The sequence below is a fragment of the Streptomyces hokutonensis genome (genome assembly GCF_000376565.1).
Classification (GTDB): domain Bacteria; phylum Actinomycetota; class Actinomycetes; order Streptomycetales; family Streptomycetaceae; genus Streptomyces; species Streptomyces hokutonensis.
In genome coordinates this window covers 1-112,704 of record NZ_BARG01000029.1, presented here as the reverse complement: position 1 = coordinate 112,704, position 112,704 = coordinate 1, and the positions used below count along the sequence as shown (strand labels likewise).

Annotated in this window: 104 protein-coding genes, 5 tRNA genes and 1 pseudogene (1 of these 110 only partly in view); 36 read left to right on the top strand and 74 right to left on the bottom strand. The window is 70.2% G+C overall.

Annotated features, from left to right (window positions below):
- Positions 1-1,512, bottom strand: partial view of a DAK2 domain-containing protein gene (locus SSP08S_RS16615; protein WP_019068735.1) — the 5' portion only. 177 nt of this gene lie to the left of the window's left edge; only the first 1,512 of its 1,689 coding nucleotides appear in the window; it begins with the start codon at positions 1,510-1,512; its stop codon lies off the left edge, out of view.
- Positions 1,513-1,769: 257 nt separating this feature from the next.
- On the opposite strand from SSP08S_RS16615, the gene rpmB reads away from it, so the two are divergent.
- Positions 1,770-1,955 (top strand): 50S ribosomal protein L28, encoded by a 186-nt coding sequence (gene rpmB / locus SSP08S_RS16610; protein WP_004924906.1) that lies wholly within the window; start codon positions 1,770-1,772, stop codon positions 1,953-1,955.
- Positions 1,956-2,038: 83 nt separating this feature from the next.
- Here the strand turns inward: rpmB and thiD are convergent, their stop codons facing one another.
- Together thiD and SSP08S_RS16600 are read right to left on the bottom strand one after the other, a co-directional pair.
- On the bottom strand, positions 2,039-2,833 hold the full coding sequence (gene thiD / locus SSP08S_RS16605; protein WP_019068734.1) for a bifunctional hydroxymethylpyrimidine kinase/phosphomethylpyrimidine kinase: 795 nt from the start codon (positions 2,831-2,833) through the stop codon (positions 2,039-2,041).
- Positions 2,830-3,795, bottom strand: a complete 966-nt coding sequence (locus SSP08S_RS16600) for a thiamine-phosphate kinase (RefSeq protein ID WP_019068733.1) — start codon at positions 3,793-3,795, stop codon at positions 2,830-2,832. Before SSP08S_RS16600 ends, thiD begins: the two co-directional genes overlap by 4 nt.
- A gap of 203 nt (positions 3,796-3,998) precedes the next feature.
- Here SSP08S_RS16600 and SSP08S_RS16595 point away from each other — a divergent pair, with 203 nt between their 5' ends.
- Together SSP08S_RS16595 and SSP08S_RS16590 are read left to right on the top strand one after the other, a co-directional pair.
- Positions 3,999-4,232, top strand: coding sequence for an Lrp/AsnC family transcriptional regulator (locus tag SSP08S_RS16595; RefSeq protein ID WP_019068732.1), 234 nt, complete (start codon positions 3,999-4,001; stop codon positions 4,230-4,232).
- Between the two features lie 20 nt (positions 4,233-4,252).
- The gene (locus tag SSP08S_RS16590; RefSeq protein WP_019068731.1) at positions 4,253-4,744 is read left to right on the top strand and encodes a DUF3515 domain-containing protein; all 492 of its coding nucleotides are present in this window, start codon (positions 4,253-4,255) and stop codon (positions 4,742-4,744) included.
- Positions 4,745-4,763: 19 nt separating this feature from the next.
- Here SSP08S_RS16590 and SSP08S_RS16585 read toward each other — a convergent pair whose 3' ends face one another.
- Genes SSP08S_RS16585 through SSP08S_RS16575 form a run of 3 tightly spaced genes read right to left on the bottom strand, consistent with a single transcriptional unit; the run spans position 4,764 to position 7,797 of the window.
- Positions 4,764-5,921 carry a D-alanine--D-alanine ligase family protein gene (locus SSP08S_RS16585; protein WP_019068730.1) on the bottom strand — a complete coding sequence of 386 codons (1,158 nt, stop codon included), beginning with the start codon at positions 5,919-5,921 and terminating at the stop codon, positions 4,764-4,766.
- A 59-nt stretch (positions 5,922-5,980) separates the two neighbouring features.
- Positions 5,981-6,991: an NAD(P)H-dependent glycerol-3-phosphate dehydrogenase gene (locus SSP08S_RS16580; RefSeq protein ID WP_019068729.1), complete on the bottom strand. Its 1,011-nt coding sequence runs from the start codon at positions 6,989-6,991 to the stop codon at positions 5,981-5,983.
- Positions 6,988-7,797, bottom strand: coding sequence for a lysophospholipid acyltransferase family protein (locus tag SSP08S_RS16575; RefSeq protein WP_019068728.1), 810 nt, complete (start codon positions 7,795-7,797; stop codon positions 6,988-6,990). The genes SSP08S_RS16580 and SSP08S_RS16575 overlap by 4 nt, the downstream gene beginning before the upstream one ends.
- A 144-nt stretch (positions 7,798-7,941) precedes the next feature.
- On the opposite strand from SSP08S_RS16575, the gene cofC reads away from it, so the two are divergent.
- A complete protein-coding gene (gene cofC, locus SSP08S_RS16570) occupies positions 7,942-8,601 on the top strand; it encodes a 2-phospho-L-lactate guanylyltransferase (protein ID WP_019068727.1) in 660 nt (219 codons plus the stop codon).
- Positions 8,602-8,610: 9 nt separating this feature from the next.
- The gene (locus tag SSP08S_RS16565; protein WP_019068726.1) at positions 8,611-8,814 is read left to right on the top strand and encodes a hypothetical protein; all 204 of its coding nucleotides are present in this window, start codon (positions 8,611-8,613) and stop codon (positions 8,812-8,814) included.
- A gap of 87 nt (positions 8,815-8,901) precedes the next feature.
- On the opposite strand, the gene SSP08S_RS16560 is transcribed toward SSP08S_RS16565, so the two are convergent.
- The 4 genes from SSP08S_RS16560 to leuC form a co-directional block, all read right to left on the bottom strand.
- The gene (locus SSP08S_RS16560) at positions 8,902-9,537 is read right to left on the bottom strand and encodes an HU family DNA-binding protein (protein ID WP_019068725.1); all 636 of its coding nucleotides are present in this window, start codon (positions 9,535-9,537) and stop codon (positions 8,902-8,904) included.
- A gap of 137 nt (positions 9,538-9,674) precedes the next feature.
- On the bottom strand, positions 9,675-9,905 hold the full coding sequence (locus SSP08S_RS16555; RefSeq protein ID WP_019068724.1) for an SCO5555 family protein: 231 nt from the start codon (positions 9,903-9,905) through the stop codon (positions 9,675-9,677).
- 263 nt (positions 9,906-10,168) lie between these two features.
- Positions 10,169-10,762 (bottom strand): 3-isopropylmalate dehydratase small subunit, encoded by a 594-nt coding sequence (leuD, locus tag SSP08S_RS16550; protein WP_019068723.1) that lies wholly within the window; start codon positions 10,760-10,762, stop codon positions 10,169-10,171.
- A 5-nt stretch (positions 10,763-10,767) separates the two neighbouring features.
- A complete protein-coding gene (gene leuC, locus SSP08S_RS16545; protein ID WP_019068722.1) occupies positions 10,768-12,192 on the bottom strand; it encodes a 3-isopropylmalate dehydratase large subunit in 1,425 nt (474 codons plus the stop codon).
- A 190-nt stretch (positions 12,193-12,382) separates the two neighbouring features.
- On the opposite strand from leuC, the gene ndgR reads away from it, so the two are divergent.
- On the top strand, positions 12,383-13,099 hold the full coding sequence (gene ndgR, locus SSP08S_RS16540; protein WP_019068721.1) for an IclR family transcriptional regulator NdgR: 717 nt from the start codon (positions 12,383-12,385) through the stop codon (positions 13,097-13,099).
- Between the two features lie 157 nt (positions 13,100-13,256).
- Here the strand turns inward: ndgR and SSP08S_RS16535 are convergent, their stop codons facing one another.
- A complete protein-coding gene (locus SSP08S_RS16535) occupies positions 13,257-13,769 on the bottom strand; it encodes a DUF4188 domain-containing protein (RefSeq protein WP_019068720.1) in 513 nt (170 codons plus the stop codon).
- 79 nt (positions 13,770-13,848) lie between these two features.
- On the opposite strand from SSP08S_RS16535, the gene SSP08S_RS16530 reads away from it, so the two are divergent.
- Complete coding sequence (locus tag SSP08S_RS16530; protein WP_019068719.1) at positions 13,849-14,493, top strand: MerR family transcriptional regulator; 645 nt, start codon at positions 13,849-13,851, stop codon at positions 14,491-14,493.
- 49 nt (positions 14,494-14,542) lie between these two features.
- Here the strand turns inward: SSP08S_RS16530 and SSP08S_RS16525 are convergent.
- From SSP08S_RS16525 to SSP08S_RS16480, 10 genes are all read right to left on the bottom strand, one after another.
- Positions 14,543-14,615, bottom strand: a tRNA-Glu gene (locus tag SSP08S_RS16525).
- Between the two features lie 44 nt (positions 14,616-14,659).
- A tRNA-Gln gene (locus SSP08S_RS16520) sits at positions 14,660-14,731 on the bottom strand.
- A 20-nt stretch (positions 14,732-14,751) separates the two neighbouring features.
- Positions 14,752-14,824: transfer RNA gene (locus SSP08S_RS16515), tRNA-Glu, on the bottom strand.
- Between the two features lie 62 nt (positions 14,825-14,886).
- Positions 14,887-14,959: transfer RNA gene (locus tag SSP08S_RS16510), tRNA-Glu, on the bottom strand.
- 21 nt (positions 14,960-14,980) lie between these two features.
- Positions 14,981-15,052: transfer RNA gene (locus tag SSP08S_RS16505), tRNA-Gln, on the bottom strand.
- 91 nt (positions 15,053-15,143) lie between these two features.
- On the bottom strand, positions 15,144-15,875 hold the full coding sequence (locus SSP08S_RS16500; protein WP_043259488.1) for an HAD family hydrolase: 732 nt from the start codon (positions 15,873-15,875) through the stop codon (positions 15,144-15,146).
- A gap of 64 nt (positions 15,876-15,939) precedes the next feature.
- A complete protein-coding gene (locus SSP08S_RS16495; RefSeq protein ID WP_019068717.1) occupies positions 15,940-16,338 on the bottom strand; it encodes a hypothetical protein in 399 nt (132 codons plus the stop codon).
- Between the two features lie 146 nt (positions 16,339-16,484).
- Positions 16,485-17,969: a glutamate--tRNA ligase gene (gene gltX, locus SSP08S_RS16490; RefSeq protein WP_019068716.1), complete on the bottom strand. Its 1,485-nt coding sequence runs from the start codon at positions 17,967-17,969 to the stop codon at positions 16,485-16,487.
- Positions 17,962-18,738 carry a fumarylacetoacetate hydrolase family protein gene (locus SSP08S_RS16485; protein ID WP_019068715.1) on the bottom strand — a complete coding sequence of 259 codons (777 nt, stop codon included), beginning with the start codon at positions 18,736-18,738 and terminating at the stop codon, positions 17,962-17,964. Before SSP08S_RS16485 ends, gltX begins: the two co-directional genes overlap by 8 nt.
- Before the next feature lie 301 nt (positions 18,739-19,039).
- Positions 19,040-19,225, bottom strand: coding sequence for a hypothetical protein (locus SSP08S_RS16480; RefSeq protein ID WP_019068714.1), 186 nt, complete (start codon positions 19,223-19,225; stop codon positions 19,040-19,042).
- Between the two features lie 570 nt (positions 19,226-19,795).
- Between SSP08S_RS16480 and SSP08S_RS16475 the strand changes: the two genes are divergently transcribed.
- The 8 genes from SSP08S_RS16475 to SSP08S_RS16440 all read left to right on the top strand — a co-directional run bounded on the left by SSP08S_RS16475 (position 19,796) and on the right by SSP08S_RS16440 (position 30,529).
- Positions 19,796-23,662 carry a nitrate- and nitrite sensing domain-containing protein gene (locus tag SSP08S_RS16475; protein ID WP_026178549.1) on the top strand — a complete coding sequence of 1,289 codons (3,867 nt, stop codon included), beginning with the start codon at positions 19,796-19,798 and terminating at the stop codon, positions 23,660-23,662.
- Positions 23,663-23,671: 9 nt separating this feature from the next.
- The gene (locus tag SSP08S_RS16470) at positions 23,672-24,085 is read left to right on the top strand and encodes a roadblock/LC7 domain-containing protein (protein ID WP_005479910.1); all 414 of its coding nucleotides are present in this window, start codon (positions 23,672-23,674) and stop codon (positions 24,083-24,085) included.
- Between the two features lie 111 nt (positions 24,086-24,196).
- Positions 24,197-24,595: a DUF742 domain-containing protein gene (locus SSP08S_RS16465; RefSeq protein WP_019058642.1), complete on the top strand. Its 399-nt coding sequence runs from the start codon at positions 24,197-24,199 to the stop codon at positions 24,593-24,595.
- Positions 24,576-25,151 (top strand): GTP-binding protein, encoded by a 576-nt coding sequence (locus tag SSP08S_RS16460; RefSeq protein ID WP_006375318.1) that lies wholly within the window; start codon positions 24,576-24,578, stop codon positions 25,149-25,151. The genes SSP08S_RS16465 and SSP08S_RS16460 overlap by 20 nt, the downstream gene beginning before the upstream one ends.
- A 401-nt stretch (positions 25,152-25,552) precedes the next feature.
- Positions 25,553-28,876 (top strand): nitrate- and nitrite sensing domain-containing protein, encoded by a 3,324-nt coding sequence (locus SSP08S_RS16455; RefSeq protein WP_026178548.1) that lies wholly within the window; start codon positions 25,553-25,555, stop codon positions 28,874-28,876.
- Positions 28,877-28,886: 10 nt separating this feature from the next.
- Entirely contained in the window at positions 28,887-29,300 is a 414-nt protein-coding gene (locus tag SSP08S_RS16450) for a roadblock/LC7 domain-containing protein (RefSeq protein ID WP_005479603.1), read from the top strand.
- A 94-nt stretch (positions 29,301-29,394) separates the two neighbouring features.
- The gene (locus SSP08S_RS16445) at positions 29,395-29,967 is read left to right on the top strand and encodes a DUF742 domain-containing protein (protein ID WP_026178547.1); all 573 of its coding nucleotides are present in this window, start codon (positions 29,395-29,397) and stop codon (positions 29,965-29,967) included.
- Complete coding sequence (locus SSP08S_RS16440; RefSeq protein WP_009314218.1) at positions 29,948-30,529, top strand: GTP-binding protein; 582 nt, start codon at positions 29,948-29,950, stop codon at positions 30,527-30,529. The genes SSP08S_RS16445 and SSP08S_RS16440 overlap by 20 nt, the downstream gene beginning before the upstream one ends.
- Positions 30,530-30,585: 56 nt before the next feature.
- Here the strand turns inward: SSP08S_RS16440 and SSP08S_RS16435 are convergent, their stop codons facing one another.
- The 3 genes from SSP08S_RS16435 to SSP08S_RS16425 are packed head-to-tail and all read right to left on the bottom strand — an operon-like array spanning position 30,586 to position 33,041.
- Positions 30,586-31,155: a hypothetical protein gene (locus tag SSP08S_RS16435; RefSeq protein ID WP_245607893.1), complete on the bottom strand. Its 570-nt coding sequence runs from the start codon at positions 31,153-31,155 to the stop codon at positions 30,586-30,588.
- A 56-nt stretch (positions 31,156-31,211) separates the two neighbouring features.
- Positions 31,212-31,400, bottom strand: a complete 189-nt coding sequence (locus SSP08S_RS16430) for an acyl-CoA carboxylase subunit epsilon (RefSeq protein WP_019068709.1) — start codon at positions 31,398-31,400, stop codon at positions 31,212-31,214.
- A 57-nt stretch (positions 31,401-31,457) separates the two neighbouring features.
- Positions 31,458-33,041, bottom strand: a complete 1,584-nt coding sequence (locus SSP08S_RS16425; protein WP_043259487.1) for an acyl-CoA carboxylase subunit beta — start codon at positions 33,039-33,041, stop codon at positions 31,458-31,460.
- A gap of 402 nt (positions 33,042-33,443) precedes the next feature.
- Here SSP08S_RS16425 and SSP08S_RS16420 point away from each other — a divergent pair, with 402 nt between their 5' ends.
- Positions 33,444-34,052, top strand: coding sequence for a YceI family protein (locus SSP08S_RS16420; protein WP_019068707.1), 609 nt, complete (start codon positions 33,444-33,446; stop codon positions 34,050-34,052).
- Positions 34,053-34,065: 13 nt separating this feature from the next.
- Here SSP08S_RS16420 and SSP08S_RS16415 read toward each other — a convergent pair whose 3' ends face one another.
- The gene (locus tag SSP08S_RS16415; RefSeq protein WP_043259486.1) at positions 34,066-34,830 is read right to left on the bottom strand and encodes an AraC family transcriptional regulator; all 765 of its coding nucleotides are present in this window, start codon (positions 34,828-34,830) and stop codon (positions 34,066-34,068) included.
- 54 nt (positions 34,831-34,884) lie between these two features.
- Between SSP08S_RS16415 and SSP08S_RS55390 the strand changes: the two genes are divergently transcribed.
- The gene (locus tag SSP08S_RS55390; protein ID WP_019068705.1) at positions 34,885-36,069 is read left to right on the top strand and encodes an MFS transporter; all 1,185 of its coding nucleotides are present in this window, start codon (positions 34,885-34,887) and stop codon (positions 36,067-36,069) included.
- A gap of 21 nt (positions 36,070-36,090) precedes the next feature.
- Here SSP08S_RS55390 and SSP08S_RS16405 read toward each other — a convergent pair whose 3' ends face one another.
- On the bottom strand, positions 36,091-37,269 hold the full coding sequence (locus SSP08S_RS16405) for a hypothetical protein (protein ID WP_019068704.1): 1,179 nt from the start codon (positions 37,267-37,269) through the stop codon (positions 36,091-36,093).
- A 131-nt stretch (positions 37,270-37,400) separates the two neighbouring features.
- Positions 37,401-37,979 carry a TetR/AcrR family transcriptional regulator gene (locus tag SSP08S_RS16400; RefSeq protein WP_019068703.1) on the bottom strand — a complete coding sequence of 193 codons (579 nt, stop codon included), beginning with the start codon at positions 37,977-37,979 and terminating at the stop codon, positions 37,401-37,403.
- 92 nt (positions 37,980-38,071) lie between these two features.
- Here SSP08S_RS16400 and SSP08S_RS16395 point away from each other — a divergent pair, with 92 nt between their 5' ends.
- Positions 38,072-38,518, top strand: a complete 447-nt coding sequence (locus SSP08S_RS16395) for an anthrone oxygenase family protein (RefSeq protein ID WP_019068702.1) — start codon at positions 38,072-38,074, stop codon at positions 38,516-38,518.
- Here SSP08S_RS16395 and SSP08S_RS16390 read toward each other — a convergent pair.
- Positions 38,511-38,924 carry an ATP-binding protein gene (locus SSP08S_RS16390; RefSeq protein WP_019068701.1) on the bottom strand — a complete coding sequence of 138 codons (414 nt, stop codon included), beginning with the start codon at positions 38,922-38,924 and terminating at the stop codon, positions 38,511-38,513. The two genes, SSP08S_RS16395 and SSP08S_RS16390, sit on opposite strands and share 8 nt — an antisense overlap.
- Before the next feature lie 112 nt (positions 38,925-39,036).
- Between SSP08S_RS16390 and SSP08S_RS16385 the strand changes: the two genes are divergently transcribed.
- On the top strand, positions 39,037-39,855 hold the full coding sequence (locus SSP08S_RS16385; protein WP_019068700.1) for a helix-turn-helix domain-containing protein: 819 nt from the start codon (positions 39,037-39,039) through the stop codon (positions 39,853-39,855).
- Positions 39,855-40,130, top strand: coding sequence for a DUF397 domain-containing protein (locus SSP08S_RS16380; RefSeq protein WP_019068699.1), 276 nt, complete (start codon positions 39,855-39,857; stop codon positions 40,128-40,130). Before SSP08S_RS16385 ends, SSP08S_RS16380 begins: the two co-directional genes overlap by 1 nt.
- On the opposite strand, the gene SSP08S_RS16375 is transcribed toward SSP08S_RS16380, so the two are convergent.
- From SSP08S_RS16375 to SSP08S_RS16365, 3 genes are read right to left on the bottom strand one after another with little or no spacing between them, the layout of a single operon-like run.
- Entirely contained in the window at positions 40,111-40,860 is a 750-nt protein-coding gene (locus tag SSP08S_RS16375) for an ABC transporter permease subunit (RefSeq protein ID WP_019068698.1), read from the bottom strand. The two genes, SSP08S_RS16380 and SSP08S_RS16375, sit on opposite strands and share 20 nt — an antisense overlap.
- The gene (locus SSP08S_RS16370) at positions 40,857-42,395 is read right to left on the bottom strand and encodes a DUF1349 domain-containing protein (protein WP_019068697.1); all 1,539 of its coding nucleotides are present in this window, start codon (positions 42,393-42,395) and stop codon (positions 40,857-40,859) included. Before SSP08S_RS16370 ends, SSP08S_RS16375 begins: the two co-directional genes overlap by 4 nt.
- Positions 42,392-43,333: an ABC transporter ATP-binding protein gene (locus SSP08S_RS16365; RefSeq protein ID WP_019068696.1), complete on the bottom strand. Its 942-nt coding sequence runs from the start codon at positions 43,331-43,333 to the stop codon at positions 42,392-42,394. Before SSP08S_RS16365 ends, SSP08S_RS16370 begins: the two co-directional genes overlap by 4 nt.
- 944 nt (positions 43,334-44,277) lie before the next feature.
- Between SSP08S_RS16365 and SSP08S_RS16360 the strand changes: the two genes are divergently transcribed.
- Complete coding sequence (locus tag SSP08S_RS16360) at positions 44,278-45,369, top strand: sensor histidine kinase (RefSeq protein ID WP_245607892.1); 1,092 nt, start codon at positions 44,278-44,280, stop codon at positions 45,367-45,369.
- On the top strand, positions 45,366-46,025 hold the full coding sequence (locus SSP08S_RS16355; RefSeq protein ID WP_019068694.1) for a response regulator: 660 nt from the start codon (positions 45,366-45,368) through the stop codon (positions 46,023-46,025). The genes SSP08S_RS16360 and SSP08S_RS16355 overlap by 4 nt, the downstream gene beginning before the upstream one ends.
- Before the next feature lie 6 nt (positions 46,026-46,031).
- On the opposite strand, the gene SSP08S_RS16350 is transcribed toward SSP08S_RS16355, so the two are convergent.
- Both SSP08S_RS16350 and SSP08S_RS16345 read right to left on the bottom strand, forming a co-directional pair.
- Positions 46,032-46,595, bottom strand: coding sequence for a hypothetical protein (locus SSP08S_RS16350; RefSeq protein WP_158697173.1), 564 nt, complete (start codon positions 46,593-46,595; stop codon positions 46,032-46,034).
- 55 nt (positions 46,596-46,650) lie between these two features.
- Positions 46,651-47,721 (bottom strand): FUSC family protein, encoded by a 1,071-nt coding sequence (locus SSP08S_RS16345; RefSeq protein WP_158697172.1) that lies wholly within the window; start codon positions 47,719-47,721, stop codon positions 46,651-46,653.
- 62 nt (positions 47,722-47,783) lie between these two features.
- Between SSP08S_RS16345 and SSP08S_RS16340 the strand changes: the two genes are divergently transcribed.
- Positions 47,784-48,203 carry a MarR family winged helix-turn-helix transcriptional regulator gene (locus SSP08S_RS16340; protein ID WP_019068692.1) on the top strand — a complete coding sequence of 140 codons (420 nt, stop codon included), beginning with the start codon at positions 47,784-47,786 and terminating at the stop codon, positions 48,201-48,203.
- Positions 48,204-48,291: 88 nt separating this feature from the next.
- Here SSP08S_RS16340 and SSP08S_RS16335 read toward each other — a convergent pair whose 3' ends face one another.
- Complete coding sequence (locus SSP08S_RS16335) at positions 48,292-48,858, bottom strand: TetR/AcrR family transcriptional regulator (protein WP_019068691.1); 567 nt, start codon at positions 48,856-48,858, stop codon at positions 48,292-48,294.
- A gap of 98 nt (positions 48,859-48,956) precedes the next feature.
- Between SSP08S_RS16335 and SSP08S_RS16330 the strand changes: the two genes are divergently transcribed.
- Both SSP08S_RS16330 and SSP08S_RS16325 read left to right on the top strand, forming a co-directional pair.
- On the top strand, positions 48,957-50,408 hold the full coding sequence (locus SSP08S_RS16330; protein WP_019068690.1) for an aldehyde dehydrogenase family protein: 1,452 nt from the start codon (positions 48,957-48,959) through the stop codon (positions 50,406-50,408).
- 171 nt (positions 50,409-50,579) lie between these two features.
- Entirely contained in the window at positions 50,580-51,365 is a 786-nt protein-coding gene (locus SSP08S_RS16325) for a S1 family peptidase (protein ID WP_019068689.1), read from the top strand.
- Between the two features lie 70 nt (positions 51,366-51,435).
- Here the strand turns inward: SSP08S_RS16325 and SSP08S_RS16320 are convergent, their stop codons facing one another.
- Together SSP08S_RS16320 and SSP08S_RS16315 are read right to left on the bottom strand one after the other, a co-directional pair.
- The gene (locus SSP08S_RS16320; protein ID WP_026178544.1) at positions 51,436-52,779 is read right to left on the bottom strand and encodes a hypothetical protein; all 1,344 of its coding nucleotides are present in this window, start codon (positions 52,777-52,779) and stop codon (positions 51,436-51,438) included.
- Between the two features lie 107 nt (positions 52,780-52,886).
- Entirely contained in the window at positions 52,887-55,898 is a 3,012-nt protein-coding gene (locus SSP08S_RS16315) for a glycoside hydrolase family 3 protein (RefSeq protein ID WP_019068687.1), read from the bottom strand.
- Between the two features lie 134 nt (positions 55,899-56,032).
- Between SSP08S_RS16315 and SSP08S_RS16310 the strand changes: the two genes are divergently transcribed.
- From SSP08S_RS16310 to SSP08S_RS16295, 3 genes are read left to right on the top strand one after another with little or no spacing between them, the layout of a single operon-like run.
- Positions 56,033-57,901, top strand: coding sequence for a ricin-type beta-trefoil lectin domain protein (locus tag SSP08S_RS16310; protein ID WP_019068686.1), 1,869 nt, complete (start codon positions 56,033-56,035; stop codon positions 57,899-57,901).
- A 41-nt stretch (positions 57,902-57,942) separates the two neighbouring features.
- Entirely contained in the window at positions 57,943-58,449 is a 507-nt protein-coding gene (locus tag SSP08S_RS55385) for a hypothetical protein (RefSeq protein ID WP_158697171.1), read from the top strand.
- Positions 58,443-58,934 carry a hypothetical protein gene (locus SSP08S_RS16295; RefSeq protein WP_019068684.1) on the top strand — a complete coding sequence of 164 codons (492 nt, stop codon included), beginning with the start codon at positions 58,443-58,445 and terminating at the stop codon, positions 58,932-58,934. Before SSP08S_RS55385 ends, SSP08S_RS16295 begins: the two co-directional genes overlap by 7 nt.
- Positions 58,935-58,941: 7 nt before the next feature.
- Here the strand turns inward: SSP08S_RS16295 and cimA are convergent, their stop codons facing one another.
- From cimA to ureA, 7 genes are all read right to left on the bottom strand, one after another.
- On the bottom strand, positions 58,942-60,546 hold the full coding sequence (gene cimA, locus SSP08S_RS16290; protein WP_019068683.1) for a citramalate synthase: 1,605 nt from the start codon (positions 60,544-60,546) through the stop codon (positions 58,942-58,944).
- A 302-nt stretch (positions 60,547-60,848) separates the two neighbouring features.
- Positions 60,849-62,048 (bottom strand): TolB-like translocation protein, encoded by a 1,200-nt coding sequence (locus tag SSP08S_RS16285; protein ID WP_026178542.1) that lies wholly within the window; start codon positions 62,046-62,048, stop codon positions 60,849-60,851.
- Between the two features lie 35 nt (positions 62,049-62,083).
- Positions 62,084-63,352, bottom strand: a complete 1,269-nt coding sequence (locus SSP08S_RS55380) for a TolB-like translocation protein (RefSeq protein ID WP_158697170.1) — start codon at positions 63,350-63,352, stop codon at positions 62,084-62,086.
- A 120-nt stretch (positions 63,353-63,472) separates the two neighbouring features.
- Complete coding sequence (locus SSP08S_RS16275) at positions 63,473-64,075, bottom strand: TetR/AcrR family transcriptional regulator (protein ID WP_019068682.1); 603 nt, start codon at positions 64,073-64,075, stop codon at positions 63,473-63,475.
- Between the two features lie 11 nt (positions 64,076-64,086).
- Positions 64,087-65,100, bottom strand: coding sequence for an agmatine deiminase family protein (locus tag SSP08S_RS16270; protein ID WP_019068681.1), 1,014 nt, complete (start codon positions 65,098-65,100; stop codon positions 64,087-64,089).
- A 17-nt stretch (positions 65,101-65,117) separates the two neighbouring features.
- Positions 65,118-66,791: an urease subunit alpha gene (locus tag SSP08S_RS16265; protein WP_019068680.1), complete on the bottom strand. Its 1,674-nt coding sequence runs from the start codon at positions 66,789-66,791 to the stop codon at positions 65,118-65,120.
- The gene (ureA, locus tag SSP08S_RS16260; RefSeq protein WP_019068679.1) at positions 66,788-67,468 is read right to left on the bottom strand and encodes an urease subunit gamma; all 681 of its coding nucleotides are present in this window, start codon (positions 67,466-67,468) and stop codon (positions 66,788-66,790) included. The genes SSP08S_RS16265 and ureA overlap by 4 nt, the downstream gene beginning before the upstream one ends.
- Before the next feature lie 117 nt (positions 67,469-67,585).
- Between ureA and SSP08S_RS55375 the strand changes: the two are divergent.
- Positions 67,586-69,071: pseudogene (locus SSP08S_RS55375) on the top strand (cytosine permease).
- Here the strand turns inward: SSP08S_RS55375 and SSP08S_RS16250 are convergent.
- From SSP08S_RS16250 to SSP08S_RS16230, 5 genes are all read right to left on the bottom strand, one after another.
- Entirely contained in the window at positions 69,049-69,252 is a 204-nt protein-coding gene (locus SSP08S_RS16250; RefSeq protein ID WP_158697169.1) for a hypothetical protein, read from the bottom strand. The pseudogene SSP08S_RS55375 and the gene SSP08S_RS16250 sit on opposite strands and share 23 nt — an antisense overlap.
- Positions 69,253-69,255: 3 nt before the next feature.
- Positions 69,256-70,557, bottom strand: coding sequence for a KamA family radical SAM protein (locus tag SSP08S_RS16245; protein WP_019068678.1), 1,302 nt, complete (start codon positions 70,555-70,557; stop codon positions 69,256-69,258).
- Between the two features lie 14 nt (positions 70,558-70,571).
- Positions 70,572-71,645 (bottom strand): hypothetical protein, encoded by a 1,074-nt coding sequence (locus tag SSP08S_RS16240; RefSeq protein WP_158697168.1) that lies wholly within the window; start codon positions 71,643-71,645, stop codon positions 70,572-70,574.
- Positions 71,646-71,774: 129 nt separating this feature from the next.
- Positions 71,775-72,863, bottom strand: a complete 1,089-nt coding sequence (locus SSP08S_RS16235; RefSeq protein ID WP_019068676.1) for a branched-chain amino acid aminotransferase — start codon at positions 72,861-72,863, stop codon at positions 71,775-71,777.
- Positions 72,864-73,125: 262 nt separating this feature from the next.
- On the bottom strand, positions 73,126-74,169 hold the full coding sequence (locus SSP08S_RS16230) for a 3-isopropylmalate dehydrogenase (RefSeq protein ID WP_019068675.1): 1,044 nt from the start codon (positions 74,167-74,169) through the stop codon (positions 73,126-73,128).
- 142 nt (positions 74,170-74,311) lie between these two features.
- Here SSP08S_RS16230 and SSP08S_RS16225 point away from each other — a divergent pair, with 142 nt between their 5' ends.
- Entirely contained in the window at positions 74,312-75,874 is a 1,563-nt protein-coding gene (locus tag SSP08S_RS16225; RefSeq protein WP_019068674.1) for a purple acid phosphatase family protein, read from the top strand.
- 55 nt (positions 75,875-75,929) lie between these two features.
- Here the strand turns inward: SSP08S_RS16225 and SSP08S_RS64180 are convergent, their stop codons facing one another.
- Together SSP08S_RS64180 and SSP08S_RS16215 are read right to left on the bottom strand one after the other, a co-directional pair.
- A complete protein-coding gene (locus SSP08S_RS64180) occupies positions 75,930-76,061 on the bottom strand; it encodes a hypothetical protein (RefSeq protein WP_019068673.1) in 132 nt (43 codons plus the stop codon).
- 224 nt (positions 76,062-76,285) lie between these two features.
- Entirely contained in the window at positions 76,286-77,185 is a 900-nt protein-coding gene (locus SSP08S_RS16215) for a LysR family transcriptional regulator (protein ID WP_019068672.1), read from the bottom strand.
- A 104-nt stretch (positions 77,186-77,289) separates the two neighbouring features.
- Here SSP08S_RS16215 and SSP08S_RS16210 point away from each other — a divergent pair, with 104 nt between their 5' ends.
- Positions 77,290-78,291: an NADP-dependent oxidoreductase gene (locus SSP08S_RS16210; protein ID WP_019068671.1), complete on the top strand. Its 1,002-nt coding sequence runs from the start codon at positions 77,290-77,292 to the stop codon at positions 78,289-78,291.
- Positions 78,292-78,298: 7 nt separating this feature from the next.
- Here the strand turns inward: SSP08S_RS16210 and SSP08S_RS16205 are convergent, their stop codons facing one another.
- From SSP08S_RS16205 to SSP08S_RS16190, 4 genes are all read right to left on the bottom strand, one after another.
- A complete protein-coding gene (locus tag SSP08S_RS16205; RefSeq protein WP_019068670.1) occupies positions 78,299-78,838 on the bottom strand; it encodes a GNAT family N-acetyltransferase in 540 nt (179 codons plus the stop codon).
- A 122-nt stretch (positions 78,839-78,960) separates the two neighbouring features.
- Positions 78,961-79,809: an alpha/beta fold hydrolase gene (locus SSP08S_RS16200; RefSeq protein WP_019068669.1), complete on the bottom strand. Its 849-nt coding sequence runs from the start codon at positions 79,807-79,809 to the stop codon at positions 78,961-78,963.
- Positions 79,810-79,859: 50 nt separating this feature from the next.
- Complete coding sequence (pruA, locus tag SSP08S_RS16195; protein WP_019068668.1) at positions 79,860-81,491, bottom strand: L-glutamate gamma-semialdehyde dehydrogenase; 1,632 nt, start codon at positions 81,489-81,491, stop codon at positions 79,860-79,862.
- A gap of 253 nt (positions 81,492-81,744) precedes the next feature.
- Positions 81,745-82,671: a proline dehydrogenase family protein gene (locus SSP08S_RS16190; protein WP_019068667.1), complete on the bottom strand. Its 927-nt coding sequence runs from the start codon at positions 82,669-82,671 to the stop codon at positions 81,745-81,747.
- A gap of 143 nt (positions 82,672-82,814) precedes the next feature.
- Here SSP08S_RS16190 and SSP08S_RS16185 point away from each other — a divergent pair, with 143 nt between their 5' ends.
- A complete protein-coding gene (locus tag SSP08S_RS16185; RefSeq protein WP_019068666.1) occupies positions 82,815-84,011 on the top strand; it encodes a PucR family transcriptional regulator in 1,197 nt (398 codons plus the stop codon).
- 32 nt (positions 84,012-84,043) lie between these two features.
- Here the strand turns inward: SSP08S_RS16185 and SSP08S_RS16180 are convergent, their stop codons facing one another.
- Positions 84,044-84,313: a DUF6355 family natural product biosynthesis protein gene (locus SSP08S_RS16180; RefSeq protein ID WP_019068665.1), complete on the bottom strand. Its 270-nt coding sequence runs from the start codon at positions 84,311-84,313 to the stop codon at positions 84,044-84,046.
- Between the two features lie 288 nt (positions 84,314-84,601).
- Between SSP08S_RS16180 and SSP08S_RS16175 the strand changes: the two genes are divergently transcribed.
- The gene (locus tag SSP08S_RS16175) at positions 84,602-85,831 is read left to right on the top strand and encodes an MFS transporter (RefSeq protein WP_019068664.1); all 1,230 of its coding nucleotides are present in this window, start codon (positions 84,602-84,604) and stop codon (positions 85,829-85,831) included.
- A gap of 212 nt (positions 85,832-86,043) precedes the next feature.
- On the opposite strand, the gene SSP08S_RS61725 is transcribed toward SSP08S_RS16175, so the two are convergent.
- Together SSP08S_RS61725 and SSP08S_RS16165 are read right to left on the bottom strand one after the other, a co-directional pair.
- Entirely contained in the window at positions 86,044-86,202 is a 159-nt protein-coding gene (locus tag SSP08S_RS61725) for a hypothetical protein (protein ID WP_158697167.1), read from the bottom strand.
- Positions 86,202-86,777, bottom strand: coding sequence for a TetR/AcrR family transcriptional regulator (locus SSP08S_RS16165; protein ID WP_019068663.1), 576 nt, complete (start codon positions 86,775-86,777; stop codon positions 86,202-86,204). Before SSP08S_RS16165 ends, SSP08S_RS61725 begins: the two co-directional genes overlap by 1 nt.
- 97 nt (positions 86,778-86,874) lie before the next feature.
- Here SSP08S_RS16165 and SSP08S_RS16160 point away from each other — a divergent pair, with 97 nt between their 5' ends.
- The gene (locus SSP08S_RS16160) at positions 86,875-88,437 is read left to right on the top strand and encodes an MFS transporter (RefSeq protein ID WP_019068662.1); all 1,563 of its coding nucleotides are present in this window, start codon (positions 86,875-86,877) and stop codon (positions 88,435-88,437) included.
- 217 nt (positions 88,438-88,654) lie between these two features.
- Here SSP08S_RS16160 and serA read toward each other — a convergent pair whose 3' ends face one another.
- The 6 genes from serA to SSP08S_RS16130 all read right to left on the bottom strand — a co-directional run bounded on the left by serA (position 88,655) and on the right by SSP08S_RS16130 (position 98,616).
- Positions 88,655-90,244 carry a phosphoglycerate dehydrogenase gene (gene serA, locus SSP08S_RS16155; RefSeq protein ID WP_019068661.1) on the bottom strand — a complete coding sequence of 530 codons (1,590 nt, stop codon included), beginning with the start codon at positions 90,242-90,244 and terminating at the stop codon, positions 88,655-88,657.
- Between the two features lie 232 nt (positions 90,245-90,476).
- On the bottom strand, positions 90,477-91,475 hold the full coding sequence (gene ilvC, locus SSP08S_RS16150; protein ID WP_019068660.1) for a ketol-acid reductoisomerase: 999 nt from the start codon (positions 91,473-91,475) through the stop codon (positions 90,477-90,479).
- Positions 91,476-91,586: 111 nt separating this feature from the next.
- Positions 91,587-92,114: an acetolactate synthase small subunit gene (gene ilvN / locus SSP08S_RS16145; RefSeq protein ID WP_019068659.1), complete on the bottom strand. Its 528-nt coding sequence runs from the start codon at positions 92,112-92,114 to the stop codon at positions 91,587-91,589.
- Positions 92,115-92,134: 20 nt separating this feature from the next.
- Positions 92,135-93,988, bottom strand: a complete 1,854-nt coding sequence (locus SSP08S_RS16140; protein ID WP_019068658.1) for an acetolactate synthase large subunit — start codon at positions 93,986-93,988, stop codon at positions 92,135-92,137.
- A 237-nt stretch (positions 93,989-94,225) separates the two neighbouring features.
- Positions 94,226-97,201, bottom strand: coding sequence for a putative bifunctional diguanylate cyclase/phosphodiesterase (locus SSP08S_RS16135; protein WP_019068657.1), 2,976 nt, complete (start codon positions 97,199-97,201; stop codon positions 94,226-94,228).
- A 455-nt stretch (positions 97,202-97,656) separates the two neighbouring features.
- Positions 97,657-98,616, bottom strand: coding sequence for a 2-hydroxyacid dehydrogenase (locus SSP08S_RS16130; RefSeq protein WP_019068656.1), 960 nt, complete (start codon positions 98,614-98,616; stop codon positions 97,657-97,659).
- A gap of 76 nt (positions 98,617-98,692) precedes the next feature.
- Here SSP08S_RS16130 and SSP08S_RS16125 point away from each other — a divergent pair, with 76 nt between their 5' ends.
- Entirely contained in the window at positions 98,693-99,691 is a 999-nt protein-coding gene (locus SSP08S_RS16125) for an aldo/keto reductase (RefSeq protein ID WP_026178537.1), read from the top strand.
- 126 nt (positions 99,692-99,817) lie between these two features.
- Positions 99,818-100,969 (top strand): PQQ-dependent sugar dehydrogenase, encoded by a 1,152-nt coding sequence (locus SSP08S_RS16120; protein ID WP_019068654.1) that lies wholly within the window; start codon positions 99,818-99,820, stop codon positions 100,967-100,969.
- Here the strand turns inward: SSP08S_RS16120 and SSP08S_RS16115 are convergent.
- From SSP08S_RS16115 to gatC, 11 genes are all read right to left on the bottom strand, one after another.
- Positions 100,926-101,156, bottom strand: a complete 231-nt coding sequence (locus SSP08S_RS16115) for a DUF6191 domain-containing protein (RefSeq protein ID WP_235029454.1) — start codon at positions 101,154-101,156, stop codon at positions 100,926-100,928. The genes SSP08S_RS16120 and SSP08S_RS16115 overlap by 44 nt on opposite strands.
- 46 nt (positions 101,157-101,202) lie before the next feature.
- A complete protein-coding gene (locus SSP08S_RS16110; RefSeq protein ID WP_043259489.1) occupies positions 101,203-104,295 on the bottom strand; it encodes a helix-turn-helix transcriptional regulator in 3,093 nt (1,030 codons plus the stop codon).
- A gap of 101 nt (positions 104,296-104,396) precedes the next feature.
- On the bottom strand, positions 104,397-104,582 hold the full coding sequence (locus SSP08S_RS16105; RefSeq protein ID WP_019068652.1) for a hypothetical protein: 186 nt from the start codon (positions 104,580-104,582) through the stop codon (positions 104,397-104,399).
- Between the two features lie 198 nt (positions 104,583-104,780).
- Entirely contained in the window at positions 104,781-105,422 is a 642-nt protein-coding gene (locus SSP08S_RS16100; RefSeq protein ID WP_019068651.1) for a hypothetical protein, read from the bottom strand.
- 35 nt (positions 105,423-105,457) lie between these two features.
- On the bottom strand, positions 105,458-106,033 hold the full coding sequence (locus tag SSP08S_RS16095; RefSeq protein ID WP_019068650.1) for a GNAT family N-acetyltransferase: 576 nt from the start codon (positions 106,031-106,033) through the stop codon (positions 105,458-105,460).
- A complete protein-coding gene (locus SSP08S_RS16090; RefSeq protein ID WP_019068649.1) occupies positions 106,011-108,254 on the bottom strand; it encodes an MMPL family transporter in 2,244 nt (747 codons plus the stop codon). Before SSP08S_RS16090 ends, SSP08S_RS16095 begins: the two co-directional genes overlap by 23 nt.
- A 206-nt stretch (positions 108,255-108,460) precedes the next feature.
- Positions 108,461-108,754, bottom strand: coding sequence for a hypothetical protein (locus SSP08S_RS16085; protein WP_026178535.1), 294 nt, complete (start codon positions 108,752-108,754; stop codon positions 108,461-108,463).
- Between the two features lie 199 nt (positions 108,755-108,953).
- A complete protein-coding gene (gene gatB / locus SSP08S_RS16080; protein WP_019068647.1) occupies positions 108,954-110,468 on the bottom strand; it encodes an Asp-tRNA(Asn)/Glu-tRNA(Gln) amidotransferase subunit GatB in 1,515 nt (504 codons plus the stop codon).
- 15 nt (positions 110,469-110,483) lie between these two features.
- The gene (locus SSP08S_RS16075; protein ID WP_019068646.1) at positions 110,484-110,726 is read right to left on the bottom strand and encodes a hypothetical protein; all 243 of its coding nucleotides are present in this window, start codon (positions 110,724-110,726) and stop codon (positions 110,484-110,486) included.
- Complete coding sequence (gatA, locus tag SSP08S_RS16070) at positions 110,723-112,225, bottom strand: Asp-tRNA(Asn)/Glu-tRNA(Gln) amidotransferase subunit GatA (RefSeq protein ID WP_019068645.1); 1,503 nt, start codon at positions 112,223-112,225, stop codon at positions 110,723-110,725. Before gatA ends, SSP08S_RS16075 begins: the two co-directional genes overlap by 4 nt.
- Positions 112,226-112,230: 5 nt before the next feature.
- The gene (gatC, locus tag SSP08S_RS16065; RefSeq protein WP_007384860.1) at positions 112,231-112,527 is read right to left on the bottom strand and encodes an Asp-tRNA(Asn)/Glu-tRNA(Gln) amidotransferase subunit GatC; all 297 of its coding nucleotides are present in this window, start codon (positions 112,525-112,527) and stop codon (positions 112,231-112,233) included.
- Positions 112,528-112,704: the final 177 nt, after the last annotated feature.

Genomic DNA, 112,704 nt, shown 5'->3' with positions numbered 1-112,704 from the left:
GACGGCGCGGGCGGTGGCGGTGACGTCGGCGCCGATCACCGCCACGTCGCCGTCGACGAGGCCCAGGACGTCCCCGGCCTGGCAGATGCCGGCCATCGTCCAGGACTGGCGCTCGGCGACGGCGACCTCCGCGTAGCGGGTCGCGCCGGCCGCCGAGGTCATGGAGACGACGTCCTCGTCGAAGCGGCGCTCGGGCTCGTGCACGGCGAGCGCGGCGATCCCCTGGACCGCGGAGCGCGTCGGGATCAGCGCGACCCGGATGCCCTCGGCCCGGGCCTGCTCGGCCGCTGCCGCCGCCGTGTGCCGCAGGTCGGCGTCGTTGGGCAGCAGCACGACCTCACGCGCGTGTGCCCGTCGCAGGGCCGCGACCAGCTCCCCGCTGGCGGGCGGCTCCCCGGGGCGCGCGAGCACGGTGGTCGCGCCGGCCTCGCCGTAGAGCCCCGCCAGGCCCTCCCCCGGGACGACGGCGACGACGGCCCGCTGGGCGCGCTCCTTGGGCGGCCGTTCGGCACCGGTGGTGTGGACGTCGCCGAGCCCGAAGTGGGTGATCCGGATGCGGTACGGCCGGCCGGCCTCGACGCCCGCCTCGACGGCGGCGCCGGCGTCGTCGACGTGCACATGGACGTTCCACAGGCCGTCGCCGCCGACCACGACGAGCGAGTCGCCGAGCGCGTCGAGCCGGTCCCGCAGCCGGGTCACGGCCGTGTCCTCGGCCTCCAGGAGGTAGATCACCTCGTAGGCGGGACCGCCCTCCTGGGGTGCCGTCGGGTCGTCCTCGCAGAGGAGGACGTCGTCGACCCCGGGAGCCCCGACAGCCGAAACGGCCTCCACGCGCGCGTGTCCCCCGAAGACCGGTGCCTCCCGGGTGAACGTCTCCACCAGCGCGGCCAGGACCGCCACCAGCCCCCGTCCGCCCGCGTCGACCACTCCCGCGCGCTCCAGGACCGCCAGCTGCCCCGGGGTCGCGGCCAGCGCCGCGCACGCCCCGTCGTAGGCGGCCCGTGCCACCGTCCCGCAGTCGCCCTCGGTGTCGTCGGCCGCGTCGGCCGCCGCCGAGGCGACCGAGAGGACGGTGCCCTCGACCGGATGGGCCACGGCCTTCCGGGCGGAGTCGGCCGCGTGCCGCAGCGCGAGCCGCAGCCCCTCGCCGTCCGTGTGAGCCGTCTCACCGTCGGCGGCGAGCACCTGGGCCATACCGCGCAGCAGCTGCGCGAGGATCGTCCCGGAGTTGCCGCGCGCCCCTATGAGTGCCCCGTGGGCCATCGCCCGGACCGCGTCGGCCAGCGGCGGCTTCTGCTCGGTCAGGGTGCCGTGCCCGGCGAACACCGCCTCCACGGCCGTGACCGCGGACTCCATGGTCAGGTACAGGTTGGTGCCGGTGTCCCCGTCGGCCACGGGATACACGTTGATGGCGTCGATCTCCTCGCGCGCACGACCCAGCGCGCGCAGCGCGAGACCGCACCAGGTACGCACCGCGAGAGCATCGAAGAATGTCTGCGGCACCTGCGGCACCTGCGCCTCCTTGAGCTGCTGGACTGGCACGCAGCGTAGACCCCGGAGGGGGCCGGGCCCGAGGAGGGCCGGAGCAGGCCCTCGACCAGGCATGGTAGTTTCGTTGAACCGGCGCAGTCGTTGTATGCTGCTCCGGTTGCCCGATCTCGATCGGGCCATCCCCCCTGGCAGCGCCACATCAGATCCTAGATCCTGATCCCGGCATGCCGGGATCATCCGTAAGTGCATCTGTGCATCTGAAGTCTTTGGAGTGACCCGTGGCTGCCAACTGCGACGTCTGCGGCAAGGGGCCGGGCTTCGGCAACAACATCTCGCACTCGCACCGCCGTACGCCGCGTCGCTGGAACCCGAACATCCAGCGCGTTCGTACCGTGGTCGGCGGGACGCCGAAGCGCGTGAACGCTTGCACCTCGTGCATCAAGGCCGGCAAGGTCTCGCGCTGACGCACCGCTAAGCGCGCGGCCACTGCTGGTTCGCTGCATCGAGCCGGTCCACCTCGTGTGGGCCGGCTTTTTGCCGTGCCCGCTCAGAGGTCCTCGCGCCGCAGCGCCCAGCCGTGATCCACCGGCCCGATCCCGCCCCCCAGCGCGAACCCCGCCGCGATCGCCCCGGTGACGTACTTCTTCGCCGCCGTCACCGCCTCCGGCACCGACCGCCCCTTGGCCAGCTCGGACGCGATCGCCGAGGCGAGCGTGCACCCCGTGCCGTGCGTGTGCCGGTTGTTGTACCGGGGCGCGCGCAGCCAGTGCTCCTCGGTGCCGTCGGAGAGCAGGTCCACGGCGTCGCCGGACAGATGCCCGCCCTTGACGAGCACCCACCGCGGTCCGTACGCCAGCACGGCCGCCGCGGCCTCCCGCAACTGCTCCTCCGTCTCGACCCGCACACCGGTGAGCTGCGCCACCTCGTCGAGGTTCGGCGTCGCCACGGTCGCGACCGGCAGCAGTTTCGTGCGTACGGCGTCCAGCGCGGAGTCCGCCAGCAGCGAGTCCCCGTGCTTCGAGATGCCGACCGGGTCGACGACGGCCGGGGCGTCCGTCCCCGCGAGCAACTCCGCGACCGTCTCGACGAGTTCGGCCGACGCCAGCATGCCGGTCTTCACGGCCTGTACGCCGATGTCGTCGACGACACTGCGGTACTGCGCGCGCACCGCCTCCGCCGGAAGTTCCCAAGCCCCTTGCACACCGAGGGAGTTCTGCGCGGTGACCGCGGTGACGACGCTCATGCCGTGCACACCGAGCGCGAGCATCGTCTTCAAGTCGGCCTGGATTCCCGCCCCTCCACCGGAGTCGGAGCCGGCCACGGTCAGCACCAGCGGTTTCACGACTCGATGTCCCCGAAGTGGTCCCAGCCGCCCTTGCTGGTCCACGGCGCCCCGTCGACCGTCACCTGGGGCAGCGCCGACGGGTTGAGGACCTCGCCGATCACCTTCCAGCGGGCCGGCAGCTTCACGTCCGGGGCGAAGGTCGCCACGATCGCGTGGTCCTCTCCCCCGGTGAGCACCCACTGGATGGGGTCGACGCCGACGGCCTGCCCGATGTCGTGCATCTGGGTCGGGATGTCGATCGCGCCGGAGCGGATGTCGATGCGGACCTTGCTCGACTCGGCGATGTGTCCCAGGTCGGCGATCAGCCCGTCGCTGACGTCGCACATCGAGGTCGCGCCGAGCCCGGCCGCCGCCGGACCCGCGTGGTACGGCGGCTCGGGGCGCCGGTGCGCCTCCACGAACGCGCGCGGCGAGCGGAAGCCCCGGGACAGCACCGCGTACCCGGCCGCGGACCAGCCCAGCCAGCCGGTCACCGCCACCACGTCACCGGGCTGCGCGCCGGCCCGGGTGACCGGCTCCCGGCCGCGCAGATCGCCGAGCGCGGTGATCGACACCATGATCGTGTCGCCCCGTACGACATCGCCGCCGACCACCGAGGCGCCCGCGACCTGGCACTCGTCGCGCAGGCCGTCCATCAGCTCCATGGGCCAGGTGACCGGAAGTTCGGCCGGCACGACGAGGCCGAGGAGCAGCGCGGTCGGTACGGCGCCCATCGCGGCGATGTCCGCGAGGTTCTGCGCGGCGGCCTTGCGTCCGACGTCGTAGGCCGTGGACCAGTCGCGGCGGAAGTGCCGCCCCTCCAGCAGGATGTCGGTGCTCGCCACGACCCTGCGGTCGGGCGCGGCGACGACCGCGGCGTCGTCGCCGGGGCCGACCCGGACCGAGGGAGTGGTGGTGAGCCGGGAAGTGAGCTCCCTGATGAGCCCGAACTCCCCCAACTCACCGACGGTGCCCTTCATCGTTCGTCCTCTTCTCGTGACGGCAGCGCCCGGTCGCGAGCCGTCGGTGTGCTCGGTACGGTCGAGGTGACCGTCAACTTCAGTCGTGCCCGTGCCCCGGCACGAGGGGAAGGGCTTCCGCGGGTCTCCCCGTGGTGAGCGGCGACGCGATACCGTGGCGTTCCTTTTCCCCACATGATCCTCGTGGCCGCCCTGGAGGTTCCGTGGTACAGGCGTACATCCTGATCCAGACGGAGGTCGGCAAGGCGTCGACCGTCGCCGACACGATCAGCAAGATTCCCGGAGTGATCCAGGCCGAGGACGTGACAGGACCGTACGACGTGATCGTGCGCGCCCAGGCCGACACGGTCGACGATCTCGGCCGCATGGTGGTCGCCAAGGTCCAGCAAGTGGACGGCATCACCCGCACCCTGACCTGCCCGGTGGTGCATCTGTAGCCCCCGTCTACCCTTGGCCGGTGAACTCTCTCCGTCACCGGCGCCGTTCTGTCATCGGGCTGTCCGTGCTCGCCCCGCTGATCACCCTCGCGGGCTGCTCCTCAGCAGACGACAGCGCGTCGGCGGCGGTTCCCTCACCGGGCGCGAAGGTCACCGGGCTGTGCCGGAATCTGGACAAGGTGCTGCCGTCGAAGGTCGACGGCCAGGGCCGCCGGGATCCCGAGCCCGCGTCCGCGCTGACCGCGGGCTGGGGGAACCCGGCGATCATACTGCGCTGCGGTGTCGTGAGACCCGCGAAGATGAACGACCCGGAGGCCGACGGCGTCGAGGTGAACGGCGTGGGCTGGCTGCTGCAGAAGCAGGACGACGGGTCCTTCCGGTTCACCACGACGCTGCGCAAGGCGTACGTCGAGGTGACCATCCCGAAGGACCGCGCCGGAGACGGTCTGGCACCCCTGGTCGACCTGGCGAAGTCCGTGCAGAAGGCGATCCCCGCGGGGATCGCCGACTAGCTCGACCGGACCGGCCCGTTCAGCGCAGTCCGGTGGACCGGCGCAGCGCGGCCTGCACCAGACGGTCCACCAGCTCCCCGTAGGGGACGCCACTGGCCTGCCACATCTGCGGGTACATCGAGATCGGCGTGAAACCGGGCATGGTGTTGATCTCGTTGATGACGAACTCGCCGTCCTCCGTGAGGAAGAAGTCCGCCCGCACCAGCCCCTCGCAGGAGGCCGCCTCGAAGGCGTCCACCGCGAGCTTCTGCACCTCGGCGGTCTCCTCGGGCGTCAGCGGGGCGGGCACGATGCCGGGGGTCGAGTCGATGTACTTCGCCTCGAAGTCGTAGTACGCGTGCTCCTGGGGCGGCGGGATCTCGGCCGGCACGCTGGCCCGCGGCCCGTCCTCGAACTCCAGCACCCCGCACTCGATCTCGCGGCCGCGCAGCGCGGCCTCCACGAGGATCTTCGGGTCGTGCCGCTGCGCCTCCTCGATCGCCTCGTCGAGTCCGGCCAGATCGTCGACCTTGGTGATGCCGATCGACGAACCCGCGCGCGCGGGCTTCACGAACAGCGGCCAGCCGTACTCACCGGCGAAGTCGACGATCTTCTTGCGGGCGGCGGACTCGTCCCGCTCCCACTCGCGCGGCCGGATCACCACGTAGGGGCCGACCTTGAGGCCGAACGAGGTGAACACCCGCTTCATGTACTCCTTGTCCTGGCCGACGGCCGAGGCGAGCACACCGGCGCCCACGTACGGCACACCGGACAGCTCCAGGAGTCCCTGGAGGGTGCCGTCCTCGCCGTAGGGGCCGTGCAGGACGGGGAAGACGACGTCGACCTCGCCGAGGGCCTTGGGCACGGATCCCGGTTCGCTGATGACGACTTCGCGGTTCCCGGGGTCGAGCGGGAGCACCACTCCGCCCTCGCTCGACTCGGCGAGCTCGTCGACGTCCGGGGTACGGCGGTCGGTGATCGCCATGCGCTCCGGCGCGTCGGCGGTGAGGGCCCAGCGGCCTTCGCGGGTGATGCCGATCGGCAGGACGTCGTACTTGGTCCGGTCGATGGCCGCGAGGACGGCGCCGGCGGTGACCACGGAGATCCCGTGTTCGGAGCTGCGACCGCCGAACACGACGGCCACACGCGGCTTGCGAGGCGGCTGCTCAGGGCTCTGGGAGAGGTTCTCGGTGCTCATATCGCGATGAGCGTACCTGGTGGTACTGCTGTGATACAGCGCCTGCGTACTGGCGTTGCTCAGCGTCGCTCGGGCTTGGCGCTGCGCGACATCAGCTCCTTCACGGCGACCACGGGCGACTTCCCCTCGTGCACGATCTCGAAGACCGTCTCCGTGATCGGCATGTCGACGCCGTGCCTGCGGGCCAAGTCCAGTACGGATTCGCAGGACTTGACGCCCTCGGCCGTCTGCTTGGTGACCGCGATGGTCTCCTGGAGGGTCATGCCCTTGCCGAGGTTGGTGCCGAAGGTGTGGTTGCGCGACAGCGGCGAGGAGCAGGTCGCCACCAGGTCGCCGAGGCCGGCGAGCCCGGAGAAGGTCAGCGGGTCGGCGCCCATCGCGATGCCGAGCCGGGTCGTCTCGACGAGCCCGCGCGTGATGAGCGAGCCCTTCGCGTTGTCCCCGAGCCCCATGCCGTCCGCGATGCCGACGGCGAGCCCGATCACGTTCTTCACCGCGCCGCCGAGCTCGCAGCCCACGACGTCGGTGATGGTGTACGGCCTGAAGTACGGGGTGTGGCAGGCGGCTTGGAGCCGGCGGGCGACGGCCTCGTCGGTGCAGGCGACCACCGCGGCGGCCGGCATCCGGGAGGCGATCTCGCGGGCGAGGTTGGGTCCGGAGACCACGGCGATACGGTCCCGGCCCACCTTGGCGACGTCCTCGATGACCTCGCTCATCCGCATGACGGAGCCGAGTTCGACGCCCTTCATCAGCGAGACGAGGACCGTGTCGGGCGCCAACAGGGGTGCCCAGTCGGCCAAGTTGGCGCGCAGCGTCTGCGAAGGGACCGACAGGACGGTGAAGTCGGCGCCGGCGGCGGCCTCGGCGGGGTCGGTGGTGGCCCGCAGGTTCTCCGGGAGTTCGACACCGGGGAAGTAGTCGGGGTTCGTACGGCCGGAGTTGATGGCGTCCACGACTTCCGCGCGGCGCCCCCACAGGGTGACCTCGCAGCCCGCGTCGGCGAGCACCATGCCGAAAGCCGTGCCCCATGAACCGGCGCTGAAAACAGCCGCCTTGACCGGCTTGCTCACGTGCCCTGCCCCTCTTCCTGCTCGACCTTCGGCTCGGTCGCCGACTCGGCCCTGGACTCCAACTGCTCGGTCTCCGCGGCCGTCCGGCGCCGCTGCTCGATCCGCTCGCGGCGCGGGTCGTAGGGCGTCTCGGGTGCCTTGGCGCCGCGGATCTGCTCCAACAGGCGTGTGATGTCGGCCATGATGACCTCGGTCGCCTCCTTGAGGAGGTCCGGGCTCATGTCCTTGCCGTAGAAGCGCGTGAGGTCCACCGGCGGGCCCGCGAGCACATGGCTGGTCTTGCGCGGGAGGACGTGCAGCTTCTTGGCGTACGGCGGCAGCAACTCGTTGGCGCCCCACTGCGCGACGGGAATCACCGGGCACTTGGTCTGCAGGGCCACGCGCGCGGCACCGGTCTTGCCGGTCATGGGCCACTGGTCGGGGTCGCGGGTGATGGTGCCCTCGGGATAGAACGCGACGCATTCACCGCGCTCCACGGCGTCGATCGCGGCGCGGAAGGCGCTCAGCGCGTCCGTGGTCTCGCGATAGACGGGGATCTGTCCGGTGCCGCGCATCGCGGCGCCGACGAATCCCTTCTTGAAAAGGCCGCTCTTCGCGAGGAATCGCGGAACGCGCCCGGTGTTGTACTGAAAGTGAGCGTACGCAAGGGGATCTACGTGCGAATTGTGGTTCACCGCGGTGATAAATCCGCCCTCGGCCGGAATGTGTTCCATTCCACGCCAGTCCCGCTTGATCAGAACCACCAGCGGCGGTTTGCAGAGGACCGCTGCGAAGCGGTACCAGAACCCGATTCTGCGGCGGGGCACGCGAACACCTTCCTCTAGGACCTGGGGGGCCGCACAAGTGTCGCCCCAGGCCGTCGGTCTGTCGAGAACACCGTACGCCCCGCCACCGACAACGCCAGGGGTGCCGGGTGACAATGACCGTGACAAGAGAGGGACGGAACCCGCGTGCAGTGGACCTTGGTCATACCCCTGAAGTCTCTGGCGCGAGCCAAGACCAGGCTCTCGGACACGGCCAGCGACGGGCTGCGTCCGGGGCTCGCCCTCGCCTTCGCGCAGGACACCGTGGCGGCCGTGCTGGCCTGCCCGGCGGTCCGCGATGTGGCGGTCGTCACGGGCGACGCCCTGGCCGGCCGCGAACTCGCCGCGCTGGGCGCCCGTATCGTCGCGGACGAGCCGGGAGACGGTCTGAACGCCGCGCTGCGGCACGCGGTGACGGTCGTGCGGGTTTCCCGCCCCGAAAGCGCGGTGGCGGCCCTGAACGCCGATCTGCCGGCTCTGCGCCCCATGGAATTGGCCCGGGTCCTGGACGCGGCGGCGGAATTCCCGCGCGCTTTTCTCCCGGACGCCGCCGCAATCGGCACCACTTTGCTCACCGCGCGCGCGGGCCTTGAATTGCGCCCGGCATTCGGCACCGATTCCCGCGCCCGCCATCGCTCCTCCGGCGCGGCCGAACTCGCCCTGGACGCGGTGGATTCCGTACGGCAGGACGTGGACACCGGCGAGGACCTGCGGGCGGCGCTGGCCCTGGGTGTGGGGCCGCGCACGGCGGCGGCGGCCGCGGGGCTGCTGATTCCGGGACGGCCGGGGGCCCTGGGCGGGCAGTAGGCTGCGGCCATGCAGGCGACCGCTTACACCTACGACGCCGGGACCCGCACCGGCAGTGTGCTGCTCGACGACGGCACCCCGGTGCCTTTTGACGCCGCCGCGTTCGACGCGGGCGCGCTGCGGCTGCTGCGGCCGGGACAGCGGGTGCGGATCGAGACCGAGGGACCCAAGGACCGGCTCAGGATCACACTGGTGACGCTGCAAACCTTCTGAACGCCCGTGCACGGGCGTTGAACACGCCGCGGGCCGGACTCCCAGCGGGAGTCCGGCCCGGCGCGTGAGTGCCCTGCGTTCCGCTGACTAGCGGGTGGCGGTGGCCTTCTTGGCGGTGGTCTTGCGCGTCGCCGACTTCTTGGCCGGGGCCTTCTTGGCCGCAGCCTTCTTGGCGGTGCCGGTGGCCTTCTTGGCCGCCGTCTTCTTGGCCGTCGCCGTGGTCTTCTTGGCGGTCGCCTTCTTGGCCGTGGTCTTCTTGGCGGTGGCCGTCTTGGCCGCCGTCTTCTTCGCCACGGTCTTCTTGGCCACGGTCTTCTTCGCGGTGGCCGTCGCCCTCTTGGCGGTGGTCTTCTTGGCCGCGGCCTTCTTGACCGTCGCCGAAGCGGTGCCGCTCAGGCTGCCCTTGGGCGCCTTCTTGACGGCGACCTCGCCACCGCGCGGGAGCTTCTTCGAGCCGCTCACCAGGTCCTTGAAGCCCTGGCCCGCGCGGAAGCGCGGAACGGAGGTCTTCTTGACCCGAACCCGCTCGCCCGTCTGGGGGTTGCGGGCGTAACGGGCCGGACGGTCGACCTTCTCGAACGAACCGAAGCCGGTGACCGAGACCCGGTCCCCACTGACGACGGCACGGACGATGGCGTCCAGTACCGCGTCGACCGCCTCGGCGGCCTGCTGACGGCCACCGACCTTGTCGGCAATCGCTTCTACGAGCTGCGCCTTGTTCACGTCTTCCCCTTCGGAGACATTGCCGGAACGAAAGTGTTCAGGCTTTTCCGCACGTTAGGCAGATATATACCGCAAATCAAACACGAAACGGGCTAATCACCCGTGCGCCGCAACGAACTCGGCTGTCCTGGACTTGTTCAGCGTTCCTCTTCGGGGAATCGACCCGCGTCGAGGTCCGCCGTGAACCGGTCCAGTCGCCTTGTCGCATCGGCGAGATCGTGCTTGGCCGCGGCCGTAATGACCAGCAGCTTCCGGGCCAGCGCCATCCGTACGCCCTCCGGGACTTGCAGTGCGCGCACCCTTGTGTGCGCTTCCTTGAGTTGGTCCGCGACTGCCGCATAGAGCTTGAGTTGGCCGTCGTGTTCCATGCACAGATTGTGCCATCTGGGGCGAGTTGTCGCCTGCGGGGGTCGCAACTGGTGCCTCGAACGGCCTGACGGAGCCCGGCGGCAGCCTTGGCTCAAAGCTGCGCCTACCCAGTCAACACCCTGTCTAACATGGGAAGTTGGGAGAAGCGTTGGAGGCGCGCGGGGCCGTTCGAGTGCAGACATGGCTGTACCCCCAATCGTGGCGATCGGGGGTACAGAGGGTGTCGCGGTGGCCGGATCTCGACCTGGTGCGGGGGTTGGGGTCAGACCTGGACCGTCCGCGGCTTGTACGAGGGGCGCTTGGCCTCGTACGCGGAGATGTCGCCCTCGTTCTGGAGGGTGATGGAGATGTCGTCCAGTCCGTTCAGCAGCCGCCAGCGGGCGTTCTCGTCGAGTTCGAAGGCGGCGGTGATGCCTTCGGCGCGCACCTCACGGGCCTCCAGGTCGACCGTGATCTCGGCCTGCGGGTCCTTCTCGGTGAGTTCCTGCAGCGCGTCCACGATCTTCTGCTCCAGAACGACCGTGAGCAGGCCGTTCTTCAGCGAGTTGCCGCGGAAGATGTCGGCGAAGCGGGAGGAGATGACGGCCTTGAAGCCGTAGTTCTGCAGCGCCCACACAGCGTGCTCGCGGGAGGAGCCGGTGCCGAAGTCGGGTCCTGCCACCAGGACCGTCGCGCCCTTGCGCTCGGGGCGGTTGAGGACGAAGTTCTCGTCCTTGCGCCAGGCCTCGAAGAGCCCGTCCTCGAAGCCGTCCCTGGTCACCTTCTTGAGCCAGTGGGCGGGGATGATCTGGTCGGTGTCCACGTTGCTGCGGCGCAGCGGGACGGCCCGGCCGGTGTGCGTGGTGAATGCTTCCATGACTCTCAGACTCCAGCGGGCACAGGGGCGTCGGACAGATCGGCGGGCGAGGCCAGATGGCCCAGCACGGCGGTCGCGGCGGCGACCTGCGGCGAGACCAGGTGCGTACGGCCGCCCTTGCCCTGCCTGCCTTCGAAGTTGCGGTTGGAGGTGGACGCGGAGCGCTCACCGGGCGCCAGTTGGTCGGGGTTCATGCCCAGACACATCGAGCAGCCCGCGTGCCGCCATTCGGCGCCGGCCTCCTTGAAGACGACGTCCAGGCCCTCGGAGACGGCCTGCAGACCGACCCGCGCGGAGCCCGGGACGACCAGCATCCGTACGCCGTCGGCGACTTTGCGGCCCTCGACGATCGCGGCGGCCGCACGCAGGTCCTCGATACGACCGTTGGTGCACGAACCTACGAAGACGGTGTCCACCTTGATGTCGCGCAGCGGCTGGCCGGCCTCCAACCCCATGTATTCCAGGGCCTTTTCGGCGGCGAGGCGCTCCGAAGCGTCTTCGTACGAAGCCGGGTCGGGGACGGACGCCGAAAGCGGCGCGCCCTGACCGGGGTTGGTGCCCCAGGTGACGAACGGCGCCAGCGAGGGACCGTCGATGACGACCTCGGCGTCGAATTCGGCGTCCTCGTCGGTCTTCAGGGTCTTCCAGTACGCGACGGCGGCGTCCCAGTCCTCGCCCTCGGGGGCGTGGGCGCGGCCCTTGATGTACTCGAAGGTGGTCTCGTCGGGGGCGATCATGCCCGCGCGGGCGCCGGCCTCGATCGACATGTTGCAGATGGTCATGCGGGCCTCCATCGAGAGCTTCTCGATGGCGGAGCCGCGGTATTCGAGGATGTAGCCCTGGCCGCCGCCGGTGCCGATCTTCGCGATGATGGCGAGGATCAGGTCCTTGGCGGTGACGCCGTCGGGCAGTTCGCCGTCGACCGTGATGGCCATGGTCTTCGGGCGGGCCAGCGGCAGCGTCTGGGTGGCCAGCACGTGCTCCACCTGGGAGGTGCCGATGCCGAACGCCAGCGCGCCGAAGGCGCCGTGGGTGGAGGTGTGGGAGTCACCGCACACGACCGTCGTACCGGGCTGGGTCAGACCCAGCTGCGGCCCTACGACGTGGACGACACCCTGCTCGACATCGCCCAGGGAGTGCAGGCGCACGCCGAAGTCGGCGCAGTTCTTGCGCAGCGTCTCCAGCTGGGCCCGGGAGACCGGGTCCGCGATGGGCTTGTCGATGTCGAGGGTCGGGGTGTTGTGATCCTCGGTGGCGATGGTGAGGTCGAGGCGCCGCACGGGACGCCCGGCCTGGCGGAGACCGTCGAAGGCCTGCGGGCTGGTCACCTCGTGCAGCAGGTGCAGATCGATGAAGAGGAGGTCGGGCTCGCCCTCGGCGCGCCGGACGACATGGTCGTCCCAGACCTTCTCCGCGAGTGTCCTACCCATCGCTTTCCCTCCGGCCGGCGAAACAGCGCCGGCCCAACTAGAGATCTTGAGGAGACGGCGCTCGCACCCCTGGTTCACGGGCAGCCGCCGCCTGGCCCGTTTGGAACGCGGGCCGCTGTGCCTACAAGAGTTGCGCGTCTCACGAAAAAAGGAACTTGCGTTTCACAGAGTGAGACGCGAGTATCGTTTCATGGACAACAGTAGCGGCGTCGGCGTCCTGGACAAGGCAGCCCTTGTCCTGGGCGCTCTGGAGTCCGGTCCGGCCACCCTCGCGGGTCTGGTCGCGGCGACCGGGCTGGCACGACCCACGGCACACCGGCTGGCCGTGGCCTTGGAACACCACCGCATGGTGGCGCGCGACATGCAGGGCCGTTTCATTCTCGGCCCCCGCCTCGCCGAGCTGGCCGCGGCCGCCGGCGAGGACCGGCTGCTCGCCACGGCGGGCCCGGTGCTCACGCATCTGCGGGACATCACCGGCGAGAGCGCGCAGCTCTACCGCCGCCAGGGCGACATGCGCATCTGCGTGGCCGCGGCGGAGCGCCTGTCCGGCCTTCGGGACACGGTCCCGGTCGGCTCGACCCTCACCATGAAAGCCGGTTCCTCGGCCCAGATCCTGATGGCCTGGGAGGAGCCGGAGCGCCTGCACCGCGGCCTCCAGGGCGCCCGCTTCACGGCCACCGCCCTCTCGGGCGTACGGCGCCGGGGCTGGGCCCAGTCCATCGGCGAGCGCGAGCCGGGCGTCGCGTCCGTCTCCGCGCCCGTGCGCGGCCCCTCGAACCGCGTGGTGGCCGCGGTGTCCGTCTCCGGCCCCATCGAGCGTCTGACGCGCCACCCGGGCCGTATGCACGCCCAGGCGGTCATCGACGCCGCCGCGCGTCTCTCCGAGGCGCTGCGCCGCACGGGCTGATTCACCCGGTACATCTGAACGAGGGCCTGCCTCAACGCCGCGGCAGGCCCTTCGTCATGTCCGGCAGTATTCGCCGTCGTTCCGGTGCCGCGGCGTCGTGGCTGGTCGCGCAGTTCCCCGCACCCCTTCAGGGCGCTGCCAACCCGCGTCGGCCCACTTACTCGGACGTCACGCTCCCCGACCGATACGCGAACCGGTCCTTCGCCCGCCGCCCCCGCTGTTCCACCGGCACCTGCCCGTGCGCCGCCGCGAGGCCGAAGGCCGGCATGTCGGCGTAGATCGCCTCGTACGAGCCCTCGGGCACCACGTAGCTCTCGTGCCACAGCCCGACGTGACCGCGCACCTTCCCGGCCTTCTCCTTGCGGTTGATGATCGCCCACACCTTGTGGTGGAACATGTCGGGCGAACTCGCGTACGCGTAGAGCTTCTCCTTGGACTCCCAGTACTGGACGACGTAGTACGTCCGCGGGGACGCCGTCAGCAGTACGTGCCCGAGCAGTCCGCGACCGGGGTCCTTCCCCAACTCCCGCAGCATGCGCGGCATCGCGAGGAAGACCGGCACCCAGTGGTGCACGGCCCAGAAGCGGTTGATGCGCATGCCGATGAGCAGCACCACCACCTCCCCCTCGGCGGCAGCGGTGGTACGGCCGTTGACAGCCTTCGCGAACATGACTCCCCCTTGTTGGGTACCAGCACTATCCGATGACCCGTGTTTGGATAGTGCCGGTATCCGAGAAAGGGCGCAAGACATGCGGCTGTCCGAGCTGAGCGAGCGCAGCGGTGTGTCCATCGCGACGATCAAGTACTACCTGCGCGAAGGGCTGTTGAGACCCGGCCGTCAGCTCAACGCGACCACCGCCGAGTACGACGAGGAACACCTGCGCCGGCTGCGGCTGGTGCGCGCGATGATCCAGGTCGGCCGGCTGCCGGTGGCCACGGTCCGCGAGGTGCTCGGCCATGTCGACGACGACTCCCTCGGCCGTACGATCCGGCTGGGCGCGGCACTTTGGGCGCTGCCGCAGGTTCCGGAGCCGGACGCGGAGGACGAGTACGTCCAGGCCGCGCACCGCGAGGTGGACCAGCTCCTGGAGACGCTGGGCTGGTCCAACTCCCAGGCCCTGGTGACCATTTCGCCTTCGTACCGCTCACTGGTGGTGGCGGTGGCGGCACTTCGCCGGCTCGGGTACGACTGGCCCCCCGAACTGGTCGTGAACTACGCCAAGTTGATGCGTGAGGCGGCCGTGCTCGACCTGGACTTCGTGGAGACGCATCCCTCGGAGGCCGAGAAGATGGAGACGGCGGTCGCGGGCGCGATCTTCGTCGAGCCGGTGCTCCAGGCGCTGCACCGGCTGGCGCAGGAGGAGGAGTCGGCGCGGCGGTACGGCTTCGAGTGAGCGGGGCATGCGAAAGGCCCCCCACCGAAGTGGAGGGCCTTCCTGTATGTACCCCCGACCGGATTCGAACCGGCGCTACTGCCGTGAGAGGGCAGCGTGCTAGGCCGCTACACAACGGGGGCCCAGATCGTGCAGGCCTTTAAAACTACACAGCCGCAGATCAGAGCTGGTCTACCAGGACTCGAACCTAGAATGACGGTACCAGAAACCGTAGTGTTGCCAATTACACCATAGACCAAGGCGATGCAAGGTAAAGCGTACCCCCGACCGGATTCGAACCGGCGCTACTGCCGTGAGAGGGCAGCGTGCTAGGCCGCTACACAACGGGGGCCCTAGCGATCCTGCATGGAGGGCGGCGGGTGCGACCCGGACCGCCTTCCTGGGAAGGATCTGTACCCCCGACCGGATTCGAACCGGCGCTACTGCCGTGAGAGGGCAGCGTGCTAGGCCGCTACACAACGGGGGCGTTGCAGATGAGCTCTGCGAGCTGGCCTACCAGGACTCGAACCTAGACTAACTGAACCAGAATCAGTCGTGCTGCCAATTACACCATAGGCCACTGGAACTCAAGCCCTTGCAGGGATCATGTTCTAGTCTGCACCTCCGGTTCCCGGCCTTTCGGCCCGCTCTCCGGCGGCGCAGGAAGAACATTACCCGAAGGTGGACGGGGCTCCAAAACGGGTATCGGCGCCGAGCAGAGCGGGGAGTTCGGCGAGAGAGCCGATCCGGTGGCGCCCCACCAGGGCCTCGACGGAGGTGTGCCCGCCGTGGCGGTCGATCCAGACGGAGAGCAGACCGGCGTCCGCGGCGCCCCGTCCGTCGATCTCCGGGTGATCTCCGACATACGCCACCTCGTGCGGCGGAAGTCCCAGCGCCTCGCAGGCCGCGAGGAAGGCGCCGGCCTCGGGCTTGGAGACGCCCAGTTCGGCCGCGCACAGGATGACCTCGAAGCGGTCGTGCACGCCCAGGGTCCGCAGCTTGTGGTCCTGGACGGTGATGCTGGAGTTGGAGAGGACGGCGTGCCGGTGGCTGGCGGCGAGGGCGTCGAGGACGGGCAGGACGTCGGGGAAGAGGGCCCAGGCGATCTCGTAGTGGGTCTTGTAGCGCCGGAACCAGTCGTCGGCCTCGGCGTCGGTCAGCTCCTGGTCCAGGAAGTGCCGGACCCGGTCCAGCCGCTGCCCCTCGAACGAGACCTCCCCGGCCGCGAATCGCGCCCAGTGGAACTCGGTGGCCACCCGCCAGCGTTCCAGCGCGTCCACCACGCTCGCGTGCTCGTCGAGCAGTCCCTCGGCCGCCAGGTGCGCGGACATGGCGGCACAGTCCGCTCCGGTGTAGTCGAACAGGGTGTCGTCGACGTCCCAGACCACGGCCCGAATACTCATGATCCGACAATAACGTGGGGCCCCGGAACGCGTCAGCGCCCCGGGGCCCCACGGTCGTCAACTCTCAGGCGCAGGACAGGGTCCAGGAGCCGTAGGACCCGATGATGTAACCGCCGCTCTCGGTGAGACCGACGCGGTAGTAGAAGCAGGCGCCCTCGGTGAAGTCCTTGTCGTAGACATAGGCGTTGTCCAGGTCCCAGCCGGTGTAGCCGCCGGTGTACGCCTTGGACTGGGCGGAGTCGGTCGTGTGGGGCTGCCCGGTGGTCGGCGTCGTCCAGTAGAGGAGGACTCCGTGGCCGTCGGAGCAGGTGTCCAGGAACTTGAAGGTGTCGCCGTCCGGGTAGAAATACACCACTCCGCAGGCGTTCTTGCTGGACCCGCTGTCGATGGCCGACGCGGGCGCCGTCGCGGCGACCGCCAGGCCGACGGCGGCCACGACGACCGTGAGAATCCTCTTGAACATGCAGACCCCTCCCCATGCACACACCGGCTTCCCCGTGCCGCCGGATTGGGAGGATCTTAATCATGGCGTGAACATTTCACTACGATGATTTGACGAAGAGGGGGGGTGCCCGGATCACCGGACACCGCCCCTGTCGTGCGCTTCGGTCAGGCCGTCAGTTTCGCCAGCGCCGCGTCGATCCTGGCGAGGGTCTTCTCCTTGCCCAGGATCTCCAGGGACTCGAAGAGCGGCAGGCCGATGGTGCGGCCGGTGACCGCGACGCGGACCGGGGCCTGGGCCTTGCCGAGCTTGAGGCCGTGGGTCTCGCCGGCGGCCAGGACGGCCTCCTTGAGGGACTCGGGCGAGGACCAGTCCGCCGACTCCAGCTTCTCCCTGGCCGTGCGGAGCAGGGCGTCGGAGCCCTCCTTCATGGCCTTCGTCCAGGACGCCTCGTCCTCGACCGGCTCGGCCAGGAAGAGGAAGTCGACGTTGTCCGTGATCTCCGACAGCACCTTCAGGCGGGTCTGCGCGTGCGGGGCGACGGCCTGCCACTTGGCCTCGTCGAAGTCCTCCGGCGCCCAGGGGGCGAACGGGGCCTTCAGCCAGGGGGCGCAGCGCTCCGTGAAGTCCTTCACGTCCAGGAGACGGATGTGGTCGGCGTTGATCGCCTCGCACTTCTTCAGGTCGAAGCGGGCCGGGTTGGGGTTGACGTCCGCGATGTCGAAGGCCGCGACCATCTCGTCCATCGAGAAGACGTCCCGGTCGGCCGCGAGCGACCAGCCCAGCAGGGAAAGGTAGTTGAGCAGTCCCTCGGGCAGGAAGCCGCGCTCCCGGTAGAGGTTGAGGGACGACTGCGGGTCGCGCTTGGAGAGCTTCTTGTTGCCCTCGCCCATCACGTACGGCAAGTGCCCGAAGGACGGCACCGACTTGGCGATGCCGAGGTCGATCAGCGCCTTGTACAGGGCGATCTGACGGGGCGTCGAGGAGAGCAGGTCCTCGCCGCGCAGGACGTGGGTGATCTCCATGAGGGCGTCGTCGACCGGGTTGACGAGCGTGTACAGCGGGGCGCCGTTGGCTCGTACGATCCCGTAGTCCGGGACGTTCTCCGGGGTGAACGTCAGCTCGCCGCGGACCAGGTCGGTGAAGGTGATCGTCTCGTCGGGCATCCGGAAGCGGACGATCGGCGTGCGGCCCTCGGCCTTGTAGGCAGCGACCTGCTCGGCGCTCAGGTCGCGGCAGTGGCCGTCGTAGCCGGACGGCCTGCCTGCGGCGCGGGCGGCGTCGCGGCGGGCGTCCAGCTCCTCGGTGGAGCAGTAGCAGTCGTAGGCGTGGCCGGCGTCCTGGAGCTTCTTGGCGACGTCCTTGTAGATGTCCATGCGCTGCGACTGGCGGTAGGGCGCGTGCGGGCCGCCGATCTCGGGGCCCTCGTCCCAGTCGAAGCCCAACCAGCGCATCGCGTCGAGGAGTTGGCCGTAGGACTCCTCGGAGTCGCGGGCCGCGTCGGTGTCCTCGATGCGGAAGACCAGCGTGCCCTGGTTGTGCTTGGCGAAGGCCCAGTTGAACAGGGCGGTGCGGACCAGGCCGACGTGGGGATTGCCGGTCGGCGAGGGGCAGAAACGGACACGGACTGCTGGGGCGGATGCGCTAGCCACGCTTGACAACCTTGTTGGTGAGAGTGCCGATGCCTTCGATGGTGACGGCGACCTCGTCGCCGACGGTGAGCGGTCCGACGCCTGCCGGGGTGCCCGTGAGGATCACGTCGCCGGGGAGCAGCGTCATGGCCTCGGTGATGTTGACGATCAGGTCCTCGATCGAGTGGATCATCTCGCTGGTGCGGCCGAGCTGGCGCTGCTGGCCGTTGACCGTGAGCTGGATGGTGAGGTCGCTCGGGTCGAGGTCCGTCTCCACCCAGGGGCCGAGCGGGCAGGAGGTGTCGAAGCCCTTGGCGCGGGCCCACTGCTTCTCGCGCTTCTGGACGTCGCGCGCGGTGATGTCGTTGGCGCAGGTGTAGCCGAGGATGACGTCCTTGACGCGCTCGCGCGGGACCTCGCGGCACATCCGGCCGATGACGACGGCCAGTTCGGCCTCGTGGTGGAGGTCCTCGGTGAAGGAGGGGTACTGGATGTCGTCGCCGGAGCCGATCACCGAGGTGGACGGCTTGAAGAAGGCGAAGGGGGCGTCCGGCACCTCGTTGCCCAGTTCCCTGGCGTGCTCGGCGTAGTTGCGGCCGTAGGCGACGACCTTGTTCGGGAGCACCGGCGGCAGCAGCCTGACCTTGCTCAGCGGGACCTTCGTACCGGAGAGTTCGAAGTCCGCGAACGGGATGCCCTTGATGATGTCGAGGACGAGTTCGTCCGGCTTGTCGCCCTCGACCGCGCCGAAGGCGACGTTCCCGTCGATGGAGAATCTGGCGATGCGCACGGGATCCTGGCGCCCCTCACTGAGCTGGCTGGAGTCTGACGCTCCAGGCTAACGCGGTGCGGGGGCGCTGCTTCGCCGATTAAGTCCTCTCCGGCGGATCAGGTCGCGGGAAAGCAGCGGCGTCGATGCGGGGGCCGGTGCGCGCCGTCGCGAGGGGGCAGAGGGCGTCGACACGATGGGCGCCCCCCGCGTGAGGTCGCTCGGGCGCGGGCGGCTGCGCGCCGCCGCCCGCGGTGGCTTCGGTGCGTGCTCCGGGGGCCGGCCGACGGCTTGGGGGGGGCGGGCGGAAGCGCTCGCGGGATTACTCGGCGGCGGCGCCGACCGGGATCTCGGTGAGGATGGTGCGGCGCGGGTTGGCGGTCTGGGCCGGCAGGTCGAGCGAGTGTTCCTGCTGCTCCGGCGTCTGCAGCGCGTCGGCGTCCGACAGGTGCGCCAGCGTCGTGCGCCGCGGGTTGGCAATGTTGCGGAACATCATCGTCGTCTTCACTGTTGTACTCGACCCTCGTCCGTCCTGAGTGGGTGGTTGGCAGATTGTGCCCTCATGTAAAGCGTCAGGCTAAACATCCAATTCCCGGCCGAACGCGCGAAGAGCCCATGATCCGCGTGTGAGTTTGCTCACCACCCTGTGGGCATACCGACCAATTCGGACTGCCAACTCACCTCAACGAAACGGACATTGACCCCCTGAAGCTGCCATTCCGCTCCTGATCATGGCGACTTGGGCACATCCCGCGTCAGGCGGGATGGTGGGGATTTGCCCACTTTGGAGTGAATAGCTTTCTACGTCTCGTGACACTGTCCTCACGGGGTGTCACACAGGTCACAGCCTGGCCTACGGGCCTTGTTGGAGATCCGGCACTGTGCTGGAATTCCACGGACCGCCGCAGAATCAGCCCGGCGCGCAGGGGGCGCAACGCAGCGCCGAGGGCGGCGGAAGGGGGAGCAGCGCCGGTCACTCACGACCACACATGGGGTGCGCGTTCAGGGCGCTCCCCAAGACGCCGACACCGTCCTTCCGTTCGCGCGGGGGACGCCTGGTCCAGAGGTTGCGACGCTAGTGCAGGGACGTTTCAAGAGGGATGGCAGTGCTCCGGCGGAGCCGGAGCCGCATGGCGGGGCTGGCCCCAACACCGGCAGCTCCTCGCCCCAGCACGCCCAGAACCCGGGCCCGGCACCGTCAGGTGAAGGCGGGGCCCCCGGGCGCCCCGGTGTGTCCGCAGCCCCGACCCCCGCGCCCCCGGTGAAGCCGCCGAGCGGCACGCCCGGACCCGGCTCGCGCGTCGCCCTGCGCAACTGGCGCATCTCCACGCGCCTGGTGTCGCTGCTCGCGCTCCCCGTGGTCGCGGCCACCTCGCTGGGCGCCCTGCGCATCAGCGACTCCATGACCGACATCCAGCAGCTCGACAACATGAAGCTGCTGACGGACATGACCAAGCAGGCCACCGAGCTGGCCACCGCGCTCCAGGAGGAGCGCGACCAGTCGGCCGGTCCCCTGTCGCACGGCGGCAAGGCCACCGACTACGAGGTCAAGGGCTACGAGGAGAAGACCGACCGCGCCCGCGACAACTTCATCAACTCCTCGGAAGAGGTGGACAGCGCCAGCAGGAACGGGAACCTGCAGGGCGTCCGCGAGACCGTGGTCGGCCTCGCCACCGAGCTGGACAACCTCGACAAGATCCGTAAGACGGCGTATCAGTCGCAGGGCAACTCGACGCAGACGGTCGACGCCTACCACCGTCTGATCACCCAGCTGCTCGACCTCTCGCAGGACATGGCGGAGGCGACCAGCAACCCGGAGATGATCCAGCGCACGCGCGCCCTGGCCGCCTTCTCCTCGGCCAAGGAGTTCGCGTCCGTGCAGCGCGCCGTCATCGCGGCGGCCCTGCCCGACAACAACACGACGACCGGCAGGCTCTCCGACAACGACCGGCTGTACGCCGACTCGGCGCTGGAGAGCGAGAAGTCGGACCTCGCGATCTTCCGCAACATCTACGGCGACCAGGGTGCCGAGGAGCTCATCCAGCCGATCGAGGACGGCAACGCCACGATCGACGCCGCGGACAAGTACGCGGAGCGCGCCCTCGCCAACTCCAACGGCCTGGCCTCGCTGGACAAGCGGTCCTACAAGGACTGGGTGGACGACAGCTCGACCAAGATCGAGCAGATGAAGAAGATCGAGCACACGCTCCTCGAGGACATGGAGCAGAAGGCCCGCGAGCTGCGCTCCGCCTCCGAGCGCGAGGCGATCATCTCCGGTGCGCTGATCCTGCTCGTGCTCGGTGTCTCCCTCGTCGGCGCCTTCGTCATCGCCCGCTCCATGATCCGCTCGCTGCGCCGGCTCCAGGAGACCGCCAACAAGGTCGCCCAGGACCGGCTGCCCGAGCTGGTCAAGCAGCTCTCCGAGTCCGACCCGCAGGACGTCGACACGTCCGTGGAGTCGGTCGGTGTGCACTCCCGGGACGAGATCGGCCAGGTGGCCGCGGCCTTCGACGACGTGCACCGCGAGGCAGTCCGCCTCGCCGCCGAGCAGGCCCTCCTGCGGGGCAACGTCAACGCGATGTTCACCAACCTCTCGCGCCGCTCCCAGGGCCTCATCCAGCGTCAGCTCTCGCTCATCTCCGAGCTGGAGTCCCGCGAGGCCGACCCGGACCAGCTGTCCTCGCTCTTCAAGCTCGACCACCTCGCGACCCGCATGCGCCGTAACGGTGAGAACCTTCTCGTTCTCGCCGGTGAAGAGCCCGGCCGCCGCTGGACCCGCCCGGTCCCGCTGGTCGACGTGCTCCGCGCCGCCGCCTCCGAGGTGGAGCAGTACGAGCGCATCGAGCTCTCCTCCGTGCCGACCACCGAAGTGGCCGGCCGCGTGGTCAACGACCTCGTGCACCTCCTCGCAGAGCTGCTCGAGAACGCGACCTCCTTCTCCTCGCCGCAGACCAAGGTCAAGGTCACCGGTCACGCGCTGCCCGACGGCCGCGTCCTGATCGAGATCCATGACACCGGTATCGGCCTCTCCCCCGAGGACCTCGCGGCGATCAACGAGCGGCTCGCCTCGCCGCCCACCGTGGACGTCTCGGTCTCCCGCCGCATGGGCCTGTTCGTGGTCGGCCGGCTGTCGCAGCGCCACGGCATCCGTATCCAGCTGCGTCCGTCCGACTCCGGTGGTACGACCGCGCTGGTCATGCTCCCGGTCGACGTCGCCCAGGGCGGCAAGAAGCCCGCTCCGGGCAAGCCCGGCCAGGCCGCTGTCGGCGCTGCGGCCGCCGCCGCGGGTGCCGGTGCGGCCCGCCGGGGCAACGGTCAGGGCGGCTCCGCCCTCGGCGCGGGCGCTCCGGCGAACGGCGGACTGCTCGGTGCCGGTGCCGCTCCGCGCGGCCAGGTCGGTTCCGGTCAGGGCCCGCGGGCCGCGCTGCCCGGTGCGGGCGGTGGACGTCCGGGTGGTCCCGGTGGTCCGGGTGCTCCCGGCGGCGCGCGTGGACCGCAGGGTCCCTCGGCGCCGCAGGGCCGTCCGGCCGCAGGCTCCGGTGCCGGTCTCTTCGGCCAGGCGCCCGGCGCCCCGCAGGGCCTGCAGGCGGCCGGTACGGGTACCCCGCAGGGCTTCGGCGACGGACGTCAGGACGCCTTCGGCGGGACTCCCCCGCAGCAGCAGAACGGCGCGGTTCCCCCGCAGCGTGCGAACAACGAGCCCGAGCCGCCCCGTGGCGGTGGCCGGCGCCGCGGCCGTCAGCCGCAGCTCCCGCCGCGCGGTGGCGCGCGGGCCGAGCTGCCGGGCGGCAACAACCAGCGCCCCAGCTGGAGCGACGAGAACGCGCAGCCCCCGCTGGGTCGCGGCAACCTCGACGCCCCGCGCGGTCACGACGAGCGCGACGCCGAGCAAACCTCCCGGATGCCGCGCATCGACGACCGTCAGGGCCCCGGCACGCAGGAGATGTCGGCGATCCCCCGCCTCGACGCGCAGGACAGCAGGCAGTTCCCGCGCCCGGGCACCAGCGGACCGCAGGACACGGGTTCCTTCCCCCGGCCGAACCTCAACGGGTCCCAGAACACGGGCCAGTTGCCGCGCCAGGGCGCCAACGGATCACAGGCGGGCGGCCAGTTCCCGCGGCAGGACTTCGAGCCTCCGCGTCCCGGCTCCAACTCGCAGCAGAACGGCGGCCAGTTCGTCCGCTCGGACGTCTTCGGCTCCCCGAACAGCCCGGCCAACAACCCGTCGAACCCGGCCAACACGGGACAGTTCGCCGTCCCGCAGGCCTACGACGGGGGCTCCACCGGCCAGTTCGCGACTCCCGGTTTTGACAACGGGTCCACCGGTCAGCACAATCTGCCGGGCCGTCAGAACCCCGGGAACACCGGGCAGTTCGACCGTCCGCAGGTCAACGGGAACCGCAACGGCGCCGACTTCGGCACCGCGCGGCCGCCCGCCCCGCAGCGTCCCACCCGCCAGGAGCCCGAGGCGTTGCCGCCTGCCACGGGTCCCGGTGACGGCAGGACGCCGCTGTACGACACGCTGGAGACCAACTGGTTCCACGGCCAGCAGGCGGAAGCACAGAGCCAGAGCAACGGTTCCGCGCCCGCCCCGCAGCCGCAGGCACCACAGGCTCCGGCGACACCCCCTCAGCGTCCCACGGGCGGTACCTGGCGCAGCTCGCCGAACGACGATCTCGTTCGGCAGGCGGAGCGCGTACGGCAACCGGCCGCGGGCGGCGTCACCACCTCCGGCCTGCCGCGCCGGGTGCCCAGGGCGAACCTCGTCCCGGGTACGGCTCAGCAGCAACAGCACCAAACCGGTCCGCAGGTCTCGCGTGCGCCTGACGACGTACGCGGCCGGCTGACCAATCTCCGTCGGGGCATCGCACAGGGCCGCCAGGCCGGTACGGGTACCGGCCAGACCGGCAGCTTCCCCAGCCCCACTCACCAGCAGGAGCGTTAGTTGAGCCAGATGAGCCAGGCGGCACAGAACCTCAACTGGTTGATAACCAACTTCGTGGACAACACCCCCGGTGTGTCCCACACCGTCGTCGTATCCGCCGACGGACTCCTTCTGGCCATGTCGGAGGGCTTCCCGCGCGACCGCGCCGATCAACTCGCGGCCGTGGCCTCCGGGTTGACCTCGCTGACGGCCGGGGCCTCCCGGATCTTCGAGGGCGGCGACGTGGCACAGACGGTCGTGGAGATGGAGCGAGGGTTCCTCTTCCTCATGTCCGTCTCGGACGGCTCGTCCCTGGCGGTGCTCGCGCACCCCGAGTGCGACATCGGCCTCGTCGGCTACGAGATGGCACTGCTCGTCGACCGTGCAGGGGCGGTCCTCACGCCGGACCTGCGCGCCGAACTCCAGGGCAGTCTGCTTCACTGACCGGCCCCGGCACCACCCGTCTCACCAAATCACCGTCCGGCCGCCACAATCCCCCCACCGGCCCTGTCAGACGGCTAGCCCGACCGACTTGCTGTCCCGCCCGGAGGATTCATGACCCCGCCCACCGCCTCTCATGATCCGTACGCCGAGCCGTACGGGGACGAGGGCGACCAGCCGCTGGTACGTCCGTACGCGATGACCGGCGGCCGGACCCGGCCGCGCTATCAGCTCGCCATCGAGGCACTGATCAGCACCACGGCCGACCCGGCAGCGCTGATGGGACTGCTCCCTGAGCACCAGCGCATCTGCCACCTGTGCCGTGAGGTCAAGTCGGTCGCGGAGGTGTCGGCACTCCTCGCCATGCCCCTCGGTGTGGCGCGGATCCTCGTCGCGGACCTCGCCGAGGCCGGACTGGTGGCCATCCACCAGCCGGGCGGCGACGAGAACAACGGCGGCGCTCCGGACGTGACGCTGCTCGAAAGGGTGCTCAGTGGACTTCGCAAGCTCTGACGGAGGGCGGGCGACCACCTCCGCGAAGATCGTGGTGGCGGGTGGCTTCGGCGTCGGCAAGACCACGTTCGTGGGTGCCGTCTCCGAGATCAACCCGCTGCGCACGGAGGCCGTCATGACGTCCGCCTCGGCGGGCATCGACGACCTCACCCACACCGGGGACAAGACCACCACCACCGTGGCCATGGACTTCGGCCGTATCACCCTGGACCAGGACCTGATCCTGTACCTCTTCGGTACGCCGGGTCAGGACCGCTTCTGGTTCATGTGGGACGACCTGGTGCGCGGCGCGATCGGCGCCGTCGTCCTGGTCGACACCCGCCGTCTCGCCGACTGCTTCCCCGCGGTCGACTACTTCGAGAACAGCGGGCTGCCCTTCGTCATAGCCCTCAACGGGTTCGACGGCCACCAGCCGTACAACCCGGAGGAGGTGCGCGAGGCCCTGCAGATCGGGCCGGACGCGCCGATCATCACGACCGACGCCCGGCACCGCTCGGACGCCAAGAGTGCGCTGATCACGCTGGTCGAGCACGCACTGATGGCCCGGCTCCGGTAGCTGTTGGCGGGCCTCGACATGCAGTTCTCAAGTCGGCAGCGCCATACGGCAGTTGTCGTAGACACCCCGGAGCCGGCTGTGGCCTTTGACACGGTCGGCCCCGGTGTTCATAACGTTTCGGCAGAGGAATCGGGTGGTACCGCAACGCGTCGCGGTCGTCCGGTGCCACTGCGCTAACAAAGCCCCGTCTTTTGGCGGGGCTCGCTCTTTATGACCGTTTTATCTGGGGCTTACATCACTCGGAATCCGCTGTTCCGACTGTTTGGAATCGCGCAGGCTGACGTGCTGGAATGCCTGAACTGCCCAATAGTCAACGACGTACTGATAGTCAGAGCTCGTTGACGGGCCTGAGACACTGCGGCACGAGGATAGGTGCCGACCGCCGGAAGGTTGTTGGTCGAGTGAGGCGAAGCAAGAACGGTCCCGAGCCGTCGGCCCGGGGCAACTTCACCCCGCCGCCGCGCGGAGCGGCGCCCGCCCCTGTGCCAGGCTCGGAGCCCTCGGCACCACCCCCTCCCAGCGGGGGCCGTTTCTCGCCCCGCAACTGGCGGGTGCCGACCCGGCTGAACGCGATCCTGCTCATACCCGTGGGCGTCGGCCTCATCATGGGCGGCTTCCAGGTCAAGAGCTCGATCGACACCTGGCAGAACGCCGAGGACGCGGAGAAGACGGCCCGCGTGGTGCAGGCCGCGCTGACCTACAGCAACGCGGTCACCAACGAGCGTGACGTGACCGCCACACCGCTGCTGGAGGGCCTGGGCCAGAAGAACGCGACCGTCGTGGCCGCCCGCAAGGCCACGGACGACGCCGCCGACGCCTTCGACAAGGCCGTGCAGAACATGCCGGACTCGCCGGGCCTGGAGCGGCGCCTCAGCCGCTTCCGCAAGGTGGAGCCGACGCTGCAGACGGTTCGCGCCGCCGCCTACACCTCCAAGATGAAGGGCGTCCAGACCGAGGAGAGCTACGTCAACCTGGAGCACCCGCTCCTGGAGTTCTCGAACGAACTGGGCCTCGGCACCGGCAACATCACCAGCTACGGCCGGTCCGTCTACGCCATCGCACTGGCCAAGGGCGCGCTCTCCCTGGAGCGTTCCATCGGCACGCACCTGCTGCTGCACCCGGGCCCCGACGCGAACAGCCTGGCCACCCAGCGCACCGCCCTCACCTCGTACGCCTACCTGGAGGGCATCGCCATCCAGGAGTACCAGGCCGGTGGTACGGACGCGGACATCGCGAAGCTGAACACCGCCCTGGCCAAGGTGCAGACCGACGGCGAGGCCATGGTCAAGCAGGCCGCCGCCCAGGCGAAGGCCGCCGGCAAGACGTACGTGCCGCCGCCGACCGCGATCAAGACGGTCACGGCCATGTCGCAGCTGAACACCACCGACGCCTCGGCGCGCGACGCCCTCGCCCAGCAGGGCATCACCGCGACGAACTGGTGGGCGGGCACGACCCTCAAGTACGAGGCGTACCGCAAGATCGAGGAGGACAAGGCCGACACCGCGGTGAGCGAGGCCTCGGACATCGCGAACAGCGCCAAGCGTGACGCGATCATCACCGGTGCCGCCGTCGTCGTCGCCCTGCTCCTCGCCTTCATCCTCGCCGGCGCGGTCGCCCGCCAGATGAGCCGCGCGATGCGCCAGCTGCGCAACGCCGCCTTCGGCATCGCCGAGCAGCGCCTGCCGATGCTGGTCGACCAGCTCTCGCGCACCGACCCCGGCCGCGTCGACACCCGCGTCCAGCCGATCCCCATCACCACGACGGACGAGATCGGCGAAGTCGCCAGAGCCTTCGACCAGGTCCACCGCGAGGCCGTACGACTCGCCGCCGAGCAGGCCCTCCTGCGAGGCAACATCAACGCGATCTTCACCAACCTCTCGCGCCGCAACCAGTCCCTGATCGAGGGCCAGCTGACCCTCATCACCGACCTGGAGAACAACGAGGCCGACCCGGACCAGCTGGAGAACCTCTTCCGCCTGGACCACCTCGCGACCCGTATGCGCCGCAACGGCGAGAACCTCCTGGTCCTCGCCGGCGAGGAGCCCGGCCGCCGCTGGGACCAGCCGGTCCCGCTGGTCGACGTGCTGCGCGCCGCCTCCTCCGAGGTGGAGCAGTACGAGCGCATCGAGCTGTCGGGCGTCCCCGAGGCCGAGATCCACGGCCGCGCCGTGACCGACCTCGTGCACCTGCTGGCCGAGCTGCTGGAGAACGCCACCACGTTCTCCTCCCCGCAGACCAAGGTCCGCGTCACCGCGACCCGTCTCCCCGACGGCCGCGTGATGATCGAGATCCACGACAAGGGCATCGGCCTCACCGCCGAGGACTTCGCGGACATCAACCACAAGCTGGCCAACCCGCCGACCGTGGACGTCGCGATCTCCCAGCGCATGGGTCTGTTCGTGGTCGGCCGGCTGTCCGACCGGCACGGCATCCGCGTCCAGCTCCGCCCCTCGGGCGAGCAGGCCGGCACCACCTCGCTGGTCATGCTGCCCGACGCGATCACCCACGGTGGCGGTGGCGAACAGCAGCTCCAGCGCGACGAGTTCACCGTCTCGCAGATCATGCCGGAGCAGCCGCAGTACCAGGGTGAGGACTTCAACCACGCCCCGATCCGTACGGCGGCCGAGCTCGGCTTCGACGACACCCGCTACCCCGAGGTGCCGGACGACATCCGCGAGCTCGACCCGGTGGGCCGCTCGCTGATGCGCGAGGAGCGCCGGGCGGCCCTGGAGTCCCAGAAGCCGGGCCAGGAGGCCCTGGAGGCGGGCACCTACCAGGAGTTCACCGAGTTCGAGGAGCCCCAGCAGCAGCCGTACGCCGAGAACGGGCAGCAGGCGTACCAGGAGCAGCCGACGGCGTACAACGGTCAGCCGACGTACGAGGAGCAGCAGCAGACGTCGTACGACGAGCCGCTCCAACCCTCGTACGACGAGCAGTACTTCGCGCCGAACGGCAACGGGACGCAGAACGACACCTTCGCCGACTCCTTCCCGTCCAACGGCGGTTACCCGGAGCCCGGGTATGCGGAGCCGGTGCGGGAGGAGCACGCGTCGGCGCACGCCGCGGCCCCGGAGACGTATCCGGGCTTCGAAGAGCCGTCCTATCAGGACGACTGGCCGCAGCAGGACGGTTACCGCAACGGCTACCCGGACCAGTACGCTCCGGAAGCGGAACCTTCGCAGGCCGCTGACGTGAGTGAGCGGGATCACGTAGGCTTCGACCGTCCGGGACCGGCCCCCTCGGCTGTCCACGCGCTGACCGACGCCGGGCTGCCGCGCCGCGGTTCGGCCGCGAAAGGCACCAACGGTTCGCAGCCCGCGCGCCAGGAGTCGACGGCCACCGCCCCGGAGAGCAGCACCAACATCTTCGGTACGGCGAACGGCACCGCGAACGGGAACGGGAACGGCAGCGCCAACGGCAGCACCGGGACCGTGGACTGGCGCTCGGCGAACGACGAGCGGTGGCAGCAGGCCTCGGCGCTGAAGAAGCCGAAGGCCGGCGGGGTCACCTCCTCCGGCCTGCCGAGGCGGGTGCCCAAGGCCAACCTGGTCGAGGGCACCGCCGAGAGCACCCCTCAGGGCGGCCCCCAGGTCTCCCGCGCTCCCGAGGACATCCGGGGCAGGCTCAGCAACCTGCGCCGCGGGGTCCAGCGGGGACGTAGTGAAGGCAGCGAAACGAACGGTCAGGGCTTCGGCTCTGGCAGCACCTACAACCAGGAGCGTTAGTGTGAGCCCGATGAGCCAGGCGGCGCAGAACCTGAACTGGTTGATCACCAACTTCGTGGACAACACCCCCGGTGTGTCCCACACGGTGGTGGTCTCCGCCGACGGACTCCTTCTGGCGATGTCCGAAGGTTTCCCGCGTGACCGTGCCGACCAGTTGGCGGCCGTCGCGTCGGGTCTGACCTCACTGACCGCCGGTGCCTCGCGCATCTTCGAGGGCGGCAGCGTGAACCAGACGGTTGTGGAGATGGAGCGGGGATTCCTCTTCATCATGTCCGTGTCCGACGGTTCCTCCCTCGCGGTTCTCGCACACCCCGAGGCGGACATCGGCCTCATTGGGTACGAGATGGCCCTTCTGGTGGACCGCGCGGGCACGGTCCTGACCCCGGACCTTCGAGCAGAGCTCCAGGGGAGCCTTCTCAACTAACAGACGGACGGTGCGTTTTGGCGTCCCGAGGCCATAAGGTTTCGGGACGCGGCTCCACATTGATGGGTGCCCGGCACAGTCGGAGGAGGAGAAAGTGGCAACACCCCCAGGCGGTTCGTCTTCGGGCAACTGGTCGTACGGCCCCGGGCAGGGGCAGGGCGACGGTTCCCAGAACCGGTACAACTTCCCCTCCTCGCCCTCCCCGCGTCACCCTCAGTACCCGCAGGGCCCCGGTCCGTCACCGTACGACCAGCCGCCGGCGCCGCGCATCCAGCCCGTGCAGCCGCACCGACGCTCGCCCGAGGCGGCGCCGGCGGGTTCGTCGAGCAATCCCCTGGTGCGTCCGTACGCCATGACCGGCGGCCGGACCCGCCCCCGCTACCAGCTCGCCATCGAGGCGCTGGTGCACACCACCGCGCAGCCGCACCAGATGCAGGGCCAGTTGCCCGAGCATCAGCGGATCTGCAACCTCTGCCGGGAGATCAAGTCGGTGGCCGAGATCTCGGCCCTCCTGACGATCCCTCTCGGTGTGGCCAGGATCCTCGTCGCCGACTTGGCGGAGGCGGGCCTGGTCGCCATTCATCAGCCCGGCGGCGACGAGAACGCCGGCGGCCAGCCAGACGTGACACTGCTCGAAAGGGTGCTCAGTGGACTTCGCAAGCTCTAGCGGCGGTCCTTCCCGCTCCACCACCTCGGCGAAGATCGTGGTGGCGGGTGGCTTCGGCGTGGGCAAGACCACGTTCGTCGGGGCCGTCTCGGAGATCAACCCGCTGCGTACCGAGGCCGTCATGACGTCCGCTTCCGCGGGCATCGACGACCTCACCCACACCGGAGACAAGACGACCACCACGGTCGCCATGGACTTCGGGCGCATCACCCTGGACCAGGACCTGATCCTGTACCTGTTCGGCACCCCCGGTCAGGACCGCTTCTGGTTCATGTGGGACGACCTGGTACGCGGCGCGATCGGCGCGATCGTCCTGGTCGACACCCGCCGTCTCGCCGACTGCTTCCCCGCGGTCGACTACTTCGAGAACTCGGGTCTCCCCTTCGTCATCGCCCTCAACGGCTTCGACGGCCAGCAGCCGTACAACCCCGACGAGGTCCGCGAGGCGCTCCAGATCGGCCCGGACACCCCGATCATCACGACGGACGCGCGGCATCGGGCGGACGCGAAGTCGGCGCTCATCACGCTGGTGGAGCACGCGCTGATGGCGCGGCTGCGGTAGGACCGACGCGACACGGCCCCTGTACCTCCGGAGGGAGGTGCGGGGGCCGTTTCCGTTCACCAGAGCCCGACGGGGTCACGCCGGGCCGCTCTCCGCAGGATGTCCCGGATGGAACCCATCCCGAACTTGCCCTCGGCACTGGAGAGTTCGGCCACTTCCAGCAGAAGCGGCCGGATGTCGACCCGCGCCTCACGGGCCTCTTCGCACAGGCCGTTCAGGGTGACCATCTCGTCCCGGGTGTCGTCGCCGTGGTCCCTGGCGGACAGGTGCAACAGCCGCTGCCGGAAGGCCTCGGGGCTCCGCCCCCTCGGGACGTGCGTGGCCCGGCGGAACGAGCCGCAGCGGTCCAGCAGCGCCCGCACGGCGCTCCGGGTCGGTTCGTCGCCTCGTTCGTAGAGCACGAGCAGCCGGCGCAGCGCCGCCTCGGCCTCCTCGCGGACACCGGCCTCGTCCAGCGGGTCCGGCCCGTCGCGCAGACGGGCCGGCCAGTCGGGGTCGGTGATGTCCACCGGCCTCTGCGCCAACGGCTTCAGCAGCGCGTCGACGAGTTCCACCTCGTCCACCAACTCGCCCGGCACGCCCATGAGTTCCCCCTCCGCCGCCGTCCGGGGGCCCACTGTAGGCATGCAGAGGCCCCGGCCGCCCGGTGACGGAGGTCGGGGCCCTGTGCGTGCTTCGGGGCTCAGTGCCAGCTGTGCGGCGCCCTGAACCCGCCCTCGCGCTCCAGCCGGCGCCAGCCGGCCTTGCGAAGGGGACGGTGGGTCTCAGTGGTCGGGGCTGCCGCCGCGCGAGCCAGCAGGATCGCCGTGATCGCGGCGACTTCCTCGGGCTCGGCGTGGCCCTTCTCGACACGAATGTCAGGCGTGGTCATAGGTCTCAGTCTCCGTGAGAGAGGTTTCCGCTGGGGTGGCGCGGAGGGTCCGCTGGGTTACTGCGGGGGGTTGCCGTGCTTGCGCGAGGGCAGGTCCGCGTGCTTGGTGTGCAGCATCGCGAGCGACTGGATGAGTACCTCGCGGGTCTCGGCGGGGTCGATGACGTCGTCGACGAGTCCGCGCTCCGCCGCGTAGTACGGGTGCATCAGCTCGGACTTGTACTCCTTGACCATCCGCGTCCGCATGGCCTCGGGGTCCTCGGCGTCGGCGATCTGGCGGCGGAAGATGACGTTGGCGGCACCTTCGGCGCCCATCACCGCGATCTCGTTGGTGGGCCAGGCGTAAGTGAGGTCCGCACCGATGGACTGGCTGTCCATGACGATGTAGGCGCCTCCGTACGCCTTGCGCAGGATGAGCGAAATCCTCGGCACGGTGGCGTTGCAGTACGCGTAGAGCAGCTTCGCTCCGTGCCTGATGATTCCGCCGTGTTCCTGGTCGACGCCGGGAAGGAATCCCGGGACGTCCAGAAACGTAACGATCGGAATGTTAAAAGCGTCACACATCTGGACAAAGCGCGCAGCTTTTTCGCTCGCCTCGATGTCCAGGACGCCCGCGAGGGTCTGCGGCTGGTTGGCGACGATGCCGACGACCTGGCCGTCGAGGCGGGCCAGCGCGCAGATGATGTTGCGGGCCCAGCGCTCGTGGATCTCCAGGTAGTCGCCGTCGTCGACGATCTCCTCGATGACCTTGGCCATGTCGTACGGCCGGTTGCCGTCGGCCGGGACCAGGTCCAGCAGGATGTCCGAGCGGCGGTCGGCGGCGTCGGAGGACTCGGCGCGGGGCGGGTTCTCGCGGTTGTTCTGCGGGAGCATCGACAGGAGGTAGCGCACCTCGGCGAGGCAGGTCTCCTCGTCGTCGTAGGCGAAGTGGCAGACGCCGGAAGTCTCCGCGTGGACGTCGGCTCCGCCCAGGCCGTTCTGCGTGATCTCCTCGCCGGTGACCGCCTTGACGACGTCCGGGCCGGTGATGAACATCTGCGAGGTCTCGCGGACCATGAAGACGAAGTCGGTGAGGGCGGGGCTGTAGGCCGCGCCGCCCGCGCACGGGCCGAGCATCACCGAGATCTGCGGGATCACCCCGCTCGCCTTGGTGTTGCGCTGGAAGATGCCGCCGTAACCGGCGAGCGCGCTGACGCCCTCCTGGATACGGGCACCGGCGCCGTCGTTCAACGACACCAGCGGAGCACCCGCCGCGATGGCCATGTCCATGATCTTGTGGATCTTCGTGGCGTGGGCCTCACCCAGCGCGCCGCCGAAGATCCGGAAGTCGTGTGCGTAGACGAAGACCGTACGGCCCTCGACCGTGCCCCAGCCGGTGATGACACCGTCGGTGTACGGCTTCTTGGCCTCCAGGCCGAAGCCGACGGCGCGGTGCCTGCGCAGCTGCTCGACCTCGCGGAAGGACCCGGGGTCGAGGAGCAGGTCGATGCGCTCCCGGCCGGTCAGCTTCCCCTTGGCGTGCTGCGCCTCGGTCGCCTTCTCGCTCGGGCCGGCCAGTGCCAGGGCACGGATCTCGTGCAGTTCGGCCACTCGCCCGCGCGCGTCCGTCGGCTCACCCGGCGCCTCATCCAAAACGGTCATGTACCGACCCTACGAAGCACACCAAGGATTGTGCGCCGTCGACTCTGCACAGTCTCCGGCCCGTTTTCCTGGTACCACCGAACAGAACCTCACCGGCATGCAGCCGTTCCGACTGCTCAAGGGGCGTGCCCGTTGTAGGAGTCACACAAAGGCGACAGCTGAGAGCCACCTCACATTCATATGGGGAGGATGCCATCCCCAGAGTGATTCCCGGAGGGACCCCAGGCGCGATTCCCGCGTTGCCGAGCCCGCCGCGAGAGCGTACTCGTAGTAGTTGGTGAAACACCCTGCGGATGATGTTGAAAATTGAATGGAATAGGTCTACGGTCCTTCGTGTTGGCATCGTTGAACATTCAACAGATTCATCCCCGCACGACCCCCGTCCCCCCTTAGGAGCACGTCATGGGCATCTTCGGCCGCAAGAGCGACGACACCGACACCACCTCGGCGCCCGCCGCCGTCAACCCCGACCTGGCCGCGCTGACCGGCGAGTACACCATCGACCCGTCGCACACCACGCTCGGTTTCGTCGCCCGCCACGCCATGGTCACGAACGTCAAGGGCAAGTTCCTCGACTTCACCGGCACGCTGAACCTGGACGGCTCGGACCCCGCCAAGTCCACCGCCTCCCTGGACGTCAAGATGGAGAGCATCGACACGGGCTCCCCGGACCGCGACGGTCACCTCAAGAGCGCGGACTTCTTCAAGACGGAGGAGTTCCCCACGATGACCTTCCGCTCCACCTCCGCCGAGTCCCTCGGTGGCGACGACTACCGCATCACCGGTGACCTGGAGATCCTCGGCACCACCAAGCCGCTCACCATCGACCTGGAGTTCAACGGCGCCGCGAAGGACCCGTTCGGCAACGAGCGCGTGGGCTTCGAGGGCAAGGCCGAGATCCTGCGCTCCGAGTGGGGCCTCACCTGGAACGCGGCCCTGGAGACCGGTGGCGTCCTCGTCTCCGACAAGATCAAGCTGAACTTCGACATCTCGGCGATCAAGAGCGCCTGACGTCACTCCCCCTTCACCCCGTCGACGATGCCCGTCGGCGGGGTTGATGTGTTCCGGGGGTGTGTCCGAAGGTGCGGCGGAAGACGTCGATGAAGGCACTCGCGGACGACCAACCGCACCGGTGGGCCACGGCGGTGACCGGAGTGTCCTCGGCGAGCAGCACCAGGGCGCGGTACAGGCGGAGTTGGGTGCGCCACTGCGGGAAACTCATCCCGAGGTCGGACTTGAAGAGCCGGGAGAGCGTACGGTCGCTCGCGCCGACCTCCCTGCCGAGCGCGGCCAAAGTGCGGTCGTCGGCCGGGTTTTCGCGCAGGATCTCGCAGACTGCCCGCAGGAGAGGGGCAGTTGGGGTGGGCAGGTGCAGGGGCTGCTGGGGCGAGGCCTTCAGCTGGTCGAGCAACACAGCCCGTAGGCGCCCGCGTTCGGGAGTGTCGTCGTCCGGGGCTTGCGTGTAGGCGAGGATCAACTCCCGTAGCAGCGGCCCCACTTCGAGGACGGTGGGTTGGTCGAGCCCCAGCGGGTTGTCGCTGGCGGGCAGGCCGAGCAGCCGTAGTTCGAGTGCGCCGTGGGCCTGGTGGGCGTGGACGGTGCCGGCCGGTACCCAGATGGCGCGGGTGCCCGGCGCGACCCACGACCCCGCACTGGTCGTCACGGCCAGCACACCGCGCCCCGCGTAGACGATCTGGTGGTCGTCGTGGCGGTGGGCGTCGATGGCGGCGCCGGGGGCCAGCCACTGGGTGCGGGTCGGCGCCACCGGCTCATGGCGGATTTCTGTCATTGTCTGGCAGTTTATCGGAAGCGCGACAGACCGCCCGGCGATGAGCATGGCGACATGTCAAGGAACAAAGCGATCACGCTGCTCGCCGTCGGCCATGCCTGTGTGGACATCTACCAGGGCGCGGTCGCCGCGCTCATCCCCTTCTTCGTCGCCGAGCGCGCCTACAGCTATGCCGCGGTGTCGGGCATCGTGCTCGCCGCGTCCCTGCTCTCCTCGGTGGCGCAACCGGTGTTCGGCCTGCTCACCGACCGACGGGCGATGCCGTGGATCCTGCCGCTGAGCACGGTCCTCGGCGGACTCGGCATCGCGCTGAGCGGCCTGACCGGTTCCTACGGGCTCACCCTGGTGTTCGTGGCCGCGTCCGGTGTCGGGGTCGCCGCGTACCACCCCGAGTCCGCCCGGGTCGCCCGGCTCGTCAGCGGGGGCAGCCACAGTGCGATGGGCTGGTTCTCGGTCGGCGGCAACCTCGGTTTCGCCGCCGCTCCGCTCATGGTCACCGGCGTCGTCGCCACCGGCGGCCTGCGCCTGTCACCGCTGCTCGTACTCCCCGCCCTCGCGGGCAGCACGCTGTGCCTGCCGGTGCTGCGCGCGCTGGAGAGGACCGGGGAACACGGCGCTTCCGGCAAAGCGGTCGAGGTCGGCACCGACGACAAGGCGTCGTTCGTACGCCTTTCCCTCTCCGTGGTCCTCCGCTCCATAGAGTTCATCGGCCTGAGCACCTTCGTCTCCCTCTACGCCCAGCAGCGCATGGGAGGCGGTACGGCGGCCGGGACCGTGGCGTTGTTCGTCCTCTATCTCGGGGGCGCCCTGGGCTCCGTGGTGGGCGGCAGTCTCGCGGGCCGCTGGGACCGGGTTACGGTCGCCCGCTGGTCGTACGTGCTGACGATCCCGGCGATCGCGGGCACGGTGTTCGTCCCCGGGCCCGCGTTCTACGTCTTCGTGGCGCTGGCGTCGCTCGCGCTCTACGTCCCCTTCTCCCTGCATGTCACCCTCGGCCAGGACTACTTGCCCACCCGCGTGGGCACGGCCAGCGGGATCACGCTCGGCCTGACCGTGAGCATCGGCGGCATGGTCACTCCGCTGATCGGCACGATCGCCGACGCGACGTCCTTGCGGACGGCTCTGACCCCGCTGATCGTGCTGCCGGCGTTGAGCTGGCTGTTGTTCCGAGGGCTGCCCGAACCGACGCCCCCGCGGCGGGTGTTGACGGCGCGGGAGGCGACCGGCGCGGCTGCGTGAGCCGACCGGCGCCGCGTCGGGTCAGACCCGCTCCCGCGTCCACGGCGGGCGCACCCGACTGCCGGTGTCGGCACGGACCGTGCGCGCGTCACGGCCGACGTGCCTGTTCATCGCCGACCGCAGCCGGTGCTGGAACGTGAACCCCGGCGCGGGTCCCGACTTCGCCGGCCGGTCCCGCACATCGGCCTTCGTGCACAGCAGGTCCCACACCCGGTCCGGGCAACCCCCGTGCCGCCAGAGGAAGTCGCAGTACGGGATGTGCGCGATCTCCAGGTTCAGCCAGCCGTCCTTCTTGAGCACGCCCTCCCACTCGGACTGGCGGAGCTTCAGATAGCCGTGCCGCCGGCCGGACTTGTCGACGCTGGTGACGCCGAGCACGCGGACGAATTCCGGGGTGTGCTCCAGCACGAGCACCGGACGTTCCTTGAAGTTGTTGTCGTCGTGGGTGAGTTCGGCCGTCCACACATCGCCCACGGCCGGCGGCCAGGACTTCACTCCGGGAGGTGCGGGCGCGGCCGGCGGTCCGGTCCGCAGCCAGGGCACCAGGCGTACGGCAGCTGCCACCGCGCATCCGGCGGACACTCCCACCGTCGACCACCACAGGACGGCGAGCAGCAGCGCCCCCGCGGTGGCGTGGTCCGGGTCGGGGACGAGGGTGCCGCCGGCGCGGTCGATCCAGTAGCCGGTCACGACGGCCAGGAGCGCCTTCCGCAGCGCCGACCACAACAGGACCAGCGGGAAGTAGCCGTGGTCCACCGTGCGCAGCAGACCCAGCACGGCGGCGGCCGTCGCGTAGACCACGGTCAGCCCGGCCATCGCCTGGTTCCCGATCCCCGTGGCCACGAGTTCCATGACGCCCGCCACGACACCGCAGAGGCCCACCGCGCGTGCCGCGACCAGCAGGCGGCGCCCGTCGAGCCGCTGGGGCGCCACCATCCGGACCATCGGGCGGGCCACCAGCACGCACACCCCGAGCATCCCCACGCAGATCCACGTGTTCCTGGTGCCGGTGAAGCCGACCCGGCTCACCGTGAACATCAGCACCCACATCACCCACGAGCCGAGCCCCACCGCGAACGGCGCCCACCCCAGGAACTCGGGTGCCAGCCGCTTGGACCTCAGCCGCGGCAGCTGCACCCCACCGATGAGCGACGCGCTCAGACCCACCAGAAGTACGGCCCCCGCCAGAAACTCCTGCACATTTCCTCCCCCGTTCTCGACGCTGGGAGCAGCATGGGCAGGCGACCGGCGTGCCGGGCGTCGTTTCGTTCTTCCGCGCCCGCACGCCTTCCGGTCTGGTAAAAGGACGGGCTGCGGACTCGCGGCGAGCGTCAGACCACGGCGAGCCGGTCCACCAGTAGCCGGGTCCTTCGCTCGGCGTCGGCCGGAGGCAGGCGGCCCGCTCGGGTCAGGGTGGCCAGGCCGTGCAGGGACGCCCAGAACACCTCGGTGAACAGGCCGGGCTGGACGCCTTCCCCCGCGACCGCGTCGAGGTTTTCCAGCAGGGCGGCGAAGGCGTCCTTCATCGGCGCCGGGGTGTCCTCCTGGGCGAAGGCCAGGCCGCCGTCGAGCTGGAACATCGCGTCGTAGACCGCCGGGTTGCGTTCGGCGAAGTCGAGGTAGGCGCGGGCGAGGGCGGTGGCCCTGGCGTGCGGGCCCTTCGCCGCGGAGGCCGCGGCCCGCAGCTCTACGGCCATCTCGGCGGCGCCCTGGAGGGCTACGGCGCCGATGATCTCGCGCTTGCCGCGGAAGTGGCTGTAGAGGACGGGCTGGCTGTACTCGATGCGCTCCGCGAGGCGGCGGGTCGTGACCGCGTCCCAGCCCTGCTGTTCGGCGAGTTCGCGGGCCGTCGCCAAGATGAGGCGCTCGCGGCCCGCCCGTTCGCGCTCCTTGCGTTCCTGTACCGACATGATTCGATCCTAGCACCGCTAGACATTCGAGCGGCAGTAGGTCTAGCGTTGCCTCATCGGCTAGCAACGCTAGAAAAACGAGGAGAGTCGTGATGCTCACCGCACTTGAGGTCTTCACCACCGTGGTCGTCGGCGTGATGGTCGGGGTGGAGTTCTCCGTCGCCTTCGTCATGAACCGGATCTTCAACGCCCTTCCCGACGACAGCGGCCAGCTCGCCCGCGCCCACGGGGGCCGGATGCTCGGCGCCGTGATGCCGTTCTGGTACATCGGCTCGCTCGTCCTCAGCGCGGTCTGGGCCGTCGCCGGCTGGCACCACTCCGGCGCCGGCCTCGTCGTCACCGCCGCCGCGCTGCTGATCGTGAGCGTGGTCATGTCGATCCTGCTGCTCGTCCCGATCAACAACCGGGGCAAGACCTGGACCCCCGAGAACCGGCCCGCCGACTGGAAGGAGCAGCTGAACCGCTGGGACCGGTACCACTACGTCCGCGTCGCCGTCATCGTCGCCGCGTTCGCCCTGCTGGCCGCGGCCCTCACCTGAGCGCGAACTCGCACCACACGACCGTGCCCGGGTCCCGTTGCCCCACCCCCCACTTGTCCGACAGCACGGCGACCAGCATCAGGCCCCGCCCCGACTCCGCGTCCAATTGCCGGTACGGCGTGCGGATCTTGCGGAGTTCGGTGGTGCCGCTGTCGTGGACCTCGAGACGGAGGACTCCGTCCGGGTGCAGCGACAGGTGTACGGCGAAGCCCCGGCCGGGCGGTACGCCGTGCAGGATCGCGTTGGTCGCCAACTCGCTTACGCAGAGCAGCGCATCGTCCGTCCGGTCCGTGACCGACCAGGACGTGAGCGTCTCCCGGGTGAAGTCGCGGGCCAGGGCGACCGATCTGCGGTCCCGGCGGTAGAACGCCTCGCGGGTGTGGCCTTGTTGGAGTTGTTCATTCACGGGACCACTGTCACAGGGAGTCACTACCGTGGGTCAGTGAGTGAGGTCGTAGTTCGTTTTCCTACGACCCCACTACGACGTCTTCGGGTGTGCGCGGGGGAAAGGGACACGCATGCAATCGGCGAAGAGGCCTAAGAAGGTCGGCACTTGGGAAGCGGTGGGTGGGCTGGTCGCCCATTTCCGGAGGAAGGCGGGGTACACGCAGGAGCGGTTCGCCGAGATCGCGAATCTGCACGTCGATACGATTCGGTCGATCGAGCAGGGGAGGCTTGCGCTCCAGGACTATCGGGCGGTGGAGTTCGATGAACTGCTCGGTACGGGTGGGGCGTTGTTCGCGCTGGTCGACAAGTTGCCGGTGCGGGAGCGGATGCCCGCGTTCGCGCAAGGCCTTGTCGACATCGAGCAGGTGGCCGTCAGCATCCTCTCGTATCAGACACAGATGATTCCGGGTCTGCTCCAGACAGAGGACTACTGCCGAGCCTCCTTCGAAAGCCGCTTCCCGCGATTCGAGGACGAGACAGCGGAGCAGTGGGTGTCCTCTCGTATGGAACGGCAGAAGATCTGGCAGCGCAAGCAGCCGCCGTTCGGTCACTTCATCCTGGAGGAGTCGATCCTGCGCACGGCCCTAGGCGGGCCGGAGGTCATGAGGGAGCAGATCCGCAAGTTGCGTGCGGACTGCGATCTGGTTCACATGGGAATCCAGATCATGCCCATGGGGCAGGTTCCGCACGCGGGACTGGCGGGACCCATGCTGCTGTTGGAGACTCCCGCCCATGAGCACGTGGTCTACCTAGAGGTGCAGCGCGCGAGCTTCCTGATCGACGATCCGGATGAGGTCAGCGTCTATCAGCTGAAGTATGGAATGCTGCGGTCACAGGCCCTCTCTCCGCACGAGAGTGCGTGCCTCCTGGACAGACTGCTAGGAGAGTAATGAACACCGCAGCACGGCAGCCCCTCCTCCTGGACGACCTGGCGTGGTTCAAGTCCAGCTACAGCAGCAACGAAGGCGGCGACTGCCTTGAAGTCGCTTACGCATGGCGGAAATCCAGCCATAGCAGCAGCGAGGGCGGCAACTGCATCGAAGTCGCCGCCCACCCCTCCGCCATCCACGTCCGGGACTCCAAGGTGACCGCCGGTCCCATCCTCACCGTCGCCCCCGGCACTTGGGCCGACTTCCTCTCCACCGTCACGCATCCCTCAGCCTGAACCACACTCCCCCGGCCCCCAACAAGCCCACCGCATACGCCGCCAGAACCCCCAGCCCCGGCCACGGAGCGATCGCCAGCGCACCCAGGTTCTTCGTCGCCTGGATGGACAGGCCCGCCGGCATCGGGGCCCAGCGTTGCAGACGGTGTTGCCAGGTCGGGGAGTTGACCAGGTGGGACAGGATCGGGACGACGTAGAGGATGCCGAGTCCGAGCGTGATCGAGCCTGCCGTGTCGCGGAGCAGGGTCGCCAGGGACAGGCCCAGGAGTGTCACCAGGACGAGGATCAGGATCGAGCCCGTCGCCGGTCGGAGCAGGGCGCCGTCCGGCGGGGTCGGGAGGATCAGGCGGGCCAGGCCCAGGGAGGACAGGACCCCGACCGCTCCCGCCACCGCCGTCAGCAGTGACAGGACCGCCGCCTTCGACGTCAGTACCCGCCATCTGCCCGGCATCGCGGTGAGCGTCGTACGGATGGTGCCCGTGCTGTACTCCGCGCCGATCGACAGGGCGCCGAGGACCAGGCAGATGGCCTGGCTCAACTGGACGCCCGACAGGGTCAGTTTGGTCGTGTCCGCGTTGCAGGGTGTCGGGCAGATCCTGGTCGTGACCGACGAGGCCGCCGCCGCGCCGAGCGCCGCCGTGAGGACGACCGTTGCCGCGAGGAGCCACCAAGTGCTGGGCAGGGTACGGAGTTTGGTCCACTCGGCGTGCAGAGAACCCAGCCACCTCACGCGTCCCGCCTCCTTACCGTCCAAGCCGCCAGCAGGAGTGCCGCCAGGGTGTAGGCGACCAGAACCGCCAGGCCGTTGTACGGGGTCAGGGGGTAACAGCCGTTCTCCGGGAGGCAGTTGTGCTGGACCTGGGGGTAGTACTTCTTGCCCTGCTCGATCGCGAAGGCCGCTGCCGGGGTGACTCGTAGGAGCCATTGCGCCGCGGGGAGCGGGAAGGCGAAGGAGAGGATCTGCGGGAGGACCACGAGGACGACGACCGTGGCGATGGTGCCCGCGCTGTTGCGCAGCACCACTCCTATGGACAGGGCGAGGACCGCCACCAGGGACAGGAGTGCCGCGCTGCCCACCACCGCCCGCAGGGACGGGTTCTCCAGGAGGGACAGGTCGGGGAACTCGGGGGGCTTGAAGCCGTTGGAGCGCAGGGTCCGTTGGGCCCAGGTGAAGCCGACTGCCGTGGCCAGCAGGCCTGTTGTGAAGGTGATCGCCGCGATGACCGTGGCCTTCGCCGCCAGTACCTTCAACCGGGACGGGGTCGCCGTGAACGTCGTACGGATCAGGCCCCGTTTGTACTCGGTCGATACGAAGAGCGTGCCCAGGGCGGTCATGAAGAGAAGGCCGACGAATACTCCCTGGAAGCCCATCTGGACCAGGTCGGGGCTGTTCTCCTGGGGGGCGATGTCGCCCTGGCCGGTGAGGGTGTAGGTGCCGGTCGGGGACACCTGGGTGGTGTTCGGCGGCACGTTCCCGGCGTTGGGATCGTCCGCGCCGGCCGCGCCGATGTCCGTGCTGGTCCAGCCCGCGCCGGTCGAGGTGCCCTGGAGCGTGAGGTGGTCGAAGGTGCCGGTGACCGTGGTCCGGCCGGACCGCGCGCTCGTGCCGCCGAAGGAACGCTGCACGACCTCATGATCGGGAGTCCCCAGCAGCAGCCCCACCTGAACCGTCCGCCCGAGCCCCCCAACCCCCACCTCCCCAAGCTGTGTCCATTTCTCACCGTCTACCGACGCATAGCCGGTTAGTTTTCCCCCCAGCCTTTTCAACCGTAGCCACTGCGGAGCCTTGCCCAGATCGCTGCTCGGGCCGGCCGTGTCATGCGTGAAGTCCCACTGCATGCGGACGCCATGGCCCGGGGTCGCCACCACCGCCGCGTACGCCGACCCCTGCTTCAGGCTCGACTTGACGATGATCCCGGCCTTCGCCCAGGGCTCCAGCGCCTCGCCGTCGTTGCTCTTCAGACCGGTGACCCGGACCGTGAGCGTGCCGTCACCGGTCAGCGAACGGTGGGTGAAACGGAACGAATCGTTGACCACCTCGCCACCGGGCCCGAGGACGATCGGCGGCCCGCCTCCCGTGACGGACCCGCTCGCACCCATCTGACTGATCCCGACCACGACCACGGCCGCCATCCCCAGCACCAGCAGCCAGGCCCTGACCGTCCAGAACTTCGTCCACTCCGCCCGCATCAGCCGCCCGAAGCCGGCCCGGGCAGGGTGCAGCGCCGAACGGTACGGCGCGGGCGTCCTCGTCGGCGCCGTCATCGGTTCACCTCGTCCGTCCCGGCGGGCGTCGACGTGAACTCGACCGCGTCCCGGGTGAGTTCCATGTACGCCTCCTCCAACGAGGCCCGATGCGCACCCACTTCGGCGAACGGGACGCGAGACACGGACAGCAACTCCACAACCCGCTCGGCAGGCAGCCCGGTCACGGTCAGCAGGTCACGGTCGACGACGGCCACCGTGCCGCCCTCCCGGGCGAGCAGTTCCATCGCTTCCGTACGACTGCTCGTCCGCAGCCGCACCCGGTCGCCGGAGGCCGCCGCGAGGAGGTCGGCGACCGCGGTATCGGCGATAAGACGGCCCCGGCCGATAACGACCAAGTGGTCGGCCGTGTCTTCGAGTTCGCTCATCAGATGGCTGGAGACGAGGATCGCCCGCCCCTCGGTGGCGAGGTGGCGAAGGAGGGCACGGATCCACTGAATGCCTTCGGGGTCCAGCCCGTTGACCGGTTCGTCGAGCAGCAGGACCGCCGGGTCACCGAGCAACGCGGCCGCTATGCCGAGCCGTTGGCGCATACCGAGCGAGTAGCCCCCCGCCCGCCTCCGGGCCGCCTGCTCCATGCCGACCTGTTCGAGCACCTCGTCCACGCGACGCATCGGCAGCCCGTGCGAGTTGGCCAGCCAGCGCAGATGGTCACGGCCCCGCCGGGCCGGATGCAGCGCGGCGGCGTCCAGCAGCGCGCCGACCTCCAACAGCGGTGTGCGCAGGGCGTGGTAGGGCCGCCCGCCGATCAGCGCCCGCCCCTCGTCGGGGGTGTCCAGGCCGAGCAGAGACCGCATGGTGGTGGACTTGCCCGCACCATTGGGACCGACAAATCCGGTCACCGTACCGGGCTCGACCCTGAAGGAAAGGCCGTCGACCGCCAGGGTCCGACCGAACCGCTTCCGTAAGTCACGGACTTCGATACTCGCGTCACTCATGCTGAGCGAGGCTAGGGGCACGTCCCACACGGCGTCGTCACGCCCTGGAGGTCCCTCACGAGGGGGACGCCGGACGGCCCGGGGGCCGACACAATGACTGGGTGGGCGTGGAGGGTTCGTCGGATGCGGAGGGTCCGGGTGCGGATGGTTCGGCACCACCGGAAAACGCCGTCGTCGTGAGCGCCGCCGCGGCGGGGAGACCTGGTCGGCCAGTGACGGTCCGGGGACCGGGCGGCGACTCCACGCCGGCTCAGAACCCGGACCAGGACTCCACACCGGACCGGAGCCCGGACCGAGACCTCGGGACGGACCGGGGCCCGGACCAGGACTCCGTGCCGGATCGAGACCCGGACCAGAACACCGCGCCGGGTCGGCACCCGGGACGGGACCCCGTGACGGTTCAAAGCCTGGACACGGATCCCGGGACGGATCGGGACGCGGACCGAAACCCCAGGACGCATCACGAGCCGCACCAGGACCCCAGGACGGTTCGGGGACCGGGTCGGGACTTCCCACCGGATCAGGACCCGCACCAGCACTCCGCGCCGGATCGAGACCCGGACCAGGACTCCGCGCCGGGACGGGACCCGGACCAGGGCTCCGCGCCGGGACGGGACCCCGTGACGGTTCAAAGCCTGGACAAGGGTCCCGGAACGGATCGGGACGCGGACCGAAACCCCAGGACGCATCGCGAGCCGCACCAGGACCCCAGGACGGTTCGGGGACCGGGTCGGGACTTCCCGCCGGATCAGGACCCGGACCAGCACTCCGCGCCGGATCGGGACCGGGACCAGGGCTCCGCGCCGGGTCGGGACCCGGGCCGAGACCCCGGGGCGGGTCGGGGAACGAGCCGGGAGCGGCTGGTTGTCGTGGGGCGCGCGGGGGTCGGGGCCGTCTCGCGGCGGGCGGTTTTCGTCGTGCCTGTCGGCCTGGCCGTTCTCGCGGTGTCCGAAGTCCTTCTGCGCAGCCGCGACCTGGCCGGAGGATTCGCCGCGCTGCTGTTGCTCGCGCTCGCCACCACCGTCCCGCTTCCCTTCGTCCTCGGGACCGGGAGCGGGCGGTTCGCCCGGAGTGGTGCGGCCGTCGCGATCAGCGCGGCCTGCGTGCTGTCACTCGTGCCCTTCGGGATGCTCACCGTCGGCGGGGTCGTGGCCCAGCTCGTCTGCGTGTATGTGCTGGGGCGGGCCGGGGCCACCGCGCTGGGCGGGCTGTTCGTCCTGCCGTACGTCGTGATCGCGCTGGCCGGTCACGAGGACCCGACGCGGATCGTCGCCGTCCTCGTGGCGACGCTCGCCTCCGCCGCCGCGGCCACCGGCATCGCCCACCATGTGCGCAGCACCGCCCTCGCCCACAGCGTCACCGAGCAGGCCTTCGCGGACACCCTCCTCGAACACGCCGCCCGGGGCGAACGGGCGCGTATCGCACGGGAGTTGCACGATGTCGTCGCGCACCACATCTCGATGATCGCCGTCCAGGCGGAGACCGCCCGCCTCACCACCCCCGGGCTGCCGCCCGAGGGCGCCACCCGTCTCCTCGCCATCGGCGACACCGCGCGCACCGCGCTGACCGAGATGCGGCGACTGCTCGGCGTCCTGCGCGAAGACGCGCACACGGGCGTCCAGCGGCGGCCACAGCCCGGTCTCCGTCAACTCATGGAACTCGTCGACGAGTCACGGGACGCGGCCGGTTCCCGCACCCGCCTCATCATCAGCGGGCCGGTCACAACGCTCGACCCCGGTATCGAGGTCACCGCGTACCGCATCGTGCAGGAAGCCCTCACCAACGCCCGCCGGCACGCACCCGGCGCCGCCGTGGACGTGGAACTCCGGTACGGGGACAACGACTTGGCGGTGCGCGTCCGCGACAACGGGCCCGGACAGCCCGCCACCCACAACTCCGGCCACGGACTGCTCGGCATGCGCGAGCGCGCCGCCACCGTGGGCGGCACGCTGCGCACCGGACCCGCCCCCGGCGGTGGATTCCTCGTCGAGGCCCGTCTACCCGTCAACCCAGACGACGAGGAGGCACCGGCATGACCATCCGCATCGTCGTCGCCGACGACCACGAACTCGTCCGGGCCGGCTACGCCGGACTCCTCGCCACCCAGGCCGACTTCACCGTCGTCGGCACGGCCCACGACGGCGCCGAGGCGGTACGCGTCTGCCGCGAACAACTCCCCGACGTGGTCCTGATGGACGTACGCATGCCGGTCATGGACGGCATCGAGGCAACGGCGAGGCTCCAGGGCCCGGACGCGCCACGCGTACTCGTCCTGACCACCTTCGACCTCGACGAACACGTCTACGACGCGCTGACCGCCGGGGCGAGCGGCTTCCTGCTCAAGGACGTGACGGCGGAGCGGCTCTTCGACGCGGTACGGGTCGTAGCGGCCGGCGAGGCCCTGCTCGCGCCCGCGATCACCCGCCGTCTCATCTCCGAGTTCGCCCGCCAGCGCCCCCGGACCGCCCCTGTACGCACCGCACTTGACGCCCTCACCCCACGCGAGACCGACGTCCTGCGCCTCCTCGCGGAAGGCCTGTCCAACCCGGAGCTCGCCGCCCGCCTGCACGTCGGCGAGGAGACCGTGAAGACCCACGTCAGCCGCATCCTGTCCAAACTGGGGCTGCGGGACCGTACCCAGGCGGTGGTGACGGCGTACGAGACGGGGCTGGTCGTGCCGCGGAGCGGGTGACGCGGGTCAGCGGGCGCATGCCCGGTGGATATCGTCGTCGATCTGGTCGAACTGGGCGTCGGTGGGTACGAGTCGGGCCTTCGCGTAGCCGCGCGCGTTGCGGACGGTCAGGTAGAGGAGCGGAGTGCCACGCGGCGGGTGGGCCAACTGGCAGGTGCACACGGCGGCTTGGCCGTCCAGCAGGCGCACCTCACCAGGGGCGAGCGTGGTGCCGGCCAGCGTGTCGACGAACAGGGTCAGGTCGTCGTAGCCCTCGTCCGTCGTGACGAGTCGCACGGAGGAGGTCGCGGTGACCCGGAAGGTGATGCCGAAGTACGGGCTGCCGACCACGGGCGGGCTCACATGCAGGATGGTGATGCGGGTGGCGGCGGCCGGGTCCGGTGGCACGGGCGGCGGACGGCTGGCGAGGAGATAGCCGACCAGCGCGGTGAGAACGACCACGGACGTCGAGACCGCGACCGTCACACGCGACCGGCGTGACAGTGCTCTCCAGCGCTGTACGAGCAGGGGCCGGTCGGTGCCGAGGACCTCCACGGTGTTCCGGTCGTCTCCCTCTGGCGGAGTCACCATGACGAGAGCATAGGAGTCGGGTCAAGCCGATCGAAATCGGCCAACCGCCCCTTCTTCAGGCATCACTTGGTCGTACGTCGAGCCGTGCCGCCGGCGCCCTCCTGCGTGCCACCGGCAGCAGCCACCACGCCGACGCCACCGACAGCACCGCGCCGACCGCGATCCCTTCGAGCCGGGTGGGCAGCAGGTGGAGGGCGTCCTGGCCGAAGTAGCCGAGGAGGAGGGACAGGGCGCAGGTCATTCCGGCTGCCCAGTAGGCGTAGTTGAGGGGGCGCAGCCACAACGCGACCGTGAGGACGGCGAACATCAGCGCCACGGAGGTGTCGCCGGTGATGCCGATCGACGCGATGCCCGCCGCCAGCAGGGTGCCGATCGTGGCTCCGGCCAGGCGCTCAACCCCCTTGCGCAGTACGTCCGTTCGGCCCCGATTGCCGCTCGCGGCGACGTACGCGGTGAGGACCACCCAGGGCCAGTGCTCGTCGAAGAACAGCCGCCCCACGACGAAGGCGGCGGCGATCCCGGCCGCCATCTGGAGGGCCATGCGGGTGCTGGGGCGGGGGTGGAGGCGGGAGCGGCTCGGTGGTTGTCCGGGGTCGGGTTCCGCGCGCCAGGGCCGGGGGCCGAACCGGTCCCCCAGCCCCTGCACCAGCCACACCACCCCGCACGCCAGCGCCCCGACCAGAGCCGACCAGCCCCAAGTGACCAGCCCGCTCTGCGCCTTGGGCGGCAGCGCGGGGCCCGGTACGACGAGGAGGGCGACCAGCGGGAGAGCCAGCAGCGTGCCGGCCTTCGTGGCGACGGGGCCGTAGCGGCGGATCCAGATGGCCAGCGCCATGCCCGCCGTGTAGACGGCGGCGCCGAGTGTGTAGTGGGAGGCCAACAGCCTGCCGAGGAAGATCGAGGCTCCGGCCGTGACCGGCAGCAGGACGAGTGCGGTGAGCCTCCGGCGCGTGTCGGCGGTGCGCTGGGTGGAGGACAGGGTGAGGGTCAGGGCGACCGCGAGGACCAGTACGTCCGTGTGCAGTCCTGCGGCGCCCTCCAGCCAGAGGGCGGCGCCCCAGGAGAGCAGCACGGCGGTCATCGTCAGGGCCGCTTCGTACGCGTTGCGTATTAGTTTGGCGGTCACTATCACTACGGTAGCTGGCGTTTCGACCGCTGGATAGTAAGTTTGCGCGTACGATATATCGCATGGATCATCTCTCCGAAGCCGCCCGGATCCGTCGCGGTGTCGTACGGCTCAACCGGCGGTTGCGACAGGAGCGCGGCGACGGCGGGCTCACGCTCAACCAGCTGATCGTGCTCGGGCATCTGCACCGGAACGGGTCGGCGACGCCGGGTGAGGTGGCGGTGGCTGAGCGGCAGCGGCCTCAGTCGCTCACGCGGGCCTTCGGCGAGCTGGAGGCGGAGGGGTTGATCTCGCGTGAGCCGAGTGCGGTGGATCGGCGGCAGTCCGTGCTCACGCTCACGGCAGCCGGGCGGCGGGCGTTGGACCGGGACATGGCCGAGCGGGATGTGTGGCTGGCGGGGGCGCTGGGGTCGTTGAGTGAGACGGAGCGCGGGGTGTTGGAGTTGGCGGGGGCGATTATGGAGCGGCTGGCAGGTCGTTGATTTGTCTGCGGGCCGGTGGGGGCTGGTCGCGCAGTTCCCCGCGCCCCCAAGGGAGTTGCCCTGGCCGGAGCTACCAGCGCAACGCCTCTTAGGGGGTTGCCATGCCTCGCCACAGCAAGTCCGTCAGGTCTGCGATCTGGGCGCCCTGGTCCTCGTTGGGGTCCAGGAGGAGTAGGCCGCCCAAGCCCCGCATCACCGTGCGCGGGTTCAGGTCGGGGCGGACCGTGCCTGCCTCGGCGTTGACCCTCAGGAGGGCTGCCAAAGCGACGGTGACCTCGTCGTAGGCGCGGTTGTAGACCTCGGCGCCGGTTGCCGCGGCGCGGAGGGCGTCGCCCAGGCCGCGTTTTGTCGCCATGTAGTGGGCCAGGTGGTCGGTGACCCAGACGCGGAAGGCCTCCTGGGGCGGGTGGGTCTCGATCAGGGTCGGCACGATCTCGATGAGGTTGCGCACCTCGGCCTCGTAGACCGCGAGGACCAGCGCCTCGGAGGTCGGGAAGTGCCGGTACATCGTGCCGACGCCGACCCCGGCCGCCTTCGCGATGGCGTTGAAGGAGATCTCGCCCGACTCGGCCAGCGCCCGCTCCGCGGTGGCGAGGATGCGTTCGCGGTTGCGTCGGGTGTCCGCCCGGCGCGAGCTGATGGGCTCCGTCGTCATGGTCAGAGGGTACTTTCTTGTGGAGCGGATAATTATCCGGTACGTTCCAAGGGCTGGTGCGGATAATTATCCGCTCGCTGGGCGAGGAGAGGGTCACCATGAACACATCCACCCCTGCGGGGAACTGGATCGACGGCCGGTGGAACTACGGCGGCGAGCTCCACGAGTCCCTCGACCCCTCGACGGGCAGGGCGGTCGGCGCCTTTCACTCCGCCGGCGGCAAAGAGGCGCGGGCCGCGATCACAGCAGCGCGGACGGCGTTCGACACCACCGGTTGGTCGCGGCCGGCCGAGCCCCGGGCACGGGCGCTCGACGAGTTCGCGGACCGCGTCGAGCGTCGTAGGGAAGAGCTCGGGCGCATGCTCTCCCGGGAGACCGGAAGGCTCCTCCGGGAGACCCGGATGGAAGCCGAGATGGCCGCGCGCCTGCTGCGCCTCAACGCGGCCCGGGCGCGGGTCCAGACCGGCGGGCAGGCCCTCGAGCAGGCACCGGAGACGTACTGGCACGCCGTACCGGAACCGGCCGGCGTGGTCGGGATCATCGTGCCGTGGAACGGGCCGATCCTGCTCGCCGTACGCGCGATCGGGCCCGCGCTGGCGGCGGGCTGCACGGCCGTCGTGAAACTGCCCGGACAGACCGCGCTGACCAACGCGCTGCTCGCCGAGACCGTGGCGGAGACCGCCTCCCTGCCGCCCGGGGTGCTCAGCCTCCTCACCGAGACGGGCAACGAGGTCGCGCCGCTCCTCGTCGACTCGCCCGAGGTCGACGTGCTGAGCTACACCGGCAGCACCAGGGTCGGCCGGCTGGTGGCCGCCGGGGCGGCGGCCAGGGTGAAGCGGACGACGCTCGAACTCGGCGGCAAGACACCGCTGTTGATATTCGACGACGTCGACATCGACGCCGTCGTACCGGTCGTGGTCCGGGCCGCCACCGTCATGAACGGCCAGTACTGCGCCACCGGGTCGCGTGTCCTCGTGCACCGGGCCGTGGCCGACGAACTCCGCACCAAGCTCAGCGCCGCGCTGCGTTCGGTGCGGGTCGGACCCGCCGACGACCCGGACACCCGGCTCGGCCCGCTGATCGACAAGGCCGCCGTCGCCCGGGTGGACCGCCTCGTCGAGGAGGCGGCCGCATACGGGAAGGTGCTGGTCCGCGGAGGCATCCCGGACGACCCCGAACTGCGCGACGGCGCCTACTACCGGCCGTCCCTGATCGAGACCGGCGACGTCGACGTACCCCTCGTCCAGGAGGAGGTCTTCGGCCCGGTGCAGACCTTCGAGGTCTTCGAGGACGAGGCCGACGCGATCCGGCGGGCCAACGCCACCGACTTCGGCCTCGCCGCCTCGGTCTTCACCGCCGACGACCTCCGGGCCCGCCGGGTCGGCCGCGAACTGCGCATGGGCGAGGTCTGGTTCAACGCCCACAGCATGACCACCTCGCAACTGGCCGGCACACCGGTCAAGCAGAGCGGCTACGGCAGCTTCGGCGGTTCCGCGGCCCTGGAGCAGTTCCAGGTGATCAAGAGGTACGGCACCCGTCGTCTCGGGTGAGCGCACTGCCGGGGCCGGCGGATGGCCAGAACACACCCCTTGTGCGGACGTTCACAGGGTTCACATAATCCTTCAACAGATTTGACCAGCCCATGTCAGAAATTGGGCATTTCTTTGATGCCCTGGATTGACATGCGCGCGTCATTCCCGCCCCCCACGGAAGGCATCACGTTGAAGAAGCTCCTCACCGCCCTCAAGAGATGCGCGGCCGTCGGCGCCGCCGCCCTCGCGATCGCCGGCCTTCAGCCCGCCTCGGCCGCACAGGCCGCCCCCACGCCCGTCGTCGGCGGAACCACCGCCACGCAGGGCGAGTTCCCGTTCATGATCCGGCTCTCGATGGGCTGTGGCGGTGCGCTCTACACCCAGCAGATCGTGCTCACCGCCGCGCACTGCGTGAGCGGGACCGGGGCCAACACCAGCATCACCGCCACCGCGGGTGTGGTGGACCTGCAGTCCACGACCGGGCGGGTCCAGGTCAAGTCGACGTACGTCTACCGGGCACCCGGTTACAACGGCAACGGCAAGGACTGGGCGCTCATCAAGCTTGCCTCGCCCATCACCACCCTGCCGACGCTGAAGATCGCCACGACCACGCAGTACAACACCGGGACCTTCACCATCGCCGGGTGGGGTTCGGCCAGTGAGGGCGGGGCTCAGCAGCGGTATCTGCGCAAGGCCACCGTGCCGTTCGTCAGTGACGCGACCTGCCGGTCCTACAGCGGGTACAGCGGGCTTGTCGCGAGTGACGAGATCTGCGCCGGGTACGCGGCCGGTGGGGTCGACACCTGTCAGGGCGACTCCGGTGGTCCGATGTTCCGCCGGGACAGCGCCAACGCCTGGATCCAGGTCGGCATCGTCAGCTGGGGCATAGGGTGCGCCCGCGCGAACGCGCCCGGCGTGTACAGCGAGGTGTCCACGTTCGCCTCCGCGATCGCGTCGGCGGCGGCTTCGCTCTGACGTACGTCCTTCTTCTGCGGGTCCGGCGCGCATGTGCGCCGGACCCGTGTTTCTCGCCCCCGCAGCTCGCTCAGAACCCGCCGCCGAAGTCCCCGCCGCCGCCTCCGTCCCCACCCCCGCCGAAGTCCCCTCCCCCGAAGCCGCCGCTGAAGTCGTCGGGGTCGAAGTTCGCGCCGGAGACATCGCCGCCGTCGTAGCCGCCGCTGCCGAAGTCGCCGTAACCGGTGCCGTAGTCGGAGGCGTACGACGGGGTGGCCATCATGCTGCCGAGCAGCGTGCCGACGAGCAGGCCGGGGAGGAGGCCGCCGCCGAAGTAGCCGCCCGCCCAGGGGCCGTAGGCCGGGCCCGCGTCCCAGTAGGGGCGGCGGCCGTAGTCCGTGTCGACCTCGCGGATCATCGGGTCGCGGCCGTCCGCGAGCCGGGCCTGGTCGGCCGCGCAGACCGGGACCTCGCGGGGCGCGCCGCCGGCCGGGGTCCAGGTGGCGTCGGCCACCGAGGGGCCGTGGCGCGGGTCGAAGAAGCAGGGCGCGCGGCGCTCGGGCAGCGGGCGGCCCTCGCGGCGGGCGGCGAGCTGCGCGAGCGAGAAGCGGCCGTCCTCCAGGGCCTGGGTGACGGCCCGGACGTCCTCGGGTTTCGTGGCCGCCGCCATGTACGACTTCGCCTGCTCGTAGGCGTCGAGGGCGCGTTCGTAGTCGGCGCGCATCGCGTCGTCGGCGCCCTGTTCCGCCGGGTGGAAGTCGAGGCGGTCCAGTTCCTCGCCGAACGCGGTGATGTCCTCGTCGACCACCACCCGCAGCTTGTCCAGGGCGGCCCGCTGCTCCTCCAGCCTGCGGCGGCGGGAGCGCCGTACGAGGGTGTACGCCCCCGCGCCACCGGCCACCAGGACCCCGCCCGCGACGATCAGCGCCGTACCGGAGACGCCGTTGTCACTGGAGGAGCCGCCCCAGGACGCGGGTGCCGAGCCGCCCATGTTGGCGAGCGCGCGGTCGGTGAAGTCGGTGAGCTGGGTCTTCGCGTCCTCGCCCTGCACGCTGGCGACCAGGTTCTTCACGGCCGCGTTCGACAGGACCGAGGAGTCCGCGCGGGCGTCGAAACGGTCGCCGAGGCGGATCGCGTAGAGGCCGGTGATGCCGGTGGCGGTGCGCACGTCGGAGAAAAGGTTCGCCGTCGGGTAGCCGGCGGGGAGGACCACGACGAACACCGGTTTGTCGGCCTTCTTGATGCGCTGCGCGAGCGCGTCGGCGGACGGCAACGCGGACGCAGAAGGGTCGACGTAGACGGGCCCCTCGCGCAGGGCGTTGCCGATCGTCGAGACGCCGGTGTCCGCGCCGGCCGGGGACGCCATGGTCAGCGCGGTGAGGAGCAGGGCCACGAGCAGCCCCGGGAGGCTCCGGCTCCGAGCGACAGCCTTCATAATCCGACGCTAGCGGAAGCGCCCTGAAGGGGCGCGGGGAACTGCGCGCCCAGCCACGACGAAGCCGCAGCCGACCGACAGCCCCCGCGCCCCTTCAAGCAGCGCACTCACGCCGCCTTGTACGCCTCCTCCAGCTTCTTCACGGCCGCCGCGTACTTCCCGGTCAGCAGCAGATGGTCCGCGTCGGCGAACGGCTTCGACACCGCCGCCGTGATGTTCTGCCCCACCTTCTGCTGCACGATCAGCCGCGCCTGGGTGACGAGCGCCTTGCCCGTCGCCGCCGAGCGGGCCTTCGCCGCCGCGGCCTCCAGCGCCTTCAGGGTGGACGCGCCACCCGTCGGGGCCTTCGACACGGTCGTCAGGCCCCAGCCGTACGGGAACTGCGGATCGTACGTCGTGTCGCCCACGTTGATCGGCAGCTGGGCCTCCGACTTCGGCCAGGTGACCGGGAGTTGACCGGTGAAGGAGCGCTTGCCGTAGAGGACGTCGGCCACGCCGTCACCCTCCGTGCCGGGCAGCCAGGAGGCCACCAGGGCGTCGATCCTGGGCAGTTGGTCGCCGATCAGCTGCGGGCGCCCGGAGACGATCAGCACCGCGCACTTCATCGCCGCGCACACCTTGTCCACGGCTGCCTGGTCGGCGGGGGTGAGGGTGAGGTCGTTGCCGTTGCCGACATCGCCCACGCCCTCGGCGTACGGGGTCTCGCCGACCACGACCACACCCACGTCGTAGCCGCCGGTCGGGGCGGAGGCGTCCTTGGAGTACGTGACGTCACCGCCGGCGTTCTTCATGCCCTGGAGGATCGTCGTGCCGGTGGTGTTGGTACCGGACGAGCCCTGCCAGGTGATGGTCCAGCCGCCGGTCTGGTTGCCGAGGTCGTCGGCGTTGGAACCGGCGACGTAGACCTTCTGCGACTTCTTCAGCGGCAGGACGCCACCCGCGTTCTTCAGCAGCACCTGCGACTCCGCCGCCGCCTGCCGCGCCACGGCCCGGTGTGAACTGGACCCGATCTGCGCCGCGTTGCTCGTGTCGGCGTACGGCTTCTCGAAGAGGCCGAGCTTGAACTTCTGGGTGAGGATGCGCGATACGGCGTCGTCGATCCGCTTCTCGGTGACGTGGCCCGCCTTCACCTCGGCGATCAGCGTCGAGCTGAAGTCCTTGTAGCTGTACGGGACCATCATCATGTCGACGCCCGCGTTGACCGCCGTGTCGACGTGGGAGGCGTAGTCGCCCGGGAGTTGGTCGATGGCGTTCCAGTCGCTGATGACGAAGCCGTCGAAGCCCATCCGGTTCTTGAGGACGCCGTTGATCATGTCGGCGCGGGCGTGCATCTTCACCGGGCCGAGACCGTCGCCGACGATGTCGAGCGAGGAGTAGGACGGCATGACCGTGCCGATGCCCCGGTCGACGGCCGTCTGGTACGGCGCCAGGTGGATGGCCTCCAGCTGCTGCCGGGTGACGGTGGTGACGCCCTGGTCGATGGTGTAGGTGCCGGTGGTGGAGGAGCCGTAGGCCGTGCCGCCGTCGCCGACGAAGTGCTTGGCGGTGGCGAGGACCTTGTCGTCGTCCTTCAACTGCCTGCCGTTCGCGGCGCCTTGGAGGCCCTGGATCATCGTCTCCATGGACTGCACGAGCGCCGGGTCCTCGCCGAAGGACTCGTAGGAGCGGCCCCAGCGTTCGTCACGGGTGACGCAGAGGCAGGGCGCGAAGTCCCACGGGACGCCGGTCGAGCGGACCTCGCTGGCCGTCACCGCGCCGGTTTTCTCGGCGAGTTGGGGGTCGCGGGTCGCGCCGATGCCGATGTTGTGCGGCATGATCGTGGCGCCGGCCAGGTTGTTGTGGCCGTGGACCGCGTCGACGCCGTAGATCAGCGGGATCTGGAACCGCGTTGCCTGCGCCCGGAGTTGGAACGAGTCGATCATCTTCGCCCAGGCGGCCGCCGTGTTGGGCGTCGGGGTCGAGCCGCCGCCGGAGAGCAGGGAGCCGAGGTCATAGGTGGCGATGTCGGCGCCCGTGCCGATCCCGCCGCGCTCGGCCTGGGTCATCTGCCCGGCCTTCTCCTCCAGCGACATGCGCTTCACCAGGTCGGCGACGCGCTTCTTGATCGGCAACTTGCTGTCCAGGTACGGCAGTCCGTGCGCGTCGATGACGACCTGGGGCGTCTCGGCCGGGGCCTTGGCGCCGGTGACCGTGAGCTTCAGCGGGATCGTCTCGGCGTTCTCGGCGGACTTGTCCTTGAGGGTGCGGACCGTGACGGTCTGCGTGGTGCCGGACGCGGTGCCCGCCGGGAAGGTGAGGGTGCCGGAGACCGGGGTGTAGTCCTTGCCGGAGGTGGCGGTGCCGCCGTCGGACGTGTACGCGACGGTCACCGGGTCGTCGATCGGCGCGGAGCCGGTGGTGGCGACGGTGACCTTGACCGTGGCCGTACCGCCCTCCTTCACCGGGTAGACGGCCGAGTCGGTGGTGACGTTCGCGCGCAGCGACTGGTCGGCCTTGCCGTACAACTCGACGTCGTCCATGGCGAATTGGCTGTGGATGCCGACCGGGAGGGTGACCGCGTAGCCCCACATCTGGGTGAGGCCCAGGACGTGGTCGATGCCGCCGACGGGCTGGTAGTCCGTGCGGTAGACGAAGTCGGTGAACGGGATCTCGATCTGCTTCCAGCCCGTGAAGTCGTCCGTGAAGGACGTCGTCCACAGCTCGGAGGCCTCGCCGTTCGCGCCGCCGTCCTTGATCTCGAAGTTGCTCGACTTGCCCGTGTTCTGGCCGTCCCACCAGAAACGGATGCCCTGATGGGCGGACCAGTCGTGGGCGGGCTCGGTCGCGGCGAAGTCGTGGGTGAAGCCGCCGTAGCCGCTGATGTCGTAGGTGCCGGTGAGTACCTTCGCGCCCTCGGGGGCGTCCGGTCTCGCGGTCAGGGCCAGCTGGGGCGGGTCGTCGTTGTCGCTGCCCCAGGTGAAGATGCCCTCGGCTGGCTGGCTCGCGAAGGGCACCTCGCCCTCGAAGCGGTCGACGGGGGTGGGGGCTGGGTCGGCGGCGGCTGCCGCCTGGGAGACGGCGGCCGGTGACAGCAGCGCGGCGCACAGGGCGGTGGAAACGAGCAGGGCGGTTCTTGGCATGGACCTTCCCTCGGCTCTGGAGCTCTGGTTCACTCTGGGTTCGCACAGTTCACTCATGACTTAGATCACGCCGTGAGTTAACTAACGGCCCGCAGACCCGTCAAGACGTCTCGTCAGGAAGGGCTAACGCATCCATGTCCAGGAGAACCCCCCGCACGGCCCGGCTGCTGCTCGCCGGGCTGCTCTCCGTGGCCGGCTTCACCGCGGCCGTACCACCCGCGCACGCGGCCGGTGAACAGGTCACGGCCTGGCTCACCACCACCGACGACGCCGCCGGACGCCATGTCACGCGCGGCCTCCAGGCCCAGACTCCGTTCGCCTTCTCGTCCGGGACGGGCGGCAGCGGCGAGAACATCACCGTCGACGAGAACACCCGCTACCAGACCTTCACCGGCGGCGGCGCGTCCTTCACGGACACCGCGGCCTGGCTGATGAACAGCAGCGGCGCGCTGTCGGCGGCGACCCGCAACGCGACCATGACCAAGCTGTTCTCGCCGACGGACGGGATCGGGCTGTCGTTCCTGCGCAACCCGATGGGCGCCTCCGACCTCGCCCGGTACGGGTACACGTACGACGACGTGGCCTCCGGCGCGACCGACCCGAACCTCACCTCCTTCTCGATCGCGCACGACCTGGCGGACGTGGTGCCGCTGACCAAGCAGGCGTTGAGCCTCAACCCCTCTCTGACTGTCATGGCCTCGCCATGGACGGCGCCCGCGTGGATGAAGGACAGCGGCTCGCTCAACGGCGGCTGGCTGAAGTCCGAGGACTACGGCGCCTACGCCAACTACTTCGTCAAGTACCTCCAGGCGTACAAGGACCAGGGCGTTCCGGTGTCGTACGTGACGGTCCAGAACGAGCCGACGTGCTGTTCCGGGTACCCGTCGATGAGCTGGAACGCGTCCGGGCTGGCGTACTTCACCAAGAGCGAGCTGCTGCCCAAGCTCAACGCGTCCGGCCTGACCACGAAGGTCCTCGCGCACGACTGGAACTGGGACGTGTACGACTCGTACGCGGCCTCGACCGTGGACGACGCCGCGGTGCGTTCCAACCCGAACTTCGGCGGGATCGCCTGGCACGGCTATGGCGGTGACGTCACCAAGCAGACGACGGTCCACAACCAGTACCCCACCCTCGACGCCTTCGGCACCGAGCACTCCGGCGGCACCTGGATCGCCAACCAGCAGCGCGAGGACATGAACAACATCATCGACTACACCCGCAACTGGGCGAAGTCGGTCACCAAGTGGTCGCTGGCCGTGGACCAGAACATGGGCCCGCACAACGGCGGTTGCGGCACCTGCACGGGTCTCATCACCGTGCACAACGGTGACGGCGCGAGCGGGACCGTCGACTACACGGTCGAGTACTACACGATGGGCCAGCTGACGAAGTTCGTCCGGCCGGGCGCGCAGCGGATCGCTTCGACGGCGTCCACGAACGTGCCGAACGTGGCGTGGCGCAACCCGGACGGTTCGAAGGCGCTCATCGCGTACAACGACGCGTCCACGGCGAAGACCGTCACCATCAACTGGGGTGGCCAGCACGCGACTTACTCCCTCCCCGGCAAGACCTCCGCGACCTTCACCTGGACGGGAACGCAGTCCGGCGGAGGCGCCCAGACCGGTGCGTTCGTGGGCCTGGCGAGCAAGTGCCTTGACGTGGCCGGTGCTTCGACCACCAACGGCACCGCCGTCCAGCTCTACGACTGCAACGGCTCGACCGCCCAGCAGTGGACCGTGGGCACCGACGGCACGGTGCGCGCGCTCGGCAAGTGCCTCGACGTGACGTCGGCTTCGACCGCCGACGGGGCCAAGGTGCAGTTGTACGACTGCAACGGAACCGCCGCGCAACAGTGGTCGTACAACTCCACGACCGGTGATGTGGTGAATACGGCGGCCAACAAGTGCCTTGACGTGACGGGCAATACGTCGACGAACGGGACGCGCGCGCAGATCTGGACCTGCACAGGAGCCGCCAACCAGAAGTGGCACTTGCAGTAGGCAGGGCGGGTCGTGTCCCGCCCTCGACGGGGGGGCGGGACATGAAACGTTTCTTAGTGGCGGTGGGTGCGGTCGCGGGGGGTGTGCTGCTCGGCGGGTGCAGCCCGGCTCAACAGTCGCTCGCGGCCGTCCGGTTGGACGAGGACGGTACGCCGGTCGCCACGGTGCGGCTGTGCGACGGTGACCATGGCAGCCGGGCGGAACTGAGCAGTTGGCCCACCAAGGACGCGGGCACCAGTGAGCCGCTCGACCAGCAGACCGGCTGGCGGCCCGATTTCGGCACGGCGGTGGAGGTCTCCACGGCGACGTTCCCGCTCTTCTCGCCGCCCGCCGCCTGGCACACGGAGGCGACCGGGCCGCAGCGGCTCCAGCCCGGCCGCACCTACGCCCTCGACGTCACCGGCCCCCGCGCGGGCTCGGACCCGTACGACATCGTGGTCTACTTCACCACCGCCGACCTGAACCGGCTGAAACCCGGCCAGGTCTGGGCCGACAGCCGTGCGATGAGCCAGGACGACTTCGACGACCTCGTGGACGACGCGTGCTGACCCGGGGGGCGGTGGCGGTTGCGGGTGTGGTGGCGGGGTGTCTGCTGCTCAGTGGGTGCGCGGCCGTAGATCTGCCGCTGGCCGGGGTGCGGCTCGGGGCGGACGGGGTGCCGCACGCGCTGATCCGGCCGTGCGGGGACGACGACTACCAGTCGCCGTCGCTCGACGGCTGGGCCAAGGGGATCGACGACGGACCGGTCACCACGGGGTGGGACGTGCGGAAGGAGAAGCTGAGCGGGGACGCAGAGTTCCCGCTCTTCTCGCCGCCGGCGGCCTGGCAGGCCCGGCACCGGGGCGAGCAGCGGCTCCTGCCGAAGCACCACTACAGGCTGACCTTCGAGCACTACATCACCGGCGACTCGTACAACGGGTTCGTCGACTTCTCCACCGAACAGATCACCGCCCTCAAGCCCGGCCAGGTCTGGGCCGACGACAAGGCCATGAGTCTCGGCGAGTTCGAGAAGCTCGCCGAGAACTCCTGTTGAGGGCGGGCTACTTGGCGGGCTCGACGCCGGCGCGGAGGAGGCCGTAGGTGTACGCGTCCTCCAACGCCTGCCAGGACGCGGCGATGACGTTCTCCGCGACGCCGACCGTCGACCACTCGCCCGAACCGTCGGACGTGGAGATCAGGACGCGGGTGGTGGACGACGTGCCGTGGACGCCTTCCAGGATGCGGACCTTGTAGTCGACGAGGTCGAGCTTGGCGAGCTGGGGGTAGATCTTCTCCAGGGCGACGCGGAGGGCGCGGTCGAGGGCGTTGACCGGGCCGTTGCCCTCGGCCGTGGCGACGATGCGCTCGCCCTTGGCGTAGAGCTTGACCGTGGCCTCGTTGGCGTGGCTGCCGTCGGGGCGGTCCTCGACGATCGCGCGCCAGGACTCGACCTGGAAGTAGGAGCGGGCCTTGCCCTCCGCCTCGGCGCGGAGGAGGAGCTCGAAGGAGGCGTCGGCCGCCTCGTAGGTGTAGCCCATGAGTTCGCGCTCCTTGACGCGGTCCACGACCCGGCCGACCAGTTCGCGGTCGCCGCTGATGTCGACGCCGAGTTCTTTGCCCTTGAGCTCGATGGAGGCGCGGCCCGCCATGTCGGAGACCAGCATGCGCATGGTGTTGCCGACCTGCTCGGGGTCGATGTGCTGGTACAGGTCCGGGTCGACCTTGATCGCGGAGGCGTGCAGGCCGGCCTTGTGGGCGAAGGCCGATACGCCGACGTAGGGCTGGTGCGTGGAGGGGGTGAGGTTCACGACCTCGGCGATCGCGTGCGAGATGCGGGTCATCTCGCGGAGCTTGCCGTCGGGGAGGACCTTCTTGCCGTACTTCAGCTCCAGGGCGGCGACGACCGGGAAGAGGTTGGCGTTGCCGACGCGCTCGCCGTAGCCGTTCGCCGTGCACTGGACGTGGGTCGCGCCCGCGTCGACGGCGGCGAGGGTGTTGGCGACCGCGCAGCCGGTGTCGTCCTGGGTGTGGATGCCGAGCCGGGCGCCGGTGTCGGCGAGGACGGTGGCGACGACCGCCTGGACCTGCGCCGGGAGCATCCCGCCGTTGGTGTCGCAGAGGATCACGACGGACGCGCCGGCCTCGGAGGCCGCGCGGACGACGGCCTTCGCGTACTCGGGGTTGGCGCGGTAGCCGTCGAAGAAGTGCTCGCAGTCGACGAAGACGCGGCGGCCCTGGGCGACCAGGTGGGAGACGGTGTCGCGGACCATCTCCAGGTTCTCGTCGAGGGTCGTGCGCAGGGCCAGCTCGACATGCCGGTCGTGCGACTTGGCGACCAGGGTGATGACATCGGCGCCGGAGTCCAGGAGCGCCTTGACCTGCGGGTCCTCGGCGGCCTTGGCGCCGGCGCGGCGGGTGGCGCCGAACGCGACCAGCTGCGCGTGCTTGAACTCGATCTCCTGCTGGGCGCGGGCGAAGAACTCGGTGTCCCTCGGGTTGGCGCCCGGCCAGCCGCCCTCGATGAAACCGACGCCGAAGTCGTCCAGGTGCCGGGCGATGGCCAGCTTGTCCGCGACGGTGAGGTTGATGCCCTCCCGCTGCGCGCCGTCACGCAGGGTCGTGTCGAAGACGTGGAACGCATCGTCGAGTGCGCTGGTTTCCGTCATGGTGTCTGGCTCCTGAGGATCTGAATCTCGGTCTGTACCGGAATGACCGGCTCCACCGTCCCTCAATGATCCCTCGCACTGCTTTCCCGGCTGAAGGTGGGCCAGAAAAGCGAAAAACCCCTCGCGGGTGCGAGAGGTCTGCGCGCGGGGCGAGAGACGACGGTGATCGCCCGTACCTGGTCGTACGAGGCGGTCACTGCGGACCGGCGCGCCTGCTGCCAATAATCGTGGCGAACGAGAACACGGGGGCAGTCTGGCACAGCCCCCGTGCCATGCTCACGTTCGTCTCAGGATGCGGTCGATCACTTCAGGTGACGTACGAAGACGTCGGTGGTGTCGTTGGCGTCGCCGCCCGGGATCAGTGTCGGGTCGTAGGTCAGGAACACGACCCGGCGGGCGCCGTCGGCGATCCCGCCCGGGGCGACGGTGGCCGAGGCCGTGCCGCCGGTGCGGTCCGGGGTGACGAGGGTCGTGGTGCCCCTCCTCAGGTCCCGCAGATAGACGGGGTTCTCCGTGCCGTACTGGCTGCCGGGTTCCACCACCTTCGACATGAACGTCACGTACCGGCCGTCGGCGCTCACCGCGGGCTCGCGGGTGTAGACCTCGCCGGTGCCGCCCTGGGTGCCGTGGATGCGGAGGTTCTCGCCGGTGGCGATGTCGTGCACGAACACGTTCCAGCTGACGTCGTTGTCGTCGGGGACTAGGTGCGTGTCCCGGGACTCGAAGACAACAGTGCGGCCGTTTCCGCCGATGGACGGTTTCAGGGACTCCTTCTCGGTCCCCGAGCCGTCGTAGGAGCGGTCGATCTGGGTGTACGCGTGGGTGCGGCGGTCGTACATCCACACGTCGCCCCAGTCGTCGCCGCGCGGGCCGTTCGCGTAGGTGTACTCGTAGACGACGCGCCGGCCGTCGTCGCTGACCGTCGGCGCGAAGGCGTTGCGGGGCTCCCAGGTCGGGCGGGGGTGGCTGATCCGCTCGGTGGTGCCGGCGACACGGTCGCGCAGGAAGACCACGGTGCCCTCGCCGGTCTGGTGGAGCGTGTAGACGGCGTAGCGGCCGTTGGGGCTGACGGAGAACTCGGCGGGCGGTCCGGTGAATCCTTCGGGGATCTCGATGCCGAAGGCTTTCTGCCCGGGCCTGCCCGGGGTGACCAGGTACGCGTCGTCGTTCTGGTGGTAGACGTAGCGGCCGTCGTTCAGGACGGCCACGATGCCGCCGAATCCGGCGAAGCGGGTGGTGTGGGTGCGCAGGTCCCGGATGTACATGCCGCCGTGCGGGACGTTCGGGTCGAGGTCCTCGGCGGCCGAATTGAAGGCGACGTAGCGGCCGTTGCGGCTGATGACGGGCCCGGACGAGGCGCCGTTGCCCGCCTGTCCCCCGGGCGTGACGCTCACCGGCTCGGCGTGCGCGACTCTGGGCGCGGCGCTCGCCACGGGCCCGGCGAGCACCGCGGTGGCGGCGATCAGGGCTGCGGCGAGGGCGGTGCGTGTGGTGGTGTTCAAGTGCGGTTCCCCCGTGAACTATCCATAGCCGTCGGTCAGTTGAGGCGGCCGACGAAGACGTCGGAGACGCCGTTGGTGTCGGCCGGGACGAGGTTGGTGGCCGGGGACGCGAGCGCGGCGGACCTGCCGTCCGCGTCGAGGTCGACCAGGTAGGTGGGAGCGTCGGCGCCCCGGGTCAGCTGTCGGATCGCACCGGTGCGCAGGTCCTTGACGAAGATGTCGGCGACGCCGTCCGTGTCGCCGGGGACGAGGTTCGTGGCGCTCGAACTGAACGCCGCGTACCGGCCGTTGGCGCTCAGGCTCACGCCGTAGCTGGCTCCGTCGCCCTGCGTGCCGTCGGCCGTGATGCTGAGGCGGACAGTGGTCTGCCTGGTCCGGTCGAAGAGGAACACGTCGGTCGTCTTGTTGGTGTCGCCGGGGACGAGGCTGTTGACGTTGGAGGCGAAGGCGACCAGGCGGGTGTCCGCGCTCATGGACGGCCCGAACGAACTGCTCTTGTAGACGAAAGCGGTGGGGATGCTGATCTGCTCGGTGACGCCCTTGACCCGGTCGCGGACATACACGTTCTGGGCATGGGTCCAGTCGTGCGCCGGGTCCAGCTGGGCCGACGTCGTGAACGCCACGTAGCGGCCGTCAGTGCCCAGCGCGGGCTGGAGCGCGTCGCCGTCGCCCTGGGCACCCCCTGTGGTGAACGCGACCAGTTCGTCACGGCCGGTCCTGCGGTCGTGGACGACCACGTCCTCACGGTCGTTGGTGTCGCCGGGCACGGTGTCCGGGGACGCGGTGACGTAGGCGACGTAGCGGCCGTTCCCGCTGATGGTGGGCCCGCTGTTGAGGTGGGGCGTCGGAGTGACCGGCGCGTGGCCGTGGCTGACGCGTTCGGTGCGGCCGGTCCGCAGGTCGCGGAGGTAGACGTCCTCGGCGCCGTTCCGGTCGCCCTTGGTGAGCGCGGCCGTGGTGACGAAGACGAGGTACCTGCCGTCCGCGCTGAACGCCGACCGGTCCACGATCGGTCCCTGCGCGACGCGCACCGTACGGCCGGTGCGCAGATCGCGGACGAAGAGGTCGGTGACGCCGTTCCGGTCGCCCGGGACGAGGTTGGTCGCGGCCGAGGCGAACGCCACATAGCGGCCGTCGGCGCTGATCGCGGGCGTGGTGGAGGCGCCGTCGGCCTGGGTGCCGCGGGCGCCGGTGCTGATCCGGTCGAGGCGGGGCGCGTGCGGTGCCGAGAGCGCCGGGGCGGCGGCGCCCAGCGCGAGGAGCAGCGCGGCCCCCAAGGAGATGCTTGAGGTGCGTGTGGACATGAACATGGTTCCCCCCGAAACCTTGTCTTCCCCCGGTCCCGCACCGGGGACTCACAAGGATGCAAGCGCACCGGGCACCCCGGGTCAATGCGCTCGTCTGCGTACAACCCGGGCGCACCTTCACGCGTCCGCGAGAAGCCCTTCCTCCACCAACTCCCTTACGTGGCCGAGAACTTGTGCCCGGTCCGTGCCGCGGAGGCCGATCGCGACATGGATGGAGAAGCCGTCGAGGAGGGCACGGAGGCGGGTGGCGAAGCGGTCGGGGTCGACGGGGCGGAACTCGCCGCGCGAGACGCCCTCCGCGAGCAGGGCGACGAGGTCGCGGTGCCAGACGCCCTCGATGGCGGCCTGCCGGTCGCGGGCCTCGTCGTCGGCGTTCTGCGACCGGTTCCAGACCTCCAGCCAGAGCGTCCAGTGCGGGTCGCGGTGGCCGTCGGGGACATACAGGTCGATGTACGCGTCGAGGCGTTCACGGGCCGTCCCCGCCGTGCGGGTGAGGAGGCGTCCGCGCTCCGCGCCCAGCCTGCCCTCGCTCCACTCCAGGGTCTGGAGCAGCAGTTCGTCCTTGGAGTGGAAGTAGTAGAGGAGATGGCCGCTGCTCATGCCGACCTCGCGGCCGAGCGCGGCCATGGTGAGCTGTTCCAGACCGCGTTCGGCGATCATGCGCATGGCTGCGGCGAGGACTTCCTCGCGCGGCGGCGCGTTCTTCCGCGCACCGGCCATCGCCCGACTCCCTAGACCCTCGGCTGCTGCTGCGTGATGCAGTGGATGCCTCCACCGCCCGCGAAGATCGTACGGGCGTCCACCGGTGTGACCGTCCGCTCGGGGAAGAGGCGCCGGAAGATGCCCGCCGCGATCTCGTCGCCCGGGTCGTCGAAGGCGCAGAGCACCACCCCGCCGTTGCAGAGGTAGTGGTTGATGTAGGAGTAGTCGACCCAGTGGCCGTCGGCCTCCAGGACGGTCGGGGCCGGGACCTCTACGACCTCCAACGGGCGGCCCTTCGCGTCGGTCTCGGCCCGCAGCAGCGCCAGGTACTCCTGGGAGCGGGCGTGGTCCGGGTGGGCCGGGTCGCGCTGGCTGTGGACCAGCACGGTGCCGGGGCGGGCGAAGGCAGCGACGATGTCGACGTGGCCCTGGGTGCCGTAGACGCCGTAGTCGCCGGTGAGGCCGTGCGGGAGCCAGATGGCCTTTGTGGTGCCGAGGTTGGCGTGGATCTCCGCCTCGACCTGCTCGCGGGTCCAGCCGGGGTTGCGGCCGGCGCCGAGCTGGACCGTCTCGGTGAGCAGGACCGTGCCGTCGCCGTCGACGTGGATCGCGCCGCCCTCGTTGACGAGCGTGCTGCTGAGTGCCGGTACTCCGGCCAGGTCCGCGACATGGCGGGCGATCTTGGCGTCGTGCTCCCAGCGAGCCCACTCCTGGGCGCCCCAGCCGTTGAACGTCCAGTCCACTGCGGCCAGTTGGGAGCCGTCGGTGACGAACGTGGGGCCGATGTCCCGCATCCACGCGTCGTCGAGATCGCGCTCGACCAACTCGACGTCCGGGCCCAGCAGTTCGCGCGCCGAGCCGCCCTGGCCCGGGCCGTGCACCATCGTCACCGGTTCGAAGCGGCGCACGGCACGGGCCACGGACGCCCAGGCGGCGCGGGCCTCCGTCAGCTCCTCGTCGGTGGTGAAGGTGGGGTTGGGTCCCGGCCAGGCCATCCAGGTGCGCTCGTGCGGGGCCCACTCGGGCGGCATGCGATAGGTCATGAGGAACTCCGGGGGGCCTAGAGGAAGTAGAGGCGGTTGAGGGAGACGGACTCGGCCGGTTCGGAGCGGATCGGTTCGCCGTCCAGGGTGACCAGGCCGGTGCGCTGGTCGACGTCGACCGCTCCGGTACGGGAGTTGAGGCGCAGGTCGGCGGGACCGATGCCACGGGTGCCGCGAACTGCCACCCGGCGGCGGCGAGTCGGCATCGAGTCGTTGCCCTGGTCCAGGGCCGCCTGCGCGACGAACGCCACGGAGATGTCGGCGGGTGTGCTGCCGTGCGCGCCGAACTGCGGTCCCAGGACCAGGGGTTCGCAGGTGTCGGTCGCCGCGTTCGGGTCGCCGACCACGCCGTACGCCGGGAACCCGGACTTCAGCACCAGTTGCGGTTTCGCGCCGAAGTACTCGGGCCGCCACAGCACGATGTCGGCGAGCTTGCCGACCTCCAGCGACCCCACCTCGTGGACAAGTCCGTGCGCGATCGCGGGGTTGATGGTCAGCTTGGCGATGTAGCGCAGGACGCGTTCGTTGTCGTGATCGGAGGATGGCGCACCGAACTCGGCCTTCATCTTCCCGGCCATCGCGAACGTACGGCGGACCGTCTCGCCCGCCCGGCCCATGCCCTGCGCGTCGGACGAGGTGATGCCGATCGCGCCCAGGTCGTGCAGCACGTCCTCGGCGCCCATCGTCCCGGCGCGGATGCGGTCGCGGGCCATCGCGGCGTCGCCGGGCAGGTCGGTCTTCAGGTCGTGGACGGAGACGATCATGCCGTAGTGCTCGGCGACCGCGTCCCGGCCGAAGGGGAGGGTGGGGTTGGTGGAGGAGCCGATGACGTTCGGAACTCCCGCCATTTTCAGGACGTTCGGCACGTGTCCGCCGCCGCAGCCCTCGATGTGGAAGGCGTGGATCGTGCGGCCCTCCAGCACCCGCAGGGTGTCCTCGACGGACAGGCACTCGTTCAACCCGTCGCTGTGCAGGGCGACTTGGACGTCGTGCTCCTCGGCGACCCGCAACGCGGTGTCCAGGGCGCGGGTGTGGGCGCCCATGTCCTCGTGCACCTTGAAGCCGGACGCGCCGCCCTCGGCCAGCGCCTCCACCAGGGGGGCCGCGTCGGACGACGAACCCCGGCCCAGGAAGCCGATGTTGACCGGCCAGGCGTCGAAGGCGTTGAAGGCGTGGCGCAGCGCCCAGGGCGAGTTGACGCCGACGCCCCACACCGGGCCGAACTCCTGCCCGATGATCGTGGTGACCCCGGAGGCGAGGGAGGCCTCCATGATGCGCGGCGACAGCAGATGGACGTGTGTGTCGACGGCACCGGCGGTGGCGATGAGCCCCTCGCCGGAGACGATGGACGTACCGGTGCCGACGACGACGTCGACCCCGTCGAGGGTGTCGGGGTTGCCGGCCCGCCCGATCGAGCAGATCCGCCCTTCCCTGATCCCGATGGACACCTTGCGGATGCCCTGCACGGCGTCGATCACGACGACATTGCTGACGACCACGTCGCAGGTCTCGCGCACGGCGGCGGCCTTGAGGTGCAGTCCGTCGCGGGCCGTCTTGCCGAAGCCGGCGAGGAACTCGTCGCCGTAGCGCTGCGCGTCCGACTCGACGCGGATCGTCAGACCCGAGTCGCCGAGGCGGACGCGGTCGCCGGCGCGGGGGCCGTGGGTGGCGGCGTACTCGTACGGGTTCACAGCTCAACTCCCAGGTAGCCGCAGGCGGTTGCCCGGCGCAGGGCCTCTTCCTTCGCGCCCGGCGCGTCCAGCGGGCCGTCGACGAGGCCGGCGAAACCGATGGCGATCCGCTCGCCGCCGATCGGCAGCAGACCGACCTCGGCGCTCTCGCCGGGACCGAAGCGGACGGACGATCCGGCGGGTACGGCGAGCCGCATGCCGTAGGCCTCGGCGCGCGGGAAGTCGAGGCGCGGGTTGGCCTCGAAGAAGTGGAAGTGGGAGGTCACGGAGACGGGGACGGTCGCGGTGTTGGTGACGGTGACCCGGACGACCGCCTCGGGCTCGGCGTGCGCGGGGCCGGGGAGGAGCGCGCCCGGGGCCTCGCCGCCGAGTCCGCCGCCGATGGGGTCGGAGACGACCGCGAGCCGCGAACCGTCGTCGAAGACGGCCTCGACATGGACCTCGGTGACGACGTCCGCGACGCCCGGCAGGACGTCGTCGGGCCCCAGGACCGACCGGGCACGCTCGATCGCGAGAGCGAGCCGGAGACCGTCCCGGGCGGCCTCGCACACGGTGTCCGCGATCAGTGCGGTGGCCTCCGGCACGTTGAGCCGGAGACCGCGCGCCTTGCGGGCGCGGGCCAGCTCGGCGGCGCCGAAGAGCAGCAGGCGGTCGCGTTCCGTCGGGGTCAGTCTCATCTCGCATCCCTCCTTTAGAGCATCACTCTAAACGGAAAATCCCGTTTCCGAAACGCTTGACGCGTCAGCAGCACTCGGTTCACATTGAGCGTCACTCTAAGAATGAGGTGACCCACCATGCCGATAGAACAGCGCGGAGTCGACACCATCCCCGACGAGGAGCGCACCAGCGGTCCGCGTGACCTCGTGTCGATCCTGCTCGGCTCCAACCTCTGCCTGGGCGTGATCATCTTCGGCTGGCTGCCGCCGTCCTTCGGCCTCGGCTGGTGGGCGTCGGTGAGCTCGATCGTCGTAGGCACGGTGGTCGGCACGGTGTTCACCGCCCCGCTGGCGCTGGTCTCCCTGCGCACCGCCACCAACCTGTCGACCTCGTCCGGCGCCCAGTTCGGGGTGCGGGGCCGGCTCGTCGGCTCGGTCGTGGGACTGCTGCTGGCCCTCGGCTACACCGCGCTGACCGTGTGGATCGGCGGCGATGTGATGGTGGGTGTGCTGGGGCGGCTGTTCGGACTGCCGGCGGGCGGGACGTCGTACGCCGTCGTGTACGCGCTGCTCGCCGGGGCGACCGTGGCGGGCGCGGTCTACGGCTACCGGGTGCTGCTCGCGATGTCCCGGGTGCTCTCGGTCGGCATGACCGCGCTGCTGGTCCTCGGCGTGTTCGCGTACGCCCCGCACTTCACCACCGGGGCGCTGCCGGGGGCGGGCGGCTATCTGCTGGGCGGGTTCTGGCCGACGTGGTGTCTGGCGACGGTGGCGGCGGGACTGTCCGGGCCGATCGCGTTCATCACCCTCCTCGGCGACTACACGCGCTACATCTCCCCGGCCCGCCACTCCTCCCGTACGGTCCTGCACGCGACCTGGCTCGGCCTGATCGCCGGTCTCCTCGTCCCCCAGCTCTTCGGCACGTTCACGGCGTTCGGGGCGCGCGCGGCTCTCGACTACGCGGGTCCGCTGGTGTCGGCGTCCCCCACCTGGTACCTGGTCCCGCTCCTCCTCGCCGCCTCGGCGGGCTCGGTCGGCAACGCCGGGCTGATGCTCTACTCCATGGGCCTCGACCTGGACGCGATCCTGCCCCGCGCCTCCCGGGCCCGGGCCACCTGCACGGTCGCGGTCGTCGCCACGGTGTGTGTCTTCGTCGGCCTCCCCCAAACGCTCGGCTTCGCTCGCGCCCGGGGGGACCCCCATCGCCTGGAACGCGCAGTCCGCGATGACGTCCTTCGTGCTCCTGCTGACGGCCATCGGCACCCCATGGGCGGTGATCACCCTCATCGGCTTCGCACGCTGCCGCGGGATGTACGACGCGGACGCCCTCCAGGTCTTCAACCGCCGCTCCCGAGGCGGCATCTACTGGTACCGCGCCGGCTGGAACATCCAGGCCGCGGTCTCCTGGGCGGTGGGCGCGGGGGTCGGCCTGCTCGCCGTGTCCCTGCCGTCGTACGAGGGGCCGTTGCTGTCGCTGACGGGCGGGGTGGACTGCAGTTTCCTGCTGTCGGGGGTGGTGGGCGGCGTGGTGTATCTGAGTCTGTCTCCCCGAACAGCCCCTGGCACGGGCCGCCCGGGCGAGGCCCCGGCCGGGGTCGGCGCTACAGCAGGCGAACGGCGGTGAAGGCGGGGATGCAAATGGCCATCGACCCGGCGAAAGCCAGCGCCGCCGATCTCACGACGGTGGTGGCTCCGTGGCGGTCTTCGACGCCGAGGAGAGCCGCGACCAGCGCCGCGACCACGGACAGCAGCACGGCGACGATCGCGTAGGCGACGGTCACCGCAGGCTGAGGTGAGGCACCCACGGATCACACCTGCCCGAGCCCTGGCAGGAACTCGCTCAAGCCGAACGCCGGCTTCAAGTCCGTGAACCACGTCGCGTTCTCGTCGTAGGCCGCGAAGAACGGGCGGTCCACGAGGGACGGGTCGCGGGCCTGGATCAGATGCAGCACGAAGACCTTCTCTCCGGCCACCTCCGCGATGCCGTCGACGCAGACCTTGCCCGGCATCGCGGACATCACCGGGCCGCGGACCGTGCGGGCGAGGCCGGAGACTCGGGCGTAGGCGTCGCGGAAGATCTGGTGGCCGCGGGCCAGCGGGACGCCGAAGTAGCCCTGGGGGCCGGTGTCGCGTTCCACGAACTGGTAGTACGGCACGGCGCCCAGCGTGGTCGTCTCGTCCCACAGTTCGGCCCAGGCCTCGGCGCTGTCGTTGATGCCGGCCACCAGCGGGCCCTGGCAGCGGATCACGGCGCCCGTGGCCCGTACCCGGCGCATCGCCTCCCGTACTACCGGCGGGCGGAGTTCCTGCGGATGCGTGAAGTGGGCCATGAGCGCCAGGTGACGGCCGCTCGCCACCACCTTCTCGAAGAGGCGCAGCAGGTCGTCGGCATCGCGGTCGGTCGTGAAGCGGTACGGCCAGAACGCGAGGGACTTGGTGCCGATGCGGATCGAGCGGATCGTGTCGATGTCGAGGAGCGGGTCGACGTAACGGCTCAGGACCTCGGTGCTCATGACCAGCGGGTCGCCGCCCGTGATGAGCGTGCTGGTGACCTCGGGGTGGGCGCGGAGGTAGGCGGACGTGGTCGCGATGTCGTCGGTGGCGATGCGGAGTTCGGACTCGCCGACGAACTGGGGCCAGCGGAAGCAGTACGTGCAGTAGGCGTGGCAGGTCTGGCCCTGGCGCGGGAAGACCAGCACCGTCTCGGGGTACTTGTGCTGGAGGCCTTCCAGGCGCTCGCCCTCGTGCACGGGCACGTTGGCGTCGAGCTGGCCCGAGGGGTGCGGGTTGAGCCGCATCCGGATCTCGTGGGCCGTGCGCAGGACTTCGGCCTTCGGCGCCTCCTGGGAGAGGAGGTCGGCCATCTGCTTGAGGTCGGGTTCGGGCAACATCCCGGCCTGCGGGAACGTCAGCCGGAAGATCGGATCGTCGGGCACCGCCGACCAGTCGATCAGCTCGTCGACGACGTAGCCGTTCGTACGGAAGGGCAGAACCGAGGAGACGGCCCTCAGGGCAAGCCGTTCGGTGGCCGACAGGGACACGCGGTTGAGCAGGCCGTCCAGGTCGCGGTGCGTGAGGGCGCGGAAGCGCGGGCGGTGCGTTGATCTCATGTGTGCCGGGGCCCCTATTCCGTGACCAGGACCGTGGGCGGCCTCAGCTCAAAGAACGTAGTCTCGAACGCACCGTACTTGTCCGCGAAGTGCTGCCTCAGCAGCTCATGCAGGTCGCTCTCGTCGTCGACAACGATCAGTTGATGAGCGCCTGGCACGTCCAAGGCCTCGCTGTACGCGGAGAGTTGGTCGGGCGAATGGCGGGCCAGGTATGAGACCAGGTCGTATCCAGGGACATACAGAGCACCCTCGACGAATACGAACCGGCAGCTGAACTCCCGCCGCCCGTCCGCCGCGTCAACCAGGGTCACCGGCATGTGGATAAATCGCTCCACTAGTTTGCCCTGCTGCCACAGCTCGTCGAAGCGTTGCTCCAAGAACGTGCCCAGTGGGGATCGCACCGCGACCTCCAGTTGGACGCCCTCGCCGGAGAGCCGACCGATGGTCAGGAAAGAGACCAGGCAACGGTCGTCCCAGCGGTACAGGGTGCCACCTGGGGACGTCGAACAAAGCCGCACTTCCATGAGCGGGCGGGACAAGTCGTCGAGCCGGCGGGCGAAGTGTTCAAGGGCGCGTATGTTGCTCAGGATCCCGAGCCGAACGACGGAATCCTGCTGACCCAGCTCAAGGCTGCGCCGGATGACGGCGGGCGAGTCGGGGTCGAGGAGCAGGATCTGAACTCGGGCACCATGCGCAGTGGCCTCTTTGACTCCTCGGAAGAAGCGCTCGGCGTACTGGGGGCCGAACAGGTTGGAGAAGGTGTCCAGCACCTTCACGTTCGAGATCGAGCCGTAGACCTGGGCGCTGAACCACTCGTAGTCGAGCCGAGGGTGTTCGCGAACCCGCCCCTCCTGTGCTCGGGCGATCAGCGGGCCGATTACGAAGACAGTGATGACGACACCGACGATGTCGGTGCCCAGGTTGAGGGTGAGGTTCTCGCCGAAGTTGTCCATACGCTTGGCGAGCCACAGCAACAGTCCGGCGCAGGCGGCAAGCAGGAGGAGCACCGTGAGGCTCTGCGGGCGGCGCGGGGTGCGTAGGGCACGTAGCAGCCAGCGCGGTCGCAGTGACGGCGTTCGTCCGTTCACCCGCGCTCCCTCCCCCGGCCGCGCCCGCGCACGACAGGGCGCGCTCCCCCCTCGCGAAATCAGTGGATACCCAAGCGAGGGAGGAGCTACGCGTCGAACCAACTTCCGGCCGTCGACCGGGAGCCCGGCTCAGCCCAGCGGGTGCATCCAGCCGTGCTTGTCCACGGTGTCACCGCGCTGGATGTCGAGCAGCGCGCCGCGCAAGCGCAGCGTGACCTCGCCGGGCTCGCCACCCGACTGCTGCCATTCCGCGCCGGTGCGCTTGACCGTGCCGACCGGGGTGATGACCGCGGCCGTGCCGCAGGCGAAGACCTCGGTCAGCGTGCCGTTCTCCGAGTCGCGCTGCCACTGGTCGATGGAGATGCGGCCCTCTTCCGGCTCGTAGCCGAGGTCGCGGGCGAGGGTGAGGAGGGAGTCGCGGGTGACGCCCTCCAGGATGGAGCCGGTGAGGGTGGGCGTGACGATCCTGTTGCCGTACACGAAGTACAGGTTCATGCCGCCGAGTTCCTCGACCCACTTGCGCTCGACCGCGTCGAGGTAGCAGACCTGGGCGCAGCCCTGCTCCGCGGCCTCGGCCTGGGCGAGGAGGGACGCGGCGTAGTTGCCGCCGGTCTTGGCGTCGCCCATGCCGCCGGGGACGGCGCGGACGTGGTCCTCGGAGACCCAGATGGAGACCGGCTTCACACCGCCGGGGAAGTAGGCACCGGCCGGGGAGGCGATGACCAGGAAGAGGTACTCGTTGGCGGGCTTCACGCCCAGGCCGACCTCGGTCGCGATCATGAACGGCCGCAGGTAGAGGGACTCCTCGCCGCCGTGCGCCGGGACCCAGTCGCGGTCCTGCTGGACCAGCAGGTCACAGGCCTCGATGAACGTCTCGACCGGCAACTCGGGCATGCCGAGGCGGCGGGCGGAGGTCTGGAAGCGGCGGGCGTTCTTCTCGGGGCGGAAGGTGGCGACGGAGCCGTCGGCCTGGCGGTACGCCTTGAGGCCCTCGAAGATCTCCTGCGCGTAGTGCAGGGTCATGTTCGCGGGGTCGAGGGAGAGCGGGCCGTAGGGCACGAGCTGGCCGTCGTGCCAGCCGCGGCCCTCGGTCCACTTGATCGTCACCATGTGATCGGTGAAGTGGCGGCCGAACCCGGGGTTCGCCAGAATCGCGTCGCGCTCGGCGGCGGAAAGTGGCGAGGCCGAGGGCTTGAGCTCGATCGTGGGCGTCGTCATGAGTGGTTGTCCTTCACCGGTTGTGTGTGACGGGCCGCGCTCACGCCCTCGACTGCCAGTGGCCAGTGTTAGGACGTCCGAGCATTCCCTCATTCCGCGGCCCCGCGTTCGATTATCGCGCGAGGGGGACCGTGGACGAAAACGGCGTGAATGCGACCCAGGGATGATGGTGGCACCCGGCGGGGACGTAAGAAAAGCCGCCGGGTGCGGTTGCGACCCGGCGGCTTCGAAATACTGCGTGAGTTTCGAGTGGCGCGGCGGGTCAGCCGGCTACTCGTACGGCGAGCGCGTCGCCGATCTCGGTGGTGCTGCGCGCGGGCTTGCCGGTGCGCTCCGCGAGGTCGGCGGAGACGGCCTCCTCGATGCGCACGGCCTCGGACTCGTAGCCGAGGTGGCGCAGCAGGAGGGCGACGGACAGGACCGTGGCGGTGGGGTCGGCCTTGCCCTGGCCCGCGATGTCGGGCGCGGAGCCGTGCACGGGCTCGAACATCGAGGGGAACTCGCCGGACGGGTTGATGTTCCCGCTCGCGGCGACGCCGATGCCGCCGGAGACGGCCGCGGCGAGGTCGGTGATGATGTCGCCGAAGAGGTTGTCGGTGACGATCACGTCGAACCGGGCCGGGTCGGTGACCAGGTAGATGGTCGCCGCGTCGACGTGGATGTAGTCGGTGGTGACCTCGGGGAACTCGGCCGCGACCTTGTTGAAGACGTTCGTCCACAGGTGGCCCGCGAAGGTCAGCACGTTGTTCTTGTGGACCAGCGTGAGCTTCTTGCGCGGGCGGGCCTGGGCGCGGGCGAACGCGTCCCGGACGACCCGCTCGACACCGAAGGCCGTGTTGACGGAGACCTCGGTGGCGACCTCGTGCTCCGTACCCTTGCGGATCGTGCCGCCGTTGCCCGTGTACGGGCCCTCGGTGCCCTCGCGGACCACGACGAAGTCGATCTCCGGCTCACCGGCGAGCGGGGTCGCCACACCCGGGAGCAGCTTGCTCGGCCGCAGGTTGACGTGGTGGTCGAAGGCGAAGCGGAGCTTCAGCAGGAAGCCGCGCTCAAGGACCCCGGACGGAACACTCGGATCCCCGATCGCGCCCAGCAGGATCGCGTCGTGCGGCTTCAGCGCGGCCAGGTCGGCGTCGGTGAGGGTCTCACCGGTCGCGTGGTAGCGGCGGGCGCCGAAGTCGAACTCCTTGGTCTCCAGCTTCACGTCCTGCGGAAGGACGGCGGAGAGGACCTTGAGACCTTCGGCCACGACTTCCTGACCGATGCCGTCACCGGGGATCACTGCGAGATCGATGCTGCGAGACATGCCCGACACCGTACTCCGCGTCCCATGGGATGACACCGGGTGTCCATGATTCGGACGCGCCTGGGCCACCGGCGTCGGCCGTTCGACGTACGTTCACCCTTACGCTTGGCCCCCGTTGAGCTTCTGGGGGAGTTTCATCGACATGGAGACACCAGACGTCGGCATCCCGGAACACCTCGCGGTCCGGATGAGCATGGCCGAGCAGTACGAGTACCTGCGCACCAAGCTGTCCCGGCGCCGCACGCTGGTGACGGCGGGCATGGTGGCGGGCGGCCTGCTGACGGGCTGCGCCGGCAAGGGCACCACCGACAGCAAGGCCGCGCTCCCCACCCCCGCCACCTCGAAGGTGCCCGGCGCGGTCGTCACCCCCTTCGGCCGCCATCTCGCCTTCGGCACCGACCCGAAGACGGAGATGCGGATCTCCTGGCAGGTGCCGTTCGCGGTCAAAGAGCCTTACGTACGTGTGGGGTTGAAGCCCGACGACCTCAGCCGGAGGATCACGGCGGAGATCCGCGACCTGCACACTCCCGGCCTCACCGGCGTCCGCCCCGCCGTCGAGCAGTACTACGTCCACGCGGCCCTGGACGGCCTCCACCCCGGCACGACGTACCACTACGGCGTCGGCCACGAGGGCTTCGACCCGGCCGCCCCGGCCCACCGCTCGACGATCGGTTCGTTCCGTACGGCGCCGGGGAGCCCGGAGAGGTTCGTGTTCACGGCCTTCGGCGACCAGGGCGTAAGCAACGCGGCAGCGGCCAACGACCACGTGATCCTGCGCGAGAACCCCGCCTTCCACCTGCACGCCGGTGACATCTGCTACGCCGACACCAACGGCCAGGGCAAGACGACGGACGGCTACGACCCGACGTACTGGGACCTCTTCCTCAAGCAGAACGAGGGCGTCTCCCGGACCGTCCCGTGGATGGTGACGACCGGCAACCACGACATGGAGGCCTGGTACTCCCCCGACGGCTACGGCGGCCAGCTCGCCCGCTGGTCCCTCCCGGACAACGGCTTCGACCCCTCGCACGCGCCGGGCGTGTACTCCTTCGTCTACGGCAATGTCGGCGTCGTGGCCCTCGACGCGAACGACGTGTCGTACGAGATCACCGCCAACCTCGGCTACACGGGCGGCAAGCAGACGAAGTGGCTGGACAGCAGACTGCGCGAACTGCGGGCGGCGAAGGGGGTCGACTTCCTCGTCGTCTTCTTCCACCACTGTGCCTACTCGACCTCCGCGCACGCCTCGGACGGCGGGGTGCGGAGCGAGTGGCTGCCGGTGTTCACGAAGCACCAGGTGGACCTCGTGATCAACGGGCACAACCACGTGTACGAGCGGACCGACGCGATCAAGAAGGGCGCGGTCGGCAGGGCGGTACCCATCGGCGCGTCCACCGATCCGACGAAGGACGGGATCGTCTACGTCACGGCGGGCGGCGGCGGCCGGGACCTGTACGGATTCCCCGCGGGCGTCAAGGAGAGCTACGAGGGGCACGTCACCCGGCACGGGACGGTCGACACCATGCAGTGGGCGAAGGGCCAGCACAGCCAGGCGGAGACGGTGGAGTGGTCGCGGGTGCGCTACCGGGGCTTCTCCCTGCTCTCGGTGGAGGCGGAGAGCGGCAGCACGCCGAGGCTCAGGGTGTCGGCGCTGGACCAGAACGGCAGGCGCATCGACCACTTCGAGGTGCGGCGCGGTCGATGAGACCGCGCCGCACCCCGTGCGGGCGCGGCTCCCGGCTAGTGGGTGTTACTGCGGCTCAGTGGCCGGTCTCGCCGCCGTTGTCCCGGCGGTCGAGGGCGCGCTGGAGGGCGGCGGCGGCGTTCTTGCGCTCGGACTCGCTGGTGCGGGTCACGTGGCGGACGCGGCGGCGGACGGTCGTCTCGGCCATGGGGAACCGACTCCTTCGATGATTCCTGGAGTACTGAAGGGGGTTACGAGACGCCGGAAGAGGCGGGGAGCCACGGACCACAGGGGTTGCCTGCGCGGTGTCCGGCTCACGGCCGCCATTCGCTTGGTCGAGCGAGACGTTCGGCTCCTACAAAGCTAGGACAGGACCGCGCATCTGTCTCCACAATTACTCGGACTTCCTACTATCTGAGACGGTGAAACGAGTCACGCGGCGTTGACCTGCGGTTTCCTTCCGGCCCGCAGTTCGCGGACCAGTGCCCTGACGACCGAAGTCGCCGCCAGTTCGGGCGTGGTCACATAGCCGACCTTCCGGGTCGGCCGCTCCGCCCCGAGATCGGTGACCTCGACCGAGGGCGGCGCCCCGGTGAGCGAGAGCCTCGGCATGATGGCCATGCCGAAACCACTGCTCACCATGGAGAGCACCGCCCCGTCGTCCTCGGCGCGCACCGTCGCCGCCGGGATCCAGTCCTGCGCGGCCCACCAGGCACGCGTGTGGGAGGAGCAGTTCTCGGCCCAGTCGACCAGCGGCAGCGAACGCGGCGCCGGGTGACCGACCGGGTGCACCAGCGCGTACGGCTCCTCCAGGAGTACGTCGCCCACCAGCCCCGGCGGGACCGGCGCACCGGTGCCGACGGTCGCGATCCCGAGGTCCGCCCGCCCCTCGGCCACCTCACCGGCGGTGCCGGGCCCGACCTCCCGGACCACCCGCACGGTCGGCTCGATCCCGGGGTGGGAGACGGCGAGGCGCTCCAGCACCGGCGGCAGCAGATACAGGGCCGCGCTGCGGAAGGCGGCGATCCGCAGCGGCCCGCCGACCACGGCCGTCCCCTCATCTCCGCCCCGTGTCTCGGCGACCATGACCTCCAGCATCCGCAGCACCCGCCGGGCGTGCGCAACGGCCCGCGCTCCGGCGGGTGTCGGCCTGGCGCCGTACCGCCCGCGCTCGAACAGCACGACGCCCAGCTTCCGTTCGATGCCGCGCACCGCGTGCGAGACGGCGGACTGGGTGCTACCGAGCCGTACTCCGGCCGCCGAGAACCCTCCCTCGTCGGCCACCGCGACCAGGGTCCTGAGCTCCTGCGGGCCAAGATCGACAGACTGCACTCGACGTCTCCCACCTGCTGCTATGAGGGCGATTCATGGACCGATCCGTTCCATGAGCGCAACCCTCTCCCCGACCCCCGCATTCCTGCCTACGGTCCCTTCCCATGACCGAGACCGACATCGCGCTCACCGTGCACCAGACGTCCCGCCCCACCGGCTTCCCCTCCCCCGCCCACTTCCGTTTCGTGGAGTCGCCCGTCCCGGAGCCGGCCCCGGGCACCGCCCTGGTCGAGAACCTCTACTGGTCCGTCGACCCCTACCACCGCGAAATGATGGACGGCGACTTCGAGTTGAACGCCCCGCTGGAGGGCCGCGCCCTCGGCCGGATCGTCGCCTCCCGTGCCGCGGCGCTGCCCGAGGGCGAGATCGTCTTCCACCGCGCGGGCTGGCGCACCCACTCGGTCCTACGGCCCGAGGAGGTCCGCCGGCTCCCCCACCACGAGGGGGTTCCCCTGTCCGCCTACCTGAGCGTGCTCGGCGGCACCGGCCTGACGGCGTACGTCGGCCTCACCCGGATCGCTCAACTCCGTCAGGGGGACGACGTGTTCGTGTCCGCGGCGGCCGGTGGCGTCGGCACCGCGACCGGACGGTTCGCCAGGCTGCTGGGGGCGGGCCGGCTGATCGGCAGCGCGGGATCGGCGCAGAAGGTGAAGTACCTGACGGAGTACGTGGGTTACGACGCGGCCTTCGACTATCACACAGCTCCCGTGGCCGAACTCCTCGCCGAAGCCGCCCCGGACGGCATCGACCTCTTCGTCGACAACGTCGGCAGCGACCATCTCGGCGCCGCGATCGGCGCGTTGCGCGAACACGGGCGGGTGGTGCGGATCGGCACGATCGGCCAGTACAACACCCCGGACGCGCCGCCCGTGATCTTCAACCACGCCGACGTGGTGGAGAAGAGCCTGCGCGTCGAGGGCTTCCTGGTGCGCAACTACCTCGACGTGCAGGAGGAGTTGTACGAGTTCGCCGTACCCCATCTGCGGGCCGGGACGCTGGCCCTGGACGTGACGGTCGTGGACGGCTTCGAGTCGATCGTGGAGGCGTTCCTGTCGATGCTGCGCGGCGGGAACACGGGCAAGGTCCTGGTGCGGGCGACCGCTTGACGCCTCGTCAGAGCACGTCCCCGTCCCGCCAGTCGAAGAGGAGATCGGCGTCGAGGTCGAGGGGCCCGGCGAGCGCGGGGCGGACGTAGGTGCTGTCCTCCTCCTCGGGCAGATGGACGATGCCGTCCGGGCCGAGGGCGGAGATCTTGCCGCCCCACAGCCGCCAGCCGCGCGCGGTGTAGAGGCGGGCGCCGTCGTCGCTCGCGCCGAGCAGACCGACGTCGTAGGCGTGGTCGACGATCCGCTCCAGCTCGGCCATGATCCGGCCGCCGTGCCCCCGACGCCGGGCGTCGGGCCGTACGCCGACCCCCTCGACGTAGCCGACCCGCAGCCAGCGGCCCTGATAACGCACCCGGCGCATGACGACGGAGCCGTGCGCGACGAGCCCGTCCTCGTCGGCGAGCAGGGCGTGGAGGCCGCCGAGGCCGTGCTCGAAGTCCTGGTCGGTGAGGTCACCGGCGAAGGCGGCGTCCAGCAGCGCGCGGGCGGCGCGGAGGTCGGCCGGGGTGAGGTCGGCCGTGTGGGCGGTGCGCATACGGATGGTCACGGGGTCAGTATCGGAGACACGGGCTCATGGCGCGCAGTCATCGGCGCATCGTCGTTGTCGCTGCGTTGACGTCAAGAGCGCGGTGAGGTCATGGGCGCGTTGTCGTCAAGACCCCGTTGTCGTCATGAGCGCATCGCCGTCGTCACCGCTTCGCGGAACCCGTGCGGGTCCTCGACCCACGGGAGATGCCCGGCGCCCGCCAGGGTCACCCGCCGTACCCGGGGCAGCGCCCGCTCCAGCGAGTCGACGGCCGACCGCGGCCTGATGTCCCGCTCCCCGTCGACGATGAGCACGGGGAGGTCGAGGGCCTCGCAGGCGGCGTACAGGGCGGGGGTGCCGGCGGTCTGTCGCGCCTCGGCGTTCAGGGCCTTGTTGCAGGCGAAGTTGATGGGGAACCACGGGTCGGCCATGCGCTCGGCGTGCTCGACTGCCCGTTTCCGGTCTTCGAACTCGGCGGACCACTGGAGCACGGCCCGTTCACGGCTGTCGCCGGGCAACTCCCGCCAGCGGGCGAGCCGTTGAGGGTCCTCGCCGAGGCGGGCGAGAAGGTTCGCCTCGAAGGCGCCGTGCCAGTCGGCGTCCGGTCCGATGCCGGTTCCGCTGACGTAGACGAGCGCGGCGACCCGGTCCGGGTGGGCGAGGGCGTAGTGCAGGGCGAGCGAGGCGCCCCAGGAGTGGCCGAGCAGCACCGGCCGTTCCAGCGCGAAGTGCCGTCGTACGGCGTCGAGATCGGCCACGAAGCGGGCGGTGGTCCACGGGCCCGCGCACGGCTCGGACCTCCCGCAGCCGCGCTGGTCCCAACGGACCACCGTGGTACGGGAGTCGAACATACGGGCCACGTCCTCGGACATGTCCCACAGTCCGGGTCCGCCGTGGCACAGCACCAGGGGTGGGGTGTCGGGCGTGCCACGGCCGGACCGGGAGGCCCACAGCCGTACTCCGTCGTCCGCCGTAACCGCCGTGTCCTGCATACGGGTTGGGGTCATGACGGGGAGTCTGCCGGGTGCGGGCGCCCTGCGGGTCAGCCCATGTGCGGATACGTGTAGTCCGTCGGTGCGACCAGGGTCTCCTTGATGGCGCGGGTCAGGGTCCAGCGCATCAGGTTCTGCGGGGCGCCGGCCTTGTCGTTGGTGCCGGAGGAGCGGCCGCCGCCGAAGGGCTGCTGGCCGACGACCGCGCCGGTGGACTTGTCGTTGATGTAGAAGTTGCCGGCCGCGTAGCGCAGCTTCTCCATCGTGTAGGCCGCCGCCGCACGGTCGTTGGAGATGACCGAGCCGGTGAGGGCGTAGTCGGACACCGACTCCATCTGGGTCAGCATCTCGTCGTAGTTCTCGTCCTCGTAGACGTGGACCGCAAGGAACGGGCCGAAGTACTCGGTCGTGAACACCTCGTTGGCCGGGTCGCTGCACTCCACGACGGTCGGGCGGACGAAGTAGCCGACCGAGTCGTCGTACGAACCGCCCGCGACGATCGTGCAGTTGGGGTCCGCCTTCGCGCGGTCGATGGCCGCCTTGTTCTTGGCGAAGGCGCGCTCGTCGATGACCGCGCCGATGAAGTTCGACAGGTCGGTGACGTCACCCATGGTCAAGTAGTCGACCTCGGCGGCGAATTCCTCCTTGAAACCGGAGTTCCAGATCGACGCCGGGATGTACGCACGGGAGGTCGCGGAGCACTTCTGCCCCTGGTACTCGAAGGAGCCGCGGGTCAGCGCCGTCTTCAACACCGCGCGGTCCGCGCTCGGGTGGGCGACGACGAAGTCCTTGCCGCCGGTCTCGCCGACCAGGCGCGGGTAGGAGCGGTACTTCTCGATGTTGGTGCCGACCGTCTTCCACAGGTACTGGAAGGTCTTGGTGGACCCGGTGAAGTGGATGGCGGCGAGGTCGCGGTGCTCGAGGGCGACCTTCGACACCTCGATGCCGTCGCCGGTGACGAGGTTGATGACGCCCTTGGGGAGCCCCGCCTCCTCCAGCAACTGCATGAGCAGCACGGCGGAGTGGGTCTGGGTCGGCGAGGGCTTCCACACCACGACGTTGCCCATCAGCGCGGGCGCGGTCGGCAGGTTGCCCGCGATCGCGGTGAAGTTGAAGGGCGTGATCGCGTAGACGAAGCCTTCGAGCGGGCGGTGGTCGAGGCGGTTCCACACGCCCGGGGAGTTCGCCGGGGGCTGCTCGGCGAGCAGGTCGCGGGCGTACTTGACGTTGAAGCGCCAGAAGTCGACGAGCTCGCAGGGACAGTCGATCTCGGCCTGCTGGGCGGTCTTGGACTGACCGAGCATGGTGGAGGCCGCGAGGGTCTCGCGCCAGGGGCCGGAGAGCAGTTCGGCGGCGCGCAGGATGATCGCGGCGCGGTCGTCGAAGGACATCGCGCGCCAGGCGGGCGCGGCGGCGAGGGCCGCGTCGATCGCGTCCTGGGCGTCGTCCTGGGTGGCGTTGGCGTAAGTCCCGATCCGCGCCTTGTGGTTGTGCGGCTGGACGACGTCGAAGCGCTCGCCGCCACCCATCCGCCGCTCGCCGCCGATGGTCATCGGCAGGTCGATCGGGTTCTCGGCCAGCTCCTTGAGCTTGACCTCGAGACGGGCGCGCTCGGGAGAGCCGGGCGCGTAGCCGTGCACCGGCTCGTTGACGGGGGTGGGGACCTGGGTCACAGCGTCCATGGAGTACCTCTTCCGAGTGATTCCCGGGCTTCAGCCGGGGGGAGCTGAAGGGTTTGCGTATGGTGAGCGGCGGTCAGGGCTTGACCGTCACGGGCTCGCTGCGGCGAGTTCGCGAGAAGCCCCTTCGGGGGCGGAGTCACGAGATCCGTAACTCCTTTCCGCGGATCTGGGTCCGGCTCAGCCGGCCGCGGGGCGGCTGCCGTCGCCCTCCGAGCACTCGTCGGAGGCCAACGGCAGCCGCTCACCCCGCACATCAGCCTTTGGTGATCATGCTGCGGGCGAAAAATCGCAGGTTGGCCGGCTTCTCCGCCAGGCGGCGCATGAAGTAGCCGTACCAGTCCGTGCCGTAGGCCGTGTAGACGCGCATGCGGTGGCCCTCGGCGGCGAGCCGCAGATGCTCGTCGCTCCTGATCCCGTACAGCATCTGGAACTCGTACTCGTCGAGCTTGCGGCCGGCGCGCCGGGCCAGTTCCTGCGCGATGGAGATCAGGCGCGGGTCGTGGGACCCGATCATCGGGTAGCCGGAGCCCTCCATCAGGATCCGCAGAATCCGGACGTACGCCTTGTCGATCTCGTGTTTCTGCTGGTAGGCGACCTCGGCGGGCTCCTTGTAGGCGCCCTTCACGAGCCGGACGCGGCTGCCGGCCCCGGCGAGGCGGCGGGCGTCGGACTCGGTGCGGAAGAGATAGGCCTGGATGACGCAGCCGGTCTGCGGGAAGTCCTTCCGCAGCTCCTCGTGGATCGCGAACATCGAGTCGAGGGTGGTGTGGTCCTCGGCGTCGAGCGTGACGGTCGTACCGATGGCGGCGGCGGCCTCGACGACCGGCCGGACGTTGGCGAGGGCGAGTTCGTGACCTCCGTCCAGCGCCTGACCGAACATGGAGAGCTTGATGGACATCTCGGCCCGGGTACCCAGTTCGAGCTCCGCCAGCCGGTCGACCAGCAGGAGGTAGGCGTCACGGGCGGCGGCGGCCTGCTCGGGAGTGGTGATGTCCTCGCCGACGACGTCCATCGTCAGCTCCAGGCCCTTGGCGGTCAGGTCCTGGACGATCGGCACGATCTCGTCGACGGTCTCGCCGGGGATGAAGCGGTCCACGACCTGCTTGGTCACCGGCGCCGCCGAGATCAGCCGACGCATCTGTTCGCTGCGCGAGGCGGCGAGAATCACGGGACCCAGCACGGGGTACCTCCAAGCGGTCGGACATACGGGGAACCACCGTGAAACCTAGGGTTGTCTCCGATCGTCGACCATCGACAGCTGTCACGCATCCGTGCCTCAGATCTCAGACAGATGTATGAAGGCGGCACCGATTCGGCGGGGGAATGCGCGAGAATGCCCGGGTGACATCCGATTCCAGAGGCGACTACCAGGAGCTCGTCGACGAGATCTCCGAACTGCTCGGCGCCCCGGCGACCCTGGAGAACCGCGACTTCGAGCTGATCGCCTTCGGGGCCTACGACGGCGAGGGCGACCTGGACCCGGCAGCCCTGGACCCCGTCCGCACCCGCTCGATCCTCACCCGGCGCTCCACGGCGGCGATCCGCACCTGGTTTGAGGGCTTCGGCATTACGCGGGCGACCGGCCCGGTCCGGATCCCGCCCACCCCCGAGGCGGGTGTCTACCGGGGCCGCATCTGCCTCCCCGTACGCCATCGGGGCGTCGTCCTCGGCTACGTCTGGCTCCTGGCCGACGACCCGGGACCCACCGCCCCGCAGCTGGACGCGGCCATGGAGGTGACGTCCCGCATCGGCGCGCTGCTCGCGGACGAGGCGCAGCACGGGGCGGATCTCAGCCGGGAGCTGCGGGCGGTGCTGACCGCCGAGCGCGGCTGGCAGGGCGACATGGCGATGGCGGCCCTGCGCACGGCCCTCGGCACCCGCGGCGACGGCCCGTACACGCTGGTGTGCGTCGCCCCCTGGCCGTCCGCCGACCCGGACGACGCCCCGTCCGCCCGTACGGTGCCGCACGCGACCGCGTTGTGCACGGTCCCGTGGGGAGCCGCGGAGCAGCAGTGCCTGGCGGTGCTGGTACGGCTGCGGTCGACGGACGCGGGAAGTTCGGCGGAGGCAGCGGCGACCCGTCTTCTGAAGGACGGCCCGCCCGGCGCCCACCGCGCGGCGGGCATCGGCCGGCCCCGCACCGGCCTCACCGACCTCGCCACCGCCTGGCAGGAAGCCACGGCGGCGGCCCGCACCGCCCTCGCCGAACCCCGTTTCGCCCCGGTCGCCGACTGGTCCCGCATCGGCCCGTACCGCCTCCTCACCAGCCTCCCCCCGGACTCCGCCCACGACCCGGCGGTCGGCCCCCTCCTCTCCCCCGCCCACCACGAACTGGCCCGCACCGCCGAGGTGTACCTCGACCGCGCGGGCCAAGCGGGGCGTACGGCAGCCGAGTTGGGCATCCACCGCCAGACGCTCTACTACCGCCTGTCACGGGTGGAACAGCTGACGGGTCTCGACCTGGACGACGGGGAGGACCGGCTGCTGCTGCACATGGTGTTGAAGGGGGCGCGGCTGTAAGGCAGTTGGGGGCTACTGAGCGATGCGAGGCGTCAGCAGGTCCGCCCGACGTAGTACGCCCCCTGGATCTTGCGGGCGGAGCCCAGCCAGGTCGTGCCGGGCCTGACGCATGCCTCGTGGTCGCGTGCCCGGGCGACCTTGACCTTGATGACGACATGCGAGCCGTCCCTGGTGCAGTGGCGGTAGTAGGCGTCGGTACTGGTCTTGTAGAAGCCGCAGGGGGCGGGGGACGCGGGGGTGGCGGCGGCCACCGTGCCGAGCGAGGTGAGCACGAGGGCTGCGGCACCGAGGGCACTGGTCACGACACGACGAACTCGCAAAGGGGACTCCTTGGTCGGCGATCGGTTGGGCGTTCGGACGGTGTGAATACCGGCCCTACGATCGCCGCGCCGGCCGACCGGGTTGATCGAACACCGTGCCATTCACCCGGGGAATCGATTTGTCGATGGACCGATCGAGTGACACTCACTCGAAGAGCGGTACGGTCTCCGCCACGAGCGGATACGGCGCGGCCGTGAGTGACCGGGGCCGGTCCAGTGGCCCGGAATTGGACCTGCCGGGCGACCCGGCCGGAACCTAGTGTCGACGTCATGACGACCGGCCAGACCTCCGGCTCCCCGACTCCGCCGAGGCCCAACTGCCCTCCCGCCGACGCCACTTCGGGCAGGCGCCCCCCGCTCCTGACCCGCCCCCTGGTCCTCCGCTTCGTCAGCATGGTCGGCGCAAGTCTCAGCTTCTTCCTGCTGCTCTCGGTCGTACCGGCGTACGCGGCCGAGCGGGGTGGCGGTGGCGCGGCGGGGCTCGCGACCGGTTCGTTGATGCTGGCGACGGTGCTGGGCGAGCTGGTCACGCCCCGGCTCATGAACCGCTTCGGGTACCGACCGACCCTGATGGCAGGGCTGTTGCTGCTCGGTGCCCCGGCCTTGGTACTGACCGTCTCGGGCGACACCGCGTGGGTCGTCGCGGTGTGCTTCGTGCGCGGGCTCGGTTTCGCGCTGACGATCGTCGCGGGCGGCGCCGTGACCGCGTGGCTGATCCCGGACCAACGCCGGGGCGAGGGGCTCGCGTTGGTGGGCCTGGTGTCCGGTGTGCCGTCACTGGTCGCGCTGCCGCTGGGCCTGTGGCTGGCCGAACACCTGGGGTTCGGGCCAGTCGCCGTCGCCGGGGGCCTCGCGGCACTGGCCGCGATCCCCCTCGTCACCGGCCTGCCCGACCCGACGAGCAGGGCCGACCGCCCCGATGAGCCGATGGGTGTCGTACGAGGCCTGCGAACAGCCGCTCTGCTACGGCCGGTTGTGGTCTTCGCGGCCACCGCGACCGCAGCCGGCATCATCGTCACGTTCCTGCCGCTGGCCGTGCCCACGGCGTCCGCCGGAGTCGTCGCGGTGGCCCTGTTCACGCAGACCGCGGCCTCCACCGCGACGCGCTGGCTGGCGGGCCGCCACGGCGACCGGCACGGCAGCGACCGGCTCGTGCTGCCCGGACTGCTCCTGTCGGCCGCGGGCGTCCTGGTCGTCGCCCCGACCGCGAACCCGGTCGCCGTCGTCGCGGGCACCGCCCTGTTCGGCGCGGGCTTCGGCATCACCCAGAACGCCACGCTGACCCTGATGTACGCCCGCGCCTCCACCGCCTCCTACGGCACGGTCAGCGCCCTGTGGAACCTGGCCTACGACGCCGGAATGGGCGTAGGCGCGGCCGGCTTCGGCGCCACGGCCGACCTGACCGGCTATCCGTGGGCCTTCGCACTGACCGCGCTGCTGATGCTGGTGGCGGTGGCACCGGCGTTGTGGGACCGGCGAACACCCGCCGGATCACGATGACTTCGGCGCCCCGACGAATCCCCGCGCCTACGGGACCGGCGGCGCGGGGCACGACCGCGGCCGGACGACCCACCAGGTCGGCGCGCCTCGCGCAAGCCCTCCGGCACGGGGCGAAGCCCCTCGAAGAGCGCGTCCCCATCAGGCGCGGCCATCGGGCCGATCGTCCGCCGGGCGGCGACACCGGCACTCCGGGCCGACGAACAACCAGCGGATCACCCCACCTTCCGCACACCCTCCAGCAGTTGGCGGAGCCCCTCGGCGAGCCGGTCCACGTCGGGCGCGACCATCGGGCCGAGCATCCGCCGGGCGGCGGCACCAGCACCCGCACCCGCACCCGCACCCGCACCCGCACCAACGAACGACCCGCGCATCACCCCACCTTCCGCGCACCCTCCAGCAGTTGGCGGAGCCCCTCGGTGAGCCGGTCCGCGTCCGGGGCGGTCTTCGGGTCGAAGGTCCACTGCATGATGAGGCCGGACATCACGACCATGTAGAACGAGCCGAGCGTGTCGGCGGTCTCGTCCGACACCTCCTCCTCCGGCACCCCCATGAGCAGCGAGACGAGGCCTCGGCCGCCCTCGCGCTGTGCGAGGGCCAACTGGTCGCGGGCCTCCGGCAGTTGGTTGCCCATCGCCATGATCTCCCCGCTGAGCCGCCACATCGAGCCGGGCTGGCGGAGGGAGGCGACGACGTTCGACCACACCTCCCTGAACCGTTCCAGCGAGCCGGGCGCCCCTTCGAGCCGGTCGCCCCACTCGAAGGACATGTCGTCCACCAGCGAGACGTACGCCTGCGCGAGCAGCGCGTCCTTCGAGCCGTAGTGGTAGCCGATGGACGCGAGGTTCGTCCCCGACTCCTTCACGATGTCGCGCGCCGTGGTGCGCGCGAACCCCTTCTCCAGCAGGCAGCGCTTCGCGCCTTCGAGCAGATCCTCACGGTGTCCCATGCCCGTCACCCTACCGCCGATCCATACAGCCGTCCTATACGTGCGACTTACACATCCGTTCTAGACAAGCGTTTAAGACGCGCGTACATTCACTGCCATGACGAACTCACCGAGCTCGACGAACCCCGCGAGCACCCCCGACTCCCTTGCCGGGCGCCGCGAATGGACCGCCCTCGGCGTCCTGATGCTCCCGCTGCTGCTGGTCTCCATGGACGTCTCCGTCCTCTACTTCGCCATCCCGGCGATCAGCGCGGACCTGGAGCCGAGCGGCACCCAGCAGCTGTGGATCTTCGACATCTACGCCTTCGTCCTGGCCGGCCTGCTGATGACGATGGGCTCGATCGGCGACCGCATCGGCCGCCGCCGGCTCCTCCTGATCGGCGCGGCCGCCTTCGGCACCGCGTCCTTTGTCGCCGCCTACGCGAACAGCGCCGAGACCCTGATCGCCGCCCGCGCGGTCCTCGGCATCGGCGGCGCGACCCTGATGCCCTCGACGATGGCGCTGCTGCGCACGATGTTCACCGACCCCGGCCAGCGCGCGAAGGCGATCGGTCTGTGGTCAGGCGTGATGACCGCCGGTGTCGCGCTCGGCTCGGTGCTGAGCGGTGTCCTGGTCCAGTACTTCTGGTGGGGCTCGGTCTTCCTGATCAACCTCCCCGCGATGGCCCTGCTCCTGCTCATCGGCCCGTTCCTGCTCCCCGAGTCGAAGAACCCGGCCCCCGGCCGCTTCGACTGGCCGAGCGTCCCGCTGTCCCTGGCCGCGGTCCTGCCCGTGATCTACGGCCTCAAGGAGATCCCGTCCGAGGGCTGGCACGTCCAGTACGTCGTCTCGATCACGGTCGGCCTGCTCTTCGCCACGCTCTTCGTCCACCGCCAGCGCACCACCGCCTCCCCGATGATCGACCCGACCCTCTTCCGGGCCCGCGGCTTCGCCCCCTCCGTCCTCCTCAACCTCATCTCCGCCTTCGGGATGATGGGCTCGGCCTTCTTCACCACGCAGTACCTGCAGTCCGTGCTCGGCAAGAGCGCGATGGAGGCGGCCCTGTGGGCGCTGCTCCCCTCGGTGCCGATCGGCGCGGCGGCCCCGCTCGCAACAACCCTTGTACAGAAGGGAGTCGACCGCGCCTACGTCGTCGCGACCGGCTTCGCCCTCGCTTCCGGCGGCTACGGCATGCTCGCCCTCACCGGCACCGACTCCCTCTGGCTCGCCCTGGCCGCCGCCGGAGTCCTCGCCTCCGGGATCGTCATGGTGATGTCCCAGATCATGGACCTCGCGATGGGCAGCGCCCCGGTGGAGAAGGCGGGCGTAGCGTCCTCGCTGATGGAGACGGGCGCGGAGTTCGGCGGCGCGCTCGGCATGGCAGTCCTCGGCTCCATCGGTACGGCCCTCTACCGCCACGGCATCCCGTCCTCGGCCCCCGCCCCGGCCCACGAAACCCTCGGCGGCGCACTGGCCGTCGCCCGACAGCTACCGGGGCACACGGGAGATGCCCTGACAGCGACCGCACGGGAGGCTTTCACCGACGGCATGCACGGAGCGGCGATCGCGGGCGCGGTACTGCTGCTGGGCGCGGCGATCGCGGCGACGCGGACCCTGCGGGGGCTGCGGGTGCAGGCACCGGAGCGGGTGGCGGCGGAGCCGCAGGAAGCACAGGCGTGAGACCCCAACACACAGCAACGCCGGGCGGGTTGAGGATTCTCTCCTCGACCCGCCCGGCGTTCACGTACAAACGCGGTCGGTGCCCTTTCAACGCAGGCCGGCAAAATCCAGCCCGTTGGGGGTCCCCCTCTGGGGGAGTTTGAGGACGAGGCCCCTTCAGGGCCGATCGGGGGTCTGGGGGCGGAGCCCCCAGCACCACCTCAACACCAGACCAGGATCAGACGAGGTTGACCGAACGAGCCGACGTCGCGCCGATCTCCTCGGCCACCTCCGCCAGCACGCCCGCGGCAACCGTGTCGTCGACCGTCAGCACGGCCAGCGCCTCGCCACCCGCGACCGACCGCGACACCTGCATACCGGCGATGTTGATCCCGGACTCACCGAAGATACGGCCGACCGTGCCGACGACACCGGGACGGTCCTCGTACCGCAGCACCACCATGTGGTCGGCGAGCGCGAGGTCGACGTCGTAGTCGCCGACCGCGACGATCTTCTGGAGGTTCTTGGGGCCGGCCAGCGTGCCGGAGACCGCGACCTCCTCGCCGCTGCTCAGCGTGCCGCGCACGGTGACGACGTTGCGGTGGTCGGCGGACTCGGAGCTGGTCGTCAGCCGTACCTCGACGCCGCGCTCCTGCGCGAACAGCGGGGCGTTGACGTACGACACGGTCTCGTCGACGACGTCCTCGAACACGCCCTTGAGAGCGGAGAGTTCGAGCACCTTGACGTCGTGCTGGGTGATCTCGCCGTAGACCTCGACGTCGAGGCGGACCGCGACCTCGCCCGCGAGGGCGGTGAAGATGCGGCCGAGCTTCTCGGCGAGCGGCAGGCCGGGCTTGACGTCCTCGGCGATGACTCCGCCCTGGACGTTGACCGCGTCGGGGACGAGTTCACCGGCGAGCGCGAGGCGCACCGACTTGGCGACCGAGACACCGGCCTTCTCCTGGGCCTCGTCCGTGGAGGCGCCGAGGTGCGGGGTGGAGACGACCTGGTCGAACTCGAAGAGCGGGGAGTCGGTGCAGGGCTCCTTCGCGTACACGTCGAGGCCGGCGCCGGCGACGCGGCCCTCCTTGAGCGCGGAGTACAGCGCCTCCTCGTCGACGATCCCGCCGCGCGCGGCGTTGACGATGCGGACGGTCGGCTTGACCTTGCGCAGCGCCTCGTCGCCGATCAGACCGACCGTCTCCGGGGTCTTGGGCAGGTGCACGGTGATGAAGTCGGAGACTTCGAGCAGCTCGTCGAGCGACAGGATCTTGACGCCCATCTGCGCGGCCCGCGCGGGCTGGATGTAGGGGTCGTAGGCGACGACCTTCATCCCGAACGCGGACATGCGCTGCGCGACGAGCGCGCCGATGCGGCCGAGGCCGACGACGCCGAGGGTCTTCTCGGCCAGCTCGACGCCCGTGTACTTGCTGCGCTTCCACTCGCCGTTCTTCAGCGCGGCGTTGGCCTGCGGGATGTGGCGTGCGGTCGCCAGCAGCAGACCGCAGGCCAGCTCGGCGGCGGTGACGATGTTCGAGGTGGGGGCGTTGACGACCATCACGCCGGCCTTGGTGGCGGCGGAGACGTCCACGTTGTCCAGGCCGACGCCGGCTCGTGCGACGACCTTCAGCTTCCGTGCGGCGGCGACCGCTTCGGCGTCGACCTTGGTGGCCGAACGGATCAGGATCGCGTCCACGTCGGCGATCGCGGGGAGCAGCTCGCCCCGGTCGGCGCCGTTGCAGTGGCGGATCTCGAAGTCCGGGCCGAGGGCGTCCACCGTCGCGGGCGACAGCTCTTCAGCGATGAGTACGACAGGTTTCGAGCTCACGTGAGTCCTCACAAGTCCATTGCGTGCGGACGGCCGTCCCGACGGCCGCAGGCGGTGGAGGTACGGGCCGCGTGGAGACGCACGACGCTGTGGGCCTGACGCGTATGTAGTACGGCAGTGTAGTGGCGCTCCGACAGTCGTCTTACGCCTCTGCGGAAGGATCACCCGTCCGAGGCTGGACGGGTTGGACAAAGGGGCCGGAGCTGTTGCTCCGGCCCCTCGGCCCCGGGGCTTACGCCTCTTCGTCGACCCAGCTCATCAGCTTGCGGAGCTGCTTGCCGGTGGTCTCCAGCAGGGACTCGGCGTCCTTCTGCTTGTACTCGTTGTACTTCTTCAGGCCACCGTGGTACTCGGCCATCCACTCACGCGCGAACGTGCCGTCCTGGATCTCGGCGAGGACCTGCTTCATCGTGGCCTTGGTCTCGTCCGTGATGATCCGCGGGCCGGTGACGTAGTCGCCCCACTCGGCGGTCTCGGAGATCGACCAGCGCATCTTCTCCAGGCCGCCCTCGTACATGAGGTCGACGATGAGCTTCAGCTCGTGCAGGCACTCGAAGTACGCGATCTCGGGCTGGTAGCCGGCCTCGGTCAGCGTCTCGAAACCGGCCTTGACCAGCGCGGCCGTACCACCGCAGAGAACGGCCTGCTCACCGAACAGGTCGGTCTCGGTCTCCTCGGTGAAGGTCGTCTTGATGACGCCGGCGCGGGTGCCGCCGATGCCCTTCGCGTACGACAGCGCGAGCGCGAAGCCGTTGCCGGTCGCGTCCTGCTCGACGGCCGCGATACACGGAACGCCGCGGCCCTCCTCGTACTGGCGGCGCACCAGGTGGCCCGGGCCCTTGGGGGCAACCATGCAGACGTCGACGCCGGCCGGCGGCTTGATGAAGTCGAAGCGGATGTTCAGGCCGTGGCCGAAGAACAGCGCGTCGCCGTCCTTGAGGTTGTCCTTGATGGACTCCTCGTAGACCTGGGCCTGGATCGGGTCCGGCACGAGGATCATGATGACGTCGGCCTCGGCGGCGGCCTCGGAGGGCGTCACCACGCGCAGGCCCTGCTCCTCGGCCTTCGCCTTGGACTTGGAGCCCTCGTGCAGACCGACTCGGACGTCGACACCCGAGTCACGGAGCGACAGCGCGTGGGCGTGGCCCTGGCTGCCGTAGCCGATGACCGCGACCTTGCGGCCCTGGATGATGGACAGGTCGGCGTCGGCGTCGTAGAACAGCTCGGCCACTTTGGGTTCTCTCCTTGGTGTGCAGGTGTTGCGTCCCACCGTATGACGGCGGGCGGAATCGAAGTTCGGGGGTCTCGGAATGCGGGCGGCCGGGGCCGCCCGCACACGGGTCTACGCGGAGCGGTCGAGCGCGCGCAGCGAGCGGTCGGTGATGGAGCGCGCGCCGCGGCCGATGGCGATCGTGCCGGACTGGACCAGCTCCTTGATGCCGTACGGCTCCAGCATCTTGAGCATGGCGGTCAGCTTGTCGCTGGAGCCGGTGGCCTCGATGGTGACGGCCTCCGGGGAGACGTCGACGGTCTTGGCGCGGAAGAGCTGGACGATCTCGACGATCTGGGAGCGCGTCTCGTTGTCGGCGCGCACCTTCACCAGAACGAGTTCGCGCTGAACGGCGGAACCCGGCTCCAGTTCGACGATCTTCAGCACGTTGACGAGCTTGTTGAGCTGCTTGGTGACCTGTTCGAGCGGGAGTGCCTCGATCACGTTCACCACGATCGTGATGCGGGAGATGTCGGGGTGCTCGGTGACTCCGACGGCGAGGGAGTCGATGTTGAAGCCGCGCCGGGAGAACAGGGCGGTGATCCGGGCGAGGACACCTGGCTTGTTCTCCACCAGGACGGAGAGCGTGTGCTTGGACATTTCTCTGTGGTCTCTCTCGCTCAGTCGTCTTCGTTGTCGCCGAAGTCGGGGCGGACGTCCCGGGCGAACATGACCTCGTCGTTCGAGGTGCCGGCGGCGACCATCGGCCACACCATGGCGTCCTCGTGGACGATGAAGTCGATCACGACGGGGCGGTCGTTGATCGAGTTCGCCTCCTCGATGACCTTGTCGAGGTCGTCGGGGGACTCGCAGCGGATCGCGTAACAGCCCATCGCCTCCGACAGCTTGACGAAGTCGGGGATGCGGGTGCCCGCGCTCGGCTGCTTGCCGTCCGCCTCCGGGCCGCTGTGCAGCACGGTGTTGGAGTAGCGCTGGTTGTAGAACAGGGTCTGCCACTGGCGGACCATGCCGAGGGCGCCGTTGTTGATGATGGCGACCTTGATCGGGATGTTGTTCAGGGCGCAGGTGGTGAGTTCCTGGTTGGTCATCTGGAAGCAGCCGTCGCCGTCGATCGCCCAGACCGTCTGCTCGGGGGCCCCGGCCTTGGCGCCCATCGCGGCCGGGACCGCGTAGCCCATGGTTCCGGCGCCGCCGGAGTTGAGCCAGGTCGCGGGCTTCTCGTACTTGATGAACTGCGAGGCCCACATCTGGTGCTGGCCGACGCCCGCCGCGAAGATCGTGTTCTCCGGGGCGAGTTGGCCGATCCGCTCGATGACCTGCTGCGGGGAGAGCGAGCCGTCGTCGGGCTGGTCGTAGCCGAGCGGGTAGGTCTCGCGCCAGCGGTTGAGGTCCTTCCACCAGGCGGTGTAGTCGCCCGTGTGCCCCTCGCTGTGCTCCTTCTGCACGGCCTGGACCAGGTCGGCGATGACCTCGCGGGCGTCCCCGACGATCGGCACGTCGGCGGCGCGGTTCTTGCCGATCTCGGCCGGGTCGATGTCGGCGTGGACGATCTTGGCGTACGGCGCGAAGCTGTCCAGCTTGCCGGTGACGCGGTCGTCGAAGCGGGCTCCGAGGGCGACGATCAGGTCGCTCTTCTGCAGCGCGGTGACGGCGGTGACCGAACCGTGCATGCCCGGCATTCCCACGTGCAGCTCGTGACTGTCGGGGAATGCGCCGCGCGCCATCAGGGTGGTGACGACGGGCGCTCCGGTGAGTTCCGCGAGGACCTTCAGCTCGCCGGTGGCGTGCGCCTTGATGACGCCGCCGCCGACGTAGAGGACGGGCCGCTTCGCGGCGGTGATCAGCTTGGCGGCCTCGCGGATCTGCTTGGCGTGCGGCTTGGTCACCGGGCGGTAGCCGGGCAGGTCCATGACCGGCGGCCAGGAGAAGGTGGTCTTCGCCTGGAGGGCGTCCTTCGCGATGTCGACCAGCACCGGTCCCGGGCGGCCGGTGGAGGCGATGTGGAAGGCCTGCGCGATGACGCGCGGGATGTCCTCGGCCCTGGTGACCAGGAAGTTGTGCTTGGTGACCGGCATCGTGATGCCGACGATGTCCGCCTCCTGGAAGGCGTCCGTACCGATCGCCTTGGACGCGACCTGCCCGGTGATCGCCACGAGCGGCACCGAGTCCATGTGCGCGTCGGCGATCGGCGTCACCAGGTTGGTGGCGCCGGGCCCTGAGGTGGCCATGCAGACGCCGACCTTGCCGGTGGCCTGCGCGTAGCCGGTGGCCGCGTGACCCGCGCCCTGCTCGTGCCGGACCAGGACGTGACGCACCCGCGTCGAGTCCATAAGCGGGTCGTACGCCGGAAGGATCGCACCGCCGGGGATGCCGAATACCGTGTCGGCCCCGACTTCCTCGAGAGAGCGGATGAGGGACTGCGCGCCCGTGACGTGCTCGGGGGCGGACGGCTGTCCTCCGGATCGGGGCCGCGGCTGCGGATGGGCCCCGGTGGCCTGCTCGGTCATCGTCATTCTCTTCTCGATGCTGAGGGTTTTTGCGAGGTTTGTGCGGGGTTCTGCTGCTGCACGACTCGATCCTGTGCAACAAAAAACCCCTCGTGCCGTGAGGCAAGCGAGGGGAGCGCGCCGGGTGCGGTCGCTGGGAGTTCCGGGTCCGTCCGGAGGTCACCAGCTTCAGCCGACGCGCTTTCCAAGTACGAGAATTCGGGTGCGCATGGGACTGACCCTCCCCCCGGCACGCACCGACTGTCAAGTGGGTGGGACGGGAGTCTCATTATGTGAGCGGAGGGCCGTTCCGCCCCCGAAAACGACGGGCACACCACTGGTGTACACCCCCGGGGCGCCGCCCGCGAACGCGGGCTCCGCGGGACCGTGCGGCACCGGATAGTGGCCGCAGGACAGGGCCCGGCGCAGCCGGTACTCGTCGAGCGGTCCGGAGAAGGCCATGCCCTGTCCGTGGGTGCAGCCCATCGCGCGCAGGGCGACCACCTGTTCCGGCAGGTCGACCCCGTCGGCCACGGACTGGAGCCCGAGGTCCCCGGCGATCCGCAGCAGCCCGCTGGTGATCTTGTGGAGCCGCGCGGACTCGACGACGCCCTCGACCAGACTGCGGTCCAGTTTCAGTACGTCGACGGGGAGCCGCCGTAGCGTCGTGATGGTCGCGTAACCACTGCCGAAGCCGTCGAGGGCGATCCGGACGCCGAGCCGCCGCAGGGCGGTCAGCCGGCGCTCCAGCTCGTCCAGGGAGACCCGCGGGTCGGTGTCGGACAGCTCGATGACCAGGGAGCCCGACGGCAGCCCGTGCCGGGTCAGCAGGGCCTCGATCGAGCCGAGCGGCATCGACTTGTCCAGCAGCCGCCGGGCGCTCATCCGCACGGCCACGGACACGGTGGGCCCGACCGCGAGGCGTTCGGCGGCCTGCTCCACGGCCTCCTCCAGCATCCAGCGCCCCAGCTCGGCGGTCTTGTCGCTGTCCTCGGCCACCCGCAGGAACTCGGCCGGCGTGAACAGCACGCCCTGCGACGAACGCCATCGCGCCTGCGTGGAGACCGACGTGATCCGGCCGTCCGTCAGCGACACCACGGGCTGGTGCAGCAGCGCGAACTCGCCGTCGTGCAGCGCGGCCCGCAGCCGGGTGGCCAGCTCCGCCTTCCGTACGACGTCCTGCTGCATCTGCGGGGCGTACAGCTCGACCCGGCCCTTGCCCGCCCCCTTGGCGCGGTACATCGCGAGGTCGGCGTTGCGCAGCAACTCCCCCGCGCCCAGGCCCGGTTCGGCGAAGGCGACGCCGATGGACGCGGCGACACGGACATCGTTGCCGTCGATCAGATACGGCTGGGACAGGGTGATTCTCAGGCGGTCGGCGAGTTCCATGATGTGCCGCTCGCGGGCCGCCCGGTCCCGGGTGCCGTCCCCGACGATCAGGGCCGCGAACTCGTCGCCGCCGAGCCGGGAGGCGGTGTCGCCGTGCCGGACCGCGCCGTCGAGTCTGCGGGCGGCCTGGATGAGGAGCTCGTCCCCCGCCTGGTGGCCGATCGTGTCGTTGACGGCCTTGAAGCCGTCGAGGTCGATGAAGAGGACGGCCGTACCGCGGTCGGTGGAGCGGCGGCCGGACAGGGCCTGCTGGACGCGCCTGGTGAACAGGGCGCGGTTGGGCAGGTCGGTGAGCGGGTCGTGCTCGGCGTTGTGCTGCAACTGCGCCTGGAGGCGCACGCGTTCGGTCACGTCCCGGCTGTTGAAGATCAGGCCGCCGTGATGGCGGTTGACGGTCGACTCGACGTTGAGCCAGCCGCCGTCGCCGGAGCGGAAGCGGCACTCGATACGGGTGTTGGACTCCTCGAAGGGGCTGGCGGCGAGGAAGCGGCGCACCTCGTGCACCACACAGCCGAGGTCCTCGGGGTGGATGAGCGAGGCGAGTTCGTTCCCGACCAGTTCCTCGGCGGCCTTGCCGTAGACACCGGCGGCGGCCGGGGAGACGTAGCGCAGGATGCCGTTCGGGGCGGCGATCATGATGACGTCGCTGGAGCCCTGCACCAGGGAGCGGAAGTGGTTCTCCTTCTGGGCCAGCTCCTGGGTGAGGGTGATGTTGTCGAGCAGCATGATGCCCTGGCGGACCACGAGGGCGAGCACCACGCAGCCCGCGGTGATGAGCACCACGCGGTCGGGGCTGCGGCCGTTGAGGACGTTGTAGAGGATCCCCAGCGTGCAGACGGCGGCGGCGAGATACGGGGTGAGCGCGGCCAGTGAGCCGGCGATGGGCCGGGTGGCCGGATAGCGGCCGTGGTCGCCGCCCGGCGCGGGTGCCGGGTGCTGGACGCCGGAGCGCTGTCCGGGCCGGTGTTCGTGGACCACGCGCGTGTGCCCGTCGTCCTCGGGCTGGGCGTGCCGGGGCGCGGCCCACGGGGCGTAGGCGAGGAGCAGCGAGCCGGCGAACCAGCCCGCGTCGAGCAACTGGCCGGAGTGGTAGTTGTTGTGGAGCAGCGGCGAGGTGAACAGGGCGTCGCACATCACGGTCAGGGCCAGCGCGCCGATCGCGGTGTTCACGGCGGTGCGGTTGACCGAGGAGCGCCGGAAGTGCAGCGCGAGCACCATGCTGACCAGGGCGATGTCGAGCAGCGGGTACGCCAGGGAGAGCGCGGTGTGGGCCACGCTCGGCCCGTCGAACTTGGCGGCCTGGGCCAGCGCGAGGCTCCACGAGAGCGTGAGCAGCGAGCCGCCGATCAGCCAGGCGTCCAGCGCCAGACAGACCCAACCCGCCTTGGTGACGGGCCGTTTGGCCAGCACCAGGAGGCCGACGATGGCGGGCGGCGCGAAGCACAGGAAGAACAGGTCGGCGAAGCTGGGGCTGGGCACGGTGCGCTCCAGGACGACCTCGTACCACCCCCAGACTCCGTTGCCCAGTGCCGCCATCGCCGAGGAGAGCGAGAACAGCAGCCAGGCGGGTCGAAAGCGGATACGACGGCTTCGCGCGTAGAGGAAGCAGGAGACGGCGGCGGTACCGGCCGCCGCGCTGAGTCCGAAGTCGCCCATGATCAGGGCTACTTGGCGCGAGCCCCAGTCGAGCGCGGAACCGACGGCGTATCCCGCGCACACCAGGGCCAGGACGAGTTGCTGGACCAGGCCCCAGCCGCCGGAGGCCGGCGGTCCCGGCTGCCGCGCTCCCGGCGAAGTCCGGTCCCGGAGGGCCGCATTGAGGGTGGTCGTCGCAGACGGTGGCGAACTCACCGGGCCCTCCCGGTCCGTGTCGCTCCCCGGTCCCGCGGGCCCCGGTGCGCTGGATGGGCGTGCCTGCGGCGGCCGTTGTGCCTGCGGTGGTGATGGCTGGGGTGGCTGGGCCGGCCGCCCTGACCGCCGCGGCTGTCGTGACCGCTGTGATTGCCGTGATCGCCGTGGTGGCCGCGTCTGCGCGCGGCGGTGCGCCAGGGTCGCCGCCGGCGGCCCCGCCGCGTCGGATCGCTCGTCCATAGGCCGTGCATCGCCCGTCGCCCCCCTCACAGTCTGAAATGTCCGTCCCCGGCGCCGAACGGTGCGCGGCGCAGCCCCTGCCGGGACGATACACCAGTCTCGTCACTCAGGGACATAGTTCCTCTACGCTCCGTGACGACCAGCGGAGATGCGTGCACGCCCCGCTTCCGGAAGGTTGCGGAGGGTACCGGAAGCGGATTGCGCGCCTGTTGCGGCTACTCGGTTGGTCCTGTCGTAAGGATCACGTTGCGCAGCGGCTCATGGTTCACGAACCGCCCCAACTGGTCCACAACCAGACGCTTCGCACGCGGCAGGAACGCCGACGTGGGCCCACCGACATGCGGACTGATCAGCACCCCGGGCGCCTGCCACAACGGGTGCCCCTGGGGCAGCGGTTCGGGGTCGGTGACGTCCAACGCGGCGGTGATACGGCCGCTTTCCAGCTCCGCGAGCAGCGCCTTGGTGTCCACGACGGGACCGCGGGCCACGTTGACCAGCAGCGCCCCGTCCTTCATCCGGGCCAGGAACTCGGCGTCGACCAGATGACGGGTGGTCTCCGTGAGGGGCGTGGACAGGATGACGACGTCCGCGTCCGGGAGCAGGGCGGGCAGGTCGGTGAACGGATGCACCGGTCCGCGCTCCGTGGTGCGCCCGGAGCGCGCCACGCGCGCCACCCGCGCGAGCTCGAAGGGAGTGAGCCGGTCCTCGATGGCCGCGCCGATGGCGCCGTAGCCGACGATGAGGACGGACCGGTCGGCGAGCGCCGGGTGGAAGTCGCCCTGCCAGCGCTCCTGTTGCTGCGCCCGCACGAACTGCGGGATGCCGCGCAGCGAGGCGAGGGTCAGCGCGAGCGCGAGTTCGGCGGTGCTCGCCTCGTGCACTCCGCGGGCGTTGCACAGCCGCACCCCCGGGACGATCAGGGAGAGGTCCGCGGTCATGTCGTCGATCCCGGCCGTCAGCGTCTGAATGACCTGGAGATTCCGCATGTGTTCGAGAGGCCGTGTCTTCACGGGGTGACGCTTCATGTACGGCACGACGTACAGAACGCAGTCAGCCGGATCACCGGGGAACTCCTGATCGCCCTCCTCACCTCCGTCCCAGAACAGGTAGTCGGGCCCCTCGGGGAGCCCTTCGATCTCCTCCGGCGGGATGGGCAGCCACACGTCGACAGTCATGGGCAGGAGGCTATGTCAGGCACGCGCGCGCGTAGAGGTTAGGTTGGTGGGCCAGGAGAGGGAGGGTCACGAGCAGGTGGAGCGCAGGACGATCGGCGCGGGGGCGCTCTCGATGGGGGCCGTCGGGCTCGGCTGCATGCCGATGAACTGGGCCTACAGCGGGTCGCGGCAGCGGGGCGACGAGTCGGTCAGGGCCGTGCACCGGGCGCTCGATCTGGGCATGACGCTGCTGGACACCGCCGACATGTACGGCCCGTTCACCAACGAGCTTTTGCTGGGGCGGGTGTTGAAGGAACGGCGGCAGGACGCGTTCGTGTCGACCAAGGTCGGCCTGCTGGTCGGCGAACAGCACATCGTGGCCAACGGCCGCCCCGGCTATGTGAAACGCGCCTGCGACGCCTCGCTGCGCCGCCTCCAGACCGAGGTGATCGACCTCTACCAACTGCACCGCGCCGACCCCGAGGTCCCGGTCGAGGAGACCTGGGGCGCGATGGCGGATCTCGTACAGGCGGGAAAAGTAAGGGCGTTGGGGATGTGCGCGGTCGGCGCCCGCTCCGCACGCCGGCCCGGGGCGCGGCTGCATGACGGAACGATCCGCCAACTCCGGCGCGTACAGCAGGTGTTCCCGGTGACGGCCGTACAGGCCGAGCTGTCGGTGTGGTCGACGGAGGCGCTGGACGCGCTGCTGCCGTGGTGCGCGGCGCGCGGGGTCGGCTTTCTGGCCGCGATGCCGCTCGGCAACGGCTTCCTCACCGGCACCCTGACCCCGGGCGAGGGCTTCGAACCGGACGACGTGCGCGCCCGCCACCCCCGGTTCACCGCCGAGATGACCGCCGCGAACCAGCCGATCGTGGCCGGGCTGCGCAGGGTGGCCCGCCGCCACGGCCCCGAGGTCACCCCGGCCCAGGTGGCCCTGGCCTGGGTACTGGCGCAGGGCCCGCACGTGGTGCCGGTACCGGGCACCAAGCAGGAGCGCTGGGTGACGGAGAACGCGGGGGCGGCGGAACTACGCCTCACACCGGAGGACCTCACGGAGGTGGCGGAACTCCCGGCGGCACTGGGCTCCTGGGACTGACCGCCGAATGCGGAAGAGGGCTCGATCCTGCGTCGGTCGTCGATGATCGGGAACCCGTCCGGCGCGAGCGGTGTATGACAAGTAGAACCCGCCCGTCGAAGGGACCTGATCGTGCAACGTCGAGTCGTGCCGGCCGCCCTGGCCGTGACCGCACTCCTGCTGACGGCCGGCTGCTCCTCCGGCGGCGAGGACCCGCGCTACGGGACGCCCACGCCCTCGGGCAGCGCCAGTACGACCACGGGGTCGTCGTCCTCCGGACAGCCCGCCGCGCGGATCCCGCCCGCCAAGGGCACCGTGAAGGTGCTGCGCACGGTCACCGAGGGCCTGAAGACCCCCTGGGGCCTGGCTCCGCTGCCCGACGGGAACCTCCTCGTCTCCTCCCGCGACGACGGCACGATCGCCCTGATCACCGAGAAGACCGGCCGGAAGACCGAGCTGGGCACGGTCTCAGGGGTCTCCCCCGCGGGCGAGGGCGGCCTCCTCGGCATCGCGCTCTCCCCGGACTACGCCTCGGACCGCATGATCTACGCCTACTTCACCTCTGACTCGGACAACCGCATCGTCCGCATGCTGTACGACCCGAAGAAGCCGGCCGGTGAGCAGCTGGGCGCCCCGGACACGATCTTCAAGGGCATCCCCAAGGGCTATATCCACAACGGCGGCCGGATCGCCTTCGGCCCGGACGGCATGCTGTACGCGGGCACGGGCGAGAGCGGTCAGCGGGGTCTGGCGCAGGACAAGAAGTCCCTGGGCGGCAAGATCCTGCGGCTGACCCCGGAGGGCGACCCGGCACCGGGCAACCCGTTCGCGAACTCGCCGGTGTACACCTACGGCCACCGCAATGTGCAGGGCCTCGCCTGGGACTCCAAGCAGCGGCTGTTCGCCTCGGAGTTCGGCCAGGACACCTGGGACGAGCTGAACGCGATCACTCCGGGCGACGACTACGGCTGGCCGAACGCCGAAGGCAAAAGCAGCGACTCCAAGTACCACAACCCGATCACCCAGTGGCACACCGACGACGCCTCCCCCAGCGGTATCGCCTACGCCGAGGGCTCGATATGGATGGCGGGCCTGAAGGGGCAGCGCCTGTGGCGCATCCCGCTGGACGGCACAAAGGCTTCGGCCGCCCCGCAGGCCTTCCTCACCGGCGAGTACGGCCGCCTGCGCACGGTGGTCTCGGCGGGCGGCGGCAAACTGTGGCTGGTGACCAGCAACACGGACGGCCGCGGCACGCCTAAGTCGGGGGACGACCGGATTCTGGAGCTTCAGGTGTCGTAGCGGAGGGGTCGGAGTCGACGTCAGCTGTGGCCTCGGCTCCGGGCAGGCGGACGACGACCTTGCCGGACTCCAGGTCTATCGGCCCGCGTCCGGGGTCGCCGTCGGCGACGTCGACCCTGGTCATCTCCAGCCGGTTGCGCTCGTCCTCGGTGTGCTTGCGGCCCGGTGAGAACAGTTCCTCGAACATGTTGAACACGGCGCCTCCCCTGGCCCGGTCTCCTACAGCGTACGACTCATCCGGCCGAACGCACGGTGAGCGGGTCGGGCGGGAACAGCCCCAGCCGGTGGGCCACGGCCGCCGCCTCGCCCCGGCCGGAGACGCCGAGCTTGCCGAGGATGTTCGAGACGTGGACGCTCGCGGTCTTCGGGGAGATGAAGAGTTCCTCGGCGATCTGCCGGTTGGTGCGGCCGTCGGAGACCAGGCGCAGGACGTCGCGCTCCCGGCTGGTGAGGCCGAGCGCCTCCACGGGGTCGGCGGAGACGGCTCGCGGCGCCGGGACCCTGGTGAGCGTCAGCCGGGCCCGCTGGGCGAGCAGGACGACGGAGTCGGCGAGCGGGCGGGCGCCCAGGTGCTCGGCGACGGCTCCGGACAGCCGGAGGAGTTCGGTGGCGCGGTCGCGCCGGTCGTCACCGCTGCCGCCGTCGGTGTCGGTGCCGGTGTCGCCGCCGGTCCCGGACAGGAGCGCTTCGGCCAGGCGGTGGCGGACGCGGGCGAGGTCGTAGGGGCGGTCGAGGCGCTCGAAGGCGGCGACCGCCTCGGACCAGTCGTCCGGGGTGCAGCGGCCCTCGGCGCGCAGCAGTTCGGCGCGCAGCCAGCGCTCGTGGGCCTGCCAGACGGGGGCGTTGGTGGCGACCCGTTTCGCGGCCTCCCGGATGCGTTCGAGGATCTTGGGGCGGCCGGGGTCGGCGGCGAGCAGACCGATGGCCTGGGCCTCGGCGACGGCGGCGGCCACCAGCAGGGGCCAGGTCTCGAAGTGGGTGCCGGGCCGGAACCCGGAGTCCAGGGCCTGTTCGAGGGTGGCGCGGGCGTCGAGGAGGCGGCCCTCGGCGGCGGCGACCTGGATCTCGATCCGCTCCAGGGGCTGGTGGTGCTGGGGTGCGACGTCATGGATGCCGTAGTGCTCGCGGGCGGCGGCCAGTTGGCGGCGGGCCTCGGCCACCTCGCCCCGGGCGAGCGCGAGTTCGGCCCGAAGACGGGCGTGGAAGCCGCGGGGTTTGGAGCTCTGGCCCACCCGCTCGGCCTTGGTCGCGGCCTCGGCGGCCTCGTCCCAGCGGCCGAGGGTGAAGAGGGATTCGGCGAGGTTGCCCCAGATCCAGGCCTCCTTGTCGAACTGGCCGTACTTCTTGGCGAAGGCGAGTCCGGTCTCCAGGATCGGCACGGCCTCGCGGGAGCGGCCGACGGTTTCCAGGGAGGACGGAAGGTTCACATAACTGCGGCCCGCGACACTGGAGATGCCCTCGGCGACCGTCCGTTCGTTCACCTCGACCAGCTCGGCGAGGCCCGCCTCGACATCGCCGGAGGCGACCATGAGGCCGGCCAGGGTGAGGCGGGCGTCCATCTCGATCTCGCGGGCGCCCACCATGCGCGCGTACTCGACCGCGCGCTCGGCGGCCACATACGCCTCCGGTCCCGGAACGTGCACCATCGACCAGCCGGCGACCTTGGCCAGCACCTCCGCGTGCACCTCGGAGGGCGGCAGACCGCGCACCAGCTCCTGCGCGGAGGCGAGTTCCGACCAGCCGTCGCCGCGGCCCTGGTGCCGGATCAGGACGGACCGCTGCACCCAGAACCAGGCGGCCCGCAGCGGGTCCCCCTCCTCGTTGATGAGATGCAGGGCCCTCTTGGTGATCTTCAGCGCGCGCTCGCGCTCCCCGCTGAGCCGCCCGGCGACGGCTGCCTCCGCCATCAGGTCGAGGTAGTGCAGGGGTGTGGTCTCCGGGTCGCAGCCGCAGGCGGGATACACCTCGGCGTAGTCGACGGGCCGCAGACCGGCGCGTACCTCGTCGGGGACGGTGTCCCACAGCTCCATCGCCCGCTCCAGGAGCCGCAGTTGCTCGGAGTGGGCGTGGCGGCCGCGGGCCGCGACGGAGGCGTCCAGGACGGCGGGGAGGGCCTTGGCGGGGTCGTGGGCGTGGTACCAGTAGCTCGCCAGCCGCGTGACGCGCTGGTCGGCCGGGACGAGCGTCGGGTCGGCCTCCAGGGCTTCGGCGTAGCGGCGGTTGAGGCGGGAGCGCTCGCCGGGCAGCAGGTCGTCGCCGACCGCCTCGCGGACCAGGGAGTGGCGGAAGCGGTAGCCGTCGCCGCCGGGCGCGGCCTGGAGGATGTTGGCGCCGACGGCCGCCCGGAGTGCCTCGATGAGGTCGTCCTCGGCGAGCCTCGCGACGGCGGCGAGCAGGCGGTACTCGACGGTGGAGCCGCCCTCGGCGACGATCCGGGCGACCCGCTGGGCGCTCTCGGGCAGCGACTCGACCCGGACGAGGAGCAGGTCGCGCAGGGAGTCGGTGAGGCCGGTGCGGCAGCCGTCGTCGGCGGCGACGGCGAGTTCCTCGACGAAGAAGGCGTTGCCGTCGGAGCGCCGGAAGATCTCGTCGACCTGGGCCTGGTCGGGCTCGGCGGCGCGGATGCCCGCGATCTGGCGGGCCACCTCCTGCCGGTTGAAGCGGGCGAGCTCGATCCGGCGGACCGTGCGGAGCCGGTCGAGTTCGGCGAGCAGGGGGCGCAGCGGGTGGCGGCGGTGGATGTCGTCGGCGCGGTAGGTGGCGAGGACGAGGAGGCGGCCGGTGCGCAGGGTGCGGAACAGGTAGGCGAGGAGGTGGCGGGTGGAGGCGTCGGCCCAGTGCAGGTCCTCCAGGGCGACGACGACCGTGCGCTCGGCGGCTACTCGCTCCAGGAGGCGCGCGGTGAGTTCGAAGAGGCGGGCCATGCCCTCCTCGTCGCCGCGGCGGGCCCGGTGCGCGGTGGGGGTCTCCGCCAACTCGGGGAGCAGCCGGGCGAGTTCCTCCTCCTGGCCGGCGGCGGCCGTGGACAGTTCGGCGGGCAACTCGCGGCGCAGGGCGCGCAGGGCCGTGGAGAACGGGGCGAAGGGCAGGCCGTCCGCGCCGATCTCGACACAGCCACCGAGCGCGACGACCGCGCCCCGGCGGCAGGCGGCCGTGGCGAACTCCTCGACCAGCCTGGTCTTGCCGACGCCGGCCTCGCCGCCCAGCAGCAACGCCTGCGGCTCGCCCGCGGCAGCACGGGCGAGCGCGTCGTTCAGCGTGTCCAGTTCGTCGGCCCGGCCGACGAAGACCGGACTGACGGACCTGGTCTCCACGGTCCCGAGGATGTCACGCGGGTCTGACAACGCGGCACCCGTTTTCGGGAGGGCGGTCGCGGGGAGGAGCACCGCGGCGGGCGCCGTACGGCCGCCCTCCCGTTCCCGGCCGGTCACGAGGCGCGGGCGAACAGGTGCCTGCGCGGGCGTTCGGTATGCACCTCGCTCTCCACGGCCTGCCTGGCCTGCTCGCGGCGGGCGGCGCGGGCGCCGCGGACGGCCTCGCGGGCCAGCCGCTCGTTGGCGGCCTGCCGGCGGAGTTCGGCGGAACGGAGCTGGTGCATCTCGTACTCGTACATCTCAAGTCCCTTGGTAGAGGCGGTTTTTCCGGCTTCGCTCTCTGCGATGCCTCAACCTTCGTCTCCAAGGGGGGTCCGCCACATCGGGAGAGTTCCGCATCTTGCGGGGCCGGGCGGGCCTTAGACATGAGTAAGGGGCCTCAGGTCCTCCGTAAGGTGCTTACGGAGGACCTAAGACCCCTGGTGAACTGCGGTGACTCAGCTCGCGGACGGCATGGCCAGCAGGGCGTCGGTGTACTTGAGGACGGCCAGCAGCAGGCCTACGACGCCGAGCACGACGCCCGCCCAGGCGACCGACTTGATCCAGGTGGCCTGCGGCTTGCCCGGGGTGCCGAACGCGGGCCGGACGAGCGCGCCGACACCCACGAGGGCGGCCACGAGCGCGAAAAGACCGGCCCAGATCGCGGTGGCGTGCCAGGAGGTGCCGTAGACCTCCTTGATCTGGGTGGCCACGCTCGCGGTGGACGCGGTGTGGAGCTGGCCGTTGAGCTGCGCGCGGGCGCCGGCGAGGGTGCCGATCCAGCTTCCGGAGAGCGAGATGAAGCCGAGCGCGGCGGAGACCACGGCGGCGGCACCCTGGCCGACGCCGGTGGAGCTTTCCGGCTCCTCGAGGCCGAGCTTCGCGAGCTCGGCCGCGTACTCCTCCTCGGTGAGGTCGTCCTCGTCCTCGGAGGCCTCGGCCTCAGCCTCGGTGTCCGCAGCTTCCTGCTCGGTCACTTCCTCGTCGGTCTTGGTGACATCGGCCTTCGTCACATCGGTCTTGGTGACGTCGACGGTTTCCGCGTCGCTCTTCACCTCGGGGGCCTCGTTCGCGGCCTCGTCAACAGTCTTGGTACCCATGGTGCGCACGGTAGGGGTGGTTTCTGAGAAGTTCCTTAAAGATCGCTGTGCCGGGCACGCGCGCGTGCCTCGCGCCACTCGGGCGCGAGCACGGACCACACCTCTATGTCGTGCCGTACGCCCCCGTGGGGGTGTGCCGCGCGGAGGATGCCGTCCCTGGTCATGCCCATGCGGCGCGCAACATTCAGGCTCTTCTCATTGCCCGCGGCGGCATGCCATTCGACCCGGTGGACACCGCGCTGCTCGATCGCGAAATCGATGAGGATCCGGATCGCCCGGGTGATCAGCCCGCGCCCGGCGGCGGCGGGTTCCAGCCAGCAGCCGACCTCGCAGTTGCCCTGGTCGGCGTGGAAGTTGAGGAAGAGGACACCGCCGACGAGCTTGCCGTCCAGCCAGATGCCGTGCAGGGACGCGCTGTCGGCGGCGCGCAGGTCGGCGTAGCGCTGGAGCATCTCCCGAGTGGACTCGACGTCGGTCGCCTTCGAGCCGAAGGTGATGAAATGGCCGATGAACTCCCGGCCGCGGTCCAGGTGGGCGAGGAACTCCTCGGCGTGCCACACCTCCAGGGGACGCAGTTCGGCCCCGTCGTCACCCAGGGATATCGCGTACATCCCGCTCCCGCTCCTTCGCCAGTACGTCCGCCACCTCGGCGTCCGTCGCGGCAGCCAGCCTCTCATGGGCGGCGCGGCACTCGGGGGGCTCGATGCTGATGCGGGGCAGAACGCGGTCCAGGCGGCGGGGCAGCCACCAGTTGGCGCCGCCGAGCAGGTGCATGAGGGCCGGCACCAGGAGGGTGCGCAGGACGAACGCGTCCAGGGCGACGGCGGAGGCGAGCGCGATGCCGAACATGGCGATCACGCGGTCGCCGCTGAGCACGAAGGCGAGGAAGACCGAGATCATGATGACGGCGGCCGAGTTGATGACCCGGCTGGTCTCGGCGAGACCGACGCGGACGGCCCGGCGGTTGTCGCCGGTTTCCAGCCATTCTTCGTACATCCGGCTGACCAGGAAGACCTGGTAGTCCATCGAGAGCCCGAAGAGGACCGAGACCATGATCACGGGGAGGAAGGGTTCGATGGGTCCGGCCCGGCCGAGACCGAGGAACTCGCTCCCCCAGCCCCACTGGAAGATCACGACGACGACCCCGAAGGCGGCGGCCACGGCGGCGACGTTCATCGCGGCGGCCTTGAGCGGGATGCCGACGGACCGGAAGGCGAGCAGGAGCAGCACACAGCCGAGCGAGATCACGACCCCGACGAACAGAGGGAGTTTGCCGACGATGACGTCCGCGAAGTCGTCGTAGCTGGCCGTGACGCCACCCACGTGGATGTCGAGCGAGGTGCCCGTCTCGGCCCGGGGCAGTACCTCGGTGCGCAGCCGCTCGACGAGGTCGCTGGTCTTCTGGGACTGCGGTGCCGAGTCCGGTACGACGGTGAAGTAGCCGGTGGCGCCGCCGGCGTCGTAGGTCACCGGGGTCACGGAGGCGATGCCCTCGGTGGTGCGGAGGGTGGCGTCGAGGTTGTCGAGGGCGAGCTTGTCCTCGGCGCCGTCGATCTTGGTGACGAGGGTGAGCGGGCCGTTGACGCCTGGGCCGAAACCGTCCGCCAGGAGGTCGTAGGCCTGGCGGGTGGTCGATGTCTTCGGGTCGTTGCCCTGGTCGGAGGTGCCCAGGTGGAGCGAGAGCGTGGGCAGGGCGAGGACGGTGATGACGACCAGGGCGAGGGCGCCGAGGAGTTTGGGGTGGCGCTCGACGAACGCGGACCAGCGGGCGGCGAGGCCGGTGGGCAGCTCCGGCTGGGGCCCGTGCTCGGCCAGCCGGCGCCGTTCGCGGCGGCTGAGGGCCCGGGGGCCGATGAAGGACAGCAGGGCCGGGAGCAGGGTCACTGAGGCCGCGACGGTGAGCATCACGGTCAACGAGGCGGCTACGGCGACCCCGTTGAGGAAGCCGAGCCGCAGGATCAGCATCCCGAGGAGCGCGATGCACACCGTGGCGCCCGCGAAGACGACCGCGCGCCCGGTGGTGGCGACGGCGTTGGTGACGGCCTCGGTGACGGACAGTCCGCGTTTCAGCCCGCGCCGGTGCCGGGTCACGATGAACAGGGCGTAGTCGATGCCGACGCCGAGCCCGACCAGCATGCCGAGCATGGGCGCGAAGTCGGCGACGGTCATCGCGTGTCCGAGCAGCACGATCGCCGCGTAGGCGGTGCCGACGCTCACCAGGGCGGTGCCGATGGGCAGCAGCGAGGCGGCGAGCGAACCGAAGGCGAGGAACAGCACGAGGGCGGCGACGGCCACCCCGACGATCTCGGCGGTGTGCCCGCTCGACGACTCGGTGAGCCCGATGGCGCTGCCGCCCAGCTCGACCTGGAGCCCGTCGGTCCCGGCGGCCTTCGCGGCGCGGACGACCGCCTGCGCCTGGGACTTGTCGATGTCCTCGGCCTGGTGCGCGAAGGTGACGGTGGCGTAGGCGGTCCGCCCGTCGGCGCTGATCCGGCCGGTGCCCTGACCGTCGTACGGGCTGACCACGGAGGCGACTCCGGGGAGGCTCGCGATCTTGTCCAGGGCGCCGGTCATGGTCTGTTCGACGTCGGCGGCGCGGACGGAGCCGGGCGAGGTGCGCCAGACGACGGTGTCGCTGTCGCCGCCGAGGCCCGGGAAGCTCTCTTTGAGCAGTTGGGTCGCACGGCCCGACTCGGTGCCGGGGGCCTCGTAGTCGTTCGAGTACGCCGAGCCGGTGACGGCAGCGGCAGCGGTGACCCCGCCGAACGCGAGGAGCCACAGCAGGACGGCGGCGAGGCGGTGCCGAACACACCAGCGGGCAAGGGCTGCCACGAACGTGCTCCCGGGGATGGCGAATTGTGGATCTTTGACCGGGAAACATCGTCCGAAAGATGAACAGCCCGCAAAGAACGCATGAGCAATACGCGGCCCACTCTCGCAGCCGAAAGTGATCGTTCATGACGTTCGAGGGCTTCAGCACCGGAGTGGGAGCCAGATCACAGGACAGTAACGACGACTCTGTCACCCCGGAAGGCGCCTCAGTCGAACTGGTCCCCCAGCGCCATCACCATCGCGCCGACGACCAGCAGCCACAACGCCCGTCTGGTACGGCCACGGGAGCCGAGCACCGACGCGAGCGCGCACAGCGCGGCACCCACGGCGTACGCGGCCGGGACGAGCACCGGTTCGGAACCGCCGGCCCGGAGCGCCGCCGCCGCCACACCGGCCAGCGCCAGCACGGCGCCGGTCAGGGCAGCCGTCCAGCGGGCCCGCCGCGCGTCCAGTGCGGGATCGTCGAAGTCCGGTGTCTCGGAATCTCCGCGTCCGTCCATGGCGGGCGAGAGTAGCGCGTCCTCCTGAGAGACCTCGCGCTCCTGAGAGACCTCGTGCACGGCCAACCGACGTCCTCCAGAATCTCGTTGCTCTCCCACAGGAAGCTACGCAGAACCGGAGGGGCCCGTTCACCGAACATCCCCGGGGGACGCATCTCAGCCGATGCGTCCCCCGGGGATGTCGATTTCCTACGGCGTCTCAGCCCTCGCTGACGCCCAGCTGCTCAAGGATGAGCTCCTTGACGCGGGCCGCGTCGGCCTGGCCTCGGGTGGCCTTCATGACCGCGCCGACCAGGGCACCGGCCGCGGCCACCTTGCCGCCGCGGATCTTGTCGGCGATGCCCGGGTTGCCGGCGATGGCCTCCTGGACGGCGGTGGTGAGGGCGCCCTCGTCGGAGACGACCTTCAGACCGCGCTTCTCGACGACCTCGTCCGGAGTGCCCTCGCCGGCGAGAACGCCCTCGATGACCTGGCGGGCCAGCTTGTCGTTCAGCTCACCTGCGGTCACCAGCGCGGTGACCCGGGCGACCTGCTCGGGCGTGATGGGCAGTTCGTCGAGCGCCTTGCCCGACTCGTTGGCGCTGCGCGCCAGTTCGCCCATCCACCACTTGCGGGCGGAGGCCGCGTCGGCACCGGCGTCGATCGTCGCGACGATCGGGTCGATGGCACCGGCGTTGAGGATCGACTGCATGTCGAACGCGGTGATCCCCCACTCCTCGGTCAGCCGGTTGCGGCGGGCCAGCGGCTGCTCGGGCAGCCCGGCGCGGATCTCCTCGACCCACTCGCGCGAGGGGGCGACCGGCACCAGGTCGGGCTCCGGGAAGTACCGGTAGTCCTCCGCCTCCTCCTTCACGCGGCCCGAGGTCGTCGACCCGGTGTCCTCGTGGAAGTGGCGGGTCTCCTGGATGATCGTGCCGCCGGCGTTCAGCACCGCGGCGTGGCGCTGGATCTCGTAGCGGGCTGCACGCTCCACGGAGCGCAGCGAGTTGACGTTCTTGGTCTCACTCCGCGTGCCGAACTTCTCGCGGCCGTGCGGGCGCAGCGACAGGTTCACGTCGCAGCGCATCTGCCCCTGCTCCATGCGCGCCTCGGACACACCGAGGGCCCGGATCAGCTCGCGCAGCTCGGCGACGTAGGCCTTGGCGACCTCGGGAGCGCGCTCGCCCGCACCCTCGATCGGCTTGGTGACGATCTCGATGAGCGGGATGCCGGCGCGGTTGTAGTCGAGCAGCGAGTGCGAGGCGCCGTGGATACGGCCCGTCGCGCCGCCGACGTGCAGCGACTTGCCGGTGTCCTCCTCCATGTGGGCGCGCTCGATCTGCACCCGGAAGGTCTCGCCGTCCTCCAACTGGACGTCCAGATAGCCGTTGAAGGCGATCGGCTCGTCGTACTGGGAGGTCTGGAAGTTCTTCGGCATGTCCGGATAGAAGTAGTTCTTCCGGGCGAAGCGGCACCACTCGGCGATCTCGCAGTTCAGCGCGAGGCCGATCTTGATCGCGGACTCGACGCCGATCGCGTTGACGACCGGGAGCGCGCCGGGCATGCCGAGGCAGGTCGGGCAGGTCTGCGAGTTGGGCTCGGCACCCAGTTCGGTCGAACAGCCGCAGAACATCTTGGTCTTGGTGCCGAGTTCGACATGGACCTCGAGGCCCATGACGGGGTCGTACGACGCGAGAGCGTCCTCGTACGACTCCAGGTCGGTCGTGGTGGTCACGGTGAACTTTCCCTCTCAGCCCAGCAGGACGTCGTCGTCGCCCAGCCGCTTCAGCTCGCGGTACAGGATGGCGAGGCCGGTGACGATCGCGACGGCGGAGACCGTGGCGTCGATCAGACGGAGCGTGTCGTGCTCGGTGCGCGCCTTCTTGATCTGCTTGGCGACACCCAGCGCGCCGAACGCGGTGGTGGCGATGGACACATACGTGCCGGACTTGGACTTCTTGAAGCCCTTGGCCTTCGACAGTGCGTTGCTCACAGCGACGGTGCCTCCTCAAGCAGCGGGTGCCCCCACTTTTCCACGAAGGCGGCCTCGACGGCGGCGCCGACCTTGTAAAGGCGGTCGTCCTTCAGCGCCGGGGCGATGATCTGCAGCCCGACCGGCAGACCGTCCTCCGGTGCGAGACCGCAGGGCAGCGACATGGCCGAGTTGCCCGCCAGGTTGGTCGGGATGGTGCACAGGTCCGCGAGGTACATCGCCATCGGGTCGTCGGCACGCTCACCGATCGGGAAGGCGGTGGTCGGCGTCGTCGGCGACACGATCACGTCGACGCTCTCGAACGACTTCTCGAAGTCGCGGGTGATGAGCGTACGGACCTTCTGCGCGCTGCCGTAGTAGGCGTCGTAGTACCCAGAACTCAGCGCGTACGTCCCGAGCATGATCCGGCGCTTCACCTCGGGGCCGAAGCCCGCCTCACGGGTGAGGGAGGTGACCTCCTCGGCGGAGTGCGTGCCGTCGTCGCCGGTACGGAGGCCGTAGCGCAGACCGTCGAAGCGGGCGAGGTTGCTCGAACACTCACTCGGCGCGATCAGGTAGTACGCCGACAGGGCGAGGTCGAAGGACGGGCAGTCCAACTCGACGATCTCGGCGCCCAGTTCCTTGAGAACCTCTACGGCCTCGTCGAAGCGCTGGATGACACCGGCCTGGTAGCCCTCGCCGCGGAACTGCTTGACGACGCCGACGCGCATGCCGGCGACGCTGCCGTTCCGGGCGGCCTCGACGACCGGCGGGACGGGCGCGTCGATCGAGGTCGAGTCCAGCGGGTCGTGCCCGGCGATGACCTCGTGCAGCAGCGCCGCGTCCAGGACCGTACGGGCGCACGGGCCGCCCTGGTCGAGGGAGCTGGAGAAGGCGACCATGCCGTAGCGGGAGACGGCCCCGTACGTCGGCTTGACGCCGACCGTGCCGGTGACGGCGGCCGGCTGACGGATGGAACCGCCGGTGTCGGTGCCGATGGCCAGGGGCGCCTGGAAGGAGGCGAGGGCGGCGGAGGAACCGCCACCGGAGCCGCCGGGGATCTTGGTGAGGTCCCAGGGGTTGCCGGTGGGCCCGTACGCACTGTTCTCGGTGCTGGATCCCATGGCGAACTCGTCCATGTTGGTCTTGCCGAGGATGACGACGTCGGCGGCCTTCAGCCGCTTGGTGACGGTCGCGTCGTACGGCGGGATCCAGCCCTCGAGGATCTTCGAGCCGACGGTCGTCGGAATGCCCTCGGTGGTGAAGATGTCCTTGAGCGCGAGCGGAACGCCGGCGAGCGGCCCCAACTCCTCGCCCCTGGCCCGCTTCTCGTCGACGGCGCGGGCCTGCGCGAGGGCACCCTCACGGTCGACGTGCAGGAAGGCGTGCACCTTCGCGTCGACCTCCTCGATCCGGGCGAGGTGGGCCTCGGTGACCTCCACGGCCGTGAGCACGCCGGACGCGATGTTCGCGGCGGTCTCGGCGGCGGTGAGCCGAATGATGCTGCTGTGGTCCGTCATGGTGATTAGTCCTCCCCCAGGATCTGCGGCACCTTGAAACGCTGCTGCTCCTGGGCCGGGGCGCCGGAGAGCGCCTGCTCGGGGGTGAGCGAGGGACGGACCTCGTCCGCGCGCATGACGTTCGTCAGCGGCAGCGGGTGAGAGGTCGGCGGTACGTCTTGGTCGGCGACCTCACTGACGCGGGCGACCGCGCCGATGATGTCGTCCAGCTGTCCCGCGAAGTGCTCGAGCTCTTCGGGCTTCAGCTCCAGACGCGCCAGCCGGGCGAGGTGGGCGACCTCCTCGCGCGTGATGCCAGGCATGCAGCGTTCCTCTGGGGTGAGTGTGTGTGGTTTGGGGCCAATCCTATGGGGCGGGGGGCCGTAGCCGTTAAACGGTTTCGACCGCCCGCTTCACAGCAGGCGTGAGGTGAGCTGCCTAGGGGCGCGGGGCTGTGTCGATTTACGGCTCCGCCACGCAGGCGCGCCCACAGCTACCGA

What these genes read in the sequence shown, in the direction of transcription:
- SSP08S_RS16210 (WP_019068671.1), top strand. Translation starts at nt 77,290, where the DNA reads ATGACCGAGACCGACATCGCGCTCACCGTGCACCAGACGTCCCGCCCC.
- SSP08S_RS55390 (WP_019068705.1), top strand. Translation starts at nt 34,885, where the DNA reads ATGTCAAGGAACAAAGCGATCACGCTGCTCGCCGTCGGCCATGCCTGT.
- SSP08S_RS16380 (WP_019068699.1), top strand. Translation starts at nt 39,855, where the DNA reads ATGAACACCGCAGCACGGCAGCCCCTCCTCCTGGACGACCTGGCGTGG.
- SSP08S_RS16465 (WP_019058642.1), top strand. Translation starts at nt 24,197, where the DNA reads ATGACCCCGCCCACCGCCTCTCATGATCCGTACGCCGAGCCGTACGGG.
- SSP08S_RS16385 (WP_019068700.1), top strand. Translation starts at nt 39,037, where the DNA reads ATGCAATCGGCGAAGAGGCCTAAGAAGGTCGGCACTTGGGAAGCGGTG.
- SSP08S_RS16365 (WP_019068696.1), bottom strand. Translation starts at nt 43,333, where the DNA reads ATGAGTGACGCGAGTATCGAAGTCCGTGACTTACGGAAGCGGTTCGGT.
- SSP08S_RS16165 (WP_019068663.1), bottom strand. Translation starts at nt 86,777, where the DNA reads ATGGGACACCGTGAGGATCTGCTCGAAGGCGCGAAGCGCTGCCTGCTG.
- leuD (WP_019068723.1), bottom strand. Translation starts at nt 10,762, where the DNA reads ATGGAAGCATTCACCACGCACACCGGCCGGGCCGTCCCGCTGCGCCGC.
- SSP08S_RS16495 (WP_019068717.1), bottom strand. Translation starts at nt 16,338, where the DNA reads ATGTTCAAGAGGATTCTCACGGTCGTCGTGGCCGCCGTCGGCCTGGCG.
- SSP08S_RS16225 (WP_019068674.1), top strand. Translation starts at nt 74,312, where the DNA reads ATGGAGACACCAGACGTCGGCATCCCGGAACACCTCGCGGTCCGGATG.
- SSP08S_RS16400 (WP_019068703.1), bottom strand. Translation starts at nt 37,979, where the DNA reads ATGTCGGTACAGGAACGCAAGGAGCGCGAACGGGCGGGCCGCGAGCGC.
- SSP08S_RS16340 (WP_019068692.1), top strand. Translation starts at nt 47,784, where the DNA reads ATGGATCATCTCTCCGAAGCCGCCCGGATCCGTCGCGGTGTCGTACGG.
- SSP08S_RS16185 (WP_019068666.1), top strand. Translation starts at nt 82,815, where the DNA reads ATGCGCGAGAATGCCCGGGTGACATCCGATTCCAGAGGCGACTACCAG.
- SSP08S_RS16105 (WP_019068652.1), bottom strand. Translation starts at nt 104,582, where the DNA reads ATGTACGAGTACGAGATGCACCAGCTCCGTTCCGCCGAACTCCGCCGG.
- SSP08S_RS16430 (WP_019068709.1), bottom strand. Translation starts at nt 31,400, where the DNA reads ATGACCACGCCTGACATTCGTGTCGAGAAGGGCCACGCCGAGCCCGAG.
- SSP08S_RS16535 (WP_019068720.1), bottom strand. Translation starts at nt 13,769, where the DNA reads ATGTTCGCGAAGGCTGTCAACGGCCGTACCACCGCTGCCGCCGAGGGG.
- SSP08S_RS16245 (WP_019068678.1), bottom strand. Translation starts at nt 70,557, where the DNA reads ATGAGATCAACGCACCGCCCGCGCTTCCGCGCCCTCACGCACCGCGAC.
- SSP08S_RS16330 (WP_019068690.1), top strand. Translation starts at nt 48,957, where the DNA reads ATGAACACATCCACCCCTGCGGGGAACTGGATCGACGGCCGGTGGAAC.
- SSP08S_RS55385 (WP_158697171.1), top strand. Translation starts at nt 57,943, where the DNA reads ATGAAACGTTTCTTAGTGGCGGTGGGTGCGGTCGCGGGGGGTGTGCTG.
- SSP08S_RS16085 (WP_026178535.1), bottom strand. Translation starts at nt 108,754, where the DNA reads ATGGACGGACGCGGAGATTCCGAGACACCGGACTTCGACGATCCCGCA.
- SSP08S_RS16100 (WP_019068651.1), bottom strand. Translation starts at nt 105,422, where the DNA reads ATGGGTACCAAGACTGTTGACGAGGCCGCGAACGAGGCCCCCGAGGTG.
- SSP08S_RS16355 (WP_019068694.1), top strand. Translation starts at nt 45,366, where the DNA reads ATGACCATCCGCATCGTCGTCGCCGACGACCACGAACTCGTCCGGGCC.
- SSP08S_RS16600 (WP_019068733.1), bottom strand. Translation starts at nt 3,795, where the DNA reads ATGAAGGGCACCGTCGGTGAGTTGGGGGAGTTCGGGCTCATCAGGGAG.
- SSP08S_RS16530 (WP_019068719.1), top strand. Translation starts at nt 13,849, where the DNA reads ATGCGGCTGTCCGAGCTGAGCGAGCGCAGCGGTGTGTCCATCGCGACG.
- SSP08S_RS16175 (WP_019068664.1), top strand. Translation starts at nt 84,602, where the DNA reads ATGACGACCGGCCAGACCTCCGGCTCCCCGACTCCGCCGAGGCCCAAC.
- SSP08S_RS55380 (WP_158697170.1), bottom strand. Translation starts at nt 63,352, where the DNA reads ATGTCCACACGCACCTCAAGCATCTCCTTGGGGGCCGCGCTGCTCCTC.
- gatC (WP_007384860.1), bottom strand. Translation starts at nt 112,527, where the DNA reads ATGCCTGGCATCACGCGCGAGGAGGTCGCCCACCTCGCCCGGCTGGCG.
- SSP08S_RS16395 (WP_019068702.1), top strand. Translation starts at nt 38,072, where the DNA reads ATGCTCACCGCACTTGAGGTCTTCACCACCGTGGTCGTCGGCGTGATG.
- SSP08S_RS16585 (WP_019068730.1), bottom strand. Translation starts at nt 5,921, where the DNA reads ATGAGCACCGAGAACCTCTCCCAGAGCCCTGAGCAGCCGCCTCGCAAG.
- SSP08S_RS16115 (WP_235029454.1), bottom strand. Translation starts at nt 101,156, where the DNA reads ATGTTCGAGGAACTGTTCTCACCGGGCCGCAAGCACACCGAGGACGAG.
- SSP08S_RS16420 (WP_019068707.1), top strand. Translation starts at nt 33,444, where the DNA reads ATGGGCATCTTCGGCCGCAAGAGCGACGACACCGACACCACCTCGGCG.
- leuC (WP_019068722.1), bottom strand. Translation starts at nt 12,192, where the DNA reads ATGGGTAGGACACTCGCGGAGAAGGTCTGGGACGACCATGTCGTCCGG.
- SSP08S_RS16235 (WP_019068676.1), bottom strand. Translation starts at nt 72,863, where the DNA reads ATGACGACGCCCACGATCGAGCTCAAGCCCTCGGCCTCGCCACTTTCC.
- SSP08S_RS16500 (WP_043259488.1), bottom strand. Translation starts at nt 15,875, where the DNA reads ATGAGTATTCGGGCCGTGGTCTGGGACGTCGACGACACCCTGTTCGAC.
- SSP08S_RS16275 (WP_019068682.1), bottom strand. Translation starts at nt 64,075, where the DNA reads ATGGCCGGTGCGCGGAAGAACGCGCCGCCGCGCGAGGAAGTCCTCGCC.
- ureA (WP_019068679.1), bottom strand. Translation starts at nt 67,468, where the DNA reads ATGAGACTGACCCCGACGGAACGCGACCGCCTGCTGCTCTTCGGCGCC.
- SSP08S_RS16425 (WP_043259487.1), bottom strand. Translation starts at nt 33,041, where the DNA reads ATGACCGTTTTGGATGAGGCGCCGGGTGAGCCGACGGACGCGCGCGGG.
- SSP08S_RS16310 (WP_019068686.1), top strand. Translation starts at nt 56,033, where the DNA reads ATGTCCAGGAGAACCCCCCGCACGGCCCGGCTGCTGCTCGCCGGGCTG.
- ndgR (WP_019068721.1), top strand. Translation starts at nt 12,383, where the DNA reads ATGGACAACAGTAGCGGCGTCGGCGTCCTGGACAAGGCAGCCCTTGTC.
- SSP08S_RS61725 (WP_158697167.1), bottom strand. Translation starts at nt 86,202, where the DNA reads ATGCGCGGGTCGTTCGTTGGTGCGGGTGCGGGTGCGGGTGCGGGTGCG.
- SSP08S_RS16140 (WP_019068658.1), bottom strand. Translation starts at nt 93,988, where the DNA reads ATGACGATGACCGAGCAGGCCACCGGGGCCCATCCGCAGCCGCGGCCC.
- SSP08S_RS16470 (WP_005479910.1), top strand. Translation starts at nt 23,672, where the DNA reads ATGAGCCAGGCGGCACAGAACCTCAACTGGTTGATAACCAACTTCGTG.
- ilvN (WP_019068659.1), bottom strand. Translation starts at nt 92,114, where the DNA reads ATGTCCAAGCACACGCTCTCCGTCCTGGTGGAGAACAAGCCAGGTGTC.
- SSP08S_RS16200 (WP_019068669.1), bottom strand. Translation starts at nt 79,809, where the DNA reads ATGCAGGACACGGCGGTTACGGCGGACGACGGAGTACGGCTGTGGGCC.
- SSP08S_RS16320 (WP_026178544.1), bottom strand. Translation starts at nt 52,779, where the DNA reads ATGAAGGCTGTCGCTCGGAGCCGGAGCCTCCCGGGGCTGCTCGTGGCC.
- SSP08S_RS16315 (WP_019068687.1), bottom strand. Translation starts at nt 55,898, where the DNA reads ATGCCAAGAACCGCCCTGCTCGTTTCCACCGCCCTGTGCGCCGCGCTG.
- SSP08S_RS16435 (WP_245607893.1), bottom strand. Translation starts at nt 31,155, where the DNA reads ATGCCTACAGTGGGCCCCCGGACGGCGGCGGAGGGGGAACTCATGGGC.
- cimA (WP_019068683.1), bottom strand. Translation starts at nt 60,546, where the DNA reads ATGACGGAAACCAGCGCACTCGACGATGCGTTCCACGTCTTCGACACG.
- SSP08S_RS16335 (WP_019068691.1), bottom strand. Translation starts at nt 48,858, where the DNA reads ATGACGACGGAGCCCATCAGCTCGCGCCGGGCGGACACCCGACGCAAC.
- SSP08S_RS16270 (WP_019068681.1), bottom strand. Translation starts at nt 65,100, where the DNA reads ATGACCTATCGCATGCCGCCCGAGTGGGCCCCGCACGAGCGCACCTGG.
- SSP08S_RS16565 (WP_019068726.1), top strand. Translation starts at nt 8,611, where the DNA reads ATGCAGGCGACCGCTTACACCTACGACGCCGGGACCCGCACCGGCAGT.
- SSP08S_RS16095 (WP_019068650.1), bottom strand. Translation starts at nt 106,033, where the DNA reads ATGTACGCGATATCCCTGGGTGACGACGGGGCCGAACTGCGTCCCCTG.
- SSP08S_RS16130 (WP_019068656.1), bottom strand. Translation starts at nt 98,616, where the DNA reads ATGACTGTCGACGTGTGGCTGCCCATCCCGCCGGAGGAGATCGAAGGG.
- SSP08S_RS16450 (WP_005479603.1), top strand. Translation starts at nt 28,887, where the DNA reads ATGAGCCAGGCGGCGCAGAACCTGAACTGGTTGATCACCAACTTCGTG.
- SSP08S_RS16555 (WP_019068724.1), bottom strand. Translation starts at nt 9,905, where the DNA reads ATGGAACACGACGGCCAACTCAAGCTCTATGCGGCAGTCGCGGACCAA.
- SSP08S_RS16370 (WP_019068697.1), bottom strand. Translation starts at nt 42,395, where the DNA reads ATGACGGCGCCGACGAGGACGCCCGCGCCGTACCGTTCGGCGCTGCAC.
- SSP08S_RS16160 (WP_019068662.1), top strand. Translation starts at nt 86,875, where the DNA reads ATGACGAACTCACCGAGCTCGACGAACCCCGCGAGCACCCCCGACTCC.
- pruA (WP_019068668.1), bottom strand. Translation starts at nt 81,491, where the DNA reads ATGGACGCTGTGACCCAGGTCCCCACCCCCGTCAACGAGCCGGTGCAC.
- SSP08S_RS16415 (WP_043259486.1), bottom strand. Translation starts at nt 34,830, where the DNA reads ATGACAGAAATCCGCCATGAGCCGGTGGCGCCGACCCGCACCCAGTGG.
- SSP08S_RS16230 (WP_019068675.1), bottom strand. Translation starts at nt 74,169, where the DNA reads ATGTCTCGCAGCATCGATCTCGCAGTGATCCCCGGTGACGGCATCGGT.
- SSP08S_RS16350 (WP_158697173.1), bottom strand. Translation starts at nt 46,595, where the DNA reads ATGGTGACTCCGCCAGAGGGAGACGACCGGAACACCGTGGAGGTCCTC.
- gatA (WP_019068645.1), bottom strand. Translation starts at nt 112,225, where the DNA reads ATGACGGACCACAGCAGCATCATTCGGCTCACCGCCGCCGAGACCGCC.
- SSP08S_RS64180 (WP_019068673.1), bottom strand. Translation starts at nt 76,061, where the DNA reads ATGGCCGAGACGACCGTCCGCCGCCGCGTCCGCCACGTGACCCGCACC.